At 62.0% G+C, this 94,124-nt stretch carries 76 protein-coding genes, 2 tRNA genes and 4 pseudogenes (1 of these 82 only partly in view); 43 read left to right on the top strand and 39 right to left on the bottom strand.

The annotated features are described in order from the left end of the window. A pseudogene (locus DIE23_RS06670) lies at positions 1 to 159 on the top strand (electron transfer flavoprotein subunit alpha/FixB family protein); the annotation flags it as partial. Between the two features lie 323 nt (positions 160 to 482). Here the strand turns inward: DIE23_RS06670 and DIE23_RS06665 are convergent. Next, the gene (locus tag DIE23_RS06665) at positions 483 to 1,769 is read right to left on the bottom strand and encodes a D-amino acid dehydrogenase (protein ID WP_124611377.1); all 1,287 of its coding nucleotides are present in this window, start codon (positions 1,767 to 1,769) and stop codon (positions 483 to 485) included. A gap of 145 nt (positions 1,770 to 1,914) precedes the next feature. On the opposite strand from DIE23_RS06665, the gene DIE23_RS06660 reads away from it, so the two are divergent. From DIE23_RS06660 to DIE23_RS06630, 7 genes and pseudogenes are all read left to right on the top strand, one after another. Next, positions 1,915 to 2,403, top strand: coding sequence for an Lrp/AsnC ligand binding domain-containing protein (locus DIE23_RS06660; RefSeq protein WP_006762687.1), 489 nt, complete (start codon positions 1,915 to 1,917; stop codon positions 2,401 to 2,403). Positions 2,404 to 2,494: 91 nt separating this feature from the next. Further along, a pseudogene (locus tag DIE23_RS06655) lies at positions 2,495 to 2,776 on the top strand (radical SAM protein); the annotation flags it as partial. Between the two features lie 267 nt (positions 2,777 to 3,043). After that, positions 3,044 to 4,336: a tyrosine-type recombinase/integrase gene (locus DIE23_RS06650; RefSeq protein ID WP_124611376.1), complete on the top strand. Its 1,293-nt coding sequence runs from the start codon at positions 3,044 to 3,046 to the stop codon at positions 4,334 to 4,336. Continuing rightward, positions 4,326 to 6,170, top strand: a complete 1,845-nt coding sequence (locus tag DIE23_RS06645) for a phage integrase SAM-like domain-containing protein (RefSeq protein WP_124611375.1) — start codon at positions 4,326 to 4,328, stop codon at positions 6,168 to 6,170. The genes DIE23_RS06650 and DIE23_RS06645 overlap by 11 nt, the downstream gene beginning before the upstream one ends. Beyond that, positions 6,167 to 8,461: a hypothetical protein gene (locus DIE23_RS06640; RefSeq protein ID WP_124611374.1), complete on the top strand. Its 2,295-nt coding sequence runs from the start codon at positions 6,167 to 6,169 to the stop codon at positions 8,459 to 8,461. Before DIE23_RS06645 ends, DIE23_RS06640 begins: the two co-directional genes overlap by 4 nt. Next, positions 8,451 to 8,939 (top strand): hypothetical protein, encoded by a 489-nt coding sequence (locus tag DIE23_RS06635; RefSeq protein ID WP_124611373.1) that lies wholly within the window; start codon positions 8,451 to 8,453, stop codon positions 8,937 to 8,939. Before DIE23_RS06640 ends, DIE23_RS06635 begins: the two co-directional genes overlap by 11 nt. A gap of 502 nt (positions 8,940 to 9,441) precedes the next feature. Further along, positions 9,442 to 9,639, top strand: a complete 198-nt coding sequence (locus DIE23_RS06630) for a hypothetical protein (RefSeq protein WP_124611372.1) — start codon at positions 9,442 to 9,444, stop codon at positions 9,637 to 9,639. A gap of 17 nt (positions 9,640 to 9,656) precedes the next feature. Here DIE23_RS06630 and DIE23_RS39415 read toward each other — a convergent pair whose 3' ends face one another. Then, positions 9,657 to 10,130: a helix-turn-helix domain-containing protein gene (locus tag DIE23_RS39415; protein WP_185646392.1), complete on the bottom strand. Its 474-nt coding sequence runs from the start codon at positions 10,128 to 10,130 to the stop codon at positions 9,657 to 9,659. 961 nt (positions 10,131 to 11,091) lie between these two features. Between DIE23_RS39415 and DIE23_RS39865 the strand changes: the two genes are divergently transcribed. The 4 genes from DIE23_RS39865 to DIE23_RS06605 are packed head-to-tail and all read left to right on the top strand — an operon-like array spanning position 11,092 to position 13,022. After that, the gene (locus DIE23_RS39865) at positions 11,092 to 11,577 is read left to right on the top strand and encodes a DUF6088 family protein (RefSeq protein WP_311767807.1); all 486 of its coding nucleotides are present in this window, start codon (positions 11,092 to 11,094) and stop codon (positions 11,575 to 11,577) included. Between the two features lie 28 nt (positions 11,578 to 11,605). Then, complete coding sequence (locus DIE23_RS06615; protein WP_124611370.1) at positions 11,606 to 12,049, top strand: hypothetical protein; 444 nt, start codon at positions 11,606 to 11,608, stop codon at positions 12,047 to 12,049. Next, on the top strand, positions 12,043 to 12,606 hold the full coding sequence (locus DIE23_RS06610; RefSeq protein WP_124611369.1) for an HAD domain-containing protein: 564 nt from the start codon (positions 12,043 to 12,045) through the stop codon (positions 12,604 to 12,606). The genes DIE23_RS06615 and DIE23_RS06610 overlap by 7 nt, the downstream gene beginning before the upstream one ends. Next, a complete protein-coding gene (locus DIE23_RS06605) occupies positions 12,606 to 13,022 on the top strand; it encodes a hypothetical protein (protein WP_124611368.1) in 417 nt (138 codons plus the stop codon). The genes DIE23_RS06610 and DIE23_RS06605 overlap by 1 nt, the downstream gene beginning before the upstream one ends. A gap of 489 nt (positions 13,023 to 13,511) precedes the next feature. Here DIE23_RS06605 and DIE23_RS06595 read toward each other — a convergent pair whose 3' ends face one another. Continuing rightward, positions 13,512 to 16,658 carry an SIR2 family protein gene (locus tag DIE23_RS06595; protein ID WP_124611366.1) on the bottom strand — a complete coding sequence of 1,049 codons (3,147 nt, stop codon included), beginning with the start codon at positions 16,656 to 16,658 and terminating at the stop codon, positions 13,512 to 13,514. Positions 16,659 to 17,456: 798 nt separating this feature from the next. On the opposite strand from DIE23_RS06595, the gene DIE23_RS06590 reads away from it, so the two are divergent. Beyond that, positions 17,457 to 18,842: a hypothetical protein gene (locus DIE23_RS06590; protein ID WP_124611365.1), complete on the top strand. Its 1,386-nt coding sequence runs from the start codon at positions 17,457 to 17,459 to the stop codon at positions 18,840 to 18,842. A gap of 304 nt (positions 18,843 to 19,146) precedes the next feature. Further along, positions 19,147 to 19,449 (top strand): H-NS family nucleoid-associated regulatory protein, encoded by a 303-nt coding sequence (locus DIE23_RS06585; protein ID WP_124611364.1) that lies wholly within the window; start codon positions 19,147 to 19,149, stop codon positions 19,447 to 19,449. Between the two features lie 68 nt (positions 19,450 to 19,517). Here DIE23_RS06585 and DIE23_RS06580 read toward each other — a convergent pair whose 3' ends face one another. The 4 genes from DIE23_RS06580 to DIE23_RS06565 form a co-directional block, all read right to left on the bottom strand. Beyond that, a complete protein-coding gene (locus DIE23_RS06580) occupies positions 19,518 to 20,525 on the bottom strand; it encodes a PoNe immunity protein domain-containing protein (RefSeq protein WP_124611363.1) in 1,008 nt (335 codons plus the stop codon). Positions 20,526 to 20,540: 15 nt separating this feature from the next. Continuing rightward, positions 20,541 to 22,133: a hypothetical protein gene (locus DIE23_RS06575; protein WP_124611362.1), complete on the bottom strand. Its 1,593-nt coding sequence runs from the start codon at positions 22,131 to 22,133 to the stop codon at positions 20,541 to 20,543. Next, positions 22,130 to 24,952, bottom strand: coding sequence for a type VI secretion system Vgr family protein (locus DIE23_RS06570; protein ID WP_124611361.1), 2,823 nt, complete (start codon positions 24,950 to 24,952; stop codon positions 22,130 to 22,132). The genes DIE23_RS06575 and DIE23_RS06570 overlap by 4 nt, the downstream gene beginning before the upstream one ends. A 564-nt stretch (positions 24,953 to 25,516) precedes the next feature. Beyond that, positions 25,517 to 26,254: a DUF6602 domain-containing protein gene (locus tag DIE23_RS06565; RefSeq protein ID WP_124611360.1), complete on the bottom strand. Its 738-nt coding sequence runs from the start codon at positions 26,252 to 26,254 to the stop codon at positions 25,517 to 25,519. A gap of 372 nt (positions 26,255 to 26,626) precedes the next feature. On the opposite strand from DIE23_RS06565, the gene DIE23_RS06560 reads away from it, so the two are divergent. The 3 genes from DIE23_RS06560 to DIE23_RS40815 all read left to right on the top strand — a co-directional run bounded on the left by DIE23_RS06560 (position 26,627) and on the right by DIE23_RS40815 (position 28,504). Then, positions 26,627 to 27,472, top strand: coding sequence for a hypothetical protein (locus DIE23_RS06560; RefSeq protein WP_124611359.1), 846 nt, complete (start codon positions 26,627 to 26,629; stop codon positions 27,470 to 27,472). Positions 27,473 to 27,540: 68 nt separating this feature from the next. Next, positions 27,541 to 27,747, top strand: a complete 207-nt coding sequence (locus DIE23_RS06555; protein WP_124611358.1) for a hypothetical protein — start codon at positions 27,541 to 27,543, stop codon at positions 27,745 to 27,747. 550 nt (positions 27,748 to 28,297) lie between these two features. Continuing rightward, positions 28,298 to 28,504, top strand: coding sequence for an HNH endonuclease (locus DIE23_RS40815; RefSeq protein ID WP_409364223.1), 207 nt, complete (start codon positions 28,298 to 28,300; stop codon positions 28,502 to 28,504). A 311-nt stretch (positions 28,505 to 28,815) separates the two neighbouring features. Here DIE23_RS40815 and DIE23_RS40015 read toward each other — a convergent pair. Then, a pseudogene (locus tag DIE23_RS40015) lies at positions 28,816 to 29,007 on the bottom strand (hypothetical protein); the annotation flags it as partial. A 282-nt stretch (positions 29,008 to 29,289) separates the two neighbouring features. On the opposite strand from DIE23_RS40015, the gene DIE23_RS06545 reads away from it, so the two are divergent. The 6 genes from DIE23_RS06545 to DIE23_RS06520 all read left to right on the top strand — a co-directional run bounded on the left by DIE23_RS06545 (position 29,290) and on the right by DIE23_RS06520 (position 45,774). Next, the gene (locus tag DIE23_RS06545; RefSeq protein ID WP_124611356.1) at positions 29,290 to 34,608 is read left to right on the top strand and encodes a DEAD/DEAH box helicase; all 5,319 of its coding nucleotides are present in this window, start codon (positions 29,290 to 29,292) and stop codon (positions 34,606 to 34,608) included. Further along, complete coding sequence (locus DIE23_RS06540; RefSeq protein WP_124611355.1) at positions 34,608 to 37,442, top strand: helicase-related protein; 2,835 nt, start codon at positions 34,608 to 34,610, stop codon at positions 37,440 to 37,442. The genes DIE23_RS06545 and DIE23_RS06540 overlap by 1 nt, the downstream gene beginning before the upstream one ends. A gap of 25 nt (positions 37,443 to 37,467) precedes the next feature. Beyond that, on the top strand, positions 37,468 to 41,811 hold the full coding sequence (locus tag DIE23_RS06535; RefSeq protein ID WP_124611354.1) for an Eco57I restriction-modification methylase domain-containing protein: 4,344 nt from the start codon (positions 37,468 to 37,470) through the stop codon (positions 41,809 to 41,811). A gap of 8 nt (positions 41,812 to 41,819) precedes the next feature. Next, positions 41,820 to 43,802, top strand: a complete 1,983-nt coding sequence (locus DIE23_RS06530) for a hypothetical protein (RefSeq protein ID WP_124611353.1) — start codon at positions 41,820 to 41,822, stop codon at positions 43,800 to 43,802. 504 nt (positions 43,803 to 44,306) lie between these two features. Continuing rightward, positions 44,307 to 45,464, top strand: coding sequence for a hypothetical protein (locus DIE23_RS06525; RefSeq protein WP_124611352.1), 1,158 nt, complete (start codon positions 44,307 to 44,309; stop codon positions 45,462 to 45,464). Beyond that, entirely contained in the window at positions 45,457 to 45,774 is a 318-nt protein-coding gene (locus DIE23_RS06520) for a hypothetical protein (RefSeq protein WP_124611351.1), read from the top strand. The genes DIE23_RS06525 and DIE23_RS06520 overlap by 8 nt, the downstream gene beginning before the upstream one ends. A 935-nt stretch (positions 45,775 to 46,709) precedes the next feature. Here the strand turns inward: DIE23_RS06520 and DIE23_RS06515 are convergent. Then, positions 46,710 to 47,942 carry a hypothetical protein gene (locus DIE23_RS06515; protein WP_124611350.1) on the bottom strand — a complete coding sequence of 411 codons (1,233 nt, stop codon included), beginning with the start codon at positions 47,940 to 47,942 and terminating at the stop codon, positions 46,710 to 46,712. 483 nt (positions 47,943 to 48,425) lie between these two features. After that, complete coding sequence (locus DIE23_RS06510) at positions 48,426 to 49,499, bottom strand: PA0069 family radical SAM protein (protein WP_124611349.1); 1,074 nt, start codon at positions 49,497 to 49,499, stop codon at positions 48,426 to 48,428. A 99-nt stretch (positions 49,500 to 49,598) separates the two neighbouring features. Between DIE23_RS06510 and DIE23_RS06505 the strand changes: the two are divergent. Further along, positions 49,599 to 50,495: pseudogene (locus tag DIE23_RS06505) on the top strand (PA0069 family radical SAM protein); the annotation flags it as partial. Positions 50,496 to 50,512: 17 nt separating this feature from the next. Here the strand turns inward: DIE23_RS06505 and DIE23_RS06500 are convergent. Both DIE23_RS06500 and DIE23_RS06495 read right to left on the bottom strand, forming a co-directional pair. Next, on the bottom strand, positions 50,513 to 50,980 hold the full coding sequence (locus tag DIE23_RS06500; protein ID WP_124611348.1) for an NINE protein: 468 nt from the start codon (positions 50,978 to 50,980) through the stop codon (positions 50,513 to 50,515). Between the two features lie 110 nt (positions 50,981 to 51,090). Further along, entirely contained in the window at positions 51,091 to 52,230 is a 1,140-nt protein-coding gene (locus DIE23_RS06495) for a sorbosone dehydrogenase family protein (protein WP_124611347.1), read from the bottom strand. A gap of 154 nt (positions 52,231 to 52,384) precedes the next feature. Here DIE23_RS06495 and rpsP point away from each other — a divergent pair, with 154 nt between their 5' ends. The 6 genes from rpsP to DIE23_RS06465 all read left to right on the top strand — a co-directional run bounded on the left by rpsP (position 52,385) and on the right by DIE23_RS06465 (position 56,509). Continuing rightward, positions 52,385 to 52,639, top strand: a complete 255-nt coding sequence (rpsP, locus tag DIE23_RS06490; protein ID WP_006476550.1) for a 30S ribosomal protein S16 — start codon at positions 52,385 to 52,387, stop codon at positions 52,637 to 52,639. A gap of 40 nt (positions 52,640 to 52,679) precedes the next feature. Next, positions 52,680 to 53,360 (top strand): ribosome maturation factor RimM, encoded by a 681-nt coding sequence (gene rimM / locus DIE23_RS06485; RefSeq protein ID WP_124611346.1) that lies wholly within the window; start codon positions 52,680 to 52,682, stop codon positions 53,358 to 53,360. After that, the gene (trmD, locus tag DIE23_RS06480) at positions 53,357 to 54,151 is read left to right on the top strand and encodes a tRNA (guanosine(37)-N1)-methyltransferase TrmD (protein ID WP_124611345.1); all 795 of its coding nucleotides are present in this window, start codon (positions 53,357 to 53,359) and stop codon (positions 54,149 to 54,151) included. Before rimM ends, trmD begins: the two co-directional genes overlap by 4 nt. A 133-nt stretch (positions 54,152 to 54,284) precedes the next feature. After that, the gene (rplS, locus tag DIE23_RS06475; protein ID WP_124611344.1) at positions 54,285 to 54,677 is read left to right on the top strand and encodes a 50S ribosomal protein L19; all 393 of its coding nucleotides are present in this window, start codon (positions 54,285 to 54,287) and stop codon (positions 54,675 to 54,677) included. An 87-nt stretch (positions 54,678 to 54,764) separates the two neighbouring features. Continuing rightward, positions 54,765 to 55,451, top strand: coding sequence for a CoA pyrophosphatase (locus tag DIE23_RS06470; protein WP_124611343.1), 687 nt, complete (start codon positions 54,765 to 54,767; stop codon positions 55,449 to 55,451). A 119-nt stretch (positions 55,452 to 55,570) separates the two neighbouring features. Next, on the top strand, positions 55,571 to 56,509 hold the full coding sequence (locus DIE23_RS06465) for a CobD/CbiB family protein (protein WP_124611342.1): 939 nt from the start codon (positions 55,571 to 55,573) through the stop codon (positions 56,507 to 56,509). A gap of 77 nt (positions 56,510 to 56,586) precedes the next feature. Here the strand turns inward: DIE23_RS06465 and DIE23_RS06460 are convergent, their stop codons facing one another. Genes DIE23_RS06460 through DIE23_RS06450 form a run of 3 tightly spaced genes read right to left on the bottom strand, consistent with a single transcriptional unit; the run spans position 56,587 to position 59,159 of the window. Continuing rightward, positions 56,587 to 56,904, bottom strand: coding sequence for a putative signal transducing protein (locus tag DIE23_RS06460; protein ID WP_011351362.1), 318 nt, complete (start codon positions 56,902 to 56,904; stop codon positions 56,587 to 56,589). A gap of 57 nt (positions 56,905 to 56,961) precedes the next feature. After that, positions 56,962 to 57,903 carry a ribosome small subunit-dependent GTPase A gene (rsgA, locus tag DIE23_RS06455; protein WP_124611341.1) on the bottom strand — a complete coding sequence of 314 codons (942 nt, stop codon included), beginning with the start codon at positions 57,901 to 57,903 and terminating at the stop codon, positions 56,962 to 56,964. Continuing rightward, positions 57,900 to 59,159: a M48 family metallopeptidase gene (locus DIE23_RS06450; RefSeq protein ID WP_124611340.1), complete on the bottom strand. Its 1,260-nt coding sequence runs from the start codon at positions 59,157 to 59,159 to the stop codon at positions 57,900 to 57,902. Before DIE23_RS06450 ends, rsgA begins: the two co-directional genes overlap by 4 nt. Positions 59,160 to 59,276: 117 nt before the next feature. Here DIE23_RS06450 and orn point away from each other — a divergent pair, with 117 nt between their 5' ends. Continuing rightward, positions 59,277 to 59,897 (top strand): oligoribonuclease, encoded by a 621-nt coding sequence (gene orn / locus DIE23_RS06445; RefSeq protein WP_124611339.1) that lies wholly within the window; start codon positions 59,277 to 59,279, stop codon positions 59,895 to 59,897. 16 nt (positions 59,898 to 59,913) lie between these two features. Here orn and mog read toward each other — a convergent pair whose 3' ends face one another. Continuing rightward, entirely contained in the window at positions 59,914 to 60,531 is a 618-nt protein-coding gene (gene mog / locus DIE23_RS06440) for a molybdopterin adenylyltransferase (RefSeq protein WP_124611338.1), read from the bottom strand. Continuing rightward, positions 60,515 to 61,120, bottom strand: a complete 606-nt coding sequence (gene yjgA, locus DIE23_RS06435) for a ribosome biogenesis factor YjgA (protein WP_311767806.1) — start codon at positions 61,118 to 61,120, stop codon at positions 60,515 to 60,517. Before yjgA ends, mog begins: the two co-directional genes overlap by 17 nt. Positions 61,121 to 61,248: 128 nt before the next feature. On the opposite strand from yjgA, the gene pmbA reads away from it, so the two are divergent. After that, positions 61,249 to 62,619 (top strand): metalloprotease PmbA, encoded by a 1,371-nt coding sequence (gene pmbA, locus DIE23_RS06430; RefSeq protein WP_044844808.1) that lies wholly within the window; start codon positions 61,249 to 61,251, stop codon positions 62,617 to 62,619. 84 nt (positions 62,620 to 62,703) lie between these two features. Here pmbA and DIE23_RS06425 read toward each other — a convergent pair whose 3' ends face one another. The 3 genes from DIE23_RS06425 to DIE23_RS06415 form a co-directional block, all read right to left on the bottom strand. Beyond that, complete coding sequence (locus DIE23_RS06425; RefSeq protein ID WP_124611336.1) at positions 62,704 to 63,204, bottom strand: dihydrofolate reductase; 501 nt, start codon at positions 63,202 to 63,204, stop codon at positions 62,704 to 62,706. A 296-nt stretch (positions 63,205 to 63,500) separates the two neighbouring features. Next, positions 63,501 to 63,827, bottom strand: a complete 327-nt coding sequence (locus DIE23_RS06420; protein WP_124611335.1) for a hypothetical protein — start codon at positions 63,825 to 63,827, stop codon at positions 63,501 to 63,503. A 27-nt stretch (positions 63,828 to 63,854) separates the two neighbouring features. Then, positions 63,855 to 64,199 (bottom strand): hypothetical protein, encoded by a 345-nt coding sequence (locus DIE23_RS06415; protein ID WP_124611334.1) that lies wholly within the window; start codon positions 64,197 to 64,199, stop codon positions 63,855 to 63,857. 127 nt (positions 64,200 to 64,326) lie between these two features. On the opposite strand from DIE23_RS06415, the gene DIE23_RS06410 reads away from it, so the two are divergent. Both DIE23_RS06410 and DIE23_RS06405 read left to right on the top strand, forming a co-directional pair. Next, positions 64,327 to 65,724 (top strand): sigma-54 dependent transcriptional regulator, encoded by a 1,398-nt coding sequence (locus DIE23_RS06410; protein WP_124611333.1) that lies wholly within the window; start codon positions 64,327 to 64,329, stop codon positions 65,722 to 65,724. A 42-nt stretch (positions 65,725 to 65,766) separates the two neighbouring features. Continuing rightward, positions 65,767 to 66,738 carry a thymidylate synthase gene (locus DIE23_RS06405; protein ID WP_124611332.1) on the top strand — a complete coding sequence of 324 codons (972 nt, stop codon included), beginning with the start codon at positions 65,767 to 65,769 and terminating at the stop codon, positions 66,736 to 66,738. 106 nt (positions 66,739 to 66,844) lie between these two features. Here the strand turns inward: DIE23_RS06405 and DIE23_RS06400 are convergent, their stop codons facing one another. Further along, on the bottom strand, positions 66,845 to 69,367 hold the full coding sequence (locus DIE23_RS06400) for a DUF6600 domain-containing protein (RefSeq protein ID WP_124611331.1): 2,523 nt from the start codon (positions 69,365 to 69,367) through the stop codon (positions 66,845 to 66,847). 162 nt (positions 69,368 to 69,529) lie between these two features. Beyond that, complete coding sequence (locus DIE23_RS06395; RefSeq protein WP_124611330.1) at positions 69,530 to 70,237, bottom strand: helix-turn-helix transcriptional regulator; 708 nt, start codon at positions 70,235 to 70,237, stop codon at positions 69,530 to 69,532. A gap of 178 nt (positions 70,238 to 70,415) precedes the next feature. Here DIE23_RS06395 and DIE23_RS39410 point away from each other — a divergent pair, with 178 nt between their 5' ends. After that, positions 70,416 to 70,556 (top strand): hypothetical protein, encoded by a 141-nt coding sequence (locus tag DIE23_RS39410; RefSeq protein WP_166488177.1) that lies wholly within the window; start codon positions 70,416 to 70,418, stop codon positions 70,554 to 70,556. A gap of 143 nt (positions 70,557 to 70,699) precedes the next feature. Beyond that, positions 70,700 to 71,212: an acyl-CoA thioesterase gene (locus tag DIE23_RS06390; protein ID WP_014897688.1), complete on the top strand. Its 513-nt coding sequence runs from the start codon at positions 70,700 to 70,702 to the stop codon at positions 71,210 to 71,212. Positions 71,213 to 71,266: 54 nt separating this feature from the next. On the opposite strand, the gene fumC is transcribed toward DIE23_RS06390, so the two are convergent. The 3 genes from fumC to DIE23_RS06375 form a co-directional block, all read right to left on the bottom strand. Continuing rightward, complete coding sequence (gene fumC / locus DIE23_RS06385; protein WP_124611329.1) at positions 71,267 to 72,661, bottom strand: class II fumarate hydratase; 1,395 nt, start codon at positions 72,659 to 72,661, stop codon at positions 71,267 to 71,269. A gap of 141 nt (positions 72,662 to 72,802) precedes the next feature. Further along, a complete protein-coding gene (gene norM, locus DIE23_RS06380; protein WP_124611328.1) occupies positions 72,803 to 74,191 on the bottom strand; it encodes a multidrug efflux MATE transporter NorM in 1,389 nt (462 codons plus the stop codon). Between the two features lie 129 nt (positions 74,192 to 74,320). Continuing rightward, complete coding sequence (locus tag DIE23_RS06375; RefSeq protein WP_006753074.1) at positions 74,321 to 74,539, bottom strand: RNA-binding S4 domain-containing protein; 219 nt, start codon at positions 74,537 to 74,539, stop codon at positions 74,321 to 74,323. Between the two features lie 281 nt (positions 74,540 to 74,820). On the opposite strand from DIE23_RS06375, the gene DIE23_RS06370 reads away from it, so the two are divergent. Then, entirely contained in the window at positions 74,821 to 75,231 is a 411-nt protein-coding gene (locus tag DIE23_RS06370) for a hypothetical protein (RefSeq protein ID WP_124611327.1), read from the top strand. A 117-nt stretch (positions 75,232 to 75,348) separates the two neighbouring features. Here the strand turns inward: DIE23_RS06370 and DIE23_RS06365 are convergent, their stop codons facing one another. The 8 genes from DIE23_RS06365 to fdxA all read right to left on the bottom strand — a co-directional run bounded on the left by DIE23_RS06365 (position 75,349) and on the right by fdxA (position 79,725). Further along, positions 75,349 to 76,125: a DUF4088 family protein gene (locus tag DIE23_RS06365; protein WP_124611326.1), complete on the bottom strand. Its 777-nt coding sequence runs from the start codon at positions 76,123 to 76,125 to the stop codon at positions 75,349 to 75,351. Between the two features lie 159 nt (positions 76,126 to 76,284). Beyond that, the gene (locus DIE23_RS06360) at positions 76,285 to 76,623 is read right to left on the bottom strand and encodes an AzlD domain-containing protein (protein WP_124611325.1); all 339 of its coding nucleotides are present in this window, start codon (positions 76,621 to 76,623) and stop codon (positions 76,285 to 76,287) included. Then, positions 76,620 to 77,393, bottom strand: a complete 774-nt coding sequence (locus DIE23_RS06355; RefSeq protein WP_124611324.1) for an AzlC family ABC transporter permease — start codon at positions 77,391 to 77,393, stop codon at positions 76,620 to 76,622. The genes DIE23_RS06360 and DIE23_RS06355 overlap by 4 nt, the downstream gene beginning before the upstream one ends. Positions 77,394 to 77,510: 117 nt before the next feature. After that, positions 77,511 to 78,416, bottom strand: a complete 906-nt coding sequence (locus DIE23_RS06350) for an AraC family transcriptional regulator (protein ID WP_124611323.1) — start codon at positions 78,414 to 78,416, stop codon at positions 77,511 to 77,513. 61 nt (positions 78,417 to 78,477) lie between these two features. Further along, positions 78,478 to 78,963 carry a CreA family protein gene (locus DIE23_RS06345; protein WP_124611322.1) on the bottom strand — a complete coding sequence of 162 codons (486 nt, stop codon included), beginning with the start codon at positions 78,961 to 78,963 and terminating at the stop codon, positions 78,478 to 78,480. Between the two features lie 107 nt (positions 78,964 to 79,070). Further along, positions 79,071 to 79,146, bottom strand: a tRNA-Asn gene (locus DIE23_RS06340). 75 nt (positions 79,147 to 79,221) lie between these two features. After that, positions 79,222 to 79,297 (bottom strand) — tRNA-Asn (locus tag DIE23_RS06335). A 104-nt stretch (positions 79,298 to 79,401) separates the two neighbouring features. Then, the gene (gene fdxA / locus DIE23_RS06330; RefSeq protein WP_006753067.1) at positions 79,402 to 79,725 is read right to left on the bottom strand and encodes a ferredoxin FdxA; all 324 of its coding nucleotides are present in this window, start codon (positions 79,723 to 79,725) and stop codon (positions 79,402 to 79,404) included. A gap of 288 nt (positions 79,726 to 80,013) precedes the next feature. On the opposite strand from fdxA, the gene pncB reads away from it, so the two are divergent. The 5 genes from pncB (at position 80,014) to DIE23_RS06295 (ending at position 85,988) form a co-directional block, all read left to right on the top strand. Beyond that, a complete protein-coding gene (pncB, locus tag DIE23_RS06315) occupies positions 80,014 to 81,210 on the top strand; it encodes a nicotinate phosphoribosyltransferase (RefSeq protein ID WP_124611320.1) in 1,197 nt (398 codons plus the stop codon). Positions 81,211 to 81,296: 86 nt separating this feature from the next. Beyond that, positions 81,297 to 81,959 (top strand): lactate utilization protein C, encoded by a 663-nt coding sequence (locus DIE23_RS06310; RefSeq protein WP_124611319.1) that lies wholly within the window; start codon positions 81,297 to 81,299, stop codon positions 81,957 to 81,959. Between the two features lie 52 nt (positions 81,960 to 82,011). Then, positions 82,012 to 83,442 carry a sodium:proton antiporter gene (locus tag DIE23_RS06305; RefSeq protein ID WP_124611318.1) on the top strand — a complete coding sequence of 477 codons (1,431 nt, stop codon included), beginning with the start codon at positions 82,012 to 82,014 and terminating at the stop codon, positions 83,440 to 83,442. A gap of 81 nt (positions 83,443 to 83,523) precedes the next feature. Beyond that, the gene (locus tag DIE23_RS06300) at positions 83,524 to 84,513 is read left to right on the top strand and encodes a D-glycerate dehydrogenase (protein ID WP_124611317.1); all 990 of its coding nucleotides are present in this window, start codon (positions 83,524 to 83,526) and stop codon (positions 84,511 to 84,513) included. Continuing rightward, positions 84,510 to 85,988, top strand: coding sequence for a DNA recombination protein RmuC (locus DIE23_RS06295; RefSeq protein WP_124611316.1), 1,479 nt, complete (start codon positions 84,510 to 84,512; stop codon positions 85,986 to 85,988). The genes DIE23_RS06300 and DIE23_RS06295 overlap by 4 nt, the downstream gene beginning before the upstream one ends. A 96-nt stretch (positions 85,989 to 86,084) precedes the next feature. On the opposite strand, the gene DIE23_RS06290 is transcribed toward DIE23_RS06295, so the two are convergent. From DIE23_RS06290 to DIE23_RS06265, 6 genes are all read right to left on the bottom strand, one after another. After that, positions 86,085 to 86,570 (bottom strand): GNAT family N-acetyltransferase, encoded by a 486-nt coding sequence (locus DIE23_RS06290; protein WP_124611315.1) that lies wholly within the window; start codon positions 86,568 to 86,570, stop codon positions 86,085 to 86,087. Next, positions 86,567 to 86,842 carry a hypothetical protein gene (locus DIE23_RS06285; protein WP_006476519.1) on the bottom strand — a complete coding sequence of 92 codons (276 nt, stop codon included), beginning with the start codon at positions 86,840 to 86,842 and terminating at the stop codon, positions 86,567 to 86,569. Before DIE23_RS06285 ends, DIE23_RS06290 begins: the two co-directional genes overlap by 4 nt. A 37-nt stretch (positions 86,843 to 86,879) precedes the next feature. Continuing rightward, entirely contained in the window at positions 86,880 to 88,175 is a 1,296-nt protein-coding gene (glp, locus tag DIE23_RS06280) for a gephyrin-like molybdotransferase Glp (RefSeq protein ID WP_124611314.1), read from the bottom strand. A 105-nt stretch (positions 88,176 to 88,280) separates the two neighbouring features. Next, on the bottom strand, positions 88,281 to 88,898 hold the full coding sequence (gene mobA, locus DIE23_RS06275) for a molybdenum cofactor guanylyltransferase MobA (protein ID WP_124611313.1): 618 nt from the start codon (positions 88,896 to 88,898) through the stop codon (positions 88,281 to 88,283). Positions 88,899 to 88,926: 28 nt separating this feature from the next. Next, a complete protein-coding gene (gene moaA / locus DIE23_RS06270) occupies positions 88,927 to 90,039 on the bottom strand; it encodes a GTP 3',8-cyclase MoaA (protein ID WP_124611312.1) in 1,113 nt (370 codons plus the stop codon). Positions 90,040 to 90,170: 131 nt separating this feature from the next. Then, on the bottom strand, positions 90,171 to 93,275 hold the full coding sequence (locus DIE23_RS06265; protein WP_124611311.1) for an Rne/Rng family ribonuclease: 3,105 nt from the start codon (positions 93,273 to 93,275) through the stop codon (positions 90,171 to 90,173). A 725-nt stretch (positions 93,276 to 94,000) separates the two neighbouring features. Here DIE23_RS06265 and DIE23_RS06255 point away from each other — a divergent pair. Beyond that, on the top strand, positions 94,001 to 94,124 hold the 5' portion of the coding sequence (locus tag DIE23_RS06255; RefSeq protein ID WP_124611386.1) for an RluA family pseudouridine synthase. Its footprint extends 881 nt past the window's final position; only the first 124 of its 1,005 coding nucleotides appear in the window; the start codon lies at positions 94,001 to 94,003; its stop codon lies beyond the right edge, outside the window.

Here is a 94,124-nt window from a genome sequence, read left to right as displayed (position 1 = left end):
ATCTCCGGCGCGATCCAGCACCTGGCCGGCATGAAGGATTCGAAGGTGATCGTCGCGATCAACAAGGATCCGGAAGCGCCGATCTTCAGCGTGGCCGACTACGGCCTCGTCGGCGATCTGTTCGCGCTTGTGCCGGAGCTCGTGAACGAGCTGGGCTGACGCGGCGTGACTTGACGCTTCGGCGGCAAATACGTACGACGAGGGGCGCGATGAGCGCCCCTTTTTTGTACGATGGCAGGAGAGGGCGGGGACGCATCTTCGATGCCGATAGCCGCGATCGCACAATGCCGCACGGAACATGTCCTCGCGCGGGCGGGAGGGCCAGAAACGTCGATCGTCGGCGCGAAGGGCAACGAGTGTACGCGCGTTGACGGAAGTCTCGTTCCGGGCCGGCAACGCATTCGCTGAAACGAAAAAGGCGCCCCGAGGGGCGCCATTTTCGTTGATGCCGACCGGCCTGCGTCGCCGCCAGTCGTCCCGACTTACGCGTATGCCGGGCGTGTCTGGCCGGCCACGTCCTTCAGGTAGCGATGCACCGACAGGTCGTCGGCCTGGATCGCCGGCTTCTTGCCCGAGATCAGATCCGCGAGCAGTTGGCCCGACCCGCACGACATCGTCCAGCCGAGCGTGCCGTGGCCGGTGTTCAGGAACAGGTTCGAGACCGGTGTACGGCCGACGATCGGAGTACCGTCCGGCGTCATCGGGCGCAGGCCCGTCCAGAAGGTCGCCTTCGACGTGTCGCCGCCGCCTGGGAACAGGTCGTTCACGCACATTTCGAGCGTCTCGCGGCGCGCTGCGCGCAGGTTCTTGTCGAAGCCGACGATCTCCGCCATGCCGCCGACACGGATGCGCTGGTCGAAACGCGTGATCGCGATCTTGTAGGTTTCGTCGAGCACCGTCGACACTGGGGCGGCTGCCTCGTTGACGATCGGCGCGGTGATCGAATAGCCCTTCAGCGGATAGACCGGAATCTTCATCAGGTTCGAGATGAAGCGGGTCGAGTACGACCCGAGCGCGACGACATACGCATCCGCTCGCACAGTCTCGCTGCCGCACTGCACGCCGGCGATCTTGCCGCCCGCGATCGCGAGCGCGTCGATCGGCGTGTTGTAGCGGAACTTCACGCCGAGCGATTCCGCGAGTGCCGCGAGGCGTGTCGTGAACAACTGGCAGTCGCCCGTTTCGTCGCCCGGCAGACGCAGGCCGCCCGTCAGCTTGTGCGACACGGCGGCGAGTGCCGGTTCGGCGTTCTTCAGCTCGGCCGGCGACAGCAGTTCGAACGGCACGTTCGCTTCCTGCAGCACCGCGATGTCCTTCGCCGCGCCGTCGAGTTGCTGCTGCGTGCGGAACAACTGCAGCGTGCCGCCCGTGCGGCCTTCGTACTGGATGCCCGTGTCGGCGCGCAGCGCCTGCAGGCAATCGCGGCTGTATTCGGCGAGGCGGACCATGCGGCCCTTGTTGACCGCATAGCGCTCGGCCGTGCAGTTGCGCAGCATCTGCCACATCCACTGGAGCTGGAAGCGCGTGCCGTCGAGGCGGATCGCGAGCGGCGCATGCTTCTCGAACATCCACTTGACGGCCTTCAGCGGCACGCCGGGCGCGGCCCACGGCGCGGCATAGCCGGGCGAGATCTGACCTGCGTTCGCGAAGCTCGTCTGGAGCGCAGGGCCGGCTTCCCGGTCGATCACCGTGACTTCATGACCGGCGCGCGCGAGGTAATACGCGCTTGCCACGCCCACCACACCGCTGCCCAGAATGACGACTCGCATAGCTGCTCCAGATGGAAGGGATCAGGTCGAGGCCGGGCGCACCTGCGTCTCCGTGTAACCTCTAGCTGATCTAGTTTTTCGAGCTATGGTATTGTCGAATGTGTAGGTTTTGTTATCGTATTTTTCAGGTTTTCAGAATAAACAAATGAGAACGCAACGCCAGCCAGTACGCTCGCTCGACAAGCTCGACCGGCGCATCCTCAAACTGCTCCAGGACGACGGCCGGATGGCGATGAAGGACCTCGCGGAACAGGTCGGGCTGACCGTCACGCCGTGCATCGAACGCGTGCGGCGCATGGAGCGCGACGGCGTGATCACTGGCTATCACGCACGCGTCGATCCGGGCCAACTGGGTGCCGCGTTGCTGGTGTTCGTCGAGATCACGCTCGGCCACAAGGGCGGCAACATGTTCGAGCAATTCCGGCGCGAAGTGATGAAGATCGACGAGGTGCTCGAATGCCATCTCGTGTCCGGCGACTTCGACTACCTGATCAAGGCGCGGATCGGTGAAATGGCCGACTATCGCAAGCTGCTCGGCGACATCCTGCTGCAACTGCCCGGCGCGGTGCAGTCGAAGAGCTACGTCGTGATGGAGGAAATCAAGGAGACGCTGACGATTTCGGTCGGCGAATGACCGAGGCTGGGTCCTGCTGTCGGTCCCTCTATCTCGCCCTTGGCACGCTGCACCCAATACTGTATAAATATACAGTATTGGGTGCAGGCGAATGGGTGAGCGCATGGACGGTCGGTCCGACAATGAATTTCCGATAGCGCCGCCGGCGCCCCGCAAGGGGCGCGGTGCGGTCGACAACCTCCAGGGGCGGTACGAAACGGCGCTGCGCGAAGCGGTCGACGACGGCTGGACGCACGAATCGGACGACACCGATCTGCCCGTTCCGCTGCGCACGCAGGTGTTCGAGGAGCGCGCAAAGAGCATCCTGACGCACAACCAGTCGCCGGACATTCCGTTCAGCGTGTCGCTCAATCCGTATCGCGGCTGCGAGCATGTTATGCGACACTTCAAGTGTTCACTGAGTATATGGGATGGTCAGGAGCGTTCAGGATGGCCCAACGATGAGAGACCAAGCTAGCGGCGCAGTACGCAGTTCCGAGAGGCCGGTTCAGCAATATCTTTCAAGGTGTTGGCCGCCGCTAGGCGGCCCCCCCACCGTTATAGAAGGCTGGCGCTTCTCTTCCGATGCCCTTTATGTGAAGCCACGACAAGTGGCCTACCACGCGGAACCCGCTAACACTCGCGGAGACGGGGTCTGTCGGTGAGCGATGCTGCTTTGGTGGTCGACGATATCGACGAGGAAATTGCCGATTGGGTCATTCGTCGCGCAAAGCATCCCATTGAGCTTCCTTCGCCAAAGAAGTCACTGGTCAGACGTGTGCTGCCTGAAGGGTTCCCCATTGTTATTGATGAGCGAACTGGAGCGATTTGTGAGCCGATACTTCTTTTTATCTACGACACGTTTGTAAAGGCTCGCAACTCGAAGTTCGTCGTTAACTCTGCATTGGCATATTGCTTTGACGTAAAAGAGTGGATGATATATCTAGAGGAATTCGGCCTGACTTGGACACAGGCGACTCCGTTTAATTTGAAAAGCTACTTCGACATTCTGGACAGTGCTACATCTCCCCAAACGGGAAAAAAATACGCTACTGAGACGAAGAATCGCCGTGCAATTGGAATTGACTCATTTTACGAGTGGGGCAGGGGCAGGCGCCTTGCCGCTGATGACACCCCAGAAAACGGCATTTTGCGCGAAGCGGCCGAAAAAAATCGCTTTTCGAAAAGAGCTGACGAAGACTGTCCGGTTTCGGTCTTGCAAAGAGGACAGTCGCTTCGCTTGTTTGAAGAGCTCGGGCCCGAGCCCGGGGTGTGGGATAGCCGTTTTCCTGAGCTCAGCTCTCGTGACTGGATTGGCTGTGACATCGCTTTAAAGGCAGGATTGCGAGTTTCCGAGGTTCGTAATTTGAAGGTGTCGAAGTTAAAAACTATTTGGAGTCGGGCTATAAATCCGCTTAAACGTTATCCGATAGGCATTTTGGGTAAAGGTGGGGTGCAGAGGACCGCAAAGTTTCCAGGCGAATTATTGCTTGATATTAAAGCGTATGCGGAGGGTGAGCGAGCTTTCATCATTCGAGAGTGCGGAGGAGAAGATTCAGATTTTCTTATCTTGAATCCGGCCTCAATACCCGTTTACGGTGGAAGGCCGGTTTCAGTGCGCACAATGCAAAGGGCTTTCGCAGATGCATGTATTAGAAGTGGACTGTATTCAGAAGAGGCGGTCGAGGATATTTCTTGGGGACCGTTCGGAATCTGCCGGAATGAAAAGCTTAAAAAAATTCCTTCTTTCGTATATCATGACTTACGTCATACGTTTGCGGTCTGGACGTATTATATTTTAAAAAAGAGTGGTATCTCAGAGCCATGGCTTGATATTTCAGCTTGTCTCGGGCACGCGCACCTGTCGACTACCACAGATATTTACTTGCGTGGTGCCCCTGATTTTGAATCTACAGTGTCAGATGATTACGAGGCTGAGCTGAATGCCATCTAAAACTGGTTCCCTGCTCTACGAGCAATTTTCGAAGCAGCAACGGAGGGTTTTAAGTGCCGGCGGTGCCGAGGTCATCCTTGACAATGCCCTGAATAGTTTCACTGGACACTCGGAAAATCTCGAATTTTTTCAGAGGGCGCTCGATAAGTTAAAAGTCAAAGTCGAGTTGTTAGCGGCTGGACCATTGTTCATATCCGGCTATGTGCGGTGGGCGAACAACCCGAAGCGCAAGTCGAAGCGCGGTTACGACACGTTTGTTAGTAATTTAATAAATGGATTTGTCGATTTTTTGATAGGGTCTGGTCGTTCCAGGATTGGACTTGCTGAAGTTGATACGGCTCTTATTGCAGAATTCGTAGGATGGGTAAAAACGCACGAAAAAGGTTTGTCTTTAACGACTGGTCGAAAGTATATAACCACGATTCGCGCAGTTCTGGAAGAGTTGGAGAAGGCGGAGAATAAAGATTTGCTTCCCAAAAGCAAACGGATGTTCCCAAATGGGGCGTTTCGTGACGCAGAAAAATTCCGAAAAGTTACCGAGCGTCTGGACGATGTGACCTGGCAACAACTCGTACGAGCCTGCAAGAGTGAAATCAGAGAGATTCTTGCAAAGTGGGAGCCGGCATGGAATTTTTTGGACTCGGGAGTATTTATCGGTCCGGACGAAGAATATGACGACCGTAGGCGGTATCGCGACATTCGCGCGATTTGGTGTTGGTTGCGCTCGCAATATGGCAGCTCTTTCGTCGTGCCCACCAACCCGGAGTTACTTCTTGAGAGCAATCAGCTCGGAAGTGCAATTCAGTACAACCATGGGATGAGAGCTGTGGAACGGGCTCTCTACCCGAGCGCATATGAAGCGTTCGTCTTTGCGTTGATGCATGCCATCCTGACGTTGTCGAATACTGGACCACTCTTCGGTTTCCAACAAGATGCCCGGCATATAGTCGACGTCCTTGAAGTCCCTCGAGTGGCCTTCGACATCGAAAAAACGCGAGGCAATGTAACTTACCGACGTAGCTTCGCGCTGCAAGAAGATGACCCCCTGTCTCCAAACCGCCTCCATGAGGTGATGGCTCGTTGGACCGAGTCAATTCGACCGCTTGCCGGGCAGCATGCTGGCCACGCTTTTCTGTTTGTGACGGATAAAGGCAAAGTCCGCGGGTTTTTCACGGCCAAGTTTGACGGAAAGAGTTCGGACGCTGCTTGGGGTCACGCCGCCTCACGATTTGCGAAGAAGCACAACTTGCCCCCAATCCTGGTCAGCGTCATACGCACAACAGGCCTGGATATTGTGCGGCAACTCAGCGGGGACGACATTCGCGCAGTGCAGGCGGCGGGGGGGCAGAAGGCTGCGGCGACAATCGAAAGACATTACGAGGGAAGCGCGGCAAGAAAGAGGCGAGAGGAGGCATTGGTTCACGTGATGGTTACTCACGAGCGTTGGGCGCAACGTGCTGGCCGTCCTGATACGAGGGGAACCGCTGACAGTGTTGATAACCTTGCCGCCACACCGGGATGGCACTGCTTTGACCCGTTCGACTCACCTATGCCCGGTGAACAGCGTGGCCGCCTCTGCCGAGCATTTGGCGGTTGTCCTGCTTGCCCGCTGGCGTTCGTTGACTTGACGTCTGCCTATGCTCTCGCACGTCTTATTCAGCTTGCAGAAGAAATCAAGCGTGCGAAGTTTTACCTCACCCCACAAAGATGGGAGTCGGCATTTAGCGAGGGCCTCCACGAGTTGCGGGAGGGTTGGATTCCCATGTTCAAACGGAAGGACATACGGGACTCGGCAACGCGACTTGAGCTTGAGCCGATAGGAGAACTGGAGTGAAGAGAAAAGAAAGCCGCCTACCCCGCACGCAAGATGAGCGCGACTCGCGAGACCACATCATCATTTCGTCTCGGTCAAGGTGGCCGGATTTCGTCTGGTACTTAGACAATAGGGTTCCAGGCAACCCGTATAGCACCCTTAGCTGGCACTTTTCGTTACCCGATGGAAGTTGGTCTACCGACTCCCAGCATTTCGAGCTTCTCGAATCGTTTCGAGAGGTGCTGTGGGGAATGTTGCAGGATGGCGGGTCCTATGGCCGAACGCTCAAACCGGCCAGTATGACGTCCCACATCGTTGGCGTAAGGAGTCTTTTCCGCTGGATGGTGTACCGTGATTTGCCCTCGCTTGGCCAACTGAACCCTGAGTTGCTGCGCACCTACCTCGAAGAGTTACCCTTCTTGATTGTGCAAGGCGGCTCGTATTTCGATGTCGACGAGGAACTGTCCGAAGACGAAGATGACGTGAATTTCCAGAGTGAAGTGGGTTCTGAGTTGGATGCGGACCTGGGTGACAGCGACCAGATGGATTCGGAAGAAGGTGACAGTACCCGGGCCAACGATTCAGGCGAATCGATTGACGAAGAATTACAAGGCGCTGAAGCTGAGCTCGCGAGCGACAAAGCTGACGATGGAGCCACATATTCCCAGGTTGTCTCGCGCATAAGCATCATCTATTTCATACATGCGCAATCTCAACGACTTGAGGCGCGGAAGTTTGGAACGCTGAATGAGCCGCCTTTCGAAGGAAAAAATATTCGAGATGTCGTTAGAACCGTCGCTGCATACACCTTCAATAGAACTCCGCCACTTCCGGACGAAGTTGCGCTTCCACTTTTGCGGACGGCCATCGCATGGATAGAGGTTCGTGCTAAAGATGTCGTCGCGATGCAAGACCTCTACCTAGCTAGAACGAGCGAGCATCTTGGCCGAGGATTACTGCCGGTTAGCGCACGCGCTCTGGCACGGCGGAGCCTGCTGAACTATCAATTTAGCATCGACCGGGCGACCGGGTTGCCTTGGCGCGGTCCTTTACAGAACAGGCACGAGGGAGAGTCAGTCAGCTATCCTGGAAACGTGGACGTCCCCGCAACTATCCCGACAGTAATGCGTTACAACATGATGCGCGTGCGAGATGCGGCGATGACCATATTGGAGTATCTGGTGGGAATCAGACCCAGCGAAGTGTGCGCGATTCCTGGAGGCATGAACGACGAGACTGGCCTGCCGTCGTGTGTTTTGATTAAACGGTCTAACTCGGGCTTGTTGGAGTTGTTTTATATGAAGTCGGTTTTGAGCAAGGGAGTCGAGCAACCACAGCCAAGCGATTGGCTCATCGGTTGTCGGCCTGCCGACTGTGACGCATTACCGCTCACAGTAGTTTGCCTTACTGTCTTGCAGCGGCTATTTGAGCCTTGGCGCAAGCTCGGAGGCTTTTCCAACATGCTAGTGGGAATTTCCACTCGGACCGGGCTCCCACAATCTGCTGACGGGGTCCGCCAAGTAACAACGGTGGGGCTGGCCCGCTCTTTCCAAACCTTTGTGCAATGTGAGGTCGACCTCTCAGGCCTTCCTGATGAGAGTATCCGTGGCGAGAACCTCATCGACTACAGGAGAAAGAAGGGAAAAAACATTTCGCCACGTCAAGGCAGAAAGACGTTTGCAGCGTTCATGCTTGAAAGTCGGGCGTCCCTGCTCCCAGCGGTGAAGGACCACTTCAAGCATCTGAATATCGCCACAACGGAGCGTGCGTATTACCCTCAGGCCGCGAGACTGAGAAATGACATCGACAGCGTTATCATTTCCGACACCGTCACGTTTTTCGCAGAGGCTGTGAAGCGTAAAAAGATTGTTGGACGCAAGGCGGGAGACATTGAGAAATACTTTAGTTCTGAGGAGTTCACCGATGTCAAAGACCCTGCCGAGCTCGACAGGCGGATTCGTCATGTTGTGATTTTTCACGACTTGCGCATCTTTTTTCACGACCACGGGAAATGTCTTATCACTGCCGACCCGCTGGAATCTAGATGCAGGCAGGAGACTGGTACCGCCAGCTGGGAAAATGTGACACCAGACTATTCGGTACGTAATCCAGGTATGTGTGCCGGGTGCGGGGCCTTCGCAGCAGACCGCTCCAACAGACCGTTCTGGGAACGGCGCTTCGCGCAGTACACGAAGGCCTATGAGGCTGCGAAAGGGAAAGGGCGAGAACACGAGTATCACGTTCACCTTGCGAGGGCACAACAGGCCGCTCAAGTCATTAAATGGTTCGATGGAGCGGAAATTGGGCGATGAACTGGACGGCGGTAACGAGACGGCCAAAGATTTCATGAAAGCTCTTCGGCGTTTGCAGGCAGGAGAGCCAACGAACGAAGACCTTCAAGGTCGGCTGGCGGACGGTAAGCTTCGAATTAACATCGCCACCGTTGCGCTCGAGTCTGGTCACTCGCGAAGGCTCATCGGTCACGACGGGTGTCCTTTCCCGGAGACGCGAAAAGCAATCCTCTTCTCGGTGACCGGCGACCCCGAGGTTAAGAAGGAGACTCTTAAACAGGAAATCGCGCGTTTGCGCAATGCGAATTCAGAGCTACAGGATAAGCTCGACATCGTGACAACCGCGAACGCGGAGCTGCTAATTCGATTCGATTTGATGAAGGACGGCTTCCATCCAGACGGTCGGCCTTTGCGTCGGGCCACAAAGAGCGAACGGATGAAGGCGATGAATATCGTGAGTTCTAAGGCAAAGGGCGACAAGCCACAATCTCAGGGTTAGGTCCGGATTTGGCTAGGCGTTGATGGTTTCAAAAGTGGGAGGGTGTTCCTCCCTTATGGGCATGTTGACAAAGCTGAGCATCCATCGGTATTCAGGCTCATGTAGCCGGACAGGCTGTTACCACTCCCCTCGCAACGTTGTCGAAAACTGCTCCTGCCGCGAGTCAATCAACAGTTCTGCCTCTCTGGGCACCGCGATAACTCGCGGATTCCTCGGAAGTCGCTGACCCATAGAGCTGCAATGTGCACAATGTTCCCCCGGGATTTAGGGTGTCTCTCGCGCCGTTATCGCGCCCATTTGTAGTTGTGCGCAAGGGCTCGGATGCGTCCCGAAATGTCGCAGAAAGCCAACACGTTTTAGCGGTGAATCCGGTGCCGCAAGTCAGATGCCTATGGGTTGGCAGAGCTGAAGCAGCTGTCTGGTTCCCAGTCCAACCGGGACCAATAGGGGAGGGCCGAGGTGCTGCGCTACGCCGGTCTAAAACCGGCGCGCTACAGAGCGCATGAAAGCAGACCAGCCCCAAACCGTGACCTATCTCGACCCCTCTGAACTCGCCGCTTTGCTCGGCATATCCGAGCGCGCGGTCATCCTGCGAGCAAAACATCGTCCGTGGCTCCTGCCGCCGCGCGCTCAGCTATACAGCCGGGAAATGCTGTGCTGGCGGAGCGATGTCGTCCATCGCTGGCTGAGCGCTGGATAAACGCCAGTCTCCCGGGCCTAAAGCAGTTCGACTGGGTGGATTCCAAATGCCCCTGCGAGCTTCTCGAGTGTAGCAAGCTTCAGGGGCGTGCCCCGTCCGTGCGGCGCTTCAACACGCGAGATGAAATTGCGGTCAACTCCAGCTAGCTCCCCTAGCTGTTTCTGCGAAAGGCCCGCCTTTTCCCGCAATTGTTTGACCTTGGCACCAACCCCGGCGCTCGAGACGTCCCCCGTCGGTGGCTGCCGCTCGATTTCGTCCTTGCCAGAGAAACTCAACAAAACACGAACATCAATGTCCAGCGCGCTCGCGAGCGCCTCCGCACGTTCCAACGTCAGGTTGCCGAATGTTCGTTCCAGACGGCTGATGACCGTTCGGTCGGCGCCTATGTAACTACCGAGCTCCTCCTGCGACATTCCCAAGCCAACGCGATACTTCCTCAGGTTGGTTGCGAAACGCTCTGGCAGGGTCGATGGCTCACTGGATTTTTTCATGCCGCCATTTTCATGACGACAACGCAGATGTCTACAGCACACAAATGTTCTACACTTAACGTGTAGACATTTACATGTACATCGTAAACGCCTACACTCCTTTCTATCGGTTTTAGGCGGACTGCAAGAGCTCGCGCGGAAGCTGTTTCGCGACCGGCCTTTCCCGCGAGCTCAGTTGCTGGGCAGTGGCAATGCTAAAGAGCGTCTCCGCGCATTAGATAGCGTCGGCATGTGCGATGTGCTTGGGGTACCGGGCGGCCTGCCAGATATCGTCGAGTCGGTGAGCGGGCTCTCTACGTTGCGTATACGTGTGCATTACGTAGCCGGTGTGCGCGAATTCCACGAATGGCGGTCAATTCGACGAGCTGTAAACAGGGGTAAACAGGGAGCAGTCGTGACGTCGTTTTATGCAGTAGACCATGCAACATTCAGAAAGGGCGAGGACATTGCCATTGCTGTGTGTGTTGGCCGTTTCGGCTCGGACCTGCGATGGACGCAAGAGCTGTACACCCGTTGCATAGAGCACAGTAGCGCCCCGGACATTTGGGCAGACGCGTATCACGCTTTACATCGAAATGAGAGCGCTCAACTCGTTTCGGACGATGGTCCCGTGACAGCAACCAGGCCGGCGTCGACTACACGGCGGGACCGTGTAGCGCATGTGACGTGCTTTGTCGAGCGGGAGCGAGCGGCGGTGCAAAATGCATCTGCGCGGTTCACTGTATCTGTTGACTCGGTGGGTCGTGTACGCGGGGAGGCTGTTGCCACTGGCCAGCGAGCGGTAAAAATCGCGCGCTTGCGCGTGGACCCGTTTCATTCTGCTTCGGAAATCGGCCTTGCGGTGCTGCTCCATCTAGCTAGCCGGGATTGCCAACCCGCAGTCGCAGACATCATGCGCCGTATGCGGCGGGAAGACCCACTGTGAACCGTCGCTCCTTTGGCGCTGCTCGCATCCTTCAGAATGTCAGTCGACGCAGCAATGCGTGACACTTGCTTCCCAACCGGCGTGCGCGCCGGCGACTTACACAAAATGAAGCTGGAGACTCGCGTTGTGCGGTCCATCCGCCGACGTGCGGGCGTCGTCATTCTCCGCTCGGACCTATCGCGACTAGGAAGCCCGTCGCAACTGACACGCGTGCTAACCAAGCTGGTCACGACCGGGCAGCTGGTACGAGTAGGCCACGGCATATATGCCAAAACCCGCATAAACCGATTTACCGGTCGTCCCGCGCCGGCCTCGACGTTTGAGGCAATAGCCGCGGAGGCTTTCAAAAAGCTGGGCATTTCCGTCGGTCCGGGAAAGCTCGCGAGAGAGTACAACGCTGGTACGTCCACGCAAATTCCTATGGTGGCAGTCGTGACCACTGGCCGACGACGTATCACCCGGCGTATTCAAGTTGGTAGCAGGAGAGTCGTGTACGAGCGCGGTAATCAGGACACGCCATGAGACGAATCGAGACGCGAGAGGACTAGCGATGTGCGATGCCCAGGGGATGTCGCCACATAGCGCTGCCGTGCAGACGGATGTCGCGGTGTATCTGGGTGACTGCAGTGGCGATACCTTGCTCGTGGTGTGCGACGGCACTTCCATCGAATCAGGCGGCGCGACGTCGCAGCGCGCTCTACGGGCGCTCGCCTATCCGACACCGCGTGGCCCATACCCGGTGTCGGAGCGCTTCACGATTTTTGTTCATGAGACTTCCTGCCGCGCAGCCGCGGGCACTCGGCTGGTGACCACCTTTCGAATTGACGTTCTATGTAAAGGAAATTTCGCTTACGCCAGCGCACGAACGGCTCAATCGGTTGCGCAGCTTCCACCAACCGCGTATGTGATTGGCGACGACGTGGTCACCACTGCTCGTCGCCTGTTAGAGGCTTGGCCAGTGGTGCTTCAGACAGACGACGATATGCAATGCTAAAAGAATTTGCGGGGCCGACGTACGAGATACCGCGCCCCCGACACACCGGCGGGCGCCTGCTCTTTCTCGATTACGATGGGGTGCTACATCCGGAGAACGTATTTTTGCTTCACAGGCGCGGTCCGCAGTTGCTCGACGCACCGGGCCACCGTCTTTTTGAGCATTGCGGCCTGCTTGAGGACGCACTAGCGCCATACCCTGAGCTCCAAATCGTGCTGTCTACAAGCTGGGTACGGCGTTACCGCGGAAGCATCCGACGCGTGTCGCGTAGGCTAACGCCAGGTCTGCAGGCAAGGGTGGTTGGCGCCACGTATCACAGTGGAATGGACCGCGAGGAATTTGCGGCTGCACCACGTGGCATGCAAGTGTGGTCAGACGTATTGCGCCGCAAGCCAGATGCGTGGCTGGCGTTGGACGATGACTGGTTGCATTGGCCCGCATGGTGCCGTGACTGTCTTGTGCGCACGGACCCAATCTTGGGCATTAGCGAGCCTTCGGTACTCGAGAAATTGAAAACAAACTTGGAGCGCGTTCACAAAGCAATAGGAGGCGAGTGATGGGTGCAGGAATGAAATCTGGGTTTCAATTTGTTGTGCTGGTGTCGCACGTGCAAGGTGTGCAGCAAGAGCCGATTTGCAGCCTCTTCATAACTGGACCTACACAGGAATATCGCCACGCGCTTACCAGCGCGCTTGGCCTGTATACCAAGCAGACTCCCGATGAGGACATTCTGCCCGCGGAGCCATGTGTCCTGCTTGCCCTCGTGTCGCTGGTAGACACGCCAGATGTGGTCGGACTTCGACTAATCATCGATGTCCGCGGTAGCACGGCTCGAGGTTTCTGGATGCATGACCCAATCCCCGGTGGGGGGTGGGCGAAGACGGGTTTAAGCGAGCGCGTACCGGTGGCGCCAGATGCGAATGCGATGCATGTGGTGCGCGCGGTATGGTCGGCAAGACAGTGGGTCAGCTAACACCTGCCAATTGGGAGAAAGAATGCTGCGCGTGATAGTTGAGTTGTGGCTAGGCGGACGCGAGTCCAGCAAACGCGTGATTGCGACGGCGGATAAGTTTGACGAAATACCTGAACCGGCTAGGACGTTTCTTCGGCGAAACGTGGCTACCAGCACTTGCCTGACAATCGACGAAACCACCAACCCGATGGATTGCGCTTACGCGGAGGACTGGGACCGCTTCCTGTTCGGCAACCGGTAGCCATGTTTCTCAAGGTTTCTCATGGAAAATGAGAAAAATGCTGCGTCATTCTGACCCCAGATGTACTGTACTTTTTTCAGGACGTACAGTACCCAGGAACCCTTGTCACGAAAGGCATAGTAAGGGGGCGCTGTTAGTGTATTCAGTATGTGTTTTTGTGTAGTGTTCGCGTCACCGTGCGTAACTGAGCTGTACATGCCACAGGAAGTTGAGATGTCTGTGAGCAGGATTGTATCTAGGCTCCGCCTTCAGATGAGTAAGCGATAGTCATATGGCGCAGACGAGAACCCGTCGAGGTAAGTTCCAAACTTGGCGATGCTGCTCGCGGAATCTAACGTGGCTGGCATTCGGGAGTAGTAGTCGAGGGTGTTCCAGTTCATCTTGGACAAGCCAAGGATTTCTGTCGCACATTGAACAACGTCTGATTGACCAAGGAACCGGCGTATTCTGAGCGGCGCAGGTATTCTTCGCTTGCCTTGGTAGTACCGCCAATATTTGTTCTGAGCGCTCGGCGTGGCGCCGTGTACCCATAGTAGTGCGGTGTCGTCGCTTTCTACGATAGTGGTTCCTCGGTACACAGGAAATGTATCGATGTCCAATTTACCATCTTTGAACTTGGATGACAGATATCGGAGCGAATCCTCTACATTGATTTCAATAAGCTCGATGTTCTTGACTCCGTCAAGGCCCTGCACGAGACCTCGCTTCTCTTCGTCAGTGAAGTGCGTGCGCTTGTGAATGACGACACGGGTCGGCAGATGCATCTTCGAGTCGTAGAAGAGTTGCCTGATGGTGTCGCCGGTGCGACGCGCATCATCTTCCGACATGAATGGATTGCGCCCACGCATCACCGGATTCTCTATGCGTCCAAGGCGGAACTGGAGTCCTTCGCCACGAGCGCTGTAAAGATGACTGCACCCAAGGAGGACGTGGTTTCCTCGCTCCGCTTCGCTATCGAGGCTATAACCAATACCGACGAACGCGGTGTTTTCATCAAGCGCGTCCAGGCGCCAAGGCGTGCGCATCGCTTTGACATACAAAGCGAGTGAAAGCCACCATCGCACCCGGCACGTATACGGGTTCAGGACTGTTTCTTCGCGGACGAACTGAGTGCTCTGGCTGTGTCGTGCAGCGTATGCCTTGATGTAATCGTGGAGGTTGAAATGCTCATGCTGAGCATCAACAACCTTGAATGGTTCCCACCTCTTCGGTACGAAAATGACGACAGTATCGCCAGGTCGTGCTCGGCGCAAATGGTCAAGACCTTCGCATATCCGGTGAGCAAGTTGCTTCGCGCCTGTCAAAGCGTCGGTTGATACGGAATCGTCTACGGTCATCCATGTCGAGTCGCCTCGGACGGGAATCTTTAGCGGCAGTCCGAAGGCTGCCGGGAAGCCGGGAAAGTCGTGCAGATAGTCGCGTTCGCTTTGCTCGGGGCGAGCAACCTCCTGTAGACCTCTGAGGAAGCGTTCGAACCTTGTTGCCGCATCGGCAGGGCAGATGACCGAGGTCTCGGTCGACGGACACAGCCCCGTCGCTGTCAGCGAATGGTCCCATGGGCGGTTCAAAACCAATCCGTGCAATGGGTTCGGGTTGCGGACCTCCGACTTTCCGACTTTCGCGCTGAAAACGAGCGGTGCGTCAGGGACGATGATACCGCTCTGTTTGGCATGCTTTGCGAGCGCAGGTGGGAGCGGTGGTTTACCTTTTTGCGCCAGCCCCGCGTAGAGTGGGATTTTTGAGATGGTGAACGAGCCGCCGCCGTCAGCCTCCATTGCCATCTCGACCAGTTGTCGGGTCCAGTGCGAGAGGTCGCCATCGAACTTGTCGTTGTGCTGGAATCCGTAAATTGCGACACGAAGTGCCTTCTGTGGCTCGAATGGAGCCACTTCGCCATCTTCCGTGGTGGCAACGATTTCAGGAGTCAATACGACATGGGGTATACCATCGATACCGACGATGTTCATCGAAAGGGCGCGATGTATTAGATACCTCACGTTGCCCAGTTCGCGAGTCTGATAGTGAATGGGCTCCCAGATGCGCCGACGGAAGTCAGTACGGACGTTGAGCGTCTGGGCCGCGGTTTTTACGAGGGCTCGTCGAAAAAGTGACGTTATTCTGCCGTCGGTGATAATGTTTTCGTCGGATATCTCGATTCGCCTTGGCGGCGTTCGTAGCGCCTCGTCAAATACTCGGGACGCGACAGCCGTGTCCGCTAGGCAGAGTGCGCCACTTTCGAACACCACCGATTGTCCCAATTCAGGCGGCATGCGCTCAGCTAACCAATCTCGCCAACTGCCCAACTCAGGCAGCTCGATATCAAGTTTGAGGGCGTTGCCTGGATAGCTGAGGCGGTAGGCGTTGCCCTTAACCAGTGCACTCGGAGATAGTGGCGGCACGGCAAAAGCCATCCTTTGACCCGCCGTTGGTGCCATTGTCTCGATGAGTTCTTGTGCAAAAGCCAGCTGTTTTCCAGACAATCGACGTACAGCGAGTCTGGAGATGACGTCATCGAAGCCCTTCGTATTGATGTAGAACGCGGACTCACGCGACGGGTCGATGGAGCTGATGAGACTCTGTACCTCGGTGCCGGGGTCGGCGCCATAGCCGCACCAGTAAAGGCGGCAGCTCGACCGGTCGGCATATGCTGCCGATAGAACGCGCATTAGCGATTCGTCTCGACCGCTATAGCCGATGACGATAAGGTCGTAGTCTTTCAGTTCATGGAGGAATTCTTCCCGAAGCGCAGCATCCTGCTCCTGAAGTTCATCGGCAGTATTCTTCAGTGAATCGTATCGAAAATCACCATGCAGCGAAACGAGCCGTAACTCATTATCGTTCTGAGCGCGCGATGCTCGATGAGCTGTATCTATGCCGACCTCGACGCAAACGACGTCAGCAACGGTGCAGGCGCGAGCTACCAAGCCATCGAAGTTCGTAGTCCAAATGGTGCGAACACAACCTGCCTTGGCGAGCAAGGCGGTGAGTTTATACCCGATGTGCGGCTTTGCTTCGGAGATAAACCGGTGGAAGAATGTGCGGCGGTCAAGGGACGTCGGGTAGCACTCCTCGGCGTAGAAGGAGTACTCGTCGGGGCTTCCCTCAGCGGGATAGCGCGCCTGCTGGTCCAGCCAGCTTTGAATGATGCGGCGTGTACCGGGAAGTGATAGTTCGTCAAGCGAGTCTCGAAGCGTTGGGTTCTTCGTGATGAAGATGTCCCGCTTCCACTCCCAAATACACCGTTGGGCTGAAGGCATGCCAGAGGTTATAGAGGCGCCAGCCCCTAGCAGAAGACAAACGGGCCTGTTTTGATTTACAGCAATCGAGCGCACGAATGCATCGATACTCATCTGCGGGATTGCAGCCGCCCGAATTTTTTCAACGACGTCCGACATTCGTATCGCTCCCCGGTGGCATCCCAGTATCACTTAGAAGTACGGTTTTAGACGATTGATTGTAAACAGAACCGACGTTAGCAAGTGCTGTACGCCAAAATTTGGTCTGTCCGGATGCGCGTGTCAAGCGCATCGATATTTTTTGCTAACGGTCCATCTGAGTCAAAGTTCTCAGGGTTCCTCACAAGAAACGAGAAAGCGCAATTGTTGCGTTGTGACCCCAAATATACTCACTTTTTGAGAAAAGCGAGATACCACTGAGGGGGGCATCGGTCAAGGGGGCGACATTGTATCTCCTTGCAATGCACCGTATGTCGATGGCAATTGGTTTCGACGTTGCGTCGCACTGCTGTCAAATTAGCGGGGCGGTCGTCTACAAGACTGTATCGATTGCAGTACGTCAGGCGCAGCACGAAATTTCCGCGAGTCTGGCCTAAAGAGCGGACACTCAATTCATCGAGGCTGTGTTGTCGCGAACCGGAGGTGAGCTATCTATGCGTAATCCCGGCGTGGCGCCACGTCGCTGCAAGCATGGAACTGCTTCGCAAGCTACGAGCGGAGAATCCACCTAAAGCGGATTGTCTCGCCAAGGCGGGAGGCGGTAAGCTGCTTGTCAATGCACTTCGCATCATCGCGGTGAGTTACATCGCTCGGCCGGCGAGGTCAGGCGATACAGTTGCGGTCCGTAGTGCCGTTAATGCTGTAAGACGACGTGACGCCAGCAAAGCTAATGATGCGCGCGAAATGACGCCTGCTCGACGCCTGAAGCGCAAAAAATGACCTTGGACTAGTCCGAACATGAAAAATATCAGAGCGATTTCCCGAGAACGCTTCAACGTGTATGTCGACTGGACGCGGTCGGCGCACATTCGTGACCATATCATTGAACGGAACTGGTACGCCGATACGGACGAGCGAATCTTGGGTGTCGTCGCTCTAGACCTGACCGATAATGACTTTAGCTACGTTGTCCTCGGACGTGATGAGATTGGACGGTTCCGGGCGATAGATATGAAAGTAAGTCTTGCGCGCGAAGGGCGCGCCCGGAGCGAATTGAAGCGCAAGATGGCTGAGTACAGCAAGTCCGGGGATAGCATGTTTCCGCAGGGCGATGCAGAAGGCGAGGCTTTCGACATCCTTACCCCGATTGTAGAGAAGGACCGACGCCACCCGTCGTTCAGCGTTCTGTCAGAGAACAAACTCTGGACAGGGGCGCGACACGTTGTGTCTGAAATGATGAGGCATTTTGTCGACGTCGATGGAAACTTCGTCGAACAGTTCCAGACAACCGGCTTTGATTCGCGACTGTGGGAGCTCTACCTCTTCGCTTACTTCAAAGAAGCAGGCTTCCACTTCGATAGGAATATGCATGCGCCGGATTTTGTAGTCGGGCGGTACGGACAAAAAGTGGCGGTTGAGGCGGTTACCGTCAATCCAAGCAACGCGGATGCGGTGCTAGGTGAGGGGCATCCGGCCGTATGGAAGCCCCGGGACCCGAAGGAGATTTCTCAGAAGCTGCAAGCGTTTATGCCCCTGAAATTTGGGAGCACACTTTACTCAAAACTTTCAAAGAAGCCGCCTTACTGGGAGCTTGAGCACGTCAAGGGCCTGCCGCTCATCTTTGCATTGGCAGACTTTCACGAGCCTCAATCGATGACATGGAGTCACCCGGCAGTGCTCGAATACCTCTACGGCGTTACGCAGACGGCAACGCGTGGAGAAGACGGGCACCTCATCATCGAGACAAAACAGGTCGGTCCGTACTTGAAGGAGAATGGTAAGCCGATACAGTCAGGATTTTTTAACCTGCCTGATGCGAAGCATGTCAGCGGCGTGCTGTTCTCGAGCACCGGGACACTGTCAAAATTCAACCGGATGGGGCGGATTGCTGGTTTCGGAATTGATGAATCCAGGATGTTTCGTATGGGCGCATGCCATCATCACGACCCCGATGCCACCGAGCCGATATTTTTCCATTTTGAGGTGCTTCCCGGGAAGGTGAGCGAGACTTGGGCAGAGGGGCTATCTCTTTTCCACAATCCTAATGCAGTCGTCCCGATAAGCAACGACATGTTCCCTGGCATCGCGCATCATCGGTACCGGGACGGGCAGTTCAGGAGTCTTGTCCCGGAATTCCATCCCTACGCGTCGATGACGATGCACTTTTCGACTAGGGAGGAATAGGCTACTTCAAATTTGCTGCTCATGGGCACATCGACGGCAATGAAACCCGGGTCTCGTGTCCTCGGAAAGCAAAATTATGCCGACGTGCGATTCCTGACAATACTGCCGACGCAAAGGCAACATTGGAGCTAGCGAGCTGCGCAGGGGATTTTTTTCAGTGGAAAGTGAGCCGCCGCTTGTCGCCGTGCGTAGGATGTATCGGGCGGCGCTTAAGGTGCCGTGTTGCTCCGGAGGTATACTTCGGTCGAGCTACAACTAGATTGCTCAGATATGCAAATTTTTTGTCAAAACGGGAGAGTTAAGGATGGCGGAAGACTATAAGGCGCTGAAGGCGCAGCTCGACGCGCTCCAGGAGCGTACCGAAGCAGCGCGCCTCGCCGAGCTTGAAGCAGTCGTTGCGCAGGTTCGCGAACTTGTCGCCGAGTACGGCATCACTGAAGACCAGATTTTCGGTCGCAAGCGCGCAAAGAAGGCTGAGAGCTCAGCAGCGGCTGCGGAGCCGAAATACCAGAATCCGAAGACTGGCGAAACGTGGTCTGGACGCGGTCGTGCTCCGCTCTGGATTCGCGACGCAAAGAATCGCGACCGTTTCCTTATCGCAAAGTAAGGCATCAAGTTCGGCAAGACCGCGCGCATCGCAATTTGAGCGTGCGGCCTGGCGAACTCATTCGCACGTCATGCTTTGCGTTCAAACTCCCAGAGCGCGGGTTGGGAGCGATATGCACCTGACCGGTCCGGAGCGAACACTTCGGGCATGCGCTCGCCCTGCTGAACCAACACACCAGGCACGTGGTGGCCCAGCGCCTTCCAGATGCCGGTTTCCGGGCAGACCTGACCGGTACGCACTGTTTTCGTTGCGCTGTCTTGGAGTGCCGGTGCGCTATCCTTCTGTGCTTCGAAGTTGCGCGCAAATTCGGCTAGGTCCTTCGGATACAGCAGATGGTCCCGGAAGGAACTATCGTCCAGCTCTAGCAAATAGGCAACTGCTGCGGCTTCGATTGCCCAATAGCCAACGTATGTCCCCTTGCCCCCCTTCTGTGCTTCGAGGTGACCGTCATGCCACACCGCCGCGGCCATGCCCGGATACCAAGCTTCGAGGTATTGCTTGATGTCGTCGACACACTCTTGTTTCGCTTCGCGGTAGAGACTGAAGACGAGCGGCCGATACGGAACATCGTGAAACCAGCTGTCGACGTCAACACGCCCCTCGAGTTCGTACGCGAGCAGGTCTTCGTAAAGTGTGTCCTTCCCGCGGTAGGCTGGGTCGAACATCGCGGCGATGCGCGGCAGCAAGTCACGCCGATGCAGCAGGTAGCAAAAGCCAATCAGCTGCATCGCGGTCTCATAATCGCCGATTTCACTGAACGCGAGCGGCGGCTGCCGGTCATCTGCCTGATGCACGCGCTCGGCTATCGTGAGCTGTTCGAATGCGGAGACCACCGATTCGAATTCGTTTCTTAGCAGGCTGATGTCCTCGCCGCCCGTGTACATGAGCAGAAAGCGACGATAGCTGTCCGAGGCAACAATGCCTCGAGTCAGCGCCTTCCTTTCATTTTCAGTATCGCCGATAGGGGTCAGCCTGTCGGCCCAACTCGCGATGTTTTCGGAAAAGGAAGCCAGCAGCCACTTGAAGTAGTCTTCGCCCAGAAAACGCTGTCGTCGCTTCGAATCAAAATCGCTCATTTCAAATATCTCGTGTCAGGTACGCGATTTTAGCCGCTCGGCTTTGCGCTTGACCGCTTCAGCGACCTCGCCGTCCTTGTAGTGGTGAGTGAATGGTAGGTCGTGGTCGGCGTGTCCATGTTCGTCACCCGTCGCAAGCGCCTCGACGTGCTGCGCGGCCGAGGGGAGGTAGAACGGCACATACAACAAATGGCGCGAATAGCCTACATTCAGAATAGACAGCTCAATGTCGCGCGACACGGCCTCCGGCAGGTTCTTCAGAATCCAGGCGTTGCTCATCTGGACGATGCTGGCTTTCGGGTCTTTCGGAGCGGCTGGCTCAGTTGTCGGAGCCGCGCCGCCGGGCGCAGCAGCGCTCTCTTCTTGCTGCTTCCGTTGAGCCTTGACGTCGCTACTGGCGGCAGGCTTTCCACCCCCGGTGCTCAGTGGCTTTCCGCCTCCGCCGCCAGGCGTGGGTTTGCCGGACCCAGGCTTGCCTGAGCCCCCGCCCGCTGGGACAGTGAGCCCCGCGTCGTCGGGTGGTTCGAGAAGGTCGTCCGCGAGGGGCCGCACCTCATCCTTAATTGTTCCGAGCTTGCTCCAGATACTATGCTTTGCATTCGGGTCCTTCAGCTTGCGCTTCGTCGTCGATGCCTTCATTTCGACGATGGCGTAGTCCTTCATCTGGTTGCTGAACGGAGCCGCACGCCACACACCATCGATACCGTGACCGCGCGCCTTGAGTTCGAACAGCTTATTCAGCTTGCCTTTGTCGTTGAGCTTGCCCATGACTCGCAGGCCCGGTTGTTCGCTCCACTTGCCGCTCAAGCCCTTATCATGGGTCTGCCAGCCGCTTCCCCACTTCAGCTTTTCGTAACAGTAGTAGTCCCCGATGTGTTCGCCGAGGATGCCGGTGATTTCGGTCGTGATATCGGTTACCGCGAGCTTGGCATTCACCACGCCTCGCGAGGGTGTCGGGACCGGGCGGTCATGGCCCGCCTTGGCCTCTTCTCCCTTGGCGCCCGGCTTTTCGGTGGTCCGATGCTCTTCGAGGGTGCTGACTGCGGCTGAGTTTGGCTGCTTCTTGCGCCAGTGGAGCAGCTTGCGCTGGACGAACTGCGCGAGCCAGTACGGCAGGTTCGTTTCGACGAAGGTCAGCGCCTGCATAAACGTGACCTGCATTGCGGACGGCATCTCGCGATACAGCCAGGACTTCTGGATGTGTTCGCGCGCCTCGGTCAGATATTTCTTGACCCCGGTGGCATCGAACAGCTTATCAATCAACGCATCCGGGCTGGTTTGAATGTGCGCTTGCTGGAGCACCAAACGCAGAATGTCGAACAACAGCGGGCCGTAGATTTCAGACTTGTGATTGACGAGGCGGAACGTACGCTTCACGCCGGCGCCGACGACAGGGACCCAGCCCACGACGGCGAACACCAAGTCGATGCCGGCCTCGATTTTCGTCATCTCGTCCGCACTTTCGCGTGCGTTCCATACGGTCCAGACGCTCTCCGTGGTGTCGTAAACGTTCTGCGCGACGTAGAACAGCGGGACAGCGTTGGTTGCCATCGACCAGCCAATCTCTTTGACCGCGTCTTCTATTGCTTGTTGGTCGCTTTCGTTCATTTCACGTCCGGCCGCCCAGAAAATTTGTTGAACAGGCTGTAGAGATTGTCGTTCGTGATGCCCTCGTGCCCAGCTGCATGTAGTTCTTTGAGAACATCAGGTTGCGTGAGGTCCGTAGGAGCGGGAACAGGCTGTGGCGTGAATGGGCGCGCGTCCTCGCCAAAGAAGACCTTTGCAGTTCCGTCTGGCACGTCACGCAGTACCGCGTGACCGTTACCGTCGAGATTGCCGGCCAAGGTCGTTCCGTTCTCGAACACGACTTTGTAGGGAGCTTGAGGCACAGCCTTGAGGTTGTCGTCCGTGAGATTCAGTTCGAGCTTGTTGTGCAGGTCGCCCTTGGGTAGGGCCGGCAAATCGTAGGGTGCGCTCGTGGGGCCGGCGAACGCATGCTGCGCTCCCTTGATGTCTATCTTGCCCGGAGCGTGAATCTCGATATTGCCGCCCTGAATGCGGATATACGCGCCACCTGAGGTCAGCAGGATGCCCTGGCTCGCGGCCACTTCGACCTTCTCGGTCGCCGATAGCACCTTTACCGTTTTTTGCGCGGTCACTTCGATGTTGTCCGACTGCGCCTGGATTTCCACCTTGCCCTTCGCAGCGAAGAGCTTCATCCCGGCGTTCTGGGTGAACAGGCTGATGCGTTCGGCGACACTCGCGAGCAGCGATTTTCCGGCCGCGATGTGGGTGCTCTGGCCGCTGACCACGTTCACGTGTTCGTCCGCACCCAAGTGCACCGACCGCTGCGTCGATAGTGCAATGCCCACCGGGCTTGCGGCCAGAAGAATAGGTTTTTTGAACGCGTTGGCTGCGCCCGTGCCGCCTCCCGCCGTGCGGCCGCCGCTCCCCTGGTCTTGCCCCTGAACGTTGTCGGTCGTGGCGTCCGTGAAAGCCTTGAGCGCGTCTTGGCCCGCTTTCAGGCTTTCGGCCTGGTGCTGGCTGCCGACGTCGGAAAGCGACTCGACCAAGTTGTGAGCGCTGGTGAGTTGCTGCTGGGCTTGTCGGACCTCCAACTGCTGATGCGCCGCACCCGAACCAGGATGGGTCGTGAGGAAAAGCCCCCGATTGGCGCGAATCGCGCCGTACGCATCGGTGCGAAGGTCGAAGCCGCTGCCGAGATAGCTGCCGCGGACATTGCCGTCCTGGGCAATCAGGTATCCCAGGTGAAGCATGGAACTGCCTTGCGACGAGAACAGTTGCAGCCGGTTCTGCCCGGTCGCATCGTCCATCACGAGATGGTTGTAACCGTTGCCGCCGTATTCCTTCGAGCTGAAGCCTGACAGGATGCCGTTCGAATGCCAACGCGGCTGCGTTGCGCCGTTGTAGACGCGGCCTGTTGCAATGGGGCGGTCACAATCACCACCAAGCCATTCGATGGTCACTTCTTCGCCAACGCGCGGCACGTGCACGCTGCCGTAGCCGCCGCCAGTATCGGAATAGGAAACGCGCACCCAGCATGTCGCTCCGATGCCCTCACGTCGGTCCCAGTGCATGCGTACCAAGATGCGGTTCAGCGCATCGGTATAGACCTCTTCGTTGCCAGGGCCGACGACCGTCGCCGTCTGAAGGTGCATGACGGGTTTTCGGTGTTCAAACGGGCTGCGAAACGGCACCTTCTGGCGCTGGGCTTCGACATCAACGAGGAAGAAGCCCTCGCTGCCTGAAGCATCTTTAACCGCGAACTCAGGTGCCGACTCCTCGTGAGCATCACGAACCTTGGCAAGACGGGCATCGAGGCTATGCGGATAGGCGCGGGTTTCCCCAATCGGGAGATTGTTGCGGATGTACCAAGTGGCCTCGACCACCGCAAATTTGCGGTCCTCAGCGCTATCTCCGTCGTGCTCGGGGTGGTCTAGCAAACTGAACCAGCCGCCGACGTCGATACTCGGTGCGCTAGCTACACCGTGGAATCGCTTCGCACGCGACTCCCATTCCTCGAGCTTGAGCTTGGTCAACCGGTCGCCGCGGTCATCATCGAGGTACGTGTATGGACCCGTGTATTCGTAGACCTCAGCCTGCTGCGGAAGCTCGCCCTGGTTCGCGATGGTAGGAAACGATTTTTCCTTGCGCGCTTCGGGGTTCTTATAGTCGAACGTACTCGTCGAGTACGACGTGCTCTGTAAGGTCCGCGTGCCCGACCAGTGCACGAACGCGTCGGGCTGGCGCGTGACGCCGGCCCGATAGAACCGGACCTGTTCCGGCTCAAGCGGCTTGAGTGAATACAGGTCGTCTGTGACGACGAGGGTATGAGATTTACCGTCGTCGGCATGCTCGAAGTAATAGAACCAGCCTTCCGACTCCATCAGCCGGTGCACGAAGTTCCAATCGTCTTCGTACTGCACGCAGAACGAGCGTGCCGGTGACGGTTTGCTCACCTCGATTCGGTACGCCCCAACTGCCTGAGGATGCCCTTGGAACACTGTCTCGAGAATGGCTTCGACGGTCTGGTCCTGGAATATGCGCGCGTCCTTGCGGAACTTCAGGAAGTGAAGCCACGACGAGAAAATCAGTTGCAGGCTGACCAGCCGCCCGTCGGCACCCAGCCGGCGGGCCGTATGAACATACCCGTGTCGGGGACGATACGTTTTGTCAGACTGCTGAATCCAAAGTGTGACGGGCTGCGCGATGAGGGACTTCAGCTCGATTGAATCCTGCAGCGAAACAACGTCGACGGTAATCTCGAAATTGCCACCCAGGCGAGCAGTGCCCACCACAATATGTGGCAGAAGCACATTCGGTCCGGCGGGGGTATCCAATTTAACAATTCGGTCGGACTGGAGTAACCCCGAATTTGTCAATGCGATAAGGTCCTGCGCTCCCATTTGATTTTCCTTGTGCGGGCCTCTCTCACGGCCGAGCAAAATCATATAGGGAAGACCCTATGCAGGCAATATGACAGACACAATCATGCGTACGGAGAGGTTGGGAGGGGCACTCGCGGCTTCTCACGCTTTCTCAACGGAAATGAGAAAACTTGGCCTGAATCTGGCCCCAAATGTACTGCACTTTGTGCGCAAAGTGCAGTACCGCCAAGCCCCTGTCGCACGAGGCCTGGCGTGGATTCCATGCTGACGCATACAGCCTGTTTTTCGATACAGTTAGCGTCCGTTTCCACCACTTCGGTCAGCGACCGAACCACTCGCGAGGAATGAGCCTATCCCCCTCGTTCTTCCGAGCAGCAACCTGAATCACGTTGCTCACGGTGCCCCAAATCGACTTGTCGGCATGCTCAACGTCGATAATCTGATACTTGAAATGTGCACGTTGGATGCCACTGGCTCAGGCCGTAAATATACGGCGGGTAGGGACTCCCGTCGATGGGTGGGGCACCGCCACTGGGCCGCGCGCAACTAGGAGGCCATTGGCTTACCACAGCGAGGCCTGCATTATTCGGTAAAACGCCGGGTGTGAGTCAGCTGCGTTTCCTTTCCCTCCGGAGGAAACCATATGTTGTTCCCACGTACTAAGTCTTCTTTCGCGAGGAACGACATCAGGTTGTGCAGGAAATAACCAGGCGCCAAATCTTGCAGTCCGTAGTGGTGCCAGTGTCTGTAACCTAGGTCGCCGGACACCGGGTCGTATGGCCAGTACTTCACGAACGATGACGTGCCGATTGATACGTGGTTAACAATCCGACCTTCCTGGCCGTCGGCTGCTCGGTCGATGTGCTCCAGTATCCGGCGCGGTGTTGGATGACCGTCGTAGGCAAATATTCCACTGAAAAGAGGTCTCCTTGGTTCGTATCTTCGAATCAGCTCGCAGATGTTTGCGACCTTGGCGACGGTACCCTGGAACTGCGCTGCGTCCAGTGTGGTCTTCACCTCTATGATTGCTGCGCACGCGGTCGGCGGCACAAAGACCAAATCGCCTCCTTTATAAAGAACCGGGATGGAGTTGTCATAGATAAGGACGTCAATTTGCGTTGACGGGCCATCCTCTGTGATAACGAACCCTGAAGCGACCGAGTAGGTGGCGGGGATAGTCCGAGATATCATGGCTCGTAAGACTGATTCTTTCCAAGCACCGTCGGTGGCCCAGTGGTGGTCGTCGATGAGGTCCCGGACTCTGTCCTTCAGCGCCTGGCATTCGGCCGATATTGACTTCAGGTAGAGCGCAATGTCCATTCTAGAGTCCTTCATGTTCTCCGTGTCAAGTCCCTGAGCACGGATATGTTTGGCCATTTCCCCGTTACCGCGTGCGCTCGATAAATGTACGTCCTCAGAATTCTCGTCACTACATCGGTGGCCGACGATTGCCCCATGATACTGGAGTTGCGGTGGCGCAAGTCGAGCACAGAGTCTCACCTATTCTAGGCTGGGGGCGTTCAAGTTTTTGAAAATTTCGACGATAAGCTGTGTGCAAGGCATGTATACACCTTGCCATCCAAATGGATTGCTCGACTGCGTTCCTGTTGAACTGAGCGTCCTTGGCCCATTTGCGGCCGAAAGATATGCCGGACTTTGATTTAAATTTCTAATGGATTGGGAGATAGTAGGATGCACGACCTCGAAAGACACATCGCGGAGCTACTGGCTCGCGCATATGAGCAGGAGAGTAAGGCCATCGGTCATATGCTTGATTGGGATGCTTGGAGGGAGCGAGAAGACGCCGACGCGTATCCGCCTGACCACTTGGTGTATGGCGATGACGAGTTCATAGTTCCATTCGAGCACACTCTAACATCACTGCACGAGAGCATTATTTGCTATCTCGACGCCAAGAAGCAATCGGCTTACCTCGCACAATTTTTCGAGAAATTTGGTCAGAAATTCGACGTGAAGACAGCTGTGTCGAATTTCAATGGTCCTGATTTCTGGGACCCCGAGTGTCGAAATGTATTCTTGATAAACCTGCGTAGATTTCTAACGCCGCTCGGGATATCTGCAGACCTCGAGTCATATGCGCATATCGCTGGGGTTGCTTATCTTGATAATATTTTGAGAAACACGGCGAGAATAGTCAATCAGATGAAGGTGCCAATAGGGAGTGAAATCGATGTTTATTCAGCGGTGAAGGTTGTTATTGAATCTGTATTTCCTTCGTCAAAGAGAGGGAGGAGCGCATTTTATAAAACGGCTCAGGAGTACAAGCCAGATGTCCTGATTCCTGAGATTAGGACTGCGGTTGAGTACAAATATGCGACGACGGAGTCTAGGCTCACAAAAATCATCGATGACATACATGCTGATGTAAAAGGGTATACGGGGGACCCGGATTACGAGAGATTTTATGCTGTCTTTTATGTTTCTAAAGATTTTTGGGGTTTACCTAAATTTGAGAGAATTTGGAAGGAAAAAGACTTTCCTGATAATTGGAGGGGCTTGTATATCGTCGGGGCGTGAGAATATAGGATTAAATTTTTCTCATTCTAATTGATGGGGTGCGGCCCGATGCTATGCTCCCGGAGGATTTGGAAATCGACATCGACATCGACATCGACATCGACATCGACATCGGCATCGACATCGACATCGACATCGACATCGACATCGGCATCGGCATCGACATCAATATCGATATCGGCAGACGCTGGTCCGGAAATTGGGTAGATTGCGGCGGTGCGGTCCAACAACACAGTCGAACAAAAGTTGGTGGCTATGTATTCAACGCTGGGTAACTAGATGGGGTGTCCTCAAAAAATTATTACACTAAAAGACCTCAAGCCAACGAAAAAACAGCTTGTCAAGGACATCACGGGGCACCTTGGTATTGCGATGACGACACAGTACGATTGGTGTTCCAGTAATCCCGGTGGTCCGTATCTTGTTAACAACTGACACGACGATACGCAGGAGGAGAATGGCGAGATTTATTTTATCGACCGAGCTTCGAATTGGGCTCAGGAAAATATTGACACAGCTACGCAGGTACAACTGAGCCGTGCGGACGCCGTGTCTGCGCTTATTCAGACAGCCTATTACCGGAAGGCGCCGGTTCGTGTTGCCATTCTCGATGGCATACGAAAGAAATTGGATTTCGAGAGACCAGTGAAGCACATCAGCGAGAACTGGACCCCGTGCCATGGTATCCCCATCATAAGGGAGCGGACCGTCTGATTCGCGTCATCAGGGGAAAACCGCAATCGAACGACTTCGACCTTGCTGCTGAGGAGCGACAACACCGCGACCAAACGCAGCGGCTGGCCACTAACGCCCCCTCCAAAAAAAGTGGAGACCACTTGCACTGCGATTTTTGAGCGTGACTCGGAGGTGGTGAAGACAGCGAAACGTCGGGCGGCGAACGGATGCTGCGAATTCTGTGGCAAGGAAGGCTTCAGGACTGCAAGCGGTGGGTTCTATTTGGAGGCGCATCACGTCATCCCGTTGAATTGCGGGGGCGCCGATGACGTTCGCAATGTGGTGGCTTTGTGCTGATGACCATCGCCGCGCACATTTCGGTGGGGACCGCCGTGACGTTCGCGACAAGATGATTTGGGACGTACTCGCTCCCCTTTATCCGGAAGACGTCGAGATGTTTGAGGCGATGGACAAGAAGTCTCTGGAAATAAAAAACAGCGATTCGGGACGGTGCAAACTTGAGGACACCCGGGTGGATAGTCGAGGTCGTACTCGATGAGTTGAGGAAACGTTACCCGGTGGTCGCGACGACAACAAGAGCTTGCGGACTTGGCCCCGTAGTTGCGGACGCCGCCTCACACGACCGTTGATGAGCTTACGGGGCGTCAAGGCCCACAGCGCGACCAATATTTCAGCGCGCCATGGGGATGTCTGGGCGGCAGTCGCAGCATCCGATTTCTGCATGAAGGCCGCGTAATCGCGCTTCATCGCCTTCACAAAGCTCTCGACCATGCACCGTTGCTTTGCGAACCCCGTACTGGTGTGGATAACGGCTTCGGACTGGTGGCCACTGCGAACCGGTCCGCACCGAAATTTGAAGTCGCCAGAGGAATTGGATGCACTCACTAACCTGAACTGAAATAACACGCAGTTTGACGCTAATGACTAGACTGATATGTGGCCTGCACGGCTTGCGGGCGGCCTGCGGAAAATTCCGGTTTGCAGCAAAGCCGCGCCGAGAGATTACAAGGGCGGGGTTAGTCGGTAAAATTGAAACCCACTAGGGGAAATACACGGGTTAGCGAGACCACCGCGGCAGCCGAGCCGCTAAAAGTCGGCCCGTGAATCTGGGGGTATGCCTAATGGATGTCTTTGAGTTTCGGGGAAAACTCGTCGCCGACTACGCGACCTTTACGCGCAGTTTCACGCGAATCCAGTCGCCAGATATCAAGGCCTTTGTCGACAAGGCCTATGACTCGGAGCGTTACTGGCCCGCCCCACTCGTTCAGGTCAACCCTAACTTCAAGACCGGGCAGACCGTAGAGTCACTCGCGGCGTCGGGCAAACTGCATGCCGAGTGTGCCGGGATATTCCGGGCCGGCAAGTCGGCCTCGAGCCCTGGAACTTCGCTCACCCTCTTCAGGCATCAGGAAGAAGCCATCGGCTTGGCTCAGCGCGGTGAAAGTTACGTTCTGACGACCGGGACCGGCTCGGGCAAGTCGCTCTCGTATTTCATCCCCATGGCCGATGCCATTCTGAAAGCGAAGGCTTTGGATAGCACGCCGCGCACGCGCGCCATCGTCATCTACCCAATGAACGCGCTTGCCAATAGTCAGTGGGAGGAACTCGATAAGTTCCTCGGCGATTATGGCGACCATCCCCCGGTGACATTTGGCCGATATACCGGACAGGAGGATGACGAGAAGCGCCAGCAGCTGGCCTCGAACCCGCCCGACATCCTGCTGACGAACTTCATGATGCTCGAGTTGCTAATGACGCGTCAGGACGACAAGGACAAGGCGGTCATCCGCAATGCCCACGGGCTGCGATTCCTGGTGCTCGATGAACTGCACACGTACCGGGGCCGGCAGGGCGCTGACGTTGCCTTGCTGGTCCGCCGCGTTCGCGAGGCGCTGGCTGACGACCTTCAATGCATCGGTACCTCGGCCACCATGGCCACCGCGGGCTCCGAGCAGGAAAGGAACGAGAAGGTGGCCGAGGTCGCCGGTCGCCTCTTTGGAACTCCCATCGGCGCCGCGAATGTCATCACGGAGACGCTGCAGCGCGTCACGCCCGAAGACATGCTGGTCGAACATATCAGGGGCGACCTTGGCAACGCGATTCGGGCAGGGCTTCCGGCCAATCCGTCATTTCTGGCGCTGGCGGCGCATCCGCTCGCCGTTTGGGTGGAGCTCAACCTGGGCCTGACGCGCGATGAGGGGAAGTGGCGTCGGGCCCGCCCCAGCACGCTCGAGGACGCTAGCGAACAACTCGCCGGCGATGCCGATGTCCCGCTGGACCTCGCACGCGCCGCGCTGACCGAATTCCTGTTGCTGGCCTACCGGACCACCGACAAGCCCGTCAATGAAGGCGGGCGAAGTCTCTTTGCATTCAAGCTGCATCAGTTCATCTCGGGCGGCAGCAAAGTGTTCGGGACTCTGGAGCCGACAGGCAAGCGCTATCTGACGCTGGATGGCAGCCAGTTCGTTCCCGGAGAGCGTCATCGTCGGCTGTTCGCCCTGCATTTTTGCCGGGAGTGCGGCCAGGAGTACGTGCCGGTCTGGGACGAAAGTGGCTCAGGCGGCCGGGTGTTCAATCCGCGGAGCATCGACGAGCGTACGCACGACGACGAGGATATCAAGAGCGGCTACTTTATGCCGGATACCACGGGAATCTGGGATGACACCCTCGACCGTTATCCGGAGTCCTGGGTGGAACAGAAAAAAGACGGTGACCTGAAGCTCAAATCGACCTACAGGCGGCGGCAGCCACAACATGTTCGGGTCGACACGGAAGGTCACCTCGCGCCAGACGGTACATCGGGTTGGTACATTCCTGGCAGCTTCGGTTTCTGCCTGAGTTGCGGCGTGGTGCATCAAACGGCCGGCAAGGAGTCGCTGCGGCTGACTGGCCTGTCGGGCGAAGGGCGTAGCTCCGCCACGACAATGCTTACGCTCTCAGCGCTGCGCTACCTCTATGAAGAAGATGCGCACCTCAAGGACGAGGCGAAGAAGGTCCTCGGATTCACCGACAATCGCCAGGACGCCGCCTTGCAGGTCGGCCACTTTAACGACTTCCTGCAGGTTCTGTTGCAGCGGGCTGCACTCCTGTCAGCGATTGAAAAGTCTGGCGGACAACTCGACGAGGCGGCCGTGTCGCACGCCGTTTTCACCGCACTGGGATTCGACCGTGATGACCCTGGGGTCCGCGCGGAGTACATGCAGGAGCCGGACCTTAAAGGCAACGCGCGTCGCCAGGTCCAGGACATCATGCGGGTCATCCTAGGCTATCGCATGTACGTCGACCTGCGTCGCGGCTGGCGCTTTAACAATCCGAATCTGGAGCAACTCGGACTCGTCCGTATCGAGTATCAGGACCTGGACGAACTCGCGGCCGATGAAAGCGAATGGGCAGACGCGCCACCTGTGCTGCAGACAGCCTCGGCTACGGTGCGCAAGCGCGTCCTCACGAGGCTCTTCGATGCAATGCGTCAAGGGCTGTGTCTCTCTTCCCGGTATCTTGACCGGACGGAACTCGACAAGCTCAAGACGGCAAGCTTCTCCAATCTGCGCGAGCCGTGGGGTTTCACCGAAGACGAAGCCCCTGTGACGGCCAGCTGGTTCATCACCACGGGCAAGCCGCGCGACGAGGACCCACGCAACGTCGAGTACCTTGTCTCGGGCAGTGCGCGGTCACGACTGGGTAAGGAAATCAAGCAAGCTAGCATGTGGCGCGAGACTGACGCGCAGGGCAACACGTTTGATAATAAGCACGCCGCCAAACTCAAGGATGACGACTACCAGCAGATTGTTACCGCGCTGCTGAAGGTGGCGAAGAAGCCTTATGGGCTCGTTATCTCGGAAGAGACCGAGTTTGGAATGACGGGTTACCAGCTCAACACCACCGGCTTGGTATGGCGGCTCGGCGATGGAAACATCAGCCGCGGCTCGGACGACAACGCATTCTTCCGGTCGCTTTACCGCAATATCGCCGGACTGCTCGGCAATCCCGTGCACCGTCTGTTTGATTTCGAAGCTCGAGAACACACTGCGCAGGTCGAACAGGACGACCGGCTCGAGCGCGAGGCGCGTTTTCGCTTCACGCAGAAAGACCGCGCCGACTGGCTTCACTCGAAAGGCAAGCCGCTCGAGTGGCTGCCAGTGTTGTTTTGCTCGCCGACGATGGAGTTGGGCGTCGACATTTCGTCGCTCAACACCGTCTACATGCGCAATGTGCCGCCCACACCAGCCAACTATGCCCAGCGCAGCGGCCGGGCGGGGCGTGCAGGCCAGCCCGCGCTGGTCATCACCTATTGTGCGGCCCAGTCACCGCACGACCAGTATTTTTTCCGGGACCCGGTCCGCATGGTGCACGGCCAGGTGAACCCGCCTGCGCTCGACCTCGCAAACCGCGAACTCATTGAGAGCCATCTGCACGCTATTTGGTTGGCAGAGACCGGCAAGAAGCTCGACAGGAGTGTACGCGGGTTGCTGGACATGAACGACCCGGAGGCGCTGCTCACCGACGACTATCGGCAGGTGATGGATGCGGATGCGCCGCAAAAACGCGCGCATCAACGCGGATTGCGGGTACTCGGGATGCTGTCATCGGAACTCACCAATGACAAGGCGCCGTGGTTAACCCAGAATTTTGCAGACCAGGTGTTTCGTAGCGCGTTTGCGTCGTTCGACAAGGCGCTTAACCGCTGGCGCGAGCTTTTTTCCGCCACCAAGCGGCAGATGGAAATCAACCAGGCGGTCATGAACCGGCCGTCGGCGTCCGAGCGTGAGCGTCGCGATGCCAAGCAGCGTCACGATGAGGCGTTTCGCCAGCAGTCGCTCCTGTTGCAGGAGTCGGGCTCAACGAACTCCGACTTTTACACATATCGATACCTGGCGAGCCAGGGATTTCTGCCTGGCTACAACTTCCCGCGCCTGCCGTTGATGGCTTACATCCCGGCGCGCAAGGGCAAGATTGGGCGCGAGAATTTTCTGTCCCGTCCGCGCTTTCTCGCTTTGTCCGAGTTTGGACCGTACAGCATCATCTATCACGAAGGCAGCCAGTACAGGGTTACGCGTGCGATGCTCTCGGTCGCGGCGGAAGACCAGGTTTCCGTTGGTGCGCTCCTCACGACCGAGGTCGCGCGTGTGTGCCCGGCATGCGGCTATGGACATTTCCGCGGCCAACGTGACGCCGACCGCTGCCTCTCGTGCAACAGCTTGCTGCCTGATGCCGACGTGGTCCAGAACCTCTATCGCATTGAGAACGTCTCGACGCGCCGTGCGGACCGCATCACGGCCAATGAGGAGGAACGGGTAAGGCAAGGCTACGAAATGCAGACAACGCTCCAGTTTGTCGAGCAAGACGGCAGGCTGCAGGTCAGGCATGCGGTTATGGAGGACGCCGCCGGGGTCGTGCTCGAGTTGCAATACGGCGCCGCTGCGACCGTATGGCGCATGAACCTCGGATGGAGACGCCGTAAGGAAAAGTCTCTGAAGGGCTTCAAGATTAACCCGGTGACGGGTCACTGGATGGGTGGCGCCGATGAGGCCGGTGAGCCCGAACCTGATACGGCTGCCGACAAGACGCCGCCCCAGCGCATCGTTCCCTACGTTGAAGACCGACGCAATGTCCTCATTGTCCGGCCGCAGGAGGACCTAGACCTGAAGACCATGGCGACGCTGCAGTACGCGCTCAAGCGTGGCATCGAGGCCGTCTATCAGCTCGAAGAAAGCGAACTCATGGTGGAGCCGCTCCCCAAGGCGGACTTGCGCCGCTCCATCCTGCTCTATGAATCGGCAGAAGGTGGTGCCGGGGTTCTTACCCGGATTGCGACCGAGCCGGGCGCGTTGGCCCGTGTCGCGGCGGAAGCGCTGCGCATCATGCATTTCATTCCACCCGAAGACGGCAACTGGCAGGCACCGCCGACGCAGGAACTGGACAAGGACGGCAAGCCAGTATGCGAAGCCGGTTGCTACCGGTGCCTGCTCTCCTACTATAACCAGCCAGACCACGTGAATATCGACCGCCAGGACGTGGACAACGATGGCAAGGTACTCGATATTCTGTGCCGCCTGACCCATTGCCAGGGCTCCGTCGGCTCGTTCGGCCGGACACCGGACGCCCAGATGGGGGAACTTCAGCGCATTTCCGGCAGCTCCCTTGAACAGGCGTGGCTCGAGTACGTGCAAACCCATGGCTATCGCATGCCGGACCGCGGGCAGGAAAGCATCGCCCGCTGCAATACAATGGCGGACTTTTTTTACGAGGAGTGGAAGGCGGCAATCTTTGTCGACGGCCCGCACCACGAGACGCCGAAGCAGCTCGAGGCGGATGCAGCAATCAACCAACGCCTGGATGGGGCCGGTTTTTACGTGGTCCGCTTTCCGAAAGATACCGCGCGCTGGCCAGACATCTTTGCGGCACACGCTGACCTCTTTGGAACTGGAATTCACACATAATGACCGCTCAGGCATCGTTTCAGCCCGGCAGCCTCGTATCCGCGCGAGGCCGCGAATGGGTCGTCCTGCCCCAATCAACGGATGACACGTTGCATCTTCGCCCCCTCGGGGCAAGCGAAGAGGATGCGACGCTCATCTATCTGCCTATCGAGCCGAATCCTGTCGGTCCCGCGACTTTTCCGTGGCCCACTGTCGACCAGGCGTCGAATTTTGCAGCGGGCCAACTGCTGCGAGACGCACTGCAGCTGAAGCTGCGCATGGGCGCCGGGCCTTTCCGCAGTTTCGGCAATATTGCCGTCGAGCCGCGAGCCTATCAGCTGGTGCCGCTGCTGATGGCGCTCAGGCAGGATGTGGTGCGCCTGCTTATTGCAGACGACGTGGGTATCGGCAAGACTATCGAGGCCGCGCTCATCGTCCGCGAATTTCTGGACCGCGGTGAGATTTCGCGCCTGGCGATACTGTGCCCGCCGCACCTGTGCGAGCAATGGCAACGCGAGTTGAAAGAGCGGTTTCACATCAACGCGGTGGTCGTGCGCGACACCACGGCCGGGCGCCTCGAGCGAGGCTTGCCGGCTAACCAGTCGGTCTTCGAGGCCTATCCATTCACGGTCGTCAGTCTCGATTACATCAAGTCGGACCGACGTCGGGATGAGTTCCAGCGCGCATGCCCGGAGTGTGTGATTGTCGATGAGGCCCACACCTGCACGCACAGCGGACAGGGCAAGCAGCAGCGCTATCGGCTGTTGAAGGGGCTGGCAGAGAACCCGAGTCGGCACATGGTTCTGCTTACCGCGACGCCACACTCGGGAGATGAAGAGGCGTTCTATAACCTGCTCGGTCTGCTCAAGCCTGAATTCCGCACGTTGATGGATACCCCATCCGATAGCCGGAAAGCGCTGCGTGAGGACCTTGCGAACCACTTCGTCCAGCGCCGCAGGCCCGACATTGAGGAGTGGCATGACGGCGAGCTGTTTCCCGAGCGCTTGAGCGCCGAAATCACTTACGGGCTGACCGGCGACTGGGGCAAGCTTTTCGATGACGTATTGGAGTACGCCCGTGAACTCGTCACGCGGGCCGAGGGCCGGGGGGCGCTACACCGGCGCATGAGCTGGTGGGCGGCCTTGGCGCTGCTGCGCTGTATTTCCTCGTCACCGGCGGCCGCCGTCAATGCTTTGCGGACACGCCTGGAAGGACGAGAGGAGGACGCGGTTGCTCTGTCGCTCGAGGAGGCTGATGAGCAGGGGCGGGAGCGCGTGCTCGATGGGGTCGAAGATGACCTCACCACTCAGGACATCGAGCCGGGTGCCAAAACCGAAGACAGCGCGCTCCTCGAAGAACTCGTTGCGCGTGCTGAGCGGCTTTCTGGGGCAGCGCGCGACCCTAAGCTCAAGCGTCTCATCGACCAGTTGAAGGAGCTGACAGCGGGAGGTTTTCAGCCGGTCGTGTTTTGCCGCTACATCGCGACGGCTCACTACGTCGCTGAGCACCTGCGCGTCGCTTTCCCGGGCCATCAGGTTCAGGCCGTGACTGGAGAATTCACGCCTGCCGAGCGCGAAGAGGCTGTGGAAGCGATGGGCACGGCGGACACGCGCATCCTGGTGGCCACCGATTGCCTTTCCGAAGGCATCAACCTGCAGAATCTCTTCACGGCGGTTGTCCACTACGACCTTTCATGGAACCCGACCCGTCACGAGCAGCGCGAAGGCCGCGTTGACCGCTTCGGTCAGAAGGCGCGTGAGGTTAGGACTACTATGCTTTACGGCCAGGATAATCCGGTCGACGGTGCGGTGCTGCAGGTCATCCTGCGAAAGGCCGAAAGCATCCGCAAGGAACTCGGTGTGCTCGTGCCCATGCCCGATGACGACGGCAAGCTCACCCAGGCATTGGTGGGCGCTGTGCTGCTGCGAAAGGGGACTACGACCACGAGAATGCCGCAGCTCGGCCTGGATTTTGGTGCACCAGAAGAGGCTATCGATACGGCATGGACGTCCGCACGCGAAAAGGCCTCGAGGAACCGGACGCTCTTTGCGCAACGCCGACTTAAACCGGAGGATGTGCTGCCTGAGTGGCAGAAGACGCTGGCGGTACTGGGTGGCGAGTCGGATGTCGAACGCTTCGTTAAACGGGCCGCCGTGCAGCTTGGTGCGCCGCTCGAGCAGAGCAGCCAAGGGGGCGCCGCGCACTGGAAACTCCACGCTGCCAGCATGCCGTCGGGGATTCGCGACCGGCTGGAGCGGGAGGGGATGGAGGGGGCGTTGCACATTAGCTTCCATCAGCCGCCTGCACCGCGTGCCCAGTTTATCCATCGCACCCATCCGCTGGTGTCGGCGCTGGCCGACTATCTGCTCGAGACAGCGCTGGATGATGGGCGGGAGGCTGCCCAGCCAGGTGGAGAAGCCATTGCTCGCGTGGGCGCCATCTTCACGGAAAGGGTGATTACGCGGACCACTGTGCTTCTGATTCGTTTGCGCCATCAGTTGACCGTCACCCACCGAGGCAAGACTCGGCTGTTGCTCTGCGAGGAAACGCTGGCAGTCGGCATGCTGGCGGATGATGAAACGAATCTGCTCGATGACGGAACTGCGCGTGCGCTCATGGCGGCCGAGCCCAGCCGTAACATGCCGCCGCCGCTGCGTAACCAGAATATCCAGCGCGCGCTCGACCAGTCGTCCGGTTGGGCGCCTGTGCTCGAGAACTTGGCACGTACACGTGCGCAATTGCTGCTGGAAGACCATCGCCGCGTTCGTACTGCGTCCGACGCTCGAGGCGAGTATCGCGTAACGCCCAGTCTTCCTGTCGACGTGATTGGCGTCTTCGTTCTTATTCCGGCCTGAGGCCAGTCACAAGGTTTCAATCAATATGGCTCGACGTCTCCAACACGAACTCGCCTTTCCCGCGCTCACCATTGAAGGCGGCCTGCTGGCGCCGGATTTCCTGAACAAGATTGCGCGCCTGGAGGCCCCGGAGCAAACCGAATCGGACTATGACGTCCCGCGCGGACTCAAGCTGCGTGACGAAATCGGCCGGTACTGGAAAATCGCCCAGAACCTGTGGCAGGACTTCCAGGTCATGCGAAAGCGGACGGATGTCGACGCGTTCGCAGTGACGGCGCGTGACTTCCTCGAACCCTTCTGCCGCCAGGTGCTCGGATTCGTAGACCTGCGACCCGTTGGCCAGATTGTCCTCGATGAACGTGTCTTTCCCATCGGGTTCAGCGCCGGAGACGGCCGTGTTCCTCTGGTATTCTCATCCCACGACCAGGCACTAGATAAGCCAGGGAGCCGTCACGGTGACGGTGTGCGCCGCCGTTCCCCGTTTCTATTGGCACAGGAGTACCTGAACACGAGTGAGCGGTCGCTATGGGCGGTGGTCAGCAATGGACTAGAGCTCCGCATTCTGCGGGACAACCCAAGTCTCACTCGTCCCGCATATGTGGAGGTTGACCTCGAGGCTATTTTTCAAGAGGGACTATATCCGGACTTCACTGCTCTGTGGTTGCTCTCGCATGCGACCCGCTATGGCAAGGTCGATGCACAGCCATCCGACTGTCCGCTGGAGCGTTGGCGAAACGCGGCTCAAGAAGAGGGCGTCCGTGCTCGTGACAAGTTGCGAATTGGAGTCACAGAAGCGCTACGTGCACTCGGAACCGGGTTCATCGCGCACCCAGCGAATTCAGGGCTCCGTCAGCGAATCCATACCGGGGAGCTTTCCGCACAGGCTTTCTTCGAGCAGTTGCTGCGCCTGGTTTACCGATTTATCTTCCTGGCCACTATCGAAGACCGCGAACTTGTGCATACGCCTGACGCGGACGCCGATGCCAAGAGCCGCTACCAGCACGGCTACAGCCTCCACCGGCTGCGCCAACTGGCCGCATTCCGACGTAGCTATGACCGCCACAGCGACCTGTGGCAGGGGCTTGTCATCACCGTTTCCGGCTTGGGGAAGGGACAGCCGGCACTGGGTCTGCCGGCGCTGGGAGGTTTGTTCGATGCAGACCAGTGCCCAGACCTTGACAACGCAGCTCTTGAAAACCAGGCATTACTCGAAGCGCTTTTCAGTCTATGCTTCTCTCGGGAAGGGGAGGCGCTCGCTCGGGTGAATTACCGAGACATGGACTCGGAGGAGCTGGGTAGCATCTATGAGAGCCTGCTCGAACTGGTTCCGGTTGCCACCTTGACTGGCGGTGCGCGCACGTTCGGTTTCGTAGGCGATAGTGATGAGGCTAGCACCAAGGGTAACGCGCGCAAGCTCTCGGGTTCCTATTACACGCCCGACAGTCTAGTTCAGGAGCTTATCAAAAGCACGTTGGACCCCGTCATCGAGCAGACGTTAACCGCGAACCCGCAAGAGCCCGTCAAGGCCTTGCTTGGATTAACGGTTTGCGACCCTGCGTCTGGTTCCGGGCATTTCCTGCTCGCTGCCGCGCGCAGGATTGCGGAAGCGGTCGCGCGTCTCAACGCGTCTGACGGCAACCCTCTTCCCGCGGATTACCGTCATGCGCTGCGCGATGTGGTCGCACATTGCATCTATGGCGTTGACAAGAATCCCATGGCAGTAGAATTGGCGCGGACCGCACTGTGGCTGGAGGCGTATACGCCAGACCGGCCACTGACCTTCCTTGACCATCACCTGCGATGCGGCGACGCATTGCTCGGAGTGCTTGACCCTGCAATTCTGGAAAATGGTATTCCGGAGAAAACTTTCAATGAACTGTCTGGTGACGACAAGGGGGTCGTTAAAGCACTCAAGAAAGCGAATCGCGACGCGCTGAAAGCGATTGAAAAGGCTCGCCAACAATCGCAGCATATGCTCAATCTTGGGTTCGACGGTGACAGCGCGCTTGCTGCGCTCGAAGCGCTGCCTGATGACACCTTGGCTGCATTGGATGCAAAGCGCTCGGCCTACCGTGATGCGGAAGCGCGCATTGCAACCTCGCGTAGCCGGCTTGCCGCTGACCTATTTGTCGCCGCCTTCGTCATGCCTAAAACAGCGGAGATGGAGCGCAGCGTGCCGACCAGCCAGGACCAATGGCTCGTGATGAACGGCAGTGATGCTCGCCCAGGCGTGGCCCCGGCCGCGACGGCCGCGGCTCACTTGGCGCAAGCCTTTCATTGGTGGCAGGCGTTTCCGCAGGTCAAAGCGAAAGGAGGCTTTGACGTATTGCTTGGTAATCCTCCGTGGGACGTATCGCAGATGGGCGAGGAGGAGTACTTTTCTGTGCGAGCACCGAGTATTGCTCTGCTTGCAGGAGACAAACGCAAGCGTGCAATCAAGGAATTGAAGACTGAAAATCCCGCGCTCTGGAGCAGCTACGTTGCCGACTGCCATAAGGTCGAAGCAGTTAACGCATTCTATCGCTTTTCTGGGAGGTATCCTCTTACCGCCTTTGGGAAGATGAATACATATCCGTTGTTTGCGGAGACGTTTTCACAGCTAACGAGGCCCTCTGGAAGGGCAGGCTTTATAGTGCCTACCGGCATTGCAACGGATGACGGAAACAAAACCTTTTTTTCTGACATTGTTAAGCGAAAAGCACTCGTCAGATTAACCAGTCTTTACGAAATCCGAGGTTGGTTCAAGGGTACTGATGATAGGAAGCCATTTTGTCTCCTGACGCTGGGGCGGGCGGAATCGGCAGAGTTTCTTTTCGATGCAAAAGTGGTTCGAGATTTCTCTAATGCGAATAAATGGTTTCGCTTATCGGCCGAAGATTTTGGGCTAATCAATCCAAACACGCTGACAAGTCCGTTGTTCAGAAGTGAGTATGACGCGGAATTAACCAAAAAACTGTATCGAGCTGCTCCCGTTCTTATCAGGGAGGGCGAGCAGGAGGATAATCCATGGGGTATTAGGTTTTCGCAGGGCTTATTCAATATGACAAGCGATAGCCACTTATTCTTGGATAGTCCCGGCACTGAATGTCTCCCGCTGTACGAAGCAAAGATGATGCATCTGTTTGACCACAGATGGGGTACTTACACGTCTGGTGATGTGATTCGTGACGTGACGGACGTTGAAAAACAGCGTCCAGATTTCAATGTTTCGCCGCTCCACTGGGTTTCTGCTGCGGAAGTGGAGCAAAGTCTAAAGGATAAGCAATGGAGTCGGGGCTGGTTAATGGGGTGGCGGGATATTGCGCTGCGCTCTGTTGAGCGCACAGTGATAACATCAGTCCTTCCAATAGTGGGCGTGGGAAATAAGATTCCGTTGTTTCTGTTCGGGATGCATATTGCAGCTGAACATGCGGCCGCATTTCTAGGCAATTTGTCGTCGATAGTGTTGGATTTTGTTGCGCGACAAAAAATAGGGGGAACTACACTGAACTACTTCTATATGAAGCAGTTCCCAGTATTGCCTCCAAACCGATATGCAGACAGTGACCTTGAGTTCATAGTCCCGCGTGTGCTCGAGCTAACTTACACCACGCACGACCTTAGAGTATGGGCGCATGACCTGCGCTATGAAGGAGAGCCTTTCGCTTGGAACTCCGAGCGCCGCGCGCTCCTTCGCGCCGAGCTAGACGCCTACTACGCCCGCTTATACGGCCTCAGCCGGGACGAACTGCGCTTCATCCTTAACCCTGCCGATGTCATGGGCAACGACTACCCATCCGAGACGTTCCGCGTACTCAAGAACAATGAGATACGCGAATTCGGGGAATACCGGACTCAGAGGTTAGTGCTCGAAGCGTGGGACAAGCAGAGTGCAATGTCGTTACAAGATGCACCGGCCGTCCCGGTGCAATATTCCGAGCAAGGTTTGATTCGAAACGCAGAGGAGGCAAAGCTTGCCGGACTCATCGCTGCGATGGTGGCGCATTGCCCAGATGGCTGCTCGGTCTCGGAACTCCAATCCCTCATTGCACGCTCGGCTGTTGCTGCAAACCATCTGGAGCCGGGCGATGGACAGCTCCTTGTGTCGCTCATGAACACACATGGAGTCTCTAACGCGGAGCAACTGCTGAACCGCGTGCGTCCTATTGTTCAGCGACTCGAAGCTGCCACCGTACTTGAGCGCCAAATGAATGTCGTGGAGTCTACGTTCAAGCGCGGAAGCGGAACGCTCCCACGAGATGTCAGCCACGTAGCGGAGTTCGCGGACATCGCTCGATTGCTGTTGACTGCCGAGTTGCGACGCGTCGAGACAGAACGCGCAGCGACCGAGGGTGTTTCGACCACACCGAAATCGACGGGTACCCGATAGGAGGCGCGATGACACCCTGGCTCGATGGATACGAATCGGTACGAGAGCTACCCCGGTTATGGCTCGAAACTGTGTGGTTGGTCGAATCCCGTGAGCCCTTTATTCTGACCCGTGCTATCGAGCTGCATCCTGGGCTGAACATCGTGTGGGCCAAGGAGCCGGCTTCAAAAGAATCCTCCGGTCTCTCCAGCGCAGGTCACGGGGTCGGGAAGACTTCCCTATGCCTGCTGATGCGATATCTGCTGGGTGATGACGCGCCCTCCATCGCAACTTTGCGTGAGAAGGCCACAGGCGGCTTTCCCAAGGGAGGCGTTGCGGCGAAGGTTCATATTGACGGTGCTGAATGGTTCGTCTTTCGGCCTTATGGTGCCTACAGTCATTCCCTGGCCGCGAGATGCGAAGCGTTAGAGCCGCTTCTTCAAGGGAGCATCCCTAGCGATTTTTTGGAATATCTCAATGCATTGGAGCAGTTCTCGATAGGCCGTCTCATGGCACAATCGCTACCCGGTACAAACCAGGCGCTCAAATGGCGCCATTTGCTGGCGTGGTGCATCAGAGACCAGAGAACGCGCTTTGATGGGTTCTACCATTGGCGGGATGGTGAAGGCTTAGGTTTCACCCGGCCACGGCGCGACCCGCCGCTGTTCGTCGGTTCCGTGTTGGGACTCATGGACGCGGGACTAGACCAACTGCTTCGCGAGATTGAATCGACCCAAATCCGGCTTGACCAGTGCAAGGACCGAATTCCCGAGTTGGAACGTGCACCGGCGTTTGCGCTTGCTCATGCAGAGCGTCAGCTTCGCAATCGCATCGGCGCTGAAGAGGACGAACCTCTAGGCGAGAACACGGTTGGTTCGTCTGTCGAATCTCGTGTCCGTGCCGCGCTGGCGGATGCGGACCAGCAGGAGCAACGCTGGGAGCGCGAGGTTGAGCAAACCGAGGAGCAATTAACGCAAGAACACGTTCGCCTTGTCAGGCTAAACGATGCGTTGAAGTTGGCAGAGGTCGAAATGGGCATCGCAAAATCACTCGTTGATGCGAACCGCGCCGACTTCGAGCGACTAACAAAGTTGCGCGACCATTTGGAAGGGCTTGATGGCCGATGTGACCACGGCGATGTCGAGTTCTCCGCATGTCATCACATCCAGAATCGGAAGGGGTCGGTCAGTATCAACTGGCATCGCGATGGCAAAGAAGTTCAGGCAAGCGCATCGGAGCTCGCACGACAGCTTGCCCGTCGGCAGGGTGAATTTCAGAACGCGTCTGCGGCAGTGTCTGGGCAATCTCAACGCATCTCCACGACGAAGGCGGAATTGCGGCGGCTACGCGTTCGAATCGCGACGAGCGAAAGTTCGCGTACCCTTCTGAGGAAGTCTTGGGATGAGCTTCAGCTGTTGCATGCGCAGCGAGTTCAGGCTGTTGACTCTGTCGATTTGGTGCAGGCGCGAAACCGGCTGCAGGAGCTCGAATCGAACCTGGATGGCCTTCGAGCTACGCTGGCGGGCCGGCGGTTACAGCAGTCATCGCGTGCAGATGCGATTAAGTCGTTGACCACTTGCGTTTCGACTCGGTTGCTCGGGGCAGCGGGTTATGCGCGGTTCGTACAGGACCATGAGCTTCGGCCGTTCGAGGTTTCCCGCGGTGGCGAGGCATATCAAGTGTTGGAAGTTCTCCTCGGCGACATCGTATGCCTGCTTGACTCGGCTACGTCAGAAGCTAGCAGCCATCCCGGCTTCTTGGTTCATGACTGTCCGCGAGAGGCTGACATGAGCGAGCGCCTGTACCGTGAATTCTTTCTTGCGGCGTCGGAAGCAGCGGAGCAATTGGGCGAGAATGGGGCCATTCCATTTCAGTTCATCGTGACGACAACTTCGTCGCCGCCAGAAGAACTTCAGGCGGAGCCTTACGTCGTGCTCGAGTTGGAGCCAGGCTCTGAAGAGAAGCTTTTGTTCAAGCGCGAACTGGCCCCCGAGTTGCCGGGAATGGAGTAGGTCTTTTCGATTTCGTCAGGAGAAGCCGGCATCTCTCGCAGCATCGTCGACCCGGCCGACATGCGCTTTGCACCGCTTGCACCGGCGGTTATGCGACTGCCCCGGCAGTCCGTTTCCTCTTGGAGCTGCGGCACACATTGGGGTGGTTTGTTGCATGGGCGTCATAGGCGCCTATTGGGACGAGGACGACGAGCGCGCTTTTCATTGATGAAGCCCACAGTGCCTCTATGGGGACATGAGGCAATATTCAGGCAGCTCCGAGGCGTTCGGTTTTGTGCGGGTGGCGGGGCGCTGGCCGTTGGTCTCGTGCAGGTCGCCTCGGCGCCCCGGGCGTTGAGGGCTAGCCTTGCAGGATGCACGCGCTTATGGCAAGCTTTCAGTAAGGGAACGGGTATCGGCTCCTGCTCGCGGAAACACCGCGTAAACAAATAGCCTCATCAAAACCCCAGAGCTCGCATCGCACTACCGCGATGTGGGTGTTCGCGTTTATTGATGAGGTGACCCATGGCACACGCCAAATCTCTTGCTGTTCCGGCCTTCGGCCACGTTCTCCAGCTCTCGTTCGACAAATATTCCGACAAGCACGTTGCCGCACCGTCGTATCCTTCCGCCGAAATCTGCGGTGACCTGCTTGTGCTGGCGGACGGCCGCACCGTTGCGACTTTCAAGGCCGAGGCACTGGGGGCCATCAATACTCAGACGGGTTCCTCGCGCAGCAAGCTCAGCGAACTGCATGACCAGGCGTCCCAGCGCGAATTCGGCAAGCCGCTCGCCGCCCTGATTCACGAGCATAAAGAGGCGCTGCGTCAGCGCTATGCGGCAGCCCACGTCGCACGCGACCGCGCCGCTCAGGTCGACGGGCTGCGCGCCTGTGCGCGCCTGGGTCACGTTCAGGCAAACATGGACCTGGGCCGGCTGCTCGATGCCGAGCGCAACCCCGAGTGCGTGCACTTCTTCGGCGAAGCGCACAACCTCCGCCACCCCGGTAGCCTGCTCGAGCTGTCGAAGACATTATTCAAAGCCGGCGTCGCGGGCCAGGCTGTGCGCGTGCTCCTGCTGGGCGCCTTCTGCGGCAGCTTCATCTGCGTGCAGGCACTGCTTGCGATTCGCCAGCAACGCCTGCACCGCTTTGAAGACCCCGCGTGTCTTGAGGCGCTCGAAGAAGCCTGCGCGTACGACTCGATTCACGCCAAGTACCTCCTCGGTTGTGTGCTTCTCCACGGCGAAAGTTGCCGCGATGAGGCGCGTGGCAGTGCCCTGATTCGCGCTGCTGCTGCGGTCAAGCCTTTCCGCGGCGGCGACAAGGGCAAGGTGCCGCTGGTTGCCGGCGGCAAAAAGTTCCACGCCGGGACCCTCGCGCACTTGGAGCAGCTCATCGACATCGAACTGCACGCTATCAACAGCAAGGAGCTCGGGCCGAAATTCGTCGCTGAGGTGGCCAAGCTGGGCAGTGACACTGGCGAGGCAACGCGCACTGCGTTCATGGAGCTGGTGCAAGAATTCAATCCGGCCACCGAACGGATGACGCGTCGCTTCGATAAACAGGTTGGTGACTGGCTGGCGGACAACGCCGACGAGCCGGTCGACGAAGCCAAGCTCGAACGCATGAAGGCTCTCGCGCTGCCGGACGAAGACGCGCCAAAGGAGGGTGGCCATGAATAACGAAATTTGTGGCCAGCCGGAAGCAAAGGCCTGCCTGTGGTGCTACGGGACCGACGATACGGCAGCCAACCCGCTGGTGGTTCTTGCAACCGAGGGCGATGAGGGCGTCGAATATATCCACCTGCGCTGCGCACGCTCGAAGAGCCAGTTTGGCTTCTGCTGGTGCTGTGGCGAGAGCAAGGTCTTCTACAGCGAGGACCTCAACGAAGCCGGTGAATGCGAGATACACGACGGCGAGTCGGTGCCGGACTATCCAGAGGAAGACGCAGATTCATACATTGAGAACGTCCGCAACAACGAGGGCTCGTAAGCGCGACCTCGACGACAGCCTGGGCCAGCCGGCCAGTGAGGCTCAAAGTGAAAAAGCCCGCTTCGGCGGGCTTTTTCATGACTTCGGTCAGGCTGCGCTTGCACCGTCGGAGCTTGATTCGCGCCAATCCGGGCAGCGCGAACAGGTTCCACCGCAGTTCCGTGAGGCCCGCCATCAGCAGGCCCGCCACGTACGGCAACGACAGCGCGATGAGGACGCTTGTCCAGGACTCGACTTCCAGCGATTCCTCAGGGTAGATAACCAGCGCGCTACACGCCGCAGCCAGGAGCAGGGCGCCGAGCCACATCTCGCGCGTGATTGCCGGGAACGACGAGCTCGAGCCGGACTTCTCTTCGCGGTCGCGATGAAGGCTGCATGCTTGCCAAGCACGCCTTCCAGCACGCCTTCCGCAATCGCATAGGTCATGCGTGGTCTCCGCTGCGCAGTTCCGATATATTACTTGAGCGAGTCTCCCGGAGAATGACGTGGTCGATGCATCATGCATAGAATGATATTGGGAGGGTACGGCCCATCTACCTCGACGGTTGGGGGGTATTGGAAAACTACGAATTTGTAGCGTTTGTCGACAAGATTCTATGCCAGAAAACGCCGGCATCGGTCAGCACCATCGTCTACCAGAGTGATGCCGCTCGCACGAAATCGCAAAGCGCTGCGCGAAGCGTTTGCAGGAGGTCATGAATCGGGTAATGCCGCTGGATTTGCTGTCGGATGCGGAAATCGAGGCGCAGACAAAGACGCCGGACCCTCAAGGGGCGTTGCTCATTGTCGCCGCGGTGGTCGGGCGTGGCACAAAGCTTCTTTCAATAAGCCGCGATTTGCGGGACATTCACTACGGCGCGAGGACGTATGTCATCGGTGCTCAGATTGGGCTGACGCTTCGACGAAGTGTGCTCCCTCCAACTAGGCCTCTATCCTCATCGGCGAGAATCTCTTATTTGAAGCGGATTTATAGGGTTTCGGCTTAAAGAAAAAACTCCAGTCGCGGACACGAATTCGGTGTAATACGTCTCTCTTCCGATTTTTAAGGTATCGACGGCGTAGTTTTCTAAAGATTCAATTTCTGAGAAAACTGAATATATATCCGGTCTATCTACCCTAGTGCCGGCGCGAAATTTTCTGAAAATCTTCAGTGCTTTGAGTGAGAAGATTATGGTGTTGCGATGCACGGCGCAAATATGCTCGCGGCCTATCCGGGGTCCAGTTAGAAGGATGAAATCATTCGTGCCTCGCATTTGATATGCTGTTCGCTCAAGATATGTTAAATCATCAATATCACTGAGTCGGATGGGGAAATCGGTTTTTGTTAGTTGATAAAAAAACTGACAAAATGCAATGGCAATTTGCATCAGCCACAACTCAGATGGTAATATTTTTTGTGTTGAGTCTGCATTATTGAACCACTGAACACTAGCCGGCGCGGTTGTCCCAGCATACACGTCATACGGCAGGTTGCCGTACGATAAGACATGGCGAATATTGAGAGCGGTCGCTTGGTTGCCGTTGTTGCTTTGGGGGAGAGAATTGGATAGTGTCAGTTTGGCGTTAACAGACTGTGTTTTGTATTTCTCAAAATATACGGGCTTTCGTGCATATTCTCCGGCATGACTTTTCACTTCTAGGAAGCAAAATTCGTTCGCTCTACCCAATAGATAGTCTGGTCCGGATGTATTCCATGGCTTCGTCCAAATGCTTTTTCCGTATAGCTTATCGATAACTGATTTTTCGCCGAGAAACTTGTATCCTTGCTTCTTTGCTGCGGCGATGGATATCGCTGTGGCGAGAATTTCGTTATTTGCCCGTTTGTAATGTTTTGGTAATTTTTCGTAGAATGGTTTAAGAGCAATATCTTTGTTGAGGTTCTGTTCTAGGAGATATAAATTGGCGAAGACGAAGCATTCGTTTAATGGTAGTCCATTGTTCGTATCGTCGAATATTGCTGCGACGATGTCGTTAATTCTAACGTCTAGGGGCGTGTTGGATACTATATTGCTTTGACTGGAGAACCATTGAGTCCAGGCCGCCGTAATTATTGCAAATGCATCGTTCCCCGAGCTTTTGTAATTGGGCTCAAGTCCAGAATCCGCGGCATTCTTGCCGGCATTCGGTTGAATATTGGCGCCTTGAGGGGCATCGTAGAATTTGAGCAAAGTATCCCCGGTAGTCTATTGGTTAGAAATTTATGTTGGCCAGATTGCACCTGCCACTACTTAACTAGAAGGGTATTATCACTTGTAGGGATTTTTTGTGGCTCGTTGGACGAAGAAATTTTTCGTTACCTTCCCCTCGCCGCGGAAGTTAGCATATGAGCGTCGAGGATGCTCGATGTTCGATGGGGCTTACGGCCGAAACACGGAGACCAACAGGGCTCTCACTTACGCGTCGTGGGGCCGGCAGCCGCGGTGGCCTTCGGAGAGTGTGCGTAAACGGACCGAAGACTGCCTGTTCGCATCCGCGTGATGTGCGAGGTGGCAGTAGCTGCGGACCGGGTCGAAGATAGCGAGTGCTCGCTGAACTTATAACTGACCGTGCGGCGGATGAGCCTTGAGGGCTTGTGTGATGGCCTGTGGCGCTCACCCAAGCCTACGAGTCGATTAGTGACCACGGTCCGGACATGGTCCATTGGCGTATATTCAAAACAGGTCGAGTTGTGAAGAGAATTCGGGCGGGCGGCGAAACAAGTCAGTATTCAGAGGAATCCTTTCGACGTTTAGCTTTGCCTTGGTGCATGCCTTTTCAAATCGTTGCTGTATAAGGTCCGCAAATATGCCCGTGCCTTTCATACGGGTTCGAAAATCTGAGTCGTAGTCTCGGCCACCTCTCATCTGGCGAATGAGGCTCATCACATGGTTTTCCTTCAGAGGGTGGTGTATTGCGAGCCACTCTCGGAACAACCCCGCCACTTCGCGAGGAAGTCTCAACAAAACGTACGCTGCGTATTTCGCGCCAGCTTCGCTTGCGACGCAGAGAATTTTCTCAATGTCTTTGTCGGTGAGCAACGGGATTACGGGAGCAACCAAGACACCGGTTGGCACACCGGCGTCGCTCAGCAGCTTGATTGCCTCAAGGCGCTTAGTTGGGGTGCTTGCTCGTGGCTCCAATGTTCTGGCGATTTCCCTGTCGAGAGACGTGACAGATATGAATACGCGGACCAAATTCTTTTCCGCCATTCGAGTTAGCAGTGGCAGGTCGCGAGTCACCAGCGACGATTTAGTGGTGATGGCTACGGGATGGTTGAATTCTTCTAACACCTCGAGCACCGCTGCGGTCAGAGACAATCGACGCTCTATCGGCTGATAGGGGTCGGTATTTGTTCCGAGAGCTATTACTTTGGGCGTGTACGACGGCTTCGAAAGCGTTTGGCGCAGAAGTTCTGCGGCGTTTTCCTTTGCGAAAAGCTTTGTTTCGAAGTCTAGACCGGGTGAGAGGTTCAGGTACGCATGGGTTGGACGAGCAAAGCAATACACACACCCGTGTTCACATCCCCTGTATACGTTAACTGACTGGTCGAATGGGACGTCAGGCGAATCATTTTCTGAAACTATTGATTTTGCTTTTTCGATAAAAATAATTGTTTTCAACGGTGGAGCGTCTTCCTCCGAAGCACCCTGCGGCCAATCATCGAGGAAGCTTTCTCGTTGCAAAGATTCAAAGCGTGGTGTCGAGTTTGATGCGCTCCCTCGGCCTTTACGCGGTGCAGTCGTCATCACAAGCCTCCACCAAATACTGTATAAAAACACAGTATATAGCAGCTGCTTCTTTGTGCCTAATGAAGGAGTGAACAAGGTCATTGACGTATAATCGATGGCTGCATCTACTGCTTTGCGCGGCCGACCCATAGTTATCTGGGTCTGTCGCCGGGGCTCGATTTCGAGAGCCGCATCTATGCGAAGGTCAACGCGGCCGAACTGCTCGAGCGCGAGATTTCGCGCAAGCGCTATGTGCCGGAGCCGATTGCGCTCGGCGTCAACACCGACGCATACCAGCCGGTCGAGCGCGATCTGCGCATCACGCGCAGCGTGATCCAGGTGATGCACGATCACGGGCTGCCGTTCGCCGCGATCACGAAATCGTCGCTGATCGAGCGTGATCTGGACCTGCTGACCCCGATGGCCGAGCGCGGGCAGGTGATGGCCGCGGTCACGATCACGACGCTCGACGCCGATCTCGCGCGCACGCTCGAGCCGCGTGCGGCGACGCCTGCGCGCCGGCTGCGCACGATCCGCGCATTACGCGACGCGGGCGTGCCGGTGGGCGTCAGCATTGCACCGATGATTCCGTTCGTGACCGAGCCGGACATGGAGCGCGTGCTGGAAGCCTGTGCGGAAGCCGGCGCGACGCACGCGAGCTACATCATCCTGCGACTGCCGTGGGAGGTCGCGCCGCTGTTCAAGAACTGGCTTTCCGCGCATTTCCCCGATCGCGCTGAGCGGGTGATGAATCGCGTGCGCGACATGCGCGGCGGGAAGGACTACGACTCGGATTTCTCGAAACGGATGAAGGGGGAGGGAATCTGGGCCGACCTGTTGCGGCAGCGTTTCCGTCAGGCCGTGAAGCGACTCGGGTTGAACGAGCGCACGAACGGCATTCTCGATCTGTCGCAGTTTCGCGGCGCGCCGTTGGCGGGGGCGGCAGTGCAGCGCGCGGTGGCGGGCGCGACCGGCGCGAAATCGCGCGACGACATGCAGTTGAGTCTGTTCTGATCGACGCGCGTCGGCACTTACTGCGAGATCTGCTTTGCCGCTTCGACTTGCGACTCGAAATACGTCTGGAACGACAGCGCGAGCGCGGTCATCAGCAGGAATGCGCCGATCAGCAGCGAGAGGATCACGATGAAGATCACCGTCCAGCCTGACCGGCTGTGCTTGCCCGTGTCGGCATTGAATTGCGCGTCCCATTTTTCGTCGGGACGCAGGCCGTAGACCAGCGCGGCGAGGAACGCGGCCAGCAGCGAGATCGCGCCCGGCACGGCGAGCCACCAGCCGAGGCTGGCACTACGCTGGGTCGCGGCGAGCAACAGGAAACCCGGGATCCCGACGATCGTCGCGAGCAGGTGCGCCCAGCCGTACACGTCGCGAAAGCCGTACAGGTAGAAGCGGTGCGCGCCGAGCGAACCGAACAGGAACGCGAGGGCGGCGGTGAGCGTCTTGGAACGGAAGCGGCGGGACGGTGCGGTGCTGCTGGACATGGGTGGCGGCGGATTATCGTTGGCATGGGCGGCCGGCAGGCCGGCGCGGGGCGCTCGGCCCGGCACGCATTCTACGATGCCCGGTCGGCCTCGGTCACCCCTCGCCTGCGTCAAGGTGCCGCATAGGTGACGCGGTATATGGCACCCGCGTAGTCGTCGCTGACGAGCAGCGAGCCGTCCGGCAGCGGCAGTACGTCGGCCGGGCGCCCCCAGACGGTGCCGTCCGCGCGCAGCCAGCCCGTGATGAACGGTGTCTGGCGTGTATGACTGCCGTCGGCCGACACGACAGCGCGCATCACGCGGTAGCCGACTTTCGTGCTGCGATTCCACGAACCGTGTTCGGCAATGAAGATGTTGTTGCGATACGACGCCGGAAACATCGGCCCCGTATAGAAGCGCATGCCGAGTGCCGCGACGTGCGCGCCGAGTCTCAGCACGGGCGGCACATAGCGCCGGCACACGTCGGGGCTCCCAAATTCGGGGTCGGGCGTGTCGCCGCCGTGGCAGTACGGAAAGCCGAAATCGAGGCCCGCACGCGGCGCACGGTTCAGCTTGTCGTCGGGCACGTCGTCGCCCATCATGTCGCGACCGTTGTCGGTGAACCAAAGTTCGCCCGAATCGGGGTGCCACGCGAAGCCGACGGTATTGCGCACGCCGCGGGCAAACACTTCGCGGCCGCTGCCGTCGGCGTTCATGCGTGCGATGATCGCGTACCGGCTGCGATCGGCGAGGCAGACGTTGCACGGTGCGCCGGTCGGCACGTAGAGCTTGCCGTCGGGGCCGAACGCGATGAATTTCCAGCCGTGATGATGATCGGTCGGCAGTGTGTCCGTCACGACCGCCGGCGCAGGCGGCCCGGCGAGCCGGTCGTCGATGTGGTCGAGGCGCAGGATGCGCGACACGGCGGAGATATAGAGTGCGCCGTTGCGATACGCGACGCCGACGGGCATGTCGAGCCCCGATGCGATCACGTAGCGCGCCGTGATCCGGCCCTCCTGCATCACGAATGCATGCACGCGGCCTTCCCGCGAGCCGACATACAGGATCCCGCGCGGCGACCACGCCATTTCGCGGGCGGTCGGCACGGCGTCGGTCAGTAAGTGGACGTGGAAGCCGGGCGGCACGACGAGTTCGTCCACCGGTGGGGCGGCGCAAGCCGCGGTGGATGCGAGACAGATGACGAGGCCGGTCAGCAAGCCTGCGAGGCGGTGCTGCGCGCGGCGCGCCGGGGTGACGCAAAATAGCGGCATGGCGGCGGGGGAGCGTCGTGGACACGACGATTGTATGCCCGGCGAACAGGGCGTCTGCGGAATTTTTGCGCGTAAGTGTTTGTTGTGGCTTTGGTTTCCGGCTATAATCGCACGTTTCAGTAGTTTCGAACCCGGTTTTCCCGAAGGATTTCATATGGTTATCATCCGTCTGGCTCGCGGCGGCTCGAAGAAGCGCCCGTTCTACAACATCGTCGCTACCGATTCGCGCAACCGTCGTGACGGCCGCTTCATCGAGCGCGTCGGCTTCTACAACCCGGTCGCCACGAAGGGCGAATCGCTGCGTATCGCTCAGGACCGCCTGACGTACTGGCAAGGCGTTGGCGCGCAACTGTCGCCGACCGTCCAGCGTCTCGTGAAGGAAGCGCAAAAGGCGCAACCGGCTGCCTAATGGCGCGGTGTGCCGGTCGTGCCGGCTGCAAGGAGCATTGATGTCCGGTCACGATTCCGGTAACGCAAAGCGCGGGCGAGCGTCGTTTGGCGCATTCGTCCGCAAGCCGGTCGAGCGCGACTCTGTCGCGAGCGCCGGTGCGGCTGCCGAGCACGGCAGTCTTGAAGCGGTGCAAGCCTGGCCCGACGATGCTGTCGAGGTCGGGGCGGTAGTCGATGCCTACGGCCTGAAAGGCTGGGTCAAGGTGGCGACGCATGCCGACGCCGGTCGCGGCGGCGATGCGCTGCTCACGGCGCGCCGCTGGTGGCTGGAGCGGGGTGGGGAGCGGTTGTCCGCCCGCATCCTGCAGTCGAAGACGCACGGCGATACTGTCGTCGCGCATACCGCGGGTGTCAGCGACCGCGATGCCGCACTGGCTTTGCGCGGCTTTCGCGTGTTCGTGCGCCGAGAAGATTTCCCGGCATTGGCCGCGGACGAATTCTATTGGGTCGACCTGATCGGCCTCGAGGTCGTCAACGAGCAATCGGTGGCGCTCGGGACAGTGAGCGGGATGATCGACAACGGCGTGCATTCGATCATGCGCGTCGAGTATCCGGCGGTCGGCAAGGACGGTAAGCCGACCACCGACGAACGGCTGATTCCGTTCGTCGGCGTTTATGTCAAAACGGTGGATCAGGCGGCGCGTCGGATCGTCGTCGACTGGGAAGCCGATTACTCATGAACCAGGTTACGGAGAGCGCGGTGCAGTTCGACGTCATCACGCTCTTTCCCGAAATGTTCCGCGCGCTGACCGACTGGGGAATTACCAGCCGGGCCGTGAAGCAGGAGCGCTTCGGGCTGCGCACTTGGAACCCGCGTGATTTCACGACGGACAACTACCGCACGGTCGACGATCGTCCGTACGGCGGCGGTCCGGGCATGGTGATGCTGGCCAAGCCGCTCGAGGCCGCAATCGGTGCTGCGAAAGCGGCGCAGGCGGAGCAGGGCGTCGCGAGCACGCGTGTGGTGATGATGTCGCCGCAAGGTGCGCCGTTCACGCACGAACGTGCGGTGCGGATGGCGCAGGAGCCGGGTGTCATTGTGCTGTGCGGCCGCTACGAGGCGATCGATCAGCGTCTGCTCGACCGTTGCGTCGACGAGGAAATCAGCCTCGGCGATTTCGTTCTGTCCGGCGGCGAACTGCCGGCGATGGCGATGATGGATGCCGTCGTGCGTCTGCTGCCCGGCGTGCTGAACGATGCGCAGTCGGCCGTGCAGGACAGCTTCGCCGACGGGCTGCTCGATTGTCCGCATTACACGCGCCCCGAGGAATACGAGGGGATGCGCGTGCCGGACGTGCTGCTCGGCGGGCATCATGCCGAGATCGAGCGGTGGCGGCGTCAGGAAGCATTGAAGAATACGTTGCGGAAGCGGCCGGACCTGATCGTCCGGGCGCGCCGCGAGAAGTTGCTGAGCCGCGCCGACGAGGCGTGGCTTGCGAACCTCGCACGCGAAGCGAAGAACGCCTCCTGAGGCGGCGTCGCGGGCGGGAAATGGCGGTGCCGTGCATGCGTGTGCGGCGCCTGATGTGAATCCATCCTCTATCGGGGCCAAGCCTGGAAGCAGGCGGGTGCAAACGCCGACAAGATGGCTTTAGGAGTCAGTGATGAATCTGATTGCAAAACTTGAGCAGGAAGAAATCGAGCGCGCGCTCGCCGGCAAGACGATCCCCGAATTCGCCCCGGGCGACACGGTGATCGTGAACGTGAACGTGGTTGAAGGTAACCGCAAGCGCGTTCAGGCGTACGAAGGCGTCGTGATCGCGATTCGCAACCGTGGCCTGAACTCGAACTTCATCGTCCGCAAGATCTCGTCGGGCGAAGGCGTCGAGCGTACGTTCCAGACCTACTCGCCGCTGCTGGCGAGCATCGCCGTGAAGCGTCGCGGTGATGTGCGTCGTGCGAAGCTGTACTACCTGCGCGAGCGTTCGGGCAAGTCGGCTCGAATCAAGGAAAAGCTGGTGTCGAAGGATCGCGCCGCAGCAGCTTCCCAAGAGTAAGAGCTGTAAGGAAAAAGCACCCTCCCGGGTGCTTTTTTCATTCTGGCGCGACAATATGCTCGATACGTCACGAACCAGAGAGCCCCATTGAATCGCCGCCCCATCATTGATCCCGAAGTGCTGCCGGTCGAAGGCACCGGCGCCGGCCTGCCATCAATCGATTCCCGCCTGATGACACCGCCCGGGCTGCGCGAGCGTTTCGCGCGCACGCTCGACTGGAGCGTCGAGCCGGTCGAGGCACGGTTGCAGGAGGGTGTCGATCCGCGCAGCGCCGCCGTCCTCGTGCCGCTCGTCGTCCGCGAGAGCGGCCTCACCGTGCTGCTGACTCAGCGCGCCGATCACCTGAACGACCACGCCGGGCAGATCAGCTTCCCAGGCGGCCGTCGCGAGCCGTTCGATCGCGATACGACCGCGACCGCATTGCGCGAGGCGAAGGAAGAAATCGGGCTGGCCGCCGAACGGGTGGAGATTCTCGGTGCGCTGCCCGACTACCTGACGGGTACCGGCTTCTGCGTGGCGCCCGTCGTTGGGCTCGTGCATCCGCCGTTCACCGTGCAGGCCGACACGTTCGAAGTCGCCGAGATTTTCGAGGTGCCGCTCGCGTTCCTGATGAGTCCCGCGAACCATCAGGTGCGCGTGTTTCGCTGGGAAGGCGGCGAGCGTCGTTTTTTTGCGATGCCCTATCCGAATGGCGAATCGGCCGGGCATTACTTCATCTGGGGCGCAACTGCCGGCATGTTGCGCAATCTGTACCGCTTCTTGGCAGCCGGATGATCTCCCGCGCCGTCCGGTCCACGCGGCCGGCCGCCGAGCAGTCGCATCGTCAGCCATTCGCTGCTTACGCTGTGCTATCGTTATGCAAAAAATGACATAACTCCGAAGACGGCGCACGCATGACTTTCTTTTCGGTTCTCCTCGCTCTCATCATCGAACAGGTCCGCGCGTTGTCGCCGAGCAATCCGGTGTTCGCGCTGTTCCAGTTTCATGCGGAAACCGTCGCGCATGGCCTCGACGCCGGCAAGCAGAAGCATGGTGTGCTCGCATGGCTCGCAGTCGTGCTGCCGTGGGTGCTGGTCGTCGCGCTGATCTACTTCCTGCTGTACAAGGTGAGCTTCGTGCTCGCGTTCATCTGGAACGTCGTCGTCGTGTATTTCACGCTCGGCTTCCGCCAGTTCAGCCACTACTTCACCGATATCCATCTCGCGCTCAACAACGACGACGTGCCGCGCGCGCGTGAAATCCTGCACGAGTGGACGGGCCTCGACACGGTCGATATGCCGGTCGGCGAAATCGTCCGTCATACGCTGATTCATGCGGTCGTTGCGTCGCATCGCCACGTGTTCGGCGTGTTCTTCTGGTACGTGCTGCCGATCGGTCCGGCCGGCGCCGTGCTGTACCGCATCTCCGAATATCTCGCGCGCAGCTGGTCGACGCCGGGCGACGATCGCACGGCCGCGTTCTCGACGTTCGCGCAGCGCGCGTTCTTCGTGATCGACTGGATTCCGTCGCGGCTGACCGCGCTCGGCTTCGCGATCGTGGGCAACTTCGAGGATGCGATCTACGCGTGGCGCAATCACACGCGCCAGTGGCCCGACGCGAACGACGGCGTGCTGCTCGCGGCCGGCAGTGGCGCGCTCGGCGCGCGCCTCGCGGGGCCGCTCGCGGAACCGTCGAGCCTCGACGCGCTGGCGGTCGGCGACAGCGGTCCGTTGACGGTCGGTGATGATTGCACGCCGCGCACGCTGCAGTCGGCGGTCGGCCTGGTGTGGCGCGCGGTGATTCTGTGGATGATCCTGCTGTTGATGCTGACGCTGGCCGTCTGGGTATCGTGACGCGGCAGCGCAGTGCGCGATGAAATGAAAAGGCCGGCTTCATGCCGGCCTTTTTGCTGTGCGTCAGGCCAGTCCGCTCAGTCGTCGAGCGGATCGCGCACGGCGCCGCATTGCCAGCAGGCGGTGAACTGGGCCTCGAGCGCCTCGCCGCACTGGCGACAGCGCCACGGCGCGGCGCCGGCCGACGGGCCATGCGACGCGGCATCGAGAAGCCGCCGCGCGAGCGCATCGTCGCGCTCGTCGTCGAGCCACAGCTCTGGGGTGCATGCGTCGGCGGGCAGGCCGCCGAGCGCGCCGGTCGCGTAGCAGTTGTGCAGCTCGCAACCGATGCCGGCCACTTGCAACACATTCGCCCAATGTTGCGCGGTGGCGAGATCGGGGGCCTTGAAACGCATCGCGGCTCCTGTCGGTGAAGGCCGGGCTGGCCCGGCGGCCTTCTGTCCGCCGTGCGGTCAGCGGACGATCTGGCTTGCCTCGTGCACGAGTTGCGCGTAAAGCGCATGCCGCGACGGCGCAATGCGGCCGTCGGCGACGGCTTCGAGAATCGCGCAGCCCGGCTCGTGCAGATGATGGCAATTATAGAAACGACAGTCCGCGAGCAGCGGGCGGAATTCCGGAAACGCGCGCTCGAGGCGGCCTTCCGTCAGGTGGTAGAGGCCGAATTCCTGGAAACCCGGCGAATCGATCAGCGCGCCGCCGCCTTCGAGCGGATAGAGGCGCGTGAACGTCGTCGTGTGGCGGCCACTGTTGAGCGCGGCCGAGATTTCGCGGGTCGCGGCCTCGGCATCGGGCACGAGCAGGTTCACGAGCGTCGACTTGCCCATCCCGGACTGGCCGAGCAGGATCGTCGAATGGCCGGCCAGATGCGGCATCAGCTGCGCGCGCGCATCGTCGGGCGAGCCCTTCACCGACAGTTCGAGCACGTCGTAGCCGAGCGCGCGGTAGGGCGCGAGGCGCTCGCGGGCGACCGGCAGCGCGGCCTCGACGTCGATCTTGTTCAGCACGACGAGCGGCTTCAGCTCGTTCGCTTCGGCCGCGATCAGCGCGCGACCGAGCAGGTCCTCGCTGAAATAGGGCTCGGTCGCGAGCACGATCAGCAACTGATCGAGGTTGGCCGCGAACAGCTTCGACTTGAACTGGTCGGAACGGTACAGCAGGTTGCGCCGCTCACCGATCTCGACGATCACGCCCTGGTCGGCCGATGCCTGCTCGTACACGACGCAGTCACCGACCGCGATCTCGCTTTTCTTGCCGCGCGGGAAGCACTGCAGCATCGGGCCACCGTCGTCGGGCGCGACGATGTAGTGGCGGCCGTGCGCCGCGATCACGCGGCCTTCGACACGCGGCGCGCCCGGTGCGCGCGGGGCCGGCTTGCGGGAGGTCGGCCGGCTCATGCGTGCTGCATCAGGCGGTCGATCCGCTGCGACGCGGGCGGATGCGAGTAGTAGAAGGCCGTGTAGACGGGGTCCGGCGTGAGCGTCGACGCATTGTCCTCGTAAAGCTTCACGAGCGCGCTGACGAGATCCTGCGCGTCGGTCTGGCTGGCCGCGAACGCGTCGGCCTCGAATTCATGCTTGCGCGACGTCAGGCTGCTGAACGGTGTCGCGAAGAACAGGAACACGGGGATCGCGAGGAAGAACAGCACGAGTGCGGCGCCCGCGTTGCTCGTGTCGAGCGACGGCGTGACGCCAAGGCCCGTATAGAACCATGTGCGCTGCGCGAGCCAGCCGAGCAGCGCGAGCAGCACGAGGCTCAGCACGAACGACACGAGCATCCGCTTCATCACGTGGCGGCGCTTGAAGTGGCCGAGTTCGTGCGCGAGCACGGCCTCGATTTCCTGGCCCGTCAGCCGCGCGAGCAGCGTGTCGAAGAACACGATCCGCTTCGAGGCGCCGAAGCCCGTGAAGTACGCGTTGCCGTGCGCGGAACGGCGGCTGCCGTCCATCACGAACAGGCCCTTCGCTGCGAAGCCGCACCGTTTCATCAGCGATTCGATGCGCGTGCGCAGCGCTTCGTCCTTCAGCGGTTCGAACTTGTTGAAGATCGGCGCGATGAAGGTCGGGTAGATCAGCAGCACGAGCATCTGGAACGCGACCCAGACGATCCAGGTCCACAGCCACCACAGGCTGCCGGCCTGGTTCATCAGCCAGAGCACGATGAACAGCAGCGGCAGGCCGAGCACGGCGCCGAGCAGCGTGTTTTTCAGCATGTCGGTGAAGAACAGGCGCTTGGTCATCCGGTTGAAGCCGAACCGCTGCTCGATCCCGAACTGGCGGTAATACTCGAACGGCACGTCGATCACGCTCATGATCGCGAGGACGGCGGCGACCAGCGCGACCTGCTGCCCGTAGCCGCGGCCGAACCAGCCCGTCAGCAGGGCGTCAAGGGCGCCGACGCCGCCGAGCAGCGTGAGGCCGACCAGCACGGCCGCGCTGACGACGATCTCGAACATCGCCAGCCGGGTGCGCTCGACCGTATAGTCGGCCGCGCGCTGGTGGGCGGTCAGCGGAATGGTGGCGCTGAACTGCGCGGGCACGCCGTTGCGGTGTGCGGCGACGAAGCGGATCTGCCGCGACGCGAGCCACAGCTTGGTGACGACCATCGCGAGCACGGCGATCGCGAACAGCAGGGTGAACGAAAAGGGTGACATCGAAGGCGCCAAAGGGTTCTATGCGAGAATTATATGTTCTTGCGGACCGGGCCCGCTCACGCGACGCCGGCCGCCCGGGCGGCGCCGCGCGCCGTCCGCCATTTTCCAGGATGACTCATGACCGATACCGCCGCTTCCGCCAGCCAGCCCGCGCTCGTGCGCAACGAGTTGAACCTCGTCTGGCTCGACATGGAGATGACGGGCCTCGACCCGGATAACGACCGCATCATCGAAGTCGCGGTCGTCGTGACCAATTCCACGCTCGACATCGCGGTGGAAGGCCCCGTGTTCGCGATCCACCAGAGCGACGAAACGCTCGCGAAGATGGACGACTGGAACAAGTCGACGCACGGCCGCTCGGGCCTGATCGACCGCGTGCGCGCGTCGACCGTGACCGAGGCGGACGCCGCCGCGCAACTGCAGGCGTTCCTCGCGCAGTACGTGTCGCCCGGCAAGTCGCCGATGTGCGGCAACTCGATCTGCCAGGATCGCCGCTTCATGGCGCGCTGGATGCCGGAATTCGAGCGATTCTTCCACTACCGCAACCTGGATGTCAGCACGCTCAAGGAGCTGTGCCGCCGCTGGCAGCCGGCGATCTACAAGGGCTTCCAGAAGCGCGCGATGCACACGGCGCTCGCGGACATCCACGAGTCGATCGATGAACTGAAGTACTACCGCGAGCATTTCCTGATTCCGGCCGCGTCGGTGCCGGCAGGCGAGTCCGCGCCCGCCGCCTGAGCGGCCCGGCACGCACTCAGCGTGGCGCGCGCTGCGCGTTTTTCGGCCGGAACGCCGCGACCACCGCGGCGTCGGTCTCGATGTACGGGCCGCCGATCAGATCGATGCAGTAGGGCACCGCGGCGAAGATGCCGGGCACGGTCGACTTGCCGTCGGCGTCGCGCAGCCCTTCGAGCGTTTCCCGGATCGACTTCGGCTGGCCGGGCAGGTTGATGATCAGCGCCGCGTGGTCGGCCGTCTCGCGGATCACCGCGACCTGCCGCGACAGGATCGCGGTCGGCACGAAATTCAGGCTGATCTGCCGCATCTGTTCGCCAAATCCCGGCATTTCCTTCGTCGCCACGGCCAGCGTGGCCTCCGGCGTCACGTCGCGGCGCGCGGGGCCGGTGCCGCCCGTCGTCAGTACCAGATCGCAGCCGGCAACGTCGACGAGTTCAGCCAGCGTGGCGGAGATCGTCGGCGCGTCATCCTGGATCAGCCGTGTTTCGGCGCGCCACGGCGAGCGCAGCGCGCCGGCGAGCCATTCCTGGAGCGCCGGGATGCCCTTGTCCTCGTAGACGCCCGTGCTGGCGCGGTCGCTGATCGACACGAGGCCGACCACGAGTTCGTCCGGGTGGTTACGCTTCGTCGTCATGGTCGTCTCCGGCGTCGTCCGGCGCTTCGTCTCCGTCCGCCTCGTCCGTACCGCTCGCGGTCTTGATCCACTGGAACAGCTCGCGGAAATAGCGCGGCGGCTTGCCTTGCTGCGCTTCCTTGCGCGCGTTGCGGATCAGCGTACGGCCTTCCTGGATGTCGGCTTCGGGGTGCTGGCGGAGGAATTCGGTCAGCGCGTCGTCGTTCGCGAGCAACTGTTCGCGCGTGCGCTCGATCCAGTGCAGGCGGGCGGTTGCGGCCCTGTTCACGCCACGCTGGGCGTCGAGCGCGGTGCGCAGCGCGGCCGTTTCCTCGTCGGTCAGCGAGCGCATCACGCGGCCGACGTACTGGAGCTGGCGGCGCTTGCCTTCGTGGTCGGTGATCCGGCGCGCCTCGCGCACTGCGTCCGCGAGGTCCTCGGGCATCGGCATGCGCTTGAGCGCGTCCTTCGGCAGATCGACCAGGGCCTGGCCGAGCTCCTGCAGCGCGTGCATCTCGCGTTTCAACTGGGATTTGCTGGGGCGATCGTAGCCATTGCCGGCGTCGTCGTCGGCGTGCTCGATCGGCTGGATTCGGGTTTTGCGTGTCATGGGCGGCATTGTATCGCGGCGCGGATACCCCAAGCTTGTCGGTATGTGGCCCCGGACCTTGCTATGATCGCGGGATACGCAACATTTTGAACATGCGGGCGGCTCGCCCGCCACCGGATATCACGACGATGGCAGCCAATCTCGACGTACAAGCGCGCTATTTCCCGCACACGCAGGACCAGCTCAAAGAAATTGCCTCGGACATCCTTCGCCATGCGAAGGCGCTCGGCGCGACGGACGCCGCGACCGAAATCTCCGAAGGCGACGGCCTGTCGGTGTCAGTGCGCCGCGGCGAGGTCGAGACGATCGAACACAACCGCGACAAGATGGTCGGCGTGACGGTGTTCATCGGCAAGAAGCGCGGTAACGCGAGCACGTCGGACTTCTCTCCGGCCGCGATCAAGGATACCGTCGCTGCCGCGTACAACATCGCGCGCTTCACGGCCGAAGACGACGCGGCCGGCCTCGCCGAGGCCGAGCTGCTCGAAACCGACCCGCGCGACCTCGACCTCTATCACCCGTGGGCGCTGACGGCCGACGAGGCCGTCGAACTCGCCCGCCGCGCGGAAGACGCCGCGTTCGCGGTCAGCCCGCAGATCCGCAACTCGGAAGGCGCGAGCGTGTCGGCGCAGCATTCGCAGTTCGTGCTCGCGACATCGCGCGGTTTCCTCGCCGGCTATCCGTATTCGCGCCACTACATCGCGTGCGCGCCGATCGCGGGCACCGGCCGCCACATGCAGCGCGACGACTGGTATTCGTCGAAGCGCAGCGCGGTCGATCTCGCGGCGCCGGAAGCCGTCGGGCGATATGCGGCCGAGCGTGCGCTGGCGCGGATGGGCGCGCGCCGTCTCGACACCCGCAAGGTGCCCGTGCTGTTCGAGGCGCCGCTGGCGGCCGGCCTGCTGGGCGCATTCGTTCAGGCCGTCAGCGGCGGCGCGCTGTACCGCAAGACGTCGTTCCTCGTCGACAGCCTCGGCAAGCCGGTGTTCGCACCGCACGTCCAGGTCGTCGAGGATCCGCACGTGCCGCGCGCGATGGGCAGCGCGCCGTTCGACGAGGAAGGCGTGCGTACGCGTGCGCGCAGTGTCGTCAACGACGGTGTGGTCGAAGGCTACTTCCTGTCGACCTATTCGGCGCGCAAGCTCGGCACGCAGACGACCGGCAACGCGGGCGGCTCGCACAACCTCGCGCTGCGCAGCTCGAACACGCAGCCGGGCGACGATTTCGACGCGATGCTGAAGAAGCTCGGCACGGGCCTGCTGCTGACCGAGCTGATGGGGCAGGGCGTGAACTACGTGACCGGCGACTATTCGCGCGGTGCGGCCGGCTTCTGGGTCGAGAACGGCGTGATCCAGTATCCGGTCGAGGAAATCACTGTCGCGAGCACGCTGCAGGAGATGTTCCGGCATATCGTCGCGATCGGCGCGGATTCGATCGTGCGCGGTACGAAGGAAACGGGCTCGGTGCTGATCGAGCAGATGACGATCGCCGGGCAGTAAGCGGCGCGGCATCGGCCGCCAGGAAACGAAAAAGCCCGACCGGCGCGAGCGAGCCGGGCGGGCTTTTTTATCGTGTGCCGCGTGTCAGCCGCGCTTGCGCTCGTACACGACGAACGCATAGCCGAACGTGTTCGGCGCGGCGGCCTGGTGCGGGTCGCGCGACACTTCACGCCAGTGCACGGGATCGGGCGCCGGGAACGACGCATCGCCGTCGAAGTCCGCATCGATCTCGGTGACGACCAGCTTGTCGGCGAGCACGAGGCCTTCCGCATAGAGCTGCGCGCCGCCGATCAGGAACGCTTCGGCCACACCGTCGCGCGCGGCGAGCGCGAGCGCATCGGCAAGCGACGTGACTGTGTCGCAGCCGTCGAAACGGCGCGCTGCGTCGCGCGTGACGACGATATTGCGGCGGCCCGGCAAGGGCCGGCCGATCGACTCGTGGGTCTTGCGGCCCATCACGATCGGGGCGCCCATCGTCGTGCGCTTGAAGAACGCGAGGTCCTCGGGCAGTTTCCAGGGCAACTGGTTGTCGCGGCCGATGATACCGTTGCGGGCGCGCGCGACGATCAGGGTCAACGTCGTCATGAAGGTCGGGGAAGAGGAGAACCGGAATGGCGCCGATTCTACCGGAATGGCGGCGCGCGACGGCGCCGCTGCGGATGCGCACGTGTATTTGCGGTTTCCGGCCTGCCGCACCTCGTCGGCGGTGGCGACGCTATGCAGCCTTTGCGCGGTGATGTCCTGAATAAAAAGAGTGCCCGCCGGGGGACGGACACAAAGACGGTTTGCGTCGCGATATCGACGCTGCAGGAAACGACCTGCGTCGTTCAATTTATCTGTAATCCTGATCGATTGAGCGGTGTGATGGAATCGTGCGCCGATTATTGATGCATGCGGTTCCCTGCGTCTCGTTCCATCGCATGCTGGGCGTTGCCGGGAAGCGGCGCGGGAATCGGCACCGGCGGCGGAGCCGGCGGGGCGAGCTCGTCCCACAGCGTCACCGATGTCTTGTCCGGCGAACGCGGTTGCGGCGCGGCGACGGGCACGATGCCGATCCGGTGATCCTGTTGCATGCGCGGCGCGTTATCGGTAACCCGCATCGCGCGTTCGGGCTTCGCGCTGTCTTCCGAGCGTGCCGGCATGAACGGGCACGCGAGCGCGAACGCAATCGTCAGCTGCACGCAATACAGTGAAAAAAGTGTTCGCATGGCCACCTTCTCCGATCCGTTACGCATTCAGCGAAATGCATGCCATCGGGCGAAGATCATTGTCGCGTCTGCGATTCGCAGGGGCGCGTCGTGAATCGCGATCGAAAGCGCCGGGAAATGTTTCAGGCGTGAAACGAAGGGGCTTGGGAATACTGCGGATTCAATCGGTACGCTTCCGGGATGAAAATCGGCGCGTGTGTCGATGCAGGTACGCGTCGCTGCGCGTGTGCTATGTGCAGATGATTGATAAACGTCGACCATTGAGCGATTCGGCCGCTCGCCCATTAGCGCTGCAATCGGTTTGTCGTATTCGGCGCCTATAACTAAGCTGTCTTGATCAAAAATAACTGGACGCGAGATAAGCGCCATCATGCGAGGCCGGTCGTCGCCCCGCATCGGCATGGCGAATCGAGCCGCTTCGGCTGACCCGGTTCGATCCTTTTGCACGCGACTTGGCGTGTGCTGCAATCGTTAGACGGTTGATGAACGGGGTGGGCATATGGGAGCCGAGCAGCGGCATGTGATCTATTTCTCGCGCGAGCCGAACGACGCGTTGCGCGGGCATTTCGACGAATGCGGGTGGCGCGTCGATCTTGCGGAAAGCGCACGCGACGTGCGGCGTGTCGTGCAGCACGGCGTGGCAACCGCCGGCCTGCTCGATTTCTCGCCGGGTTTTCGGCCCGCGGATCTGCGCGAACTCGAAGCGTGTCTGAGCATCCAGCACATCGGCTGGATTGCGGCGACCCGGCGTGGCCAGTTGCAGGACGCCACGCTGCGGCATCTCATTCGTGACTATTGCTTCGACTACGTAACGATGCCGTACGAGGCGTCGCGTATCGTCGAGACCATCGGCCATGCGCACGGCATGGTCGCGCTGACCGACCCGGTAGCGGCGCCCGTCGGCGCCGGACGTGCCGAAGGCGAGATGGTCGGCACCTGCGACGCGATGCTCGGGCTCTTCAAGACGATCCGACGCGTCGCGACGACCGATGCACCGGTGTTCATCTCCGGCGAATCGGGTACCGGCAAGGAACTGACGGCCGTTGCGATTCACGAGCGCTCGGCGCGTGCGCATGCGACGTTCGTCGCGATCAACTGTGGTGCAATTCCGTCTACGCTGCTGCAGGCCGAACTGTTCGGCTATGAGCGCGGCGCGTTTACGGGCGCGAACCAGCGCAAGATCGGCCGTGTCGAGGCCGCGAACGGCGGCACGCTGTTTCTCGACGAGATCGGCGACCTGCCGCTCGAGAGCCAGGCGAGCCTGCTGCGGTTCCTGCAGGAAGGCAAGATCGAGCGGCTCGGCGCGCATGTATCGGTTCCGGTCGACGTGCGCGTGATCTGCGCGACGCACGTGGACATGGAAGCGGCGCTGCGCGAAGGGCGGTTCCGCGAGGACCTGTTTCATCGGCTGTGCGTGTTGAAGATCGAGGAGCCGCCGCTGCGCGCGCGCGGCAAGGATATCGAGCTGCTGGCGCGCCACATGCTCGAGCGTTTCAAGGGTGATGCGCATCGCCGCCTGCGCGGTTTCTCGCCGGACGCGATCGCCGCGCTGTACGGCTATTCGTGGCCGGGCAACGTGCGCGAGCTGATCAATCGCGTGCGCCGGGCGATCGTGATGTCGGAGGGCCGGATGATTACCGCGGCCGATCTCGAACTCAACGAATTCGCGATACTGGCGCCCGTCTCGCTCACCGAGGCGCGGGAAGCGGCCGAACGGCAGGCGATCGAGCAGGCGCTGCTGCGTCACCGCGGCCGTTTTGCCGACGCGGCGCGAGAACTCGGCGTGTCGCGCGTCACGCTGTACAGGCTGATGTGCGCGCACGGCATGCGCGATCGCGGCGACTCGCTGGGAGGGTTTTCGGCGCCGTTGCCGGAGGTTCCGCATCACGCTTGCTAAAATTGGCGGGTAACGGCCGCCCTCGCGGCCGAAGGAACCCGCATGAAACAGTACCTCGACCTCGTTCGCACCATCCTCGACACCGGCACCTGGCAGGAGAACCGCACGGGCATCCGCACCATCAGCATGCCCGGCGCGATGCTGCGGTTCGACCTACAGCAAGGTTTCCCGGCCGTGACGACCAAGAAACTCGCGTTCAAGTCCGCGATCGGCGAACTGGTCGGTTTCCTGCGTGCATCGCGCAGCGCGGCCGATTTCCGCGCGCTCGGCTGCAAGGTGTGGGACGCGAACGCGAACGACAACGCGCAATGGCTCGCGAACCCGTACCGTCAGGGCGTCGACGACCTGGGGGACGTGTACGGCGTGCAATGGCGCCAGTGGCCCGGCTACAAGGTGCTCGATGCGGGCGCCGATGCGCAGATCGCCGACGCGACGCGCCGCGGCTTCCGGATCGTCACGCGCTTCGATGAGGACGGGGTGCCGAAGGTGCTGCTGTACAAGGCGATCGACCAGCTGCGCCAGTGTCTCGACACGATCATGGAGAATCCGGCCGACCGCCGTATCCTGTTTCACGCATGGAATCCGGCCGTACTCGACCAGATCGCGCTGCCCGCGTGCCATCTGCTGTATCAGTTCCTGCCGAATGTCACGAAGCGCGAGATTTCGCTGTGCCTGTACATCCGCAGCAACGACGTCGGGCTCGGCACGCCGTTCAACCTGACGGAAGGGGCCGCGCTGCTGTCGCTCGTCGGCCGGCTGACGGGCTACACGCCGCGCTGGTTCACGTATTTCATCGGTGACGCGCACATCTACGAGAACCAGCTCGACATGCTGCAGCAGCAGCTCACGCGCGAGCCGTACGACAGCCCGCGGCTCGAGATTGCCGAGCGTGTGCCGGACTACGCGGAGACGGGTGTCTATGCGCCCGAATGGCTCGAGCAGATCGAGCCGTCCGATTTCTCGCTCGTCGGCTACCGGCACCATGAGCCGCTGACCGCGCCGATGGCGGTCTGAGCCGCGACGTTCGACGGCGGCGTGGGTGATGCGGCCCGCGCCAGGCAGAATGAAGAAGGCCCGACCGGCACTCGCCGGTCGGGCCTTTCCGTTTCATCGGGCGCGGTTACTGGTGGCGCCGTTCGTCGTGGCCGCCGGGCGGTGGATTGCTCGGGTGCGGTGCCTCGACACGCGGTGCCGGTTGCGGCCGCGGTTCCATGTGCGGCGCGGGCATCGACGGCCGCGGCTCCATGCGCGGGGCCTGCGGCTGCGGTCGCGGCATTTCATGGACGGCGGGCGCGGGCGGGCGGTACTCGTTCACGTGCGGCGGCGCGACTTCGCGGCGCGGTGCCGGTTGCGCGAATTCGGGACGCGGTTGCGGCGCCGGAGCGACTCGTTCGGGCCGCGGCTGCGCATGCTGGGCCGGTGCCGCGAAATCGGGACGCGGACGCGGCTGCGGAATCTGCGCGGTCGTGTCGAGTCGCGGTTGCGGCAACGCGCGTGGCGTTTCCTGCCGCCCGCCGGGTTGCGTACCGGGCGCGGCTTCCGGATGCGGGACCGGCGCCGCGCTGCGCACGGGCGGCAGTGCGTTCTGTCCCGCTGCGTGGAGTGCCGTCGGCGGCGTCGTGCGTTGACGCTCCATCGGCGTGTGCGGCTGCATCCACGCGGGCGCGGGCGCCGCCGCTGCATGCGGGTTGTCGCGCCCGGTCGGCTCGTTGGCGGCCGTCGGCGGATGCGGGACGCCATTTCCGGGGCCCAATGCCTGACGCGGAGCCGGATTGCCCGGCGCCTGCGGCATGGCGCCGTTGGCGAAATGCGGCGCATTGGGGGCTTCGCGGTTCATCGGCCGCGCGCCATTCGGCACGACCGGCATTGGCGCGCCCGGCCGTGCGGCCAGTGCCTGCGCCTGTGCCTGTGCCGGGGCCGGCTGGCCTTCGCGTGGCGCGTGCGCCGGTTGCACGACGGGACCGTGCGGATTCACGAGTTGCACGTTGCGCATCGCCCATGCACCGGCTTTCGGGTTGCCCGGAACGCGGACCGGGCGAGCCTGATAGTCGGCCGGCACGCTCGTCCTCACGACCGGTGCGCCCGCGCCAGGCACGTGGCCGCCCTGCCGTGCGAGATGGGCGGCCGTCTGGTCGCGAAACGCGGCCGGCACCGCCGGATTGCGCGTCGCGACGAACGCGTGCTGTCCGATCGCCGCCGGCGGGCGGTAGCTGGCCGTGCGCAGTCCGCCGGTAAAGCTCTGGCGCACCGGCGCAATGCCGGGCGTGCCCGGCATCACGTGCGCGTTGCGCCATTGCTGCGGATCGACGCGTTGCGAGAAGTGCGCGACCGGCTGGCCGTGCACGAACGCGGACGCCGGCACGGCCGTGATCGCGTGCGGCGCGCGGAAGTTCACGTACGTCTTGTTGATGTTCGTGATGTTGGTGATGTTCGTCACGTTCACGGTCTTGTTCACCGTGACGTTGTTGACCACGATGTTCCGGTTCACGCGGTCGTAGTAATGCGGGCTCCAGCCGCCCCAGCCGGGATGCCAGGGTTCGCCCGGGCCGAGTGCGAACCATGCGCAGCCGGCCGCGGCGACGCCGCCGACCGTCAGCGCGACGCTCCAGTCGGGACCGCCGCCGCCGCCCACGAACGCGACGAGCGCGGGCGCGTAAACGGGGGGCTGACTGACGACCATCGGGCCGGGCACCCACGCCCAGCTGTCGTCGACGTAGGCCCAGCGGCCGTAGTGATAGGGTGCGAAGCCCCACGGCGCATCGTCGACCCACGTCCAGCCCCACGGCGCCTGCCAGATCCAGTGACCGTCGTGATACGGCGCCCAGTCGGCCGGCGTGTCGTTCGGCACCCAGACCTCGCCGTAATTCGGGGTTTCGCGCCACGTGCCGTTCGCGTCGAGATCCTGGTAGCCCGGCACGTCGCGCGATACGTAGCGGGCCGACACCGAGCGCTGCTCGGTCGCATCGCGGCCGGCGGCCCACTGGTCGAGTGCATCGGGGTTCGGCGCGGCCGATTGCTGAGCGACCTGCAGGTCGGTGCCGGTGAACACGACCTGCTGCCCGGGCGACAGCGGATACTGCCCGTTGCTGCCGTAGACGGTTGCGGCGCCGCTGCGCACGGTGACCGTCGTGCTTGCGCCGTTCGGCGCGACATCGACGCGATAGTCGCCGGGGCTGGTGATGCCGAGCGCAAGATTGGGCGTATCGATTTCGTACGACCCGCCGGACGGCAGATCGCGCACGTGCGTCGATGCGGTGCCGAGCCCGACCTTCAACTGCGTCGTGGTGTCGTCGAGGTTCAGCACCGACAGGCTCGTCGATTCACCGAGTCGCACCGCGGTCGAGCCGATGTGCAGTTCCGAGCGCGCGCCGGCATCGTTCCACAGCTGGTCGCCGGTCGTCAGCGGCCGGTTCACGGCGGCGTACGACCACGTATCGGTGCCGGCGGGTTCCGTCGTCACGGCACCCGACATGTAGTTGAGCCGGGCGACGCGGCTCGGCGGATCGCCGCCCGGCTGCCGGGCGGCCGTCGCATACGCCGCGGCCTGTGTCGCTTGCGCGAATGCGGGGGGCAGGGTCGCCAGCGCGGCGATCGCGAGCAGCGTGCAGCGGGCGGTGCGCTTGAGCGTGAACAGGGGGGCCATAATGAGCGTCTTCGTCGTTATCGCGGCGCGTCGATTCGTGCCGTTGAATTCACAATATCCGCTCGGCCTGTTTCAGTGCTCGGTGTTTTGTAAGCCGGATGGCACGCGATGTAACAAAACCTGTCCATCGCTTGCCGTTGTCGTCCGGTCGCAATGTGCGCGTCAAGCGGACGTAAGCCAGTCGTCGAAAACCTGCTGTCCGGGCACGGTGACGCGCAACACGCGCGGCCGTGCGGCGCGCTCGATCCAGCCGTGTGCGCAGAAGCTGTCGAGCAGTGCGGCGCCGAGCGCGCCGCCGAGATGCGCGCGGCGCTCGCTCCAGTCGAGGCAGCCGCATGCGAAGCGGCGCCGGCGCGTGCGCTGCTGCGCGACGTCGATGCCCCAGCCCGCGAGTGCCTGCGTGCCGAGCTCGGTGGTCTCGATCGCGTCGCCGTCCGCTTGCAGCCAGCCGCGTGCGGTGAGCCCGTCGAAGATGCGAACCGCGAGCTCGCCGGCCATGTGGTCGTAGCACGTGCGCGCGTAGCGCAGCTCGGCCGGCACCGTGCGCGACGGCGGGGGCACCGGACGGTTCGGCGCGGCCGCGCGGGCCACGTTCGCGAGCGCTTCGAGCGACGCCGCGATGTCGGCCGACGCGAGCCGGTAGTAGCGGTGCCGGCCGCGCACGTCGAGCGCAAGCAGGCCGCCTTCGGTCAGGCGTGCGAGGTGCGCGCTCGCCGCGGACGGTGACAGCCCCGCGATCATCGTCAGTTCGCCGGCCGGCCGCGCGCTGCCGTCCATCAGTACCCATAGCATCGCGGCGCGCCCCGGATCGGCGATCAGTGCGCCGATCCGGCTCAGGCCCGGAAAGTGGTGGTCGTCTTGATCGGTCATCGTCGTGTCTCGTCAGGCGGAATGACTGCAGTGTAGGCGCTGCGCGCATTCGATGTTTCGTGTTCGGATGAAATGTCGGATGCGGCGGGGCGGTGTACGACCCGCGGTCGCCGGCTGCGCACGCGTAGAATGGCCGGACGCGGCGGCAGTGGGCCGCCGGATGCGACACGATGCAACGATGAAGACGATTTTCTGCCTGTTGGCGGCCGCGCTCCTCTGTGCGGCCTGTGCGCAGGGCGGTGCGGGCGCCGCCGGCGAGCGGGGTGGCAGCCTCGAGATGTACGGGACGATCGATCAGGGAATCACGGTGCGCCGCTGACGGGCACCGATTTCCTGTGCCGTTGCCGGTTCAACGCGCGGGCGGGCGGCCGTCGCGGCCGCGCGGCGGGCACCGCGACGTATTGTCGCAGCGCAACGTATAATGCGCCGATTGCCGTGCCCCCGCCGCCTGGAGCTACCACGATGTCCCAACCGTCCCCCGTACCGGCCGCCCTCGACCGCACCGAAACCGTATTCCGCTTCCTCGCCGAGCCGTCGTCCGTGAACTTCGGCGGCAAGGTGCATGGCGGCGCGCTGATGAAGTGGATCGACGAGGTCGCGTATGCGTGCGCGGCGGTCTGGTCGAGCCGCTATTGCGTGACGGTCAGCGTCGGCAACATCCGCTTCCAGCGTCCGATTCTCGTCGGCAACCTGGTCGAACTGAAGGCGCGCGTCGTCGCGACGGGCCGCACCAGCATGCACATCCATGTGTCCGTGCACGCCGGCGATCCGAAGGGAGGCGTGCTGCGCCAGACGACCGACTGCCTGGTTGTGTTCGTCGCGGTCGACGAGAACGGCAACCCGGTGCCGGTGCCGCCGTTCGTGCCCGAGACGGACGAGCAGAAGGTGCTCGCGAAGTATGCGGCCGACGTGCGCGCCGCGCTCGACAAGATCGTCGAGATGAAACCCGAGGAAGTGGCGAAGGGCACCGTCTGACGACTACGGGCGCCGCGCATGCGCGCCGCGCCCGTCATCGCGTCGGATGCGCGATTACTGCGATCCGATCATCTCTTCGGGGCGTACCCACGCGTCGAATTCCGCCTCGGTCAGGTAGCCGAGCGCCAGCGCGGCGGCCTTCAGCGTCGAGCCGTCCTTGTGCGCCTTCTTCGCGATCTGCGCGGCCTTGTCGTAGCCGATGTGCGGATTGAGCGCCGTCACGAGCATCAGCGATTCGTTCAGCAGCAGGTCGATGCGCGCGCGGTTCGGCTCGATGCCCACCGCGCAGTGGTCGTTGAAGCTCTGCGCGCCGTCGGCGAGCAGCCGCACCGACTGCAGCACGTTGTGCGCGATCATCGGCCGGAACACGTTCAGTTCGAAATTGCCGCTGGCGCCGCCGACGTTCACCGCGACGTCGTTGCCGAACACCTGGCAGCACAGCATCGTCACGGCTTCCGACTGCGTCGGGTTCACCTTGCCCGGCATGATCGAGCTGCCCGGTTCGTTTTCCGGAATCGACAGTTCGCCGAGTCCGCAGCGCGGCCCGCTCGCGAGCCAACGGACGTCGTTGGTGATCTTCATCAGGCCGGCCGCGACCGTCTTCAGCGCACCGTGCGCGAACACCAGAGCGTCAGCGGCCGCCATCACCTCGAACTTGCTCGGCGCGGTCACGAACGGCAGCTTCGTCAGTCGGCCGATCTCGTCGGCCACGCGCACCGCGAACTCCGGATGCGCGTTCAGCCCGGTGCCGACGGCGGTGCCGCCGAGCGCGAGTTCGTACAGGTGCGGCAGCGCCGATTCGACGTGCCGGACGCCCTGGTCGAGTTGCGCGACGTAGCCGGAAAATTCCTGCCCGAGCGTGAGCGGCGTCGCGTCCTGCAGGTGCGTGCGGCCGATCTTCACGATGTCGGCGAAGGCCTTCGACTTCGCGTCGAGTGTCGCGCGCAGCGTGCGCAGCGCGGGCAGCAGGTGGTTGACGATCGCGTAGGCGGCCGCGACGTGCATCGCGGTCGGGAACACGTCGTTCGACGACTGGCCGCGGTTCACGTCGTCGTTCGGGTGGACCTTGCGTGCTTCGCCGCGCTCGCCGCCGAGCAGTTCGCTCGCCCGGTTCGCGATCACCTCGTTGAGGTTCATGTTGGTCTGCGTGCCGGAGCCCGTCTGCCACACGGCGAGCGGGAATTCGCGCGGATGCTTGCCCGCGATGATCTCGTCGGCCGCGTCGATGATCGCGCGCGCCTTGTCGTCTGCCAGCACGCCGAGCGACTGGTTCACGGCGGCGCCGGCGCGCTTGACGATCGCGAGTGCGTGGATCAGCTCGGGCGACTGCTTTTCCGTCGAGATCCGGAAATTCTGCAGCGAGCGCTCGGTCTGCGCGCCCCAGAGCCGGTTGGCCGGCACGGCGATCTCGCCGAACGTATCGCGTTCCATCCGAACTGCTTCGTTCATGATGCACTCCTCTTGGGAAGGGGAAAGGCCGCGCGTCGCGCGGCGTCTGGCGTATCGTGAGGCAGTCGCGCCGCTGGCGCGGCGTCGTGAGTCTTCAGCCGACAAGCATAGCGCCAGCCGCGATTTCGCGTCGTGTCGCGCTCAGCGCGTCGATGCGACGAGGGACGCGGTCTTCAGATGAAAGCGCCAGGCCATCAGCACGGCGACGCTTGCGAGGCCGGCCGCGAGCCCCCACCACAGGCCGCGTGCACCGAGGCCTGCATGGAACGCCAGCCAGTAGCCGGTCGGGAAGCCGATGCCCCAGTAGCCGAGGGTCGCCGCGAGCATCGGGATGCGTGTATCCCGCAGCCCGCGCAGCGCGCCCGACCCGACAGTCTGCATTCCGTCGACAATCTGGAACACCGCGGCGATGCCGAGGAGCGACGCGGCTAGCGACACAGTCGCCGCGTTGGCCGGATCGTCGAGGTGCAGGTACAGGCCGACGATCGCATGCGGCGCGACGATCAGCACGAGCCCCGACAGCGACATGAACGCGACGCCGAGACCGAGCGCGACGAAACCCGCATGCCGCGCGGCGACCGGCTGGCCAGCGCCGACCCAATAGCCGACCCGCACGTTGGCGGCCTGGCCGATCGCGAGCGGCACCATGAACGCGACCGACGCGACGTTCAGCGCGATCTGGTGCGCGGCAAGCGACGTCGCGCCGAGCACGCCGATGGTCAGGCCCGTGGCGAGAAACAGCGTCGATTCGACCCCGTACGTGATCGCCACCGGCCAGCCGATGCCGATCAGTTCGCCCATCACGGGCAGTTTCGGGCGGGCGGCGGTCACGAAATGGCGGAACCGCTGGCGGCCGTGCAGCAGCCAGATCAGCGCGAGCGCGGTGAGCCAGATGGTGATGGTCGTCGCGACCGCCGAGCCGAGGAAGCCGAGCCGCGGCAAGCCGAATGCGCCGTGGATCAGTCCGTAGTTCAGCACGCCGTTGATTCCGACGCCGCCGATCGACACCCACAGCAGCCGCCGTGCGGCGCCGATCGCGGGCAGGAATGCGCGCATCAGTCCGACGCCGATCAGGCTGCCGAGCGCCGCGAACCGCAGGATGCCAGTGTACTCGCCGACGTGGTGCGCGAGCGTCGGCGGCTCGTGGAACATCAGCAGGATCGGTTCGGACAGCGATAGCGCGACGATCGCCGGAATCGCGAGCAGCACGGACAGCACGAAGCCGGTCCAGTAGATGTGCGGCACGCGGTGTTCCGCCTGCGCGCCGCGCGCATGCGCGACGCTCACGCTGACCGACGACAGCACGCCTTGCAGCACGGTCACGATGACGAAGAAGAAGTTCGCGCCGAGGCCGCCCGCCGCGAGCGAATCGGGGCCGAGCGAGCCGAGCAGCACCGTGTCGGTGACGCTCATCGCCATCTGCGAGAGTTGCGCGATCGCGAGCGGCGCGGCGAGGCGCGCGGTATCGGCGGCATGACTGGACAGGGACGGCGGCGCGGCGGCCGTCCGCGTAAGACCGGAATGCGACATGGAATGGGCGCTCGCGCGGGTGCGGGCCCGCGCTGTCTGTATTTATTTTGAGAGACGGCTAGCTTACGGCTTTATTCGAACGGTGTCGAACGCGCGCGCCGATGGCCATGTCACGGTCAGGGGGAACCGCTATGCGTCGTGAACCGCGATCCGCGTATCGCCGAACAGCACGACCTGGCCCGCGCGGATCTTGCAGGTCTTGCGCAGCTCGACCACGCCGTCGACTTTCACCGCGCCGGACGCGACGAACATCTTCGCGGTGCCGCCGCTGTCCGCGAGGCCGGTGATCTTGAGAAGGTTGTGCAGTTCGACGTATTCGCCGGTCAGCGTGAAATCCAGATTGGGCATGACGAAGGAAGCGCGCGATGCGCGGGAGGAATCGCCCCGCATCATACGGCACCGCGGCCCGGCGCGCGAGCGCGGACGTTCGTGCAGGTTCGCGGGGCCGCAGTTGTTAAGGACTGTGAGCGATTCGTCAGCAAATGAAACGGTGGGTAACAGTCTGAGAGATTCGAGAACCTGCCGGGTGGCCCGCGGGTCTTTCGTCGTACCTGCTGCGTGTTGCGGCAGGGGACGCGACGGACCGCATCGAGGCGGTTCGCGCCCACAACTTCTTGAGGAGGATTGTCATGTCCAAGATTCGTACGATGCTGATCGGTGCCGCGCTGACGGCGTTCGCCACTTCGGCCGCATTCGCGCAGACTGGCGTCGCGGCACAGGGCACCGCGGGCGCCGGCGTGCAGACGCAGGCGCCGGCAGCAGGGGCAGGCACCGGTGCGGGTATGCAGGGTGGTGCCGGCGCGAACGCGTCGGGCAATGCGGTCGGCGGCGCGACCGATGCGGTCGGTGCGGCAGCCGACGGCGCGCAGGATACGGCGGCGTCGTCGGTCCACTCGGCCAAGAAGCACGCGAAGCATGCGATGAAGTCGGCCAAGCACCACGCAGGCTCGGCGAAGTCGAAGGTGGGCGACGAAGCGGTCGAAGGCGGCGCGTCGGCCGGCGTGCAGGGCGGTGCATCGGCCTCGGGCGCCGCGCAGTAAGCGGCACCCCGACGTCGCACGGCGCTCGCCCCGGACGGCGCGTCGTGACGGCGATCGCACCGCGGCCCGGTTCGCTTCGCGCGAACCGGGCCGTTCTTCATGCGTGGAGGCGGGCCGTCATGGCCGGCGCTGTTCCGGCCCCGGTCCATGCGCCGGCTGTGCGGCGGACGGCGTAAACACGCTGCGCAGCCACGCGGCGAGCCGCGCGAATACGTCGTACGGCTCGTCGACGAAGATCTCGGGCTTCAGCAGCCGCAGGTATTCCATGATCTGCTGCGCTTCCTGTTTCTGGAACGAGCCGTGCGCGAGCCCGAGCCGCAGCAGGCCGCGCAGTTCGCCGAGCTTGTCGCGCGCGGCGCTGCCGACGCTCATCTCGCACGCGAGCTTTGCCTCGTAGATGCGCTGGCGCAGCGATTCCGCGAGCCGCCATGCGGGCGTCTGCATCGTTTCCTCGAGCGCCTGGATGTCGTGCACCGCGCTCTTGATCTGCGCCGCGAGCGGATCGACGAGCGACGCGTCGCCCTGCGCTTCGGCGACGATCGCCTTGGCCCAGTCGCGGCACGCCTTCGCGAGCTCGTCGGGCGTCCATTCGGAGCGCGACGCGAAGCCGAAGCCGAATTCGCCGGCCTGCCGCATCAGGATCGCGACGACGTCCGGGAATTCCTTGTCAAGCGTGCGCTTCGCCCACGCGTACTGGCCGCCCTCGAGCATCCGCTGCACGGCATGCTCGGTCAGCGGCACCATGTTGTCGAGCAGCTTGGCGCGCAGGAAATCCTCGAACGACGGCGTCGCGAACTGCGGGTCGAGTTTCAGCGACACGCGCACGAACGCGTCGTAGTCCTTGCGCAGGGACGCAAGCGTGTCGTCCTTGAGGGAAAGGGTGATCTGGCCCATGAATCGTCTCGATGGCGGCCTGCGCGAGCCGGCGGCCGATACCGCGCACCGGTGCGGGCGCAGCGTCGACGGACCGGTTCGCGCGGAGGCCGATGGCGGGTCTTCATTCCCTATATCGGCGCGCCGGACGGAAACTTGAGCGCGGCCGGCGACGTCCGCTCAGGCCGACAACCAGTGCGGCATCACGACCCCTTGCCAGACGAAGAACACCGCGAGTCCGACCGCGATCGTCACGAGCGGCCGGCGCGTCGTCGCCGACACGAGCACCGCGGCGAGCGCGCCGACGAGCTGCGGATTGCGCCAGGTCAGCTCGGCCGCGCCGCCGTGCGGCGAGATGGTCATCGGCACGATGATCGCGGTCAGCACGGTGACGGGCACGAAGCCGAGCGCGGTCCGCACGAGCGGCGGGAAAGTCAGCCGCTCGCCGAACAGGAACAGCGTCGTTCGGATCGCATAGGTGATCACGGCCATTCCGAGAATCAGCAGCGCGTAGCTCACGATGCGGCCTCCGTGCGTGAAGTGGTGCGCGAACGCTCGTGCAGCAGCGTGAGCGCAACGCCGACCGCGACACCGGCGGCGACCGCGCCCAGCAGCCCGAGCTTGTACGGCCAGCCCTGCCAGAAGTACGCGAGCGTGCCGGCCGTCGCGGCGGCCGCCAAATAGCGCAGCGTGCCGAGTTGCGGGACGACGATGGCGATGAAGGTCGCCGCCATCGCGAAATCGAGGCCGAGCGACTGGAGGCCCGGGAAGGCCGCGCCGAAGCCGATGCCCGCGAGCGTCCAGACCTGCCAGTTCACGTACATCGCGAGGCCCGAGCCGAAAAAGTAGTGAGGGCCGATCGTACCCGGCGGGAAGTGCCGGTAGTGCGCATAGGCGACCGCGAATACCTCGTCGGTCATCAGCGCGCCGAGCGTCGCACGCCAGCGCAGCGGCAGGTGCGCGACGTACGGCGCGAGTGTCGCGCTGTACAGCAGGTGACGCAGGTTCACGATCAGCGTCGTCGCGAGCACGACGACGAAGCTCGCGCTGCCGGCGATCAGGCCCAGCGCGATGAATTGCGCGGAGCCCGCGAACACCGCGAGCGACATCAGCGCGCCGTGCCATGCGGCGAGCGGGCCGCCGCCGACGAGCGTGCCGAAGATCACGCCGAACGGTGCCGCGCCGATCATCATCGGGATCGTGTCGCGTGCGCCGTCGAGCCATTCGTTGAGCGGGCGGCGAGGCGTGGGCGAAGGTCGGGGGGTAGGGTTCAAGGGGCGCGTCTCCATGAAATGGAGGATAGCGGGGGCGATGCCGTGGCGGCTTGTATGTTCTTGCGCTCGCGGGTGCCGGCGGTGCTGCGTGCGTGCCGGCTGCCGCGTGTTGTCGAGTGCAGGGCGGGGGCGTCAGCGCGCCTGCCAGCGTCCGGGCGGCACGCCGAACATCCGTTTGAAATGCCGTGTGAAGTGACTCTGGTCGACGAAACCGCTGGCCGCGGCGACATCGGCGATCGACACGCCCGCGCGCAACGGCGCAAGCGCGCGCTGCAGCCGCAGCTGGTTGCGCCACGCATGCGGCGGCATCCCGATCGCGCGCGTGAACAGGCGCGCTGCGTGAAACGGCGACAGGCCGGCGGCCTGCGCGACGTCGTCGAGCGTCACCGTGCACGTAAGATCGGCGGCGAGCCGTTCGCGCATCGCGTCGACGCGCGGCTCGTCGGCCGCGAGCACCGCCGGCTGCTGCCGCGCGTCGGCATGGCGCACGATCAGTGTCGACAGCGCATCGAGCAACGCCGTTTCGGCGGCGAGCGGATCGTAGACGCGCGGTGCGGCGGCGGCCGGATCATCGGCGGCCGGCTGCTCGTGGGGGTAGAACGGCGGCATGGGCTCGCTGCCGGCCTCCATCATCCGGTGGGCCCGCGCGAGCCGTGTCGCGAGATCGGTGTCGCGGATCACGTCGGACGGGAACCATGGCGCATCCTGCGGGCGTCCCGCAATCGCGCTCGCGAGCGTGCGAATGTAGTCGACCGGCACGTAGCTCACGCGATAGCACCAGCCTTCGTCGGTCGCGCGCGAGCCCGTGTGCACGTCGCCGGGATTGATCACGGGCACGGTGCCTGTTTCGGCGACATGGCCGCTGCCGCGGCAGGTGTAGCGCTCCGCACCCTCGAGGATCACGGGGATCGTGTACGCGTCGTGCCAGTGCGGTGCGAATGTATGGTCGCGATAGGTAGCCGTGAGCAGATCCGCATCCGGCAGCAGCGGTGTGCGCCAGTAGCGTGCGGAGTCCGGAAGAAGACGGGTGGCGGACATGGTCGGGCGCGAGGGCGGTCGAATCGACAGTGTATCGCTCGCGTGCCCGGCCGGCGCGGGCTTACTTGACCGGAATCGTCGTGCCGGCCGGCATCGGCACGGCGGTGACGGCGTTCTTCGGGCTGCCGCTGACGATGCGGTCGCTGTAGGTCAGGTAGACGAGCGTGTTGCGCTTCTTGTCGACCACGCGCACGACGTGCAGCGTCTTGAAAATGAACGACATCCGTTCGCTGAACACGTCGGTCTGCTGCTTGAGCGGCTCCTTGAAGCTGAGCGGGCCGACTTGCCGGCACGCGATCGACGCTTCGCTCGGATCCTCGGCGACGCCGAGCGTGCCCTTGATCCCGCCGGTGCGCGCCCGTGACACGTAGCAGGTGACGCCCGTCACGAGCGGGTCGTCGTACGCTTCGACGACCACGCGGTCGGAGCCCGTCACGCGGAAATGGGTGTTGACGCTGCCGACTTCTTCCGCGTGCGCGAGCGGCGCGGCGGCAAGGGCGGAGAGCAGAACGGCGAGCGGCGCGGCGGAAAGGAGGCGGTGCTTCATCGACGGAACCGGATGCAAATGCGGGACAGAGACTCTAGCATGCGCGCCGGTGACCGGCGGGCGCCGGAAAAACAAAAGGCCCGTCGAATGACGGGCCTTTTGCTGTCTGGCTCCCCGACCTGGGCTCGAACCAGGGACCTACGGATTAACAGTCCGGCGCTCTACCGACTGAGCTATCGGGGAATAAATCGGTACATCTGCGTGTTTGTCTGGCGGCCAACAAAAAACCCGTCCACTCTCAACGGGCCTTTGCGTTTTTGGCTCCCCGACCTGGGCTCGAACCAGGGACCTACGGATTAACAGTCCGGCGCTCTACCGACTGAGCTATCGGGGAACAAACAACAACAGCAGAGAAACGAGATTGTATGGAGTGTTCGCTAACCTGTCAATACTTTTGAGCGGCGGTGCGCAAAAACTTTTTACGGCGCCGCTTCGCGATCAGCGCTCGAGCAGGTGCAGCTTTTCCTGCACGTCCTTCCACTCGTCCGCGTCGGCCGGTGCCGGCTTGGTCTTCGTGATCGATGGCCAGTTCTTCGCCAGCTCGGCGTTCAACTCGGTGAACTGCTGCTGGTCGCCCGGAACGTCTTCTTCGGCATAGATCGCATTGGTCGGGCACTCGGCGACGCACACGGCGCAGTCGATGCACTCGTCCGGATCGATGGCGAGAAAGTTGGGACCTTCACGGAAGCAATCCACCGGGCACACATCCACGCAATCCGTGTATTTGCACTTGATGCAGCCTTCGGTCACAACGTGAGTCATCAAAACGCTCCTGCTTGGCGGTATATATGGGGTGGCGTTTGCGCCAAAAGCGGCATTGTAACTGAAGCGCAAAACCCGCATGGCATGGTCGGCTATCCGGCTTATATCGTTTCGTGATTAGTTTATGGGGCCGACAGCGGGCGCGGCGCGTGCGGCCGCCCGCACGACGCGGCGGGCAGGGGGAGGCGGTTTCACGATGGTCGGGCCCGCATTCGGGTAACATGGCCGACAGACCGGGCGGCGCGCGGTGCGCCGGGGCCCTGTCACGATATTGGCGGTGCCGTAATCATGATCATCACTTCGCTGCTCGACACGGATCTCTACAAGTTCACGATGATGCAGGTCGTCCTGCATCACTTTCCTGCCGCAAACGTCGAGTACCGGTTCCGGTGCCGCACGCCCGGCGTCGATCTCGTGCCGTACATCGACGAGATCCGCGACGAGGTGCGCGGCCTGTGTTCGCTGCGCTTCACCGACGACGAACTCGACTACCTGCGGCGCATGCGCTTCATCAAGAGTGATTTCGTCGACTTCCTCGCGCTGTTCCACCTGAACGAGAAGTACATCTCGATCACGCCTTCGCCGAAGGGCAACGGCGAGATCGACATCGTGATCGAGGGGCCGTGGCTGCACACGATCCTGTTCGAAATTCCGGTGCTCGCGATCGTCAACGAGGTCTATTTCCGCAACACGCAGCGGGAGCCCGACTATCGCGAAGGCCGCGAGCGGTTGTGCGAGAAGATCAAGCTGCTCGGCGCGAAGCCCGAGTTCGCCGACTGCAAGATCGCCGACTACGGAACGCGCCGGCGCTTCTCGAAGGTGTGGCACGAGGAGGTCGCGCTGACGCTGCGCGACGGGCTCGGGCCGCAGTTCGCGGGCACGAGCAACGTGTTCTACGCGATGAAGCACGGCCTGACGCCGCTCGGCACGATGGCACACGAATACCTGCAGGCCTGCCAGGCGCTCGGCCCGCGGTTGCGCGATTCACAGACCTACGGTTTCGAGATGTGGGCGAAGGAGTATCGCGGCGACCTCGGGATCGCGCTGTCGGACGTCTACGGGATGGATGCGTTCCTGAACGACTTCGACATGTACTTCTGCAAGCTGTTCGACGGCGCACGCCACGATTCGGGCGATCCGTTCGAGTGGGGCGAGCGCATGCTGCGCCACTACGAGGCGAACCGTTGCGATCCGCGCACCAAGGTGCTCGTGTTTTCGGACGCGCTCGACATCCCGAAGGTCATGCAGCTCTACGAACGGTTCCGCAGTCGCTGCAAGCTCGCGTTCGGCGTCGGCACGAACCTCACGAACGATCTCGGCTACGTGCCGCTGCAGATCGTGATCAAGATGGTCCGCTGCAACGGACAGCCGGTCGCGAAGCTGTCGGATACACCGGGCAAGAGCATGTGCGACGACAAGGCGTATCTCGCGTACCTGCGCCAGGTATTCGGCATCGCGCAGCCGGCCGACGACGCATCCCAGTAAGCGTCGGCCATGCGGCCAGGTGCGTCGCGGCGAGGGCGGCCGGTATAATCCGACGGTATCGCACGCCAACGTCACGAGGACCGTTCATGGACACTTCCGCTGCCCGTCGCCAGATCCTCGCACGCATTCGCGCGGCGCAAGGACGCGCACCCGAGCCCGATGCAGCGGAGCGCGACGGCGTCGCCGACTATCTCGCCCGCCATCCCGAAGGGCCGCGCCCGCCGATGCCGGCCGACCTCGTCGCCGCGTTCGTCGATGAAGCGGCGCGCCTGTCGACGACGGTCGACGAAGTCGCGACGCTGGCCGACGCGCCCGCCGCCGCTGCCCGCTATCTTTCCGCTCACGGCCTGCCGATGCAGGCCGTCGCATGGCGCACGCTGGCCGAGCTCGACTGGGCTGGCGCCGGCTTGTCGGTCGACTGCCGCAAGCCGCGCGACGGCGACCTCGTCGGCCTCACCGGCTGCTTCTGCGCGACTGCCGAAACGGGTTCGCTGGTGCTGCTGTCCGGCCCCGACACCTATGCATCGGCCGGGTTGCTGCCGGAAACCCACATCGCGATCGTGCCGGCGTCGCGGATCGTCGCGGGCCATGAAGACGCATTCGCGCTGATTCGCGCGGAGCGCGGCGAATTGCCGCGCGCGGTCAATTTCGTATCGGGCCCGTCGCGTACGGGCGATATCGAGCAGACCATCGTGCTGGGCGCGCACGGCCCGTACCGCGTTCACGCGATCATCGTGCGCGGCGCATGACGCGCGCGCCCGATCCATCCTCACTCGACTCACTCGCACAAGGAAGTTCTGCATGAAACGACATGCCGCCTGGGCGGGCATGGCGTCGGGAGCCGCGCTTGGCGCCGTTCCCGTGCTCGCATCGGCCGCCACGCTCGACGGTGCCACGCTGTCCGCACTCTGGGGCATCCCGTTCGCCGGGATCCTGCTGTCCATCGCGGTGTTCCCGCTCATCGCCCCGGTGTTCTGGCATCACCATTTCGGCAAGATCGCCGCGGCGTGGGCGATCGTGTTCCTGGTCCCGTTCGCGGTCGCGTTCGGCGCGGGCACGGCGTTCGGTGCGCTGGTGCACGCGCTGCTCGAGGAATACATCCCGTTCATCGTGCTGCTGACCGCGCTCTATACGGTCGCCGGCGGCATTTGCGTCAACGGCAACCTGCACGGCACGCCGAAGCTGAACACCGCGATCCTCGCGCTCGGCACGCTGCTCGCGAGCGTGATGGGCACGACGGGCGCCGCGATGCTGCTGATCCGGCCGCTGCTGCGCGCGAACGACAACCGCAAGCACGTCGTGCACGTCGTGATCTTCTTCATCTTCCTCGTCGCGAACGCGGGCGGCTCGCTGTCGCCGCTCGGCGATCCGCCGCTGTTCCTCGGCTTCCTGAACGGCGTGAGCTTCTTCTGGACGACCACGCATCTCGCGCTGCCGATGCTGTTCATCTGCGCGGTGCTGCTGATGCTGTTCTTCGTGGTCGATACGTACTTCTACCGGAAAGGCGGCGAGGAACGGCCCGCCGCGCTCGACCCGACGCCCGACGATGGCGCGCTGTCGATCGACGGCAAGGTCAACTTCGTGTTGCTCGCGGCCGTGATCGGCCTCGTGCTGATGAGCGGCGTCTGGAAGCCGGGCATCACGTTCGACGTGTGGGGCACGCACGTCGCGCTGCAAAATCTCGTGCGCGATGTCGTGCTGGTCGTCGTGGCGCTCGTGTCGCTCGCGCTGACGCCGCGCTCGGCGCGCGAAGGGAACGCGTTCAACTGGGCGCCGATCGAGGAGGTCGCGAAGCTGTTCGCGGGGATCTTCGTGACGATCGCGCCGGTGATCGTGATCCTGCGAGCGGGTGCGGACGGCGCGTTCGCGCAGATCGTCCATCTCGTCACGGGGCCCGACGGCAAGCCGATCGACGCGATGTACTTCTGGGCGACCGGCCTGCTGTCGTCGTTCCTCGACAACGCGCCGACCTACCTCGTGTTCTTCAACCTCGCCGGCGGCGATGCGCAATCGCTGATGACGGCGGGCGCGACGACGCTCGCCGCGATTTCCGCGGGGGCGGTGTTCATGGGCGCGAACAGCTACATCGGCAATGCGCCGAATTTCATGGTGAAGGCGATCGCGGAGTCGCGCGGCGTGAAGATGCCGAGCTTCTTCGCGTATCTCGGCTGGGCGCTCGTGATACTGGTGCCGGTATTCCTGCTGACGTCGTGGATTTTCTTCACGGCTTAGGCTGACGATTTTCAACCAAGCGCGGACGATTCAGGCGGCGCACGATGCGCCGCGTTCCGGCCGCCGCATGTGGAGATGGCGATGCAGAAGATCCTGGTCGCGCGTCCGATCTTTCCGGACGTGATCGAACGGCTCGAGCAGTATTTCGAAGTCGACTGGAACAACGGCGACGCGCTCGCCCCCGACGCGCTCGCCGCGCGTCTCGCGGACAAGGACGGCGCGCTGACGTCGGGCGACCCGGTCGGCGCGGCTGCGCTCGCGGCGGCGCCGCGCCTGCGCGTCGTGTCGAACATGGCGGTCGGCTACAACAACTTCGACATGGCCGCGTTCAACGCGGCGAACGTGCTCGGCACCAACACGCCGGACGTGCTGAACGAGTCGACCGCGGATTTCGGCTGGGCGCTGATGATGGCCGCCGCGCGGCGGATCGCCGAATCCGAGCACTGGTTGCGCGCCGGACACTGGCAGAAGTGGGCGTACGACGGATTCCTCGGCAGCGACATTTACGGCTCGACGCTCGGCGTCATCGGAATGGGGCGTATCGGTCAGGCGCTCGCGCGGCGTGCGCGCGGCTTCGGGATGCAGGTGATCTATCACAACCGGTCGCGGGTCGCGCCAGAGATCGAGGCCGAGCTGAACGCCGAATACGTGTCGAAGGATGCATTGCTGGCGCGCGCCGATCACGTCGTGCTCGTGCTGCCGTACACGAAGGAGAACCATCACACGATCGGCGCGGCCGAGCTCGCGAAGATGAAGCCCACGGCGACGCTGACGAACATCGCACGAGGCGGCATCGTCGACGACGCGGCGCTGGCCGCCGCGCTGCGCGACGGGACGATCGCCGCGGCTGGCCTCGACGTGTATGAAGGCGAGCCGAGCGTCCATCCGGCGCTGCTCGAGGTGCCGAACGTCGTGCTGACGCCGCATATCGCGAGCGCGACCGAGAAGACGCGCCGCGCGATGGCGAACCTCGCGGCCGACAACCTGATCGCCGCGCTGGACGTTGGGCCGCGCGCGGGGCAGCCGCCGAATCCGATCAACCCTGACGTGATCGGGAAGCCGCGCGCATGACGACGATGTTGTTGCTGGCGGCGGTCGTCGTGCTGGCCGTCGCGCTCGCGGTGGCGATCGCCGCGATCGTGCGCGGCTGCGGCCGCCACGACGATGCGGCCGTGCTCGGCGACCAGATCGAGGACGCCGCGCACGCGCAGGCGCTCGCGGTCGAGCGGCTCGAACGCGAGTTGCGCGGCGAGATCGTCGAGAATGCGCGTGGCTCGCGCACCGAGCTGGCCGGCAATTTCTCGCAGCTTCAGCAGACACTCGCGACGCAGTTGACGAGTATCGCGACCGTGCAGAACAACCAGATCGAAGGTTTCGCGCAACAGCTTGGCAAGCTCGTCGCGGGCAACGCGCAGCAGTTCGACGCGATGCGCGAGAGCGTGCAGCGCCAGGCGCAGCAGGCGCGCGAAGAGCAAACGGTCGCGCTGCGGCTGTTCGGCGACACGCTGAACCGGCAGCTCACGCAACTGACCGAGGCCAACGATCGCCGGATCGGCGAAGTGCGTGCGACGCTCGAGCAGCGGCTGAAGGAAATCGAGACGAACAACGCGGCGAAGCTCGAGGAGATGCGGCGCACCGTCGACGAGAAGCTGCATGCGACGCTTGAACAGCGGCTCGGCGAATCGTTCAAGCTCGTGTCGGACCGGCTCGAGCAGGTGCACCGCGGGCTCGGTGAGATGCAGACGCTCGCGGCCGGCGTCGGCGACCTGAAGAAGGTGCTGACCAACGTGAAGACGCGTGGCACCTGGGGCGAGGTGCAGCTCGAGGCGTTGCTCGAACAGATGCTCACGCCCGACCAGTACGCGAAGAACGTCGCGACGGTGCCGAAGAGCAGCGAACGCGTCGAGTTCGCGATCCGGCTGCCGGGGCGCGACGCCGGCACGCGCGACGCGCCGCCGGTGTGGCTGCCGATCGACGCGAAGTTTCCGCGTGAGGACTACGAGCGGCTGATCGATGCGCAGGAACGTGCCGATTCGGTGGCGGTCGAGGAAGCGGCCCGTGCGCTCGAGGCGCGCGTGCGGATGGAGGCGCGCACGATCGCCGAGAAGTACGTCGCACCGCCGCATACGACCGATTTCGCGCTGCTGTTCCTGCCGACCGAGGGGCTCTATGCGGAGATCCTGCGCCGCCCGGGGCTGACCGACCTGCTGCAGCGCGACTATCGCGTGACGGTGGCCGGGCCGACCACGCTGACCGCGTTGCTGAACAGCCTGCAGATGGGCTTCCGCACGCTCGCGATCGAGCAGCGTTCGAGCGAGGTGTGGCAGGTGCTCGGTGCGGTCAAGACCGAATTCGGCAAGTTTGGCGACGTGCTCGCGCGCACGAAGGCGCAACTCGAAACGGTCACGCGCTCGATCGAGGCCGCCGAGCAGCGCACTCGCGTGATGAACCGCAAGCTGAAACAGGTCGAGGCGTTGCCGGGCGATACGGCGGCCGGGCTGCTCGGTTCGGAAGTCGCGGACGGCGCCGATGCGGACGATGCATGACGCATGACGTAGGCAGCCGAAACCGGCTGGAATGAAAAACGGGCGCAGGGGCGCCCGTTATCTTTCGACACAGCGACCGGCGTGGCCGGCCCGGGTTCAGCGCGCGGCGAGTGCGTTCAACGCGTCGCCGGTGACGCGCACGATGCGCCAGTCCGGCAGCACGGTCGCGCCCATCTTCTCGTAGAAGTCGATCGCCGGTTGGTTCCAGTCGAGCACCGACCATTCGAAGCGCCCGCAGCGGCGCTCGACGGCGAGTGCCGCGAGGTGCTGCAGCATCGCGGTGCCGAGGCCTGTGCCGCGCTGCGACGGCTGCACGTACAGATCCTCGAGATACAGGCCGCGACGGCCGAGGAACGTCGAATAGTTGTGGAAGAACAGCGCATACGCGACGATCGCGCCGTCGCGCTCGGCCACCAGCGTTTCGGCGGCGGGGTGTTCGCCGAACAGCGCGTCGGCCAGATCGGCGTCGCGCGCGACGAACAGGTGCGTGAGCTTCTCGAACGCAGCCAGCTCGCGCATCAGCGCGAGGATCGCGCCGACGTCGCGCGCTTCGGCCGCGCGGATCAGCTGCGCGCCGCTCACGCCTCCTCCGGCGGATCCGACAGCACGATCTCGATGCCGCCGAAGCGCGACGCGACCCAGTTGTACGCGTGGCAGGCGATCCACAGCAGCACGAAACCGAGGATCGCGTTCAGCAGCAGCGCGCTCAGGATCGTGCTCAGTTCGACCATCCCGTAGCGGATGTACGCGACCAGGATGCCGAGCAGCACGATCGGCACGCTGAACGTCAGGTAGACGAGGATTAGCGCCTTCGCGGTCTGCCCCGCGGCGATCGACGAGATTTGTTTCTTCATGTGCGGATTGCCCCCGTAGAAATATACCGATTGGAATTCAGATCAGGCCGTCGAGCGGCAGGATGTCGACTGGGGCGCCCGCGTCGACTGCCGCGGTATCGTGGCCCAGGACGATGAAACAGTTGGCGGCCGCGAGGCCGCTCAGCGATGCGGAACTCTGCGAACCGGTCGGCGCGACGTGCCACTGGCCGTCGGCGTCGCGCGTCGCGATCGAGCGCAGGTATTCGGTACGGCCCGGACGCTTTTTCAGCGCCTGCGTGCTGCGTGCCGGGTAGAGCGCCGGCGGCGGCGTATGGGCGCCGGCCAGCGTCAGCAGTGCGGGGCGCACGATCGCGTAGAACGTCACGGCGGACGCGACCGGATTGCCGGGCAGCCCGAAGAACAGTACGTGGCCAGCGCCGTCGCCCGCGCCCGCGAGCGTGCCGCACGCGAGTGGCCGGCCGGGCCGCAGGGCGAGGCTCGCGAAGGTCACGTCGCCGAGCCGCGCCATCACGTCGCGCGTGAAATCGGCTTCGCCGACCGACACGCCGCCTGACGTGATCACCGCGTCGGCCTGTGCGGCGGCGGCATCGCGCAGCGCGCGTTCGAGCGCCGCCGGATCGTCGCGGACGATCCCGAGATCGATCGCGTCGATATGCAGCCTTTCGAGCATCGCGACCAGCATCCCGCGATTGCTGTCGTACAGCGTGCCGCGACCGAGCGGCTCGCCGGGTTCGAGCAGTTCGTCGCCGGTCGAGAACACGGCGACGCGCACGCGGCGGCGCACCGTGACTTCGCGCAACCCGAACGATGCGAGCAGGCCGAGATCGGACGGGCGCAGGATGCGGCCGGCGGCAAGCGCGCAGGCGCCGCGCGCGAGATCCTCGCCGGCCCGGCGGCAGTTTGCGCCGCGCGCGGCGTCGTGCGCGGCGAAGCGGATGACGTCGCCGTCGACGCGTACGCGTTCTTGCGGAATGACCGTGTCGCATCCGGCCGGCATCGGTGCGCCGGTCATGATGCGGATGCACGTGCCGGGTGCCACGGTGCCGTCGAACGGATGGCCGGCGAACGCCGTGCCGGCGACCGTCAGCGCGATGTCGGCGGTCGATGCAAGCGTGCCTGCGCTGCCGTCGAATGCATAGCCGTCCATCGCCGAGTTGTCGTACGCGGGAATGTCGAATGGTGCATTCACGTCGACCGCGAGCACGCGGTCGAGGGCGTCATGCAGCGACACCGTGGTGCACGCGTCGACGGGCACCGCGAACCGGCACGCGAGCGCCTGCGCGTCGGCGAGCGACAGCGGGGCCGCGGAATCGGGTGCGGGTCGGGAGGCGGGCGAGGATTGCGTGATCATCAGTCGGACTGCGCCGCAAGGCGTATCGGGTTCGTGGCCGGTGGCGCGCGGAGGGCGCCTGAGCGCGAAGGCGCATGCGGCGGGCGGGAACGCATGCCGGTGCCGTCAGCGGCGGGCAAGCGCGGCAAGTTCCTGCCAGGAGTTGGCATTGTAAAACGCACGCTCGTCGCGAAACTCGACTTCGACCGTCTTGTGGCGTGCGTACCACGCACGCACCTTGCGCTCGCCGGCCGCGAGCCCGGCCGCGAGATCGTCGGCGAGCGACGTGCGCAGCAGCGCGAAGGTCGGCTGCGGCGAACGCGCGTGCTGTGCGTCGACGGTCACCGCCATCGCGATGTCGGCCTGCTGCGCGTCGAGCGCCGCGTGCAGCCGCGCGACGAGGTCGGCCGGCAAATAGGGTGTATCGCACGGCGAGCACGCGACGAGCGGACCGCGCGCCGCCCGCATGCCGGCGAGCAGGCCCGCGAGCGGGCCGGGGAAATCGGGTGTTTCGTCCGGCACGATGCGCGCGTCGAACGGCGCACCGAGTTCGGCGTAGCGATCGGCGTTGCGATTCGCGCTGATCAGCGTCTCGTCGACTTGCGGCGAGAGCCGGCGCAGCACGTGCAGTGCGAGCGGCGTACCGTCCAGCAGCTGCAGGCCCTTGTCGGCGCCGTCCATGCGCGTCGCGCGTCCGCCCGCGAGCAGCAGGCCGGTGATGGAAGGCGAGGCGGAAGCGGACATCGCGGGAAATCGGGGCGGGCGGCGCGCGTCAGCCGCCGATATACGACATTTCGACGCGCTTGCTGGCGCCGTCGGGCGCGGCGTCGGCGGCCGCGCTGCCGCGCAGCTGCGAATAGCGGTCGGTGCGGGCCTGCCAGATCCGGGCGATCGCGGTCGCGATCTCGGCGTCGCTGGCGCCGCCGCGTACCAGTGCGCGCAGGTCATGGCCGGTCGACGCGAACAGGCACAGGTACAGCTTGCCTTCGGTCGACAGCCGCGCGCGCGTGCAGTCGCCGCAGAATGCCTGCGTGACGCTCGAGATCACGCCGATTTCGCCGCTGCCGTCCGCATAGCCCCAGCGCTGCGCGGTTTCCGCCGCCGTGTGCGGCTCGAGCGGCACGAGCGGGAACTGTTCGGCGATCCGTGCGACGACGTCCGCGGACGGCAGCACCTCGGTCATGTTCCAGCCGTTCGACGTGCCGACGTCCATGTATTCGATGAAGCGCAGGATGACACCGGTGCCGCGGAAGCGCTCGGCCATCGGCAGGATCTCGCCGTCGTTGGTGCCGCGCTTCACGACCATGTTGACCTTGACCGGCGCGAGGCCCACGGCCTGCGCGGCGAAGATGCCGTCGAGCACGTCGGCGCTGGCGAAGTCGGCGTCGTTCATGCGCTTGAACAGCGTGTCGTCGAGCGCGTCGAGGCTGACCGTCACGCGCGTGAGGCCGGCGTCCTTCAGCGCGCGCGCCTTGCGCGCGAGCAGCGAGCCGTTGGTGGTCAGCGTCAGGTCGAGCGGGCGGCCGTCATGGGTCGTCAGGCGCGCGAGGCGCTCGATCAGGAATTCGAGGTTCTTGCGCAGCAGCGGCTCGCCGCCGGTGATCCGGATCTTTTCGACGCCGTGTGCGACGAACAGCCGAGCCACGCGCTCGATCTCTTCGTGCGTGAGGAGTGCGCTGTGCGGCAGGAACGGGTAGTCCTTGTCGAACACGTCCCGCGGCATGCAGTACACACAGCGGAAGTTGCAGCGGTCCGTCACCGAGATGCGCAGGTCGCGCAGCGGCCTGGCGAACGTGTCGGCCAGGGCGCCGTCAGGGATATGCGCGACGCCGGAGATATCCGGCATCCCGCTGACGTTGGCGAGAGGAATGATGCGTCGGGACATGTTGAAAGAAGTGCGAGCCAGACCTCTATTTTAGCCGCAAGCGGCCGGCCGGGCCGGTGGGCGGAAACCCGCAGCACGGAAATGAAAAAGCCCGCCGGAGGCGGGCTTTTCCTGGTCGGGCGATGCGCCGCTTAATGGTGCGACGTTTCGACCTGCTGCATCGGGGTCGGGTCGACCGGCGGCAGCGACTTGCGCTCGCGCGGCACGCGGACCGCGCGCGGCAGGCGCGACGCGGCTTCCTGAGCTGCGCGGAACTTGTCGGCGTCGGTGTTCACCCACACGAGACCGGCCTGTTCCAGCACGACATCGAGGCTCGCCAGAGCAGGCGCAGCGGCCGGCTGGACGGGCGCCGGAGCCGGTGCGGCAACGGCTTGGACCGGTGCGGCTTCGACGTGAGCCGGTTCGACGGTTGCCGGAGCAGCGTCGACTGCGACGACCGGCGCCGGTGCGGCCTGCTCGACGGGCGCGGACTGCGGCGCTTCGACGGCAGCAGGCGCGGCCGGCACTTCGAACGCATCGGTCGGCGAAACCGCGACCGGTGCCGGGCTGGCTTCCGGAGCAGCGGCCGGCGCGACCGGTGCCGGCTCGGCTGCCGGTGCGACCGGGGCGGGCTCGAGCGGCGCGACCGGCGTCGCTTCGACACGAACCGGTGCCGATTGCGGCTCGGCTGCGACCGGCGCGGCCGCTTCGGCACGCTGCTCGATGGCTGCTTCGGCAACGGCGGCGCCGGTTGCGGCGACAGCTGCAACCGCGACCGGTGCGGCCGTATGGGCCGGCTCGACCGCGCTCTGGGCTTCCGTCGTCACGGCCTGAACGGCGGCTTCGCCGTCCGCGCCTTGCTCGACGTTGTCGACGACTGCGCCTTCATCCTCGCGTTCGCGACGACCGCCACGGCGGCCGCGGCGGCGGCGGCGACGTTCCTCACCGTCACGTGCGCCGGCTTCCGCGTCGGCTGCGATATCGGCGCCCGGCAGGGCGACGGCTGCGGCCTGGTCGGCTTCCGCTTCCGGATGGTTCTCGCCACGGGTGACAGTCTCGAGCGTAGCCGCGTGTTGCGTCGGCTTGCGGCGCTCACCGCGCTCGCGACGTTCGCCGCGGCCTGCCGCCTCGACGGCTTCCGGCTGCTCGGTGCGCTCGCGCGGTTCACGCGGCTCACGGCTTTCACGCGGCTCACGCGGTTCGCGGCCTTCGCGCGGGCCACGGCCCTCGCGACCTTCGCGGCCCTCACGACCTTCGCGCGGCTCGCGGCCTTCACGCGGTTCGCGACCCTCGCGCGGTTCACGCGGCTCGCGCGCTTCCTTGCCTTCGCGTTCCTGGCGTTGCGACTGGCCACGACCTGCCGCTGCCTGGTCGCGACCCCCCTGAGCCTGCTGGGTGCCGCCACGACGGTTGCGGTTGCGATCGCCGCCGCGCTGCTCGGTCTTCTCGGTCCGCTCGCGGGCCGGACGGGCAGCCTGTTCCTTTGCCGGTGCCGGTGCAACCGGCGCGGGCGCCGGAGCCGGCGACATGCCGAACAGACCCTTCAGCCAACCGATGAAGCCGCCGCTTGCCGCGGCGACCGGTGCGGGTGCCGGAACCGGCTCGACCGGGCGCTGCGGTGCCGGGCTCGGGGCCGGACGCTCGGGCGTGATGCCCTTGACCGCGGCTTCCTGCTTCGGCTTCACTTCGGCCGCGCGCTTGCTGTAGCCGGTTTCCGACTCGAGTTCGCGGGCTGCTTCCTCGGCCATCTTCCAGGATGCGCGCGGATCGTCGAGGCGCGCGTCGTCGTGGCGCAGGCGCTCGAGCTTGTAGTGCGGCGTATCGAGATGCTTGTTCGGGATCAGCACGATGCCGACCTTGAAGCGCGACTCGATCTTGTTGATTTCCTGACGCTTTTCGTTGAGCAGGAAGGCGGTCACCTCGACCGGCACCTGGCAGTGGATCGCCGCGGTGTTTTCCTTCATCGCTTCTTCCTGAATGATCCGCAGGACCTGCAGCGCGGACGATTCGGTGTCGCGGATATGACCGGTGCCGTTACAGCGCGGGCACGTCACGTGGCTGCCTTCCGACAGGGCCGGTCGCAGGCGCTGGCGCGACAGTTCCATCAGGCCGAAGCGGGAGATCTTGCCCATCTGCACGCGCGCACGGTCGTGCTTGAGCGCGTCCTTCAGGCGTTGCTCGACTTCACGCTGGCTCTTGGCCGATTCCATGTCGATGAAATCGATCACGATCAGGCCGCCGAGGTCGCGCAGGCGCAGCTGGCGGGCGACTTCGTCGGCCGCTTCGAGGTTCGTGCGGGTCGCCGTTTCCTCGATGTCCGCACCCTTGGTGGCGCGCGCCGAGTTCACGTCGATCGCGACGAGCGCTTCGGTGTGGTCGATCACGATCGCGCCGCCCGACGGTAGCGGCACCGTGCGCGAGTACGCGGTCTCGATCTGGTGCTCGATCTGGAAGCGGGAGAACAGCGGCACGTCGTCGTGGTAGCGCTTCACCTTCGCGACGTTGTCCGGCATCACGATATCCATGAATGCGCGTGCCTGATCGTGGATTTCGTTCGTGTCGATCAGGATTTCGCCGATATCGGGCTGGAAATAGTCTCGGATCGCGCGGATCACGAGGCTCGATTCCAGGTAGATCAGCATCGGCTGGCCGGCGTTGCCGCTTTGCGACGCCGCTTCGATCGCGCGCCACAGTTGCAGCAGGTAGTTCAGGTCCCACTGCAGTTCCTCGGCGCTGCGGCCGATGCCCGCGGTACGGGCGATCATGCTCATCCCGTCGGGAATCTGCAGTTGCGCCATCGTTTCGCGCAGTTCCTGGCGCTCGTCGCCTTCGATCCGGCGCGACACACCGCCGCCGCGCGGGTTGTTCGGCATCAGCACGAGGTAGCGGCCGGCGAGCGAGATGAACGTAGTGAGGGCGGCGCCCTTGTTGCCACGCTCTTCCTTCTCGACCTGGACGATCAGCTCCTGGCCTTCGCGCAGGGCATCCTGGATGCGCGCGGAGCGCATGTCGATGCCTTCCTTGAAGTACTGGCGGGCGACTTCCTTGAACGGCAGGAAGCCGTGGCGGTCTTCGCCATAGTTGACGAAGCACGCTTCGAGCGACGGCTCGATACGGGTGATGACACCTTTGTAGATATTGCCCTTGCGCTGTTCGCGCCCGGCTGTCTCGATGTCGATGTCGATGAGCTTCTGCCCATCGACGATGGCGACGCGCAACTCCTCCTGCTGCGTCGCATTGAACAGCATGCGTTTCATGAACGACTCCAGGCGGCTCTGCTGGCGGCGCCTCGCGGTTGTCAGTCGCGAGGGCGGGAACGACGGCAGGCCGCGCCTTGTTGTGTTGTCACAAGCACGCTGGAGCGGGAACGATGGCGGGGAGAATTGCCTGAAGAGGCGCTTGGGCCCGAAAGACGGGGCCGGCGGCCATAGGGCACCTGCGAACACGGCTTCAAAGCACGGCGTCCACACACCGCACGCTGTCAGAGCGCGCTAAGCCTGAGGCCGGGCACTGCCGCGGGGCGCGTCGTCATGCGTCGCGCGTGCCAACGGGCGGCAGATGCTGCGGCTTGGGCCGCAGCGGGGAGTATCGAATCCAGCCCGACTTTCCCGCCTGGGGTGTACTTCCCTGGTTTGACGTCGCCAGGCCCCGCACGCTTCGCGGGACCAAATCGGGCGCAACGCCGTAATTTTCGCAACCGGCAGCCCGCGCGGACACACTTCGCGCCGTCGGGCTGCCGATCAAATTCTTTTCAACCAACTTTCCGTTACCGCGGCGCCTTGCCGACCGAATCCGCCTGTGGGCGCGATCCTTGCCGACGGGCGGCGCCGTGCGTGCAACTTGCTGCTTCTCTTTGATTAGGGGCGAGCAGCAGACCCCCGGCGCAAGTAAAATAACGGTTTGCGCTTGCGCCTTGCCCGGTCAGTCCGGGCCGGCCGGTGAGGCCGCCCGCAACGTCAGGCTGGGCAAAATTATATTCAGTATGAACGAGTTAGGCAAAATATCCCAGAATTCGGTCGCAAGCGGCCAGGTATCGATGATCGAGATCGATGAAAACTCGGCCGGTCAGCGGATCGACAACTTCCTGTTGCGCGTCTGTAAAGGCG

The organism is Burkholderia sp. Bp9143 (genome assembly GCF_003853645.1).
Lineage (GTDB): Bacteria > Pseudomonadota > Gammaproteobacteria > Burkholderiales > Burkholderiaceae > Burkholderia.
The sequence above is the reverse complement of the archived record's forward strand: the minus strand, read 5'-3'. Positions and strand labels throughout refer to the sequence as shown.

Excerpts from the sequence above, each read along its gene's own strand:
- DIE23_RS06665 (WP_124611377.1), bottom strand. The coding sequence starts at position 1,769 with ATGCGAGTCGTCATTCTGGGCAGCGGTGTGGTGGGCGTGGCAAGCGCG.
- DIE23_RS06660 (WP_006762687.1), top strand. The coding sequence starts at position 1,915 with ATGAGAACGCAACGCCAGCCAGTACGCTCGCTCGACAAGCTCGACCGG.
- DIE23_RS06645 (WP_124611375.1), top strand. The coding sequence starts at position 4,326 with ATGCCATCTAAAACTGGTTCCCTGCTCTACGAGCAATTTTCGAAGCAG.
- DIE23_RS06630 (WP_124611372.1), top strand. The coding sequence starts at position 9,442 with ATGAAAGCAGACCAGCCCCAAACCGTGACCTATCTCGACCCCTCTGAA.
- DIE23_RS39415 (WP_185646392.1), bottom strand. The coding sequence starts at position 10,130 with ATGAAAAAATCCAGTGAGCCATCGACCCTGCCAGAGCGTTTCGCAACC.
- DIE23_RS39865 (WP_311767807.1), top strand. The coding sequence starts at position 11,092 with ATGTCAGTCGACGCAGCAATGCGTGACACTTGCTTCCCAACCGGCGTG.
- DIE23_RS06615 (WP_124611370.1), top strand. The coding sequence starts at position 11,606 with ATGTGCGATGCCCAGGGGATGTCGCCACATAGCGCTGCCGTGCAGACG.
- DIE23_RS06610 (WP_124611369.1), top strand. The coding sequence starts at position 12,043 with ATGCTAAAAGAATTTGCGGGGCCGACGTACGAGATACCGCGCCCCCGA.
- DIE23_RS06605 (WP_124611368.1), top strand. The coding sequence starts at position 12,606 with ATGGGTGCAGGAATGAAATCTGGGTTTCAATTTGTTGTGCTGGTGTCG.
- DIE23_RS06595 (WP_124611366.1), bottom strand. The coding sequence starts at position 16,658 with ATGTCGGACGTCGTTGAAAAAATTCGGGCGGCTGCAATCCCGCAGATG.
- DIE23_RS06590 (WP_124611365.1), top strand. The coding sequence starts at position 17,457 with ATGAAAAATATCAGAGCGATTTCCCGAGAACGCTTCAACGTGTATGTC.
- DIE23_RS06585 (WP_124611364.1), top strand. The coding sequence starts at position 19,147 with ATGGCGGAAGACTATAAGGCGCTGAAGGCGCAGCTCGACGCGCTCCAG.
- DIE23_RS06580 (WP_124611363.1), bottom strand. The coding sequence starts at position 20,525 with ATGAGCGATTTTGATTCGAAGCGACGACAGCGTTTTCTGGGCGAAGAC.
- DIE23_RS06575 (WP_124611362.1), bottom strand. The coding sequence starts at position 22,133 with ATGAACGAAAGCGACCAACAAGCAATAGAAGACGCGGTCAAAGAGATT.
- DIE23_RS06570 (WP_124611361.1), bottom strand. The coding sequence starts at position 24,952 with ATGGGAGCGCAGGACCTTATCGCATTGACAAATTCGGGGTTACTCCAG.
- DIE23_RS06565 (WP_124611360.1), bottom strand. The coding sequence starts at position 26,254 with ATGGACATTGCGCTCTACCTGAAGTCAATATCGGCCGAATGCCAGGCG.
- DIE23_RS06560 (WP_124611359.1), top strand. The coding sequence starts at position 26,627 with ATGCACGACCTCGAAAGACACATCGCGGAGCTACTGGCTCGCGCATAT.
- DIE23_RS06545 (WP_124611356.1), top strand. The coding sequence starts at position 29,290 with ATGGATGTCTTTGAGTTTCGGGGAAAACTCGTCGCCGACTACGCGACC.
- DIE23_RS06540 (WP_124611355.1), top strand. The coding sequence starts at position 34,608 with ATGACCGCTCAGGCATCGTTTCAGCCCGGCAGCCTCGTATCCGCGCGA.
- DIE23_RS06535 (WP_124611354.1), top strand. The coding sequence starts at position 37,468 with ATGGCTCGACGTCTCCAACACGAACTCGCCTTTCCCGCGCTCACCATT.
- DIE23_RS06530 (WP_124611353.1), top strand. The coding sequence starts at position 41,820 with ATGACACCCTGGCTCGATGGATACGAATCGGTACGAGAGCTACCCCGG.
- DIE23_RS06525 (WP_124611352.1), top strand. The coding sequence starts at position 44,307 with ATGGCACACGCCAAATCTCTTGCTGTTCCGGCCTTCGGCCACGTTCTC.
- DIE23_RS06520 (WP_124611351.1), top strand. The coding sequence starts at position 45,457 with ATGAATAACGAAATTTGTGGCCAGCCGGAAGCAAAGGCCTGCCTGTGG.
- DIE23_RS06510 (WP_124611349.1), bottom strand. The coding sequence starts at position 49,499 with ATGACGACTGCACCGCGTAAAGGCCGAGGGAGCGCATCAAACTCGACA.
- DIE23_RS06500 (WP_124611348.1), bottom strand. The coding sequence starts at position 50,980 with ATGTCCAGCAGCACCGCACCGTCCCGCCGCTTCCGTTCCAAGACGCTC.
- DIE23_RS06495 (WP_124611347.1), bottom strand. The coding sequence starts at position 52,230 with ATGCCGCTATTTTGCGTCACCCCGGCGCGCCGCGCGCAGCACCGCCTC.
- rpsP (WP_006476550.1), top strand. The coding sequence starts at position 52,385 with ATGGTTATCATCCGTCTGGCTCGCGGCGGCTCGAAGAAGCGCCCGTTC.
- rimM (WP_124611346.1), top strand. The coding sequence starts at position 52,680 with ATGTCCGGTCACGATTCCGGTAACGCAAAGCGCGGGCGAGCGTCGTTT.
- trmD (WP_124611345.1), top strand. The coding sequence starts at position 53,357 with ATGAACCAGGTTACGGAGAGCGCGGTGCAGTTCGACGTCATCACGCTC.
- rplS (WP_124611344.1), top strand. The coding sequence starts at position 54,285 with ATGAATCTGATTGCAAAACTTGAGCAGGAAGAAATCGAGCGCGCGCTC.
- DIE23_RS06465 (WP_124611342.1), top strand. The coding sequence starts at position 55,571 with ATGACTTTCTTTTCGGTTCTCCTCGCTCTCATCATCGAACAGGTCCGC.
- DIE23_RS06460 (WP_011351362.1), bottom strand. The coding sequence starts at position 56,904 with ATGCGTTTCAAGGCCCCCGATCTCGCCACCGCGCAACATTGGGCGAAT.
- rsgA (WP_124611341.1), bottom strand. The coding sequence starts at position 57,903 with ATGAGCCGGCCGACCTCCCGCAAGCCGGCCCCGCGCGCACCGGGCGCG.
- DIE23_RS06450 (WP_124611340.1), bottom strand. The coding sequence starts at position 59,159 with ATGTCACCCTTTTCGTTCACCCTGCTGTTCGCGATCGCCGTGCTCGCG.
- orn (WP_124611339.1), top strand. The coding sequence starts at position 59,277 with ATGACCGATACCGCCGCTTCCGCCAGCCAGCCCGCGCTCGTGCGCAAC.
- mog (WP_124611338.1), bottom strand. The coding sequence starts at position 60,531 with ATGACGACGAAGCGTAACCACCCGGACGAACTCGTGGTCGGCCTCGTG.
- yjgA (WP_311767806.1), bottom strand. The coding sequence starts at position 61,120 with ATGACACGCAAAACCCGAATCCAGCCGATCGAGCACGCCGACGACGAC.
- pmbA (WP_044844808.1), top strand. The coding sequence starts at position 61,249 with ATGGCAGCCAATCTCGACGTACAAGCGCGCTATTTCCCGCACACGCAG.
- DIE23_RS06425 (WP_124611336.1), bottom strand. The coding sequence starts at position 63,204 with ATGACGACGTTGACCCTGATCGTCGCGCGCGCCCGCAACGGTATCATC.
- DIE23_RS06420 (WP_124611335.1), bottom strand. The coding sequence starts at position 63,827 with ATGCGAACACTTTTTTCACTGTATTGCGTGCAGCTGACGATTGCGTTC.
- DIE23_RS06415 (WP_124611334.1), bottom strand. The coding sequence starts at position 64,199 with ATGATGGCGCTTATCTCGCGTCCAGTTATTTTTGATCAAGACAGCTTA.
- DIE23_RS06410 (WP_124611333.1), top strand. The coding sequence starts at position 64,327 with ATGGGAGCCGAGCAGCGGCATGTGATCTATTTCTCGCGCGAGCCGAAC.
- DIE23_RS06405 (WP_124611332.1), top strand. The coding sequence starts at position 65,767 with ATGAAACAGTACCTCGACCTCGTTCGCACCATCCTCGACACCGGCACC.
- DIE23_RS06400 (WP_124611331.1), bottom strand. The coding sequence starts at position 69,367 with ATGGCCCCCCTGTTCACGCTCAAGCGCACCGCCCGCTGCACGCTGCTC.
- DIE23_RS06395 (WP_124611330.1), bottom strand. The coding sequence starts at position 70,237 with ATGACCGATCAAGACGACCACCACTTTCCGGGCCTGAGCCGGATCGGC.
- DIE23_RS39410 (WP_166488177.1), top strand. The coding sequence starts at position 70,416 with ATGAAGACGATTTTCTGCCTGTTGGCGGCCGCGCTCCTCTGTGCGGCC.
- DIE23_RS06390 (WP_014897688.1), top strand. The coding sequence starts at position 70,700 with ATGTCCCAACCGTCCCCCGTACCGGCCGCCCTCGACCGCACCGAAACC.
- fumC (WP_124611329.1), bottom strand. The coding sequence starts at position 72,661 with ATGAACGAAGCAGTTCGGATGGAACGCGATACGTTCGGCGAGATCGCC.
- norM (WP_124611328.1), bottom strand. The coding sequence starts at position 74,191 with ATGTCGCATTCCGGTCTTACGCGGACGGCCGCCGCGCCGCCGTCCCTG.
- DIE23_RS06375 (WP_006753074.1), bottom strand. The coding sequence starts at position 74,539 with ATGCCCAATCTGGATTTCACGCTGACCGGCGAATACGTCGAACTGCAC.
- DIE23_RS06370 (WP_124611327.1), top strand. The coding sequence starts at position 74,821 with ATGTCCAAGATTCGTACGATGCTGATCGGTGCCGCGCTGACGGCGTTC.
- DIE23_RS06365 (WP_124611326.1), bottom strand. The coding sequence starts at position 76,125 with ATGGGCCAGATCACCCTTTCCCTCAAGGACGACACGCTTGCGTCCCTG.
- DIE23_RS06355 (WP_124611324.1), bottom strand. The coding sequence starts at position 77,393 with ATGGAGACGCGCCCCTTGAACCCTACCCCCCGACCTTCGCCCACGCCT.
- DIE23_RS06350 (WP_124611323.1), bottom strand. The coding sequence starts at position 78,416 with ATGTCCGCCACCCGTCTTCTTCCGGACTCCGCACGCTACTGGCGCACA.
- DIE23_RS06345 (WP_124611322.1), bottom strand. The coding sequence starts at position 78,963 with ATGAAGCACCGCCTCCTTTCCGCCGCGCCGCTCGCCGTTCTGCTCTCC.
- fdxA (WP_006753067.1), bottom strand. The coding sequence starts at position 79,725 with ATGACTCACGTTGTGACCGAAGGCTGCATCAAGTGCAAATACACGGAT.
- pncB (WP_124611320.1), top strand. The coding sequence starts at position 80,014 with ATGATCATCACTTCGCTGCTCGACACGGATCTCTACAAGTTCACGATG.
- DIE23_RS06310 (WP_124611319.1), top strand. The coding sequence starts at position 81,297 with ATGGACACTTCCGCTGCCCGTCGCCAGATCCTCGCACGCATTCGCGCG.
- DIE23_RS06305 (WP_124611318.1), top strand. The coding sequence starts at position 82,012 with ATGAAACGACATGCCGCCTGGGCGGGCATGGCGTCGGGAGCCGCGCTT.
- DIE23_RS06300 (WP_124611317.1), top strand. The coding sequence starts at position 83,524 with ATGCAGAAGATCCTGGTCGCGCGTCCGATCTTTCCGGACGTGATCGAA.
- DIE23_RS06295 (WP_124611316.1), top strand. The coding sequence starts at position 84,510 with ATGACGACGATGTTGTTGCTGGCGGCGGTCGTCGTGCTGGCCGTCGCG.
- DIE23_RS06285 (WP_006476519.1), bottom strand. The coding sequence starts at position 86,842 with ATGAAGAAACAAATCTCGTCGATCGCCGCGGGGCAGACCGCGAAGGCG.
- glp (WP_124611314.1), bottom strand. The coding sequence starts at position 88,175 with ATGATCACGCAATCCTCGCCCGCCTCCCGACCCGCACCCGATTCCGCG.
- mobA (WP_124611313.1), bottom strand. The coding sequence starts at position 88,898 with ATGTCCGCTTCCGCCTCGCCTTCCATCACCGGCCTGCTGCTCGCGGGC.
- moaA (WP_124611312.1), bottom strand. The coding sequence starts at position 90,039 with ATGTCCCGACGCATCATTCCTCTCGCCAACGTCAGCGGGATGCCGGAT.
- DIE23_RS06265 (WP_124611311.1), bottom strand. The coding sequence starts at position 93,275 with ATGAAACGCATGCTGTTCAATGCGACGCAGCAGGAGGAGTTGCGCGTC.